The sequence below is a fragment of the Rickettsia endosymbiont of Urophora cardui genome (assembly GCF_964030725.1).
Lineage (GTDB): Bacteria > Pseudomonadota > Alphaproteobacteria > Rickettsiales > Rickettsiaceae > Rickettsia.
On the sequence record NZ_CAXIPY010000007.1, the window covers coordinates 634,385 to 727,915 of the forward strand.

Sequence of the window (93,531 nt, forward strand, 5' to 3'; positions counted from 1 at the left end):
AGGACCTTAGTGAAATAAGCTATACCTAGAACGTTTTTCGATCCATGTAAGTAAGCCTTAAGTGAAATGATATTTTAATCCCTTTTCTTTCTTAAAAAAGCTGGTATATCATGAATGTCAGATTCTTTAGTCTCTTCATCGGGCATACCAACTACAACATTTTTTCGTTCCGGAATTTGATTATTATTTTGTGTACGTAGTGACCCCCACATCCTTACAAAGAAAGATGATTTAGGAGTTTCTCCAGCATCATTAGTAAGACTTACCCTTGGTTCGATATCATCGTTGGTGGAATTAGGGGCTTGGTCTAGAGAGTCAGCAATTTCTGCTTCGTCGTTACTATAGCTGTTAAAATTAGGAATTTCTTCAATATGAACAGGTTGATCTCCTTGAGTAGATTGAGCTCTAAGTTTTGTATCCTCATCTTCTTCGGTGGATAAATCGGTAGCACTAGAGTTAACAGGTTTATAAAGCGGTATTTTAGCTGCATCAATACCTGTGGCAACAACTGATACTCTAATAATCCCTTTTAGCTCAGGATTAAATGTTGAACCAAAAATAATATTAGCATCTTTATTATTTACTTCTTCTCTAATTCTATTAGCAGCGTTATCGACTTCAAATAAAGTCATATCTGGGCCGCCTGTAATATTAATTAATACACCTCTAGCACCACACATTGAGCTATGGTCAAGTAATGGATTAGAGATTGCAGATTCTGCTGCTTTAGTAGCTCTATCCTCACCGCTTGCCTCGCCTGTACCCATCATAGCTTTGCCCATTTCGCTCATAACAGCTTTGATATCAGCAAAGTCAAGATTGATAAGACCTGGCATAATCATTAAATCCGTGACGCCTCTAACGCCTGCATGCAGTACATCATCTGCCATTTTAAAAGCATCAGCAAAAGTAGTTTGCTCGTTAGCAATACGAAATAAGTTTTGATTTGGTATCACGATTAAAGTATCAACAAATTGTTGTAAATCTATAATTCCTTTATCGGCAGTTTTCATACGATGCCCGCCCTCAAAATGAAAAGGCTTAGTTACTACTCCAATTGTTAAGATGCCAAGTTCCTTAGCAATTCGTGCAATAACTGGTGCAGAGCCAGTACCAGTACCGCCGCCCATGCCTGCCGTAATAAACACCATATTACTATTTTCTAGATAATTGCGAATTTCATCTTCTGATTCTTGTGCAGCTGCTGCTCCAACTTCAGGGGCGGCTCCTGCACCAAGACCTCTAGTTGTGGAGATGCCCAGCTGTATTTTGTTTTCGCAGCGAGAATATTCTAATGATTGTGCATCAGTATTAGCTACTACAAAATTAGCTCCTTGCAGATTAGCACCAATCATATTATTTACTGCATTACTACCTGCACCCCCAACACCAAAAACTGTAATACGCGGTTTTAATATTATATTTTCTGGTGCTTTTATGTTTATTAAAGCCATGATAATCGTTTATTTATATTATTATGATTTCAGTATAATAGAAGATTTAGAAATTTCCATAATCTTTTAAGAAAATTTATGAATGCTACCAGTCAAGATTAGTTTTTGCAGCAAGTTCTATCGCTTGTTCTATAGTAAAACCTTGACCTAAAGGAAAAATAACATAAGGATTTTCTATATTCCCGTTAAATCCTAGTTCTCCTAAAACTAAAGCTAATGCATCACAAGAAAGTTCGTTAACTTTGTGTTTTATACTTTCTGCGGCGGTGTTAAGAGCAGGATTTGTAGGCCATTGATACCATATTGTAGCATGCGGGTTATATAATTCTTTAACATCTGAAACGCCATATTTTTCGATTTGCTGAGCTATTTTTAATGTCCCCCTTCGGGGATCAAAAATCCCTCGCCTTTAGGCGAAGGGAAGATATAATGAAATTGCTTTAGCAATGAATTTATATCAAGAAATATGAGAAGTTATAGAAAGAATAGTCATAGTCAGTATGATTTAAAAGTGCATCTTATATGGATACCAAAATATAGGAAGAGAATATTGATAACGCTAATTTAGGATAAGGGATAGATAGAAAGCTTATAGATAAAGGGGTTAAAGGAGATTAATGTTGAGTTATGATAGATTTTTTTAATAAAAGATCAGTAACTCAACATGAAAAGATGTATCATAACTGTATATTATTTAGTAGATGGTAAATTCCAGTATTAATTAAGCCAGATTTATATTTTCTTCCCATACCTCATTGGGTGTTTTATAACCGAGCACTTTTCTTGGTAAATTATTTAAAAAATCCTCAATTTCTTGTAATTGCTTTATTGTTAATTTTTTTATATCTAAAGATTTAGAGTATACTCTGTGCACCATTGAGTTAATCTTCTCTATCAATGGTTTTTGCCATGGAGAATAAGGATTGCAAAAATATACTTTTCGTTCAGATTTTGGCAATAGTTGTTCATGATTGGTAAATTCTTTGCCATTATCTAACGTTATGCTTTTGATTATATGCGACAATTGTTTAAGTTTTTTATTCATGTTATCAATCACATCTTGTGTTCTTTTTGAACGGTTTAAAGTGAGAAACACTTTTTGTGTTCTGATATCCACAAGAGCGCCTATATTACGACTTTGATTACCTTTGTTAAAAGTTAAATCACCTTCTAAATGACCTATTGCTGCTATCTTTCTATTTATCTCTGGTCTTTCAGTAATGGAAACTCGATTTGGTATTGTAATTCTTTTGTTTCTGATTCTTGTACCATGATGCAACCTATTTTTCCTTTTTCTTGCTAAAGATATAGCTAACACGGAAATGTTTCTACCATAGATTAGGAAAAACTTAGGCATTGATCAATAATTTTATGTAAACAGTTTTTAAAGTTAGTCCAGCAATGTTTAATAGGATTTAGATCTGGTGAATATGTGAGTAAATACAAAAACTATGGTAAAAACCTTTTCGCGTTAGCTATAAATATAATTTTTGCCTTTGTGCTATAGGAGATGTATAAATAAACTGGTATATACTCTCTGTAGAAATATTGACAGTATCTCGTGATAGTTTACGTCTACCTGAAATTATATCTGGTGAAATACCCTGTGTTAACTGCTTTATTATTTCTGCTCGTAAATTATTATCAATATCTAATTTTCTTTTTCTCTTACCTTGCCTTAAACTGCAAGCAAGTGTGTTAGCCCTATCTGGTCTATAATTATGCCTCATTCTCTTGAGTTCATAACATATAGTGCTTTTATCACGGCCAATCTTTGTCCCTATATATCGCGAGCTATAACCACTCTTATTCATTTCGTATATTTTAAATCTTTCATCTATCGTTAAATGAGCCATGATATATCTATATTTAAATGATGCTCCTCGCAGCAGAGCTACGAGGTATCTAAAAAAGTTTTAGTTGTTTCTTATGATATCACGAAGCAGAGCTTCGGGGAATTAAACCCTGAGAGATTAAAAATTGATTATATCTGGCTTAATTAATTATAGAACTTTCCGATAATTTTTGTAAAATATATGAAGAATGGATAGAACACCGTCTATTATCAACAAATCAGCAAAGGCATAGAATAGGAAAATTAAGTCTTGCAGAATTGATGACAATAGGAGTCTTTTGCAATGATTGTGTAAATTTTTGTTGAGCCTATATTAGAAGTAATTAAAAATATAGGTAACAGAAATGCAAATAGAGAAGAATAAAAAAATAAATGAAGCAATAGATTTGCTGATAGAAGGCGGAGTAGATTTAAAAACAGTACTCAGTCAGAATGGATTAATCTCTCAGGGTTTAATTCCCCGAAGCTCTGCTTCGTGATATCATAAGAAACAACTAAAACTTTTTTAGATACCTCGTAGCTCTGCTGCGAGGAGCATCATTTAAGGAATTAACCAAGGGTATTTTAGAGCGAGCACTGCATGCTGAGATGTCAGAACATTTAGGTTATAGCAAGTATGATAGAGCTGAAACTGAGAATGCGAGGAATGGTAGTTTTAGTAAGAATCTGATTAGTGAGAATGGTACTATAGAGATAAGTGTTCCAAGAGACAGACAAGGTAAATTTGAACCTATAATAGTCTCAAAGAAACAAACAAGAATAGATGGCTTAGACCAAAAGATAATATCCTTATATGCGAAGGGTATGAGTGTGTCTGATATTAAAACACAATTGCAAGAATTATATGGAGCTGAGATCAGTGAGAGCCTAATCAGCAGGATTACAGATGAAGTAATAGATGAGGTCAAGATTTGGCAGAGTAGACCTCTTGAATCAGTATACCCTATAGTATATTTTGACTGTTTAGTAGTGAAAGTAAGACAAGATAAACTTATTATTAATAAATCAGTATATGTAGCTTTAGGAATAGATTTATCTGGCAGAAAGGATATTTTAGGCTTATGGATAAGTGAGAATGAAGGAGCTAAATTTTGGCTTGGTAATTTTACTGAAATGAAGAATCGAGGAGTAAAAGATATCTTAATTGCTTGTAGTGATAATCTAACTGGTATGTCTGATGCTATTGCATCAGTATATCCGAAAACTGAACATCAAATTTGTATTGTCCATCAGATCAGGAATAGCCTCAAATATGTATCATATAAAGATAGAAAGCAATTAGCAGCGGATTTGAAACTAATCTATACTTCTGCTACTGAAAAAGAAGTAGAATTAGCTCTTGAGTCATTTGGTCAAAAATGGAGTAAGCAATATCCGCATATAGCTAAATCTTGGTATAATAATTGGGATAATTTGATAATTTTCTTGCAATATCCAAAGGAGATTCGTAAGATTATTTACACTACAAATGCGATAGAATCGCTGAATAGCCAATTGAGAAAAGTTACTAAGAATAAACGCATCTTTCCAAATGATGACGCAGTATTTAAGGTTTTATATCTGACAATTGATTATATTACCAAAAAATGGTCTATGCCTATCCCCAATTGGAATGAAGCTATGGCTCATTTTATGATCAAATTTGATGGTAGAATTTAATGGTTCACGAAATTTACACAATTGATGAGACAGAGCCGACAATAGTCATATATTTTTATCTATCGCCTTGCAAGGACTTTAAAAACTATTATTTACACTACTTACCGCATAAATATAAGGGTTACTTTAATTTACCATGTTATAGTAGAATAGTACAATTATGGCCAAGGTTAATATTGCCATTGTCAATAATGTTGCAATTACTACGAGGTGAAGATACAGGAATATATTTTATTGATTCAACAAAACTATCTATTTGTCATGCTAAGCGCACTTCTAGTAATAGAGTTTTTGGTAAAATTGCCAAAGTTGGGATGAGTAGTTATGGTTGGTTTATGGGATTTAAATTACATTTAATCATTAATCATAAAGCAGAGATTATAGCTGTTAAAATAACAAAAGCAAATAGAGCTGATTTATCTGTTCTTGAATCTATAACTCAGAAGATAACAGGTAAGGTATTTGGTGATAAAGCATATATTTGTAAAGAGTTATGGTTTAAACTCTATTCTAGAAATTTAAGAATGATAACTAATATTCGCAAGGATATGAAGAATTATTTACTAGAATTAGAAGATAAAGCTATGTTACGTAAACGATCATTAATCTCTCAGGGTTTAATTCCCCGAAGCTCTGCTTCGTGATATCATAAGAAACAACTAAAACTTTTTTAGATACCTCGTAGCTCTGCTGCGAGGAGCATCATTAAAAATTTTTTGTCAAAACTTCAGTTAGATAAATTTTGCTTTATATAAGTGATATTATAAATAGACTAATTTTAATGTCCCCCTACGGGGATAAAAAATCCCTCGCCTTCAGGCGAAGGGAAGATATAATGAAGTTGCTTTAGCAACGAATTTATAAAAAGATATGAGAAGTTATAGAAAAAATAGTCATAGCCAGTATGATTTAAAAGTACATATTATATGGATACCAAAGTATAGAAAAAGAGCATTGGTAGGAAAAGTAGCTGAGAGAGTCAGGGATTTATTAAGGCAAATTTGCATGGAACATGAAGCATATATAATTTCAGGTAAAGTCTCTTGTGATCATGTTCATATATTTATTTCATACCGTCCTCAAGTGGCTTTAAGTAAGCTTGTACAATATCTAAAAGGGAGTAGCTCAAGAATATTATTGCAAGAATTTGCTCATTTAAGGAAACAATTTTGGGGTAATCATTTTTGGGCTAGAGGATATGGCAGTGAGTTCAGGTAATATTACTGACGAAATGATACAGCAGTATATTGATGAACAAGAAGGTGAGCCAGTAAATGATGATCGATTTCTAATCGATTCCACTTTATAACCCCTCAGCTTATAGCTGAGGGTTGTTTAGTACTAGCCTATTTATAATATCTTGTAAAGAGAAATTGATATTATTTATACAACCTAAGATTGTCTAACCATTTTTTCAGGTACTACTATTTTATCAAATTCTTCTTCCGATAAAAGATTAAGTTTTTTTGCGGCTGCTTTTAAAGTAATTCCGTGCTTATGAGCTTCTTTAGCAATTTTGGCGGCATTATCATAGCCAATATGCGGATTAAGAGCGGTGACAAGCATTAAAGATTTATCACGTAAATCGTTAATACGGGTTATATTAGGCTCTATCCCGTCCACACAGTGAGTGACAAAGCTATTTGCGGCATCCGATAGTAGCTCGATAGATTGCAAAATATTATATATTATTACTGGTTTAAAGACGTTAAGTTCAAGATGTCCGTTTGAGCCGGCAATAGTAACTGTAACATGATTTCCCATAACTTGAGTGCAAACCATTGTTAAGGCTTCGACTTGTGTAGGGTTTACCTTACCTGGCATAATTGAAGAGCCAGGTTCATTTTCTGGTAAATGCAGCTCACCAAGACCGCATCTTGGACCTGATCCGAGCAATCTTATATCATTCGCTATTTTCATCAAACTAACGGCTATAGTATTAAGAGTGCCTGACAATTCTACAAGTGCATCATGAGCGGCTAAGCTTTCAAATTTATTAGGTGCTGTTTTAAAAGGTTGTTTTGTAAATTCTGCTACTTCTTCAGCAAATTTTATATCAAATCCTTTACGTGAATTGATGCCTGTTCCAACTGCTGTTCCTCCTTGAGCAAGTAGATAAACTTTTTTTAATGCGTCTTCTATTCTTTCTAAAGCATATTCTATTTGCGTAATATATCCGGACAATTCCTGCTTAAGTGTTAGAGGAGTTGCGTCTTGTAAATGGGTGCGTCCGATTTTTATAATGCTGTCCCAATCTTTTGATTTATTTTGTAAAGCTATAAGCAAATGATTTAGAGCCGGTATTAGCTTTTCTTTAGTGGCAAGCACGGTTGCTATATGCATAGCCGTTGGGAATGAATCATTTGATGATTGTCCTTTATTGACATGATCATTAGGATGTACTGGAGATTTACCGCCTTTCATGCCGGTTAGCTCTTCATTTGCAATAGAGGCGATTACCTCATTCATATTCATATTTGTTTGCGTTCCAGAGCCTGTTTGCCAAACTCCTAAAGGAAAATTATCGCTAAATTCAGCATTTAAAATTCTGCTTGTAGCTTTATCTATACTTTCAGCTATTTTAGGTTCTAGATCACCAAATTCGAGGTTAACTTTCGCAGCACATTTTTTTAATATAGCAAGAGAGCGGATTAGAATTTCTGGCATTTTTTGTTTGCCTATTTTGAAATTTTCTAATGATCTTTGTGTTTGTGCTCCCCAATAAAATTTGTCCTCTATTTGAATTTCTCCAAAAGAATCGCTTTCTGTTCTATAGTTTGTCATAAATCGTTAAATGTTATATAATTATTTATTTTATTCATAAAATGATCACTGATGGCATTTAAATCTAATTGCTCGGATAATTTAGCAAAACTATAGTATAATTTGTCTTTAATGGAAGCTTTTTTTAGATTTTTGGCAATAAATCCGATTGTGTTTTCTATCATGATATCATGATTAAAACTATAAAATTTTTGCCAATTTTCGTCATGTGCTTGTTCGGGTGATTGAGGGTAATCTGTATGTAACGGTTTAGCAATTACTGCTTTGCCTTGATATACTTCAAATAGTGTATCGCTAATTAATGTCCCTCTACGGGGATAAAAAATCCCTCGCCTTCAGGCGAAGGGAAGATATAATGAAGTTGCTTTAGCAACGAATTTATAAAAAGATATGAGAAGTTATAGAAAAAATAGTCATAGCCAGTATGATTTAAAAGTACATATTATATGGATACCAAAGTATAGAAAAAGAGCATTGGTAGGAAAAGTAGCTGAGAGAGTCAGGGATTTATTAAGACAAATTTGCATGGAACATGAAGCATATATAATTTCGAGTCTTTTGCAATGATTGTGTAAATTTTTGTTGAGCCTATATTAGAAGTAATTAAAAATATAGGTAACAGAAATGCAAATAGAGAAGAATAAAAAAATAAATGAAGCAATAGATTTGCTGATAGAAGGCGGAGTAGATTTAAAAACAGTACTAAGTCAGAATGGATTAATTAAGGAATTAACCAAGGGTATTTTAGAGCGAGCACTGCATGCTGAGATGTCAGAACATTTAGGTTATAGCAAGTATGATAGAGCTGACACTGAGAATGCGAGGAATGGTAGTTTTAGTAAGAATCTGATTAGTGAGAATGGTACTATAGAGCTAAATGTTCCAAGAGACAGACAAGGTAAATTTGAACCTATAACCTGAATTCTGGATTAGCTAATTTTGAGATATAGCAGGTTTGTTAGGTTTCATACAGTATGCAATTAGGGCGGATAAGATATGTACAAAGGCATTCCAAATTGGGCTCTGTCTCATCAATTGTGTAAATTTCGTGAACCATTAAATTCTACCATCAAATTTGATCATAAAATGAGCCATAGCTTCATTCCAATTGGGGATAGGCATAGACCATTTTTTGGTAATATAATCAATTGTCAGATATAAAACCTTAAATACTGCGTCATCATTTGGAAAGATGCGTTTATTCTTAGTAACTTTTCTCAATTGGCTATTCAGCGATTCTATCGCATTTGTAGTGTAAATAATCTTACGAATCTCCTTTGGATATTGCAAGAAAATTATCAAATTATCCCAATTATTATACCAAGATTTAGCTATATGCGGATATTGCTTACTCCATTTTTGATCAAATGACTCAAGAGCTAATTCTGCTTCTTTTTCAGTAGCAGAAGTATAGATTAGTTTCAAATCCGCTGCTAATTGCTTTCTATCTTTATATGATACATATTTGAGGCTATTCCTGATCTGATGGACAATACAAATTTGATGTTCAGTTTTCGGATATACTGATGCAATAGCATCAGACATACCAGTTAGATTATCACTACAAGCAATTAAGATATCTTTTACTCCTCGATTCTTCATTTCAGTAAAATTACCGAGCCAAAATTTAGCTCCTTCATTCTCACTTATCCATAAGCCTAAAATATCCTTTCTGCCAGATAAATCTATTCCTAAAGCTACATATACTGATTTATTAATAATAAGTTTATCTTGTCTTACTTTCACTACTAAACAGTCAAAATATACTATAGGGTATACTGATTCAAGAGGTCTACTCTGCCAAATCTTGACCTCATCTATTACTTCATCTGTAATCCTGCTGATTAGGCTCTCACTGATCTCAGCTCCATATAATTCTTGCAATTGTGTTTTAATATCAGACACACTCATACCCTTCGCATATAAGGATATTATCTTTTGGTCTAAGCCATCTATTCTTGTTTGTTTCTTTGAGACTATTATAGGTTCAAATTTACCTTGTCTGTCTCTTGGAACATTTAGCTCTATAGTACCATTCTCACTAATCAGATTCTTACTAAAACTACCATTCCTCGCATTCTCAGTTTCAGCTCTATCATACTTGCTATAACCTAAATGTTCTGACATCTCAGCATGCAGTGCTCGCTCTAAAATACCCTTGGTTAATTCCTTAATTAATCCATTCTGACTTAGTACTGTTTTTAAATCTACTCCACCTTCTATCAGCAAATCTATTGCTTCATTTATTTTTTTATTCTTCTCTATTTGCATTTCTGTTACCTATATTTTTAATTACTTCTAATATAGGCTCAACAAAAATTTACACAATCATTGCAAAAGACTCCCAAATTGATCTATGTCTTGTATGTTCGATCTCGAAAGCACCCTTCAGCACACTAAATACTGTTTCGATAATTGAGCGTTTGCGTAATAATATTTTTTCAAATAATGGCATAAGTTTATTCTTCATTTTCTTCTTTATGCCAGTTACTAACTTGATTCCTTTGCTGTATAGATCATCAAAGAGCTCCTGTTTGATATAACCCTTATCGCCAAACAATAATCCCGTGATATGTTTGGTGATTATCGAAACCGGCGCTCTATCATCTACATTACCAGGCGTTAGTTTTAGACCTTGAATCTCACCTTTTTCGTTAATCTCTCAGGGTTTAATTCCCCGAAGCTCTGCTTCGTGATATCATAAGAAACAACTAAAACTTTTTTAGATACCTCGTAGCTCTGCTGCGAGGAGCATCATTAACCAAATGTAATTTTAGACCAAAAAACCAACTTTTTGTTGTTTTACCCAAAGCAGCAATACCGGCAAAGACTTTATTACGAGAGATTCTTTTTCGATGACAAACCTCTAAAGATGTGGCGTCAATATAAGAAACTCCCGTAGATTGAGCTGCCTGCATATACCATTCAAGTAATAAAACTAAATAACTCAGAACTCTTGGTTTTAGAGCTATAAAACGAGTATATGATGGAAGAGTTACAAAGTCTGATTTATATAATTGTAGATAGGACATATAAAAATATTTAAAGTTTTTACAAGGTGATTGATGGTATAAAAGCACTATTGTTAACAGCTCAGAATAGCTTATTTCAGGCTTTCTTGTAGGGTTTTTATTAATTAATGGTAGAAATGATTTATTAATCCACTGCTCGCTAATTTTACAAAAATCATCGACAAAACAAAATAATGCAGTAATATCTTTCTTCATGGGGATACTCTTGTTTTTTTGCTAAAAATTATATAGAGTATCTTCTATCCCTTGTAAATACTTACTTCCAAACCTAGATTAATCCAGAATTCAGGTAATGACGGCAGCAATGGTAAAAACCTTCCCGTGTTAGCTATAGTCAGAAAAATTAGAATTTTTGTCAAAACTTCAGTTATAAGTGTGGCTATCTTTTTGTCAAAACTTCAGTTATATGGAAGTAAATAAAAAACAATATTTGATTTGTTAAAAATATTTCAACTTTGTTAATGATCCCATAGTGAGTGAAAAATTATAGAAGCGGCATTTGATACGTTAAGGCTTTCTACTTTATCAGAAATAGGAATTTTGGCTAAATGATCACAATTTTCTTGAACCAATCTTCGCATGCCTTTATCTTCCGAGCCGAATACCAAAGCTATTTTATCTGAGATTAATTTATCAGTAAAATAATCATCGGCTTCCCCAGTTAGTCCTATAACCCAAAAACCATGTTTTTTTAGGTAATTGATACAAGAGTTTAGATTGGTTACTTTAATAATTTTTATTAATTCTAAAGTTCCACAAGCTGCTTTAGCTATAGTGCCATTTTCATTCGGCGAATTATCTAATGGTAAGATTATAGCATCCATATTAAAAGCTGCTGCACTGCGAATAATTGCCCCTATATTTTGCGGATCAGTTATTTGATCAAGAATTGCAATCTTACATTTTGGATTTTTTATGTTGATATCTTCTATATTATGGGAAAAAATTGGCTTAACTTTAGCAGCTATTCCTTGATGGGTTTGGTTTTCTAGCAATTTAGATAAAACATCATTATTAACAATTTTATAAGGCTTGGAACTTATTAATTTTTTATTTGCATCAAAGATCATTTGAGTGCATAAAATATTCTCAATTTGACGCTTCGGATTGTTAAGAGCTGAAAATATAGGATGTTTTCCATAAATATAGTAGTAATTTTTAGAATCCAACTTTTTATTTTGCATGTTATTGAAAACCTTTGGTAATTTGTTCTTGACAGAAACTACTATTTATTATAGAAAGTTACAACTAAATAAATGTGCAAGCTGCTATTTGTTTATTTGATGATTCGGCGAGAAGTTTTATTAAGTCCTAATACTAATTTATATTGTCTTTTAAAGTGAATTAGTCTATTTAATACAGTAAAGTTCTTTAGGAGGGGTGGCCGAGTGGTCAATGGCAGCAGACTGTAAATCTGCCCGCGTAAGCGTTCGAAGGTTCGAATCCTTCTCCCTCCACCACTTGAATGGTTCAGGGAAGCATATCATTTTTTAAACTTATCATTTTATATTATAAATTATATTTAAAAATAAGATATAATCGTGTATAATTGTAAGTCTGAATAAAATTGGTGTTAGTTGCGGGTGTAGCTCAATGGTAGAGTTCCAGCCTTCCAAGCTGGCTGTGTGGGTTCGATTCCCATCACCCGCTCCATTAAATATAGTGGTGACAAATAATATTTAGTAAAAAACGCACTTTAAAATGATGCTCCTCGCAGCAGAGCTACGAGGTATCTAAAAAAGTTTTAGTTGTTTCTTATGATATCACGAAGCAGAGCTTCGGGGAATTAAACCCTGAGAGATTAACTTGTATTAAACTTAAAAAATTGTAAGAGAGTAAAAATATGGCAAAAGCAAAGTTTGAAAGAACCAAACCGCATGTTAATATCGGTACTATCGGTCACGTGGATCATGGGAAAACTTCTTTGACAGCAGCAATAACAATGGTGCTTGGAAAAGATAATAAAGATATCAAAGTTAAAAAATATGATGAAATTGATGCCGCTCCTGAGGAAAAGGAAAGAGGTATAACAATATCAACTGCTCACGTAGAATATGAGACTAAGAGTAGGCACTATGCACACGTAGACTGCCCAGGACATGCTGACTATGTAAAGAACATGATCACAGGTGCTGCTCAAATGGACGGTGCAATATTAGTTGTTTCTGCTGCTGATGGTCCAATGCCACAAACTAGAGAACATATATTATTAGCAAAGCAAGTTGGCGTGCCTAAAATGGTAGTGTTCTTAAATAAAGTTGATATGGTTGATGATCCTGACCTACTAGAATTAGTGGAAATGGAAGTAAGGGAATTATTATCAAAATATGATTTCCCTGGTGATGAGATACCAATAATCAGAGGTTCTGCTCTTCAAGCTTTAGAAGGAAAGCCTGAAGGTGAAAAAGCTATCCGTGAATTAATGGATGCAGTAGATAGTTATATACCACAACCTACTAGAGAAACTGAAAAGCCTTTCTTAATGCCTATCGAAGATGTGTTCTCTATTTCAGGGAGAGGAACAGTTGTAACAGGTAGAATTGAAGCTGGTAAAATTAAAGTTGGTGAAGCTGTTGAAATAGTTGGAATAAAAGCAACTCAAGCTTCTACATGTACCGGTGTCGAAATGTTTAGAAAGCTTCTTGATAGTGGTGAGGCTGGGGATAATGTTGGTATATTGTTACGTGGTATAGATAGAGAAGCTGTACAAAGAGGACAAGTTCTTGCAAAACCTGGTAGTATAACACCTCACGATGAATTTGAAGCTGAAGTATACGTGCTTAGTAAAGATGAAGGTGGACGTCATACTCCATTTACCAATAACTATCGTCCACAATTCTATTTTAGAACAACAGACGTTACAGGTACAATAGAATTACCGGCTGATAAACAGATGGTTATGCCTGGTGATAATGCTACTTTCAAAGTTAAGTTAATTTCTCCTATTGCTATGCAGCAAGGTTTAAAATTCTCGATTCGTGAAGGTGGTAGAACAGTAGGTGCTGGTGTAGTTTCTAAAGTAATTAATTAGTCTATTTTATAAATACCTATTATTTTTTAATAATAGGTATTTATGTTTTAAGATGTAAAAACATCTTGCTGTTTATAATTAAGGTTTATTAAATGAAAAATAAAATCAAAATTCGTTTAAAGTCATTTGATCATCGTAGTCTTGATCAGGCTACTAAAGAGATAGTTAGTGCTGTTAAAAGGATATTTGCTAATATTAGTGGTCCTATTCCTTTACCTAGAAAAATTCAAAGATTTACCGTAAATAGATCTCCCCATGTGCATATAAAATCAAGGGAGCAATACGAAATTAGAACACAAAAAAGATTATTGGTTATAGATGATCCAAATCCAGCAGTTGTTGATGCCTTAAGCAAGGTTGATTTAGCAGCAGGTGTTGATGTAGTGATTGAATTAGAGAGTGGGGAGTAATGAGAACCGGAATAATTGCTCAAAAAGTTGGGATGACTAGTGTTTTTAATAATAATGGTAAGAGAGTTCCATTAACGCTAGTGAAAGTTGATGATTGCCAAGTAGTAGGACATAAAATTGCTGAAAAACATGGTTATAATGCTTTAGTTATAGGGATAAAAGATAAAAAAATCTCTAGAGTAACTAAGCCTATGAAACAAGTGTTTGCTAATGCTAAAGTGTCTCCTAAAACTAAATTAAAAGAATTTAGAATCTCTGAAGATAATTTTATTGATATAGCAGCAAGTTTAGAAGTAGATCATTTTACGGCAGGACAATTTATAGATGTAACAGCTACTACTATAGGTAAAGGATTTGCTGGTAGTATGAAGAGACATAATTTTAGAGGACTTGAAGCTTCTCACGGTGTTTCAATATCACATCGTTCACATGGTTCTACTGGTCAAAGACAAGATCCAGGAAAAGTCTTTAAAGGTAAAAAAATGGCTGGACATATGGGGTGTAGTCAAGTTACTATCCAAAATTTAAAAATATTTGCAATCGATAAAGAGCAAGGGCTTATTATGATTCAGGGAAGTATACCGGGACATAAAGGTTCATATATTTCAATAAAAGATGCAATAAAAAAGATTTCAATAACTGCATAAAAAATAATTATTTATATAAAAGATTTTATATAAGACTGTATAGGTTGAATAGAAATGAAAACTAAAATATTAAATCTTGCTAATGAAGAAATCGGTGAGATTAGTTTAAACGAAGATATATTTGCTGTAGAGTTTATTAGGGATGATATAATAAAGCAAGTTGTTGATTGGCAGCGAGCTAAAGCAATGGCTGGTACACATAAAACTAAAACTGTATCAGAAGTATCCGGTACTACAAAAAAACCTTTTAAGCAAAAAGGTACAGGGAATGCAAGACAAGGTTCTTTAAGATCTGTACAGATGCGTGGAGGTGGTGTAATTCATGGTCCTGTAGTACGTAGTCATGCAACTAAATTACCTAAAAAAGTACGAAAACTTGGTTTAATCCATGCTTTATCCGAAAAATTTTCTGAAGGAAAATTACTAGTCATAGATTCTTTAAAATTAGAAACGCCTAAAACCTCTAATCTTGTTAATATATTAAATAAGTTTCAAGGTAAAAGCTTCTTTGTAATAGATGGCAATGAAGTGGATGTTAATTTTTCTTTAGCAGCACAAAATATTTATAATACAGTAGTTGTTCCGCAAATAGGTGCAAATGTCTATGACATAATAAGGCATGAATATGTATTGTTATCACAAGAAGCAGTGAATGTTTTAGAAGAGAGGTTAAAATGAGTTCGTATAAATATTACGATTTAATTAGAAGACCTGTTATTACAGAAAAAACTACGCTTCTTTCAGAACAAAATAAATACACTTTTTATGTAGATAGACTTGCTGAGAAGCTTGCCGTTAAAAAAGCCATAGAAGAAATATTTAAAGTAAAAGTAAAAAAAGTAAATATCTTAAATGTCAAAGGTAAGAAAAAGAGATTTAAGGGAGTTATCGGACGTCAAGTTGATAGAAAAAAAGCTGTGGTAACATTAGAAAAAGATCATAATATTGATTTTGCCGGAGGAATTAAATAAATGGCTTTAAAAAGTTTTAATCCAATTACCCCTTCTTTGAGAGAGTTAGTTCAAGTTGATAGAACTAGTTTATGGAAAGGTAGACCTTTTAAGGCTCTAACTAAAGGGATATCTAAAACAGGTGGAAGAAATAATCAGGGTAGAATCACTTCTTGGCAAAGAGGTGGAGGTCATAAAAGACTATATCGTGTTATCGACTTTAAGAGAAATAAACTAGACATTGCTGCTATAGTTGAAAGAATAGAATATGATCCTAATAGAACTGCTTTTATTGCTTTAATTAAGTATGAAGATGGTGAATATGCTTATATTTTAGCTCCACAAAAATTAGTGGTAGGAGATAAGATAATATCAAGCAAAGATGCAGATATAAAAATTGGCAATTGTTTACCTTTAAGATATGTCCCTATAGGTACTACTTTACATAATGTCGAAATGAAAGTTGGTAAAGGTGGTCAAATTGCAAGATCAGCCGGTACATCGGTAGATTTAGTGGGTAAAGATTCAGGATATGCACAACTTAAATTAAAGTCAGGTGAATTTAGATTAGTACCTTTAGATTGTATGGCTACGATAGGTACAGTATCTAATCCTGATCAAAAAAATATTAACTTAGGTAAAGCTGGTAGAAATAGATGGCTTGGTTGGAGACCTCATGTAAGAGGTGTGGCAATGAACCCTGTAGATCACCCACATGGTGGTGGTGAGGGTAAAACCTCTGGTGGGCGTCATCCAGTTACTCCTTGGGGATTCCCGACGAAAGGTAAAAAGACGCGTAAAAATAAGCGTACTTCTAAGTTTATTATAAAGAAAAGAAAATAAATTTTTAAATTAATTAGGTATTAATTATGGCACGTTCGGTGTGGAAAGGGCCTTTCGTAGATGGTTATTTAATAAAAAAAGTTCAAAAATTAATGGAATCTGGTAAATCAGAAATGATTAAAACTTGGTCTAGAAGATCAACCATTTTGCCTATTTTTGTTGGTTTTACGTTTTCTGTTCACAATGGAAATAAATTTATTCCAGTTTCTGTAAATGAAGAAATGGTTGGTAGAAAACTAGGGGAATTCTCTCCTACTAGAACATTTCATGGGCATGGAGCAGATAAAAAAGTTAAAAGAAAATAAAATCATATGGTACAGGAAAACAAAAATTTTGCCACGGCAAAAGCTAAATCAATTAGAGTTAGTCCAAGGAAATTAAACTTAGTTGCAGCTTTCATTAGAAACATGAAAGTTTCTGAAGCATTAGTGCAATTAACTTTTTCGTCAAAAAGAATTTCAAAAGTTGTAAAAGCTTGTCTGCAATCTGCTGTAGCAAATGCTGAAAATAATCTAGGTTTAGATATAGATAGATTAGTTATAACTAACGCAACAGTAGGCAAGGCTTTAGTAATGAAAAGAGTTATGCCAAGAGCAAAAGGAAGAGCTACTAGAATAAATAAGTTTTTTAGTAATCTTTATATAACTGTTACAGAAAAAGAGGATAATTAAGATGGGGCAGAAAGTTTGTGCACATGGTTTTAGGGTTGGACCGACTTTAATTAAAGGTTGGGATTCTGTATTTTATGCAGAAAAGCAGTATAAAACTCTTTTTATACAAGATTTAAAGATTAGAGAATTAGTTAATAAAAGTTTTACTCAAGCTCAAGTTAGCAGAATTTTAATTGAACGTCCTTCTAACAAAAGCATTATTATCAATATTAATGCAAAAAAACCGAATATAATTATCGGTAAAAACGGTAGTGAAATTGATAAGCTAAAAAAAGCGATTGAAAAAATGACTTCTTTAACTGAAGTTTATATAAATATTCATGAAGTTAGAAAGTTTAATATAGATGCAGCTATAGTAGCTCAGACAATAGCATCGCATCTTGAAAAAAGAGTATCCTTTAGAAAAGCAATGAAGACAGCAATTCAAGCTTCATTTAAACAAGGTGGACAAGGTATAAGAGTTAGTTGCTCAGGACGTCTTGGTGGAGCTGAGATTGCTAGAACAGAATGGTATATAGAAGGGAGAATGCCATTGCATACTTTAAGAGCAGATATTGATTATTCGACTGCAGAAGCTATAACTACTTATGGGGTTATAGGAGTTAAAGTTTGGATTTACAAAGGCGAATATACCGAAAATAAAAGATATAATTAATTTTTAAGTATGAAAATGTTAGCTCCAAAAAAACAAAAATTTAGAAAAGCTCATAAAGGTAGAGTTGTTTCAAAATCAAAAGCAGGTACAACACTTGCCTTTGGATCATTTGGTTTAAAATCTATAGATGGTTGGCGTGTTACTGCTAGACAAATAGAAGCAGGAAGAAAAGCGGCTACTAGATGTATGAAACGTCAAGGAAGATTATGGATACGAATCTTTCCTGATCTTCCGGTTTCCAAGAAGCCTGCTGAAGTAAGAATGGGTAAAGGTAAAGGAAATCCTGAATTTTTTGCAGTAAGGGTATCACCTGGAAGAATTATGTTTGAAATTGAAGGGGTTGAGGAAGATGTTGCAGTTAAAGCTTTAGAGCTTGCAAGTGCAAAATTACCTGTTAGAACAAGGATAGTGAGGCGTTATGAATGATTTAAAATCATTAAGAAGTGAATTAACAAGTAAAACAATTGAAGATCTTTTTAAGCATCTTAATCTTTTAAAAAAAGAACTATTTAATTTAAGATTTCAGCAAACTCTGGGCGAATTAAAAAATACTAGTAGGTTTTCATTAGTTAAAAAGTCTATAGCACGTATTAAAACTGAATTAACAACAAGATCTAGTAGTGGAGAGTAATTAAAATGCCTAAAAGAGTCCTACAAGGGGTAGTTATAAGTTCAAAAACTGATAAAACAGTTACAGTAAAAGTAGAAAGAAGATTTAAGCATCCTATTTATAAAAAATTTATAAAAGTATCTAAAAAATACGCAGCTCATGATCCAAATAATAAGTTTCAAGAAGGCGATAAAGTTAATATAATTGAAAGTCGTCCTATTTCAAAAACTAAAACATGGGTAGTAATAAATGAAGAGTAAAGGTTTTATCCTTTAACTTTATTGGGAAAATTGTTTATTTTGTCTTTCGTGAATAAAATTGGAAGTGATATATGATTCAAATGCAAAGCATTTTGGAAGTGGCAGATAATTCCGGTGCCAAAAAAGTTATGTGTATTAAAGTTCTAGGTGGCTCCCATCATATGGTAGCAAAGCTAGGCGATGTTATAGTTGTATCTATTAAGGAAGCTATACCTGGTGGTAAAGTAAAAAAAGGTGACGTTTATAAAGGCGTGATTGTCCGCACAAAAACAGGGGTTGTAAGAGCTGACGGTAGTACAATAAAGTTTGACAAAAACGCATTAGTGCTTTTAAACACACAAGATGAGCCTATAGGTACTAGGGTTTTTGGTCCTGTGACAAGAGAACTTAGAGCAAAAAAATATGTTAGAATTATGTCGCTCGCAGAGGAAGTGTTATAAATGATAAAATTAAAAGTAAAAAAAGGTGATGAAGTTATTGTTATTACTGGAAAATACAAAGGGAAAAAAGGAAAAATATTAAAGGTTTTTCCTGAGCAAAATAAAATAGTTGTTTCAGGAATAAATTTAGTTAAAAAACATACTAAACCTACCCAAGTAAGCGAAGGCGGCATAATAACTAAAGAATTACCTGTAGATATTTCAAATGTTGCACATGTTGATCCTAAAACTGGTAATCCTACTAAGGTAGCTTTTAAATTTTTAGAAGATGGTTCTAAAGTTAGAATAGCAAAAAAATCCGGAGAAATTATTGGTAAGGAAGACAAATAATGTTAAGATTTAAAGAACTATATCAAAAGGAAATTATGAGCAATTTGCAAAAGGAATTTTCTTATAAAAATAAACATGAAATTCCAGCTATTGAAAAAATTGTTATAAATATGGGTGTAGGGGAAGCAATAGCTGATTCAAAAGTGATTGATAAAGCAGTAAATGATTTAACTTTAATCTCTGGTCAAAAACCTTTTGTAACTTCAGCAAGAAAATCTATTGCAACATTTAAGTTACGTGATGGTATGAAAATAGGTTGCAAAGTTACTTTACGTAAAGATAGAATGTATGATTTCTTAGAAAGGTTAGTAATTGTTGCATTACCTCGTGTTAAAGAGTTTCGTGGCTTTTCTTACAAAAGTTTTGATGGTAAAGGTAATTTTACTTTTGGACTAAAAGAGCAGATAGTTTTTCCTGAGATTAATTACGATAAAATTGACACTATAAGAGGAATGGATATTACAATCGTTACATCTGCTAAAACAGATGAAGAAGGTAAATCCTTATTATCAGGATTTAATTTACCTTTTTATAATTAAGTTTAAGGTATATAATGGCAAAAGTAAGTTCTATAAAAAAGAATGAAAAAAGAAAAAAATTATCACAAAGTTTACATAATAAGCGTGAAAAATTAAAAAATAAAATTTACGATAAAAATATTTCATTAGAAGAGCGTTTTTCTTTGGTAATGTCATTAGCACAATTATCTAGAAATTCATCAGCCACTAGAATTAGAAATAGATGTGAGCTTACAGGTAGACCAAGAGGGGTTATAAGAAAATTTGGCATATCAAGAAATAAACTCAGAGAATTAAGTGGCAGAGGTTTAGTGCCAGGGATAATTAAGTCAAGTTGGTAAAAATAATAGGTGAATAAATATGTCAATGACAGATAATGTAGCAGATATGTTAACTAGAATTAGAAATGCTTATAAAAGCAAACTAATAAATGTTTCTTTTCCTAGTTCTAAGATTAAAACTTCAATTTTAGAAGTGCTACAAAAAGAAGGTTATATAAAAAATTATACAAGTACTCCAAAAGATAACATTAGCTATACTGAGGTAACCTTAAAATATTCTGCTAATGGTGATGCTTCTATATGTGAGATTCATAGAGTGTCAAAGCCAGGAAAAAGGGTGTATTCTGCAATTAAGGACTTAAAAGGATACTACAATAATATGGGAATATATATTCTATCTACTCCTTATGGTGTTATGTCTGATAGAGAAGCTCATATTAAAAATGTTGGTGGTGAAGTAATTTGTAAAGTATTTTAAGGTAAAAAAATGTCACGCGTTGGAAAGTTACCGATTATTATACCTGAAGGTGTAAAAGTCGGGTTAAATGATTTAGAAGTAAAAATATCAGGACCTAAAGGTGAGTTGTCAAAGAGCTTTAAAGGTAGCATAGGAATTTCATTAGCAGAAAATAAGCTTTTAGTAAAGCCATTATCTTCAAGTAAAAGTGCATGTGCTATGTGGGGTACAGCTAGAAGCATAATATCAAATATGGTTACCGGAGTTAAAGAAGGCTTTAAGTTAAAGCTTGAAATTAATGGCGTAGGGTATAGGGCAATGATGAAAGGTAAGTATTTAAATCTAATGCTTGCTAAAAGTCATAACACAAAAATTGAAATACCTTCACACATTAAAGTTGAAGTACCTAAGCAGAATATAATTATTCTTGAGGGTACAGATAAAGAAAAATTAGGTCAATTTGCTTCAATTATTATAAAACAAAGACCACCCGAACCTTATAAAGGAAAAGGAATTAAATTTGAAGATCAATTTATACCACGCAAAGAAGGTAAGAAAAATTAATTTAAGAGTTAAATATGCGTAGTGCTAAGCTAAAATTTGAAAAGAGAAGAAGTAGAATAAGACATAAAATAGCTAAAACAGCTACCAGAGCTAGATTGTCAATATTTAAATCAGGTAGACATATTTATGCACAAATCATTGATGATACTAAATCAATAACAATTGCTTCTGCTTCAACTTTAGACGAAAAGATTAAAAAATTAAAAAAATCTCATTGTAACGTTGAAAATGCTACAAAAATAGGTGAATTAATAGCTGAGAAAGCTGTATCTTGTGGTGTAGAAGAGGTAGTATTGGATAGAAGTGGATATAAGTATCATGGTGTTGTAAAAGCTCTTGCTGATGCTGCTAGAAAAAAAATAAGATTTTAGTTTAAGGTTTAAAATATGTCTAAAGTTAGAAAAAACGAAGAAGCTTTAAGTGAATTTTTAGTTGATGTAAATAGAGTTACAAAAGTAGTAAAAGGTGGTAGAAGATTTGCTTTTTCTGCTTATGTAGTAGTCGGTGATAAAGCTGGAAGAGTTGGAGCAGGTCACGGTAAAGCAAAAGAAGTAAATGAAGCAAGAGAAAAAGCAAAACAAGCTGCTAAAAAGAAAATGATGAAAGTATCTTTATATCAAAATAGAACAATTCATCACGATGTTATAGGCAGAAGTGGAGCAGCTAAGGTGGTCTTAAGAAGAGCTAAAGCAGGTACGGGCGTTATAGCAGGGGGGTCTATGAGAGCAATTTTTGATTCTTTAGGTGTTCATGATATTGTTGCTAAGTCGATAGGCTCAACAAATGTTTATACAATGATAGCTGCAACGTTTGATGCATTAAAAAAACTTTCGTCCCCAAAATCTATTGCTGCAAGAAGAGATAAAAAAATGAATGAAATTTTTATAAAATCTTCTGATATCCAAGTTAATGAATAATATTTTAAGGTAAGATGTATACGCTATGAATAATAAAAATTTAATTAATGATGTAAAAGTTACTCAAGTTAAAAGCAGTATAGGTCGTAAATATGATCAAAAATTAACATTAATTGGGCTTGGTTTAAATAAAATTAATAAATCTGTTGTTCTTAAAAATACTGATTCAGTTCAAGGTATGCTCAAAAAGGTAGGGCATTTATTAAAAATAGAAAATGTGTAATTAGAGTTTTTCAATGAAATTAAATGAATTATATAATAATATAGGTGCTAAAAAAAATAAGAAAAGAGTAGCACGTGGTATTGGTAGTGGAAAAGGAAAAACTGCTGGAAGAGGTGTTAAAGGTCAAAAATCTAGAGCAGGTGTTGCAATAAAAGGCTTTGAAGGTGGTCAAACTCCAATGATTAAGAGGCTGCCTAAGAGGGGCTTTAATTGTATCTCATCTAAAAAATATAATGTTATTAATATTGATAATATTGAAGCAGCAATAGCAGAAGAGCGTTTAAATGCTAATGATGTTATTACTAAGGAAAAATTAATAGAAATTGGTTTAATTAATAAAAGTAATAAAAAGTTAGTAAAATTGTTATCTATTTGCAGTGATGATTTCAATTATCCTTTATCGTTTAAATTAGATTCTTATTCTTCTAAAGCTAAAGAAATAGTTGAAAAAGCAGGCGGAAAATTATTATAATTTATGAACCAAAATTTCTCTAAAAAATCTAGCAATGATTTAATTAATCGTATTATTTTTACTATTTTTGTTCTTATAATATGCAGATTTGGTTCGTTTATACCTATTGCAGGTATAGATGCTATTGCTTTAGGTAGTATTGCTGAAAAAAATCAGTCAGGGATACTTGGTATGTTTAATATGCTGTCAGGTGGTTCACTAGGCAGAATGTCCATTTTTGCTTTAGCGATTATGCCATATATAACAGCATCAATAATTATCCAGCTAATGTCTGTAGCATATAAGCCTTTAGAAAATTTGAAAAAAGAAGGAGAAGCGGGTAAAAGGAAAATAAATCAATTATCTAGATATTTAACAGTCTTGCTTGCTTCACTTCAAGCTTATGGTGTTGCAGTAAGTTTAGAGTCAATTGTAACAAATACTGGACCTGTAGTAATTATACCGGGGCTTTTCTTTAAAATTACAACAGTAATTACTTTAGTGGTAGGTACGATGCTACTAATGTGGTTAGGTGAACAAATTACACAACGTGGTATAGGTAATGGTACATCTTTAATTATATTTATAGGTATAATTTCCGGTGTGCCTAGTGCTATTATTAGTATGTTTGAACTATCAAGAAAAGGTGCATTATCACCTTTAGTTGCAATTGTTGTTTGTGCGGGAGTAGTTGTATTAATATCTGTAATAATTTTCTTTGAGAAAGCACAAAGAAAATTATTGGTTCAGTATCCTAAAAGGCAAGTAGGAAATAAAATTTATGGTGGTGATTCAACATATATGCCACTTAAGTTAAATACTTCTGGGGTAATTCCTCCGATATTCGCTAGTTCAATTTTATTATTCCCGGCTACACTGGCTAATTTTTCAAGTAGTAATTCTGAAATAATGAATATGCTTACTTATTATTTGGGTCACGGGAAGCCTATATATATATTATTGTATGTAGCATTGATAATGTTTTTTAGCTTTTTTTATACCGCAATAGTATTTAATTCTGAAGAAACTGCTAATAATTTAAGAAAATACGGTGCTTACATTCCTGGTAAAAGACCAGGAAAAAATACATCTGAATATTTTGATTATATACTTACTAGGCTTACGGTTGTAGGTGGTATATATCTAAGTATAATATGTATAATACCTGAATTATTAATGAATAAATATGTTATTTCTCTTTCTTTAGGTGGTACAAGTTTTTTAATTGTAGTAAATGTAGTACTTGATACGTTGACTCAAATTCAAACTTACTTATTTAGTAGTAAATATGAAAGTTTAATGAAGAAAGTAAAATTAAAAAATTAAAAATGAGTTAGAAGTGATAATAATTTTTTTAGGTCCTCCCGGTGCTGGAAAAGGAACTCAAGGAAAAAAAATAGCTGAAAAAATTCATTTACCACATATAGCAATTGGCGATATATTTAGAGCAATTATTAAAACATCAAGTAAGGATGCTGAGGTAATTAATAGTTATGTTGAGCAAGGAAAGCTTATTCCTGATGAAATAGTTAATCATATAATTAAAAATTTTTTATCATCTTCTGATTATAAAAAAGGTTATATATTAGATGGATATCCGCGTAATTTAGAACAAGCTAAGTTTTTTGAATCATTTGTCACAGAAAAAATAAAAGTAATATATTTAAATGTTTCAGATGAATTACTAATTAAAAGAATTTTAGGCAGATATAGTTGTAAAAATTGCGGAAAAATATATAATGATCATTTTCTAAAGCCTAAAATTGATAAAATATGCGATGTTTGTAAATCGAGCGTATTTGAATATAGAAAAGATGATAATGAAGAAGTAATAAAAGAAAGAATTAATATATTTAAAACTGAAACTTATCCATTAATACAGCATTATAAAAACAATGATGATTTTTATATGATTGATGGAAATAAAAATGAAGAGCAAATAGAAGATCATATAGAGAAAGTACTAAAAATCAATTGACTTTAGTAAAGATTTTTATATTATTTTCTAGTTACCAGTAAAATTTTGGAGAATATTTGTGGCAAGAATTGCGAGTGTTAACATTCCCGATAATAAACGTTTAGTAGTAAGCTTGACTTATATTTATGGTCTTGGGACTACTATGGCAAGAACAATTTGTAAAAAAGCAAAAATATTAGAGGATAAGAAAGTTAAAGATCTCACTGACCAAGAACTAATAAGCTTACGTAATATTATCGAAAATGAATATAAAGTTGAAGGTGATTTAAGAAGAGAAGTAACGCTTAATATTAAAAAGAAAAAAGATATTAGAAGTTATCAAGGGCTTAGACATATACGTAAGCTACCTGTAAGAGGTCAGAATACTCATTCTAATGCTAGAACTAGAAAAGGTAAAGCTGTTGCAATAGCCGGAAAGAAAAAAGCTGTAAAATAATAGTTAAAGTAGAGTATAAACATAATGAATCAGATGGTTAAAGCTAAAAAAAAGAACAAAACTATCACACTAGGTGTGGTACATATTAGAGCATCGTTTAATAATACTATTGTAACATTTACTGATGTTCAGGGTAATGCGATATCTTCTGCATCAGCCGGAGCTAATGGGTTTAAGGGAGCAAAAAAAGCTACACCTTATGCAGCTCAGATAACAATTGATAAAGCAGCTGAAAAAGCAAAAGAATACGGTCTCAAAACTATTTCTATTAGAATTGGAGGACCTGGTGCTCAGCGTGAATCTGCAATGAGAGCTTTGTTTGGGCAAAATTTTGTAGTTACATCAATTTTAGATGTATCATCAATTGCTCATAATGGAGTAAAAGCACCAAAAAGAAGAAGAGTATAAGAAGCATAGGTATTAAATGTTATCGTTAAGTAAAAACTGGAACGCTTTAATAAAAACAGATAAAGTATCTTATGAGAGCTTCCCTGAGACTAATAATAAATCTAAGATTATAGTTGAGCCTTTAGAAAGGGGATTTGGTTTGACTCTAGGTAATGCTATGAGAAGAGTTTTACTTTCTTCTCTACAAGGGGCAGCGGTTACCTCTATAAAAATTCCTGGAATAGAGCATGAATTTTCTTCTATACCAGGTGTAAAAGAGGATATATCAGAGATAATTTTGAATGTTAAAGGCATAGAAATCAAAATGCACGTTGCAGAAAAACGTGTTGTAAGCTTAAAAGCAACAGGACCTGGTGCTATAACGGCGGGTATGATTGAAGCCGGGCATGACGTAGAAATATTAAATCCTGATCATGTAATTTGCAATTTAGCTAAGAATAAACAATTTGAAATGGAATTAACTTGCAAAGTTGGTAAGGGGTACACACTCAGTACAAACAATAATGAGGATAATAACTTACCAATTGGTGAAATAGCTATAGATGCTTTATTTAATCCTGTAAAAAGTGTTACTTATAAAGTAGAAAATACAAGGATAGGTCAGGTCACTGACTATGATAAGTTAATTATGTTTGTTGAAACTAATGGTGATATATTACCTGAAATGGCGGTAGGCTTAGCTGCTCGTATTTTGCAAGAACAGCTTCAATTATTTATTTCTTTTGAAGAACAAGAAGAAGATAAACAAGTTAAAACAGATGCATTACCATTTTCTCCTTATTTACTTAAACGAGTTGATGAATTGGAATTATCAGTTAGATCAGCAAATTGTTTAAAAAATGATAATATAATTTATATAGGTGATTTGGTAAAAAGCACTGAAGCTGATATGCTAAGAACTCCAAATTTTGGTAGAAAATCCCTAAATGAAATTAAGGAAATACTTGCAAAATTTGGTTTGAGATTTGGTATGGATGTACCAGATTGGCCACCAGAAAATATACATGAATTATCTAAACGTTACGAAGATTCTTATAATTAAGGACAATAGAGATGCGACATAAAATTAAAGGTAGAAAATTAAATGTAACAAGTAGCCATAGAAAAGCAATGCTTGCTAATATGGCAGTATCACTTGTTACTCATGAGCAAATAAAAACTACTTTGCCAAAAGCTAAAGAATTAAGACCTTATATCGAAGTGCTAGTTACTAAGGCTAAGGATAATAACTTAGCAGCAAGAAGCAATATTCTATCAAAAATAAAAGATAAAAAAGCAATCGAGAAGCTTATAGATATTTTAGGTGTTAGATACAAAGATAGACCAGGTGGATATACTAGAATAGTAAAAGCCGGATTTCGCTATGGTGATTTAGCTCCAATCGCATATATTGAATTTGTAGATAGAGATATTAATGCTAAAGGAAATATACCTCAAGATAATAGCAAAGAAGATATTAAAAGTAATAAAGGGACTAAGTAATGGCTAATCATTCTTCAGCAAAGAAAGCTGCAAGACAAACAGTAAAAAAAACCTTAGTTAATAAAAGAAGAGCTAGTGCAATAAAAACTTTTGTGAAAAAAGTTTTACATGAAATTAATCAAGGTAATAAAGAAGAAGCTAACTCAGCTTTAGTAATTGCACAATCTAAGATAATGCAAGGTGTGAAAAAAAATATAATTAAGTTAAATACTGCATCAAGAAAAATCAGTAAATTATCAAAAAAAATAAAAACTATGAATTAAATTTAAATCATAAAAATAATTATGTTATTTTTTATTTAATCTCTCAGGGTTTAATTCCCCGAAGCTCTGCTTCGTGATATACTACTTGAATGGAAGAAAGCAGTTATATACATAAGAGTCATAATGTCACAGTACTAATATATCATTTAGTAACGCCGGCAAAGTATAGAAGAGTAATATTCAATCAAGAACTAGATGATTATTTGTGTAAAATTTGTGAGCACATAGAAGATCGTTATGAAATTAGATTCTTAGAAATAGGAGTAGATAAAGATCACGTACATTTTTTATTACAGTCAATACCAATGTATAGCCCAACAAAAATAACTCAAATCATAAAAAGTATTACTTCTAAGAAAATGTTTGAGAAATATCCAAATCTTAAAGAAAAATGATGGGGAAGTGAGTTTTGGAGTAAAGGATATTTTATGAGCACAGTAGGTAAACATGGTGATGAGCAGAAATTACGTAATTATGTACAGAATCAAGGTTCAGGCAAACCTTCTTATAAAGCATTTCAACAAAAACAGTTAAAGCTTTTTGGATAGATACCTCGTAGTTCTGCTGCGAGGAGCATCATGTTTAATATAGGGCGATTAGCTCAGTTGGTAGAGCATCTCGTTTACACCGAGAGGGTCGGCAGTTCGAGTCTGTCATCGCCCACCATATTATAACCAGCTTTCTAACACATCCTTACCTTATATGTGTTTTTTATATGCTGGGTATATGCTGGCTTTATGCTGGTTTCCCCTCAATAAAATGGAGGAACTATGGATAAGATAGTTGTTCCTTTTTTTCTTTGTTAGAGTCTTCCAACGATACAATTTTTTACGATATAGTGGGGAATTTTATACCGCCTGAATGGACAAGTTTTAAGTAAAACCGCAAGGCAAATTTTATCACTTGTGGTTTCACCTGACTGAAGTTTTGACAAAAAGATAGCCAAACTTATAAGTTATGATATAAATACGCTCAAATACAAAAGGGGTTTTAGTGTGTATGATTATACAAGAAATGTTGCAAGAAATAAAAAATTTTTCCCTATAATCAAGATGTGGTTTTAGAATTAATACTATCACTAGTAACTAATGATAGCGTTAAAGCAAGATCTGTTGTTGAATTAACAACTAATAAATATTTTCAGCGTAGTTGGTCAAGTGTATACAGAGCTATAGAGAATTTTTACTGTGCTCGTGATGAATCATTAAATATAAGAGATAAGCAACGTTTTAAGACTCGAGAAGATATAGAAAAATACTTAATAAGTAAACTGATTAATGAGAGTAAAAACTTACTACAAATAGATACTACAGTGAGTAGCAAGAAAGATTCCAAGGAAGCAATTGATCGTACATATATTAGACAGAATGCTAATAACCGACCAGTTGCGGGTTATGAATATAGTGTAGTTTGCATCGGTGCTCAGCCTAAATGGGCTGTACCAATATCTATAAACCTGAATTCTGGATTAATCTAGGTTTGGAAGTAAGTATTTACAAGGGATAGAAGATACTCTATATAATTTTTAGCAAAAAAACAAGAGTATCCCCATGAAGAAAGATATTACTGCATTATTTTGTTTTGTCGATGATTTTTGTAAAATTAGCGAGCAGTGGATTTAATCTCTCAGGGTTTAATTCCCCGAAGCTCTGCTTCGTGATATCATAAGAAACAACTAAAACTTTTTTAGATACCTCGTAGCTCTGCTGCGAGGAGCATCATTAAATCAGTATATGTAGCTTTAGGAATAGATTTATCTGGCAGAAAGGATATTTTAGGCTTATGGATAAGTGAGAATGAAGGAGCTAAATTTTGGCTTGGTAATTTTACTGAAATGAAGAATCGAGGAGTAAAAGATATCTTAATTGCTTGTAGTGATAATCTAACTGGTATGTCTGATGCTATTGCATCAGTATATCCGAAAACTGAACATCAAATTTGTATTGTCCATCAGATCAGGAATAGCCTCAAATATGTATCATATAAAGATAGAAAGCAATTAGCAGTGGATTTGAAACTAATCTATACTTCTGCTACTGAAAAAGCAGCAGAATTAGCTCTTGAGTCATTTGATCAAAAATGGAGTAAGCAATATCCGCATATAGCTAAATCTTGGTATAATTTGATAATTTTCTTGCAATATCCAAAGGAGATTCGTAAGATTATTTACACTACAAATGCGATAGAATCGCTGAATAGCCAATTGAGAAAAGTTACTAAGAATAAACGCATCTTTCCAAATGATGACGCAGTATTTAAGGTTTTATATCTGACAACTGATTATATTACCAAAAAATGGTCTATTCCTATCCCCAATTGGAATGAAGCTATGGCTCATTTTATGATCAAATTTGATGGTAGAATTTAATGGTTCACGAAATTTACACAATTGATGAGACAGAGCCATCAAAAGATTTATTAGATACTTTGCTTCGTGATGTGGATTCAATAATTAACTTTTCACAATTTATATCTAGTGAGATTGCAAGAACCTTAGACCTGAAGTTTTGACAAAAAATTTTTATTAAAAAAAGTGGCGAGTGTATCAATCTATAATTTGTATTATATATCCAATAATTTACTTTAAATTATAGAAATATCGCTTTTAAGCTGATAAAAGCACTCAATATTTAACTTTAAATATAATTTTTTACTTTAGTCAGAAAAATTAGAATTTTTGTCAAAACTTCAGTTAGACGCAGCACTTGGTATGATTGCTATTGAGCAGAATAATATGGTTAAGCTTTTCTCATTAGTGACTATATTTTTCTTGCCACCTACTTTAATAGCCAGTATTTACGGCATGAATTTCACTGTGATGCCTGAGCTTCAATCGCCTTACGGCTACCCTATAGCCTTGTTTTTAATGGTCATATCTATAGCCGTTACCTATAAATATTTTAAAAAGAAGAAGTGGTGGTGAAAAAATAATATTTATGACCATTATAACGAGTATGTTAATGTCCCCCTTCGGGGATCAAAAATCCCTCGCCTTTAGGCGAAGGGAAGATATAATGAAATTGCTTTAGCAATGAATTTATATCAAGAAATATGAGAAGTTATAGAAAGAATAGTCATAGTCAGTATGATTTAAAAGTGCATCTTATATGGATACCAAAATATAGGAAGAGAATATTGATAGGCAAAGTATCGGAAAGGACTAGAGATTTACTGAGGCAGATTTGCATGGAACATGAAGTACATATAATTTCAGGGAAAATATCATGTGATCACGTACATATGTTTATCTCATATAAGCCGCAAATATCTCTTAGCAAGTTAGTACAGTATTTAAAAGGCATTAGCTCAAGAATTTTATTGCAAGAATTTACTCATTTACGAAAACAATTTTGGGGCAATCATTTGTGGGCTAGGGGCTATATGGTCCGTCCGCCAAAACTCTACAAGCCTTATAGATAATATGGTTTTAAGACAAGAAGTAATACAACAATCCGTAAGAAAATGATAAAATATGGTCATAAACCTTATGGATTTCAGTCAATGCCAATAGACAACATTATCAAATCGCAAGAACAAGGGAAACTGTTTGGTTATAAATTAAAAGAAGAATTAAACCCAAATAATAAGCTATATAAATTAAGAGAATTAATAAATTGGTCTAGGCTCGAAGAGTGGTTATCAAAAAATGTTTGTATTAAGAAATTTGGTAGAAATAGAAAATGTCATAGAGTGATGCTTGGCATAACGATGCTACAAGCAATGTATAATTTTTCAGATTCATTATCAGAGGAAGAGCTAAAAGAGAATATGTATTGGCAGTATTTCTGCGGGTGGGAATATATAGAAAAAGACATAGCTATCTCGGAAACTAGTATACGACGGTTTCGTAGTGTATTAGGTGAAGCTGGATATAATGAGATATTATCGGAGTTGATCAGGGTTGGGATAAAAACTAACACAATTAAAAAAAAAGATTTGGAATTAATCATCGCTGATACGACTGTACAAATTAAGAATATCAAACACCCACACGATGTTTATTTAATGGATAAAGCTAGGCTTAGCATAGTAAAGCTTTGCAACAGTTTGGGTATACATTTGAATGAAACATACGCTAGAACCTATAAACGCGATATAGTAAAGCTATGGAAATATAAAGAACATAGTAAAGCCAAGAAGCGTTGGAAAATAATGAAGCATTTAAAAATATTACTGGGTCGTTTGATTAGAGTATGTGAGCGTGAGATCAAAAATAAGCAATTAAACTTGTCTCTCAAAAATCAAGAAGTATTGCAAAAAATAAAACAAATACATAACCAATCTGTTTTAAAAAGAGAAGCTAAAAAGCAATATAAAGAAGATAACAAAGTATTATATAGTTTTCATGCCCCTGAAGTAGAGTGTATAGGAAAGGGAAAACGCAACAAGCCATATGAGTTTGGCAATAAAGTAGCGGTAGTAGTAAGTGGTCGTAGAAATTTTGTTTTATCCGCAAAATCGTTTCATAATAATCCTTATGATGGTCATACATTGCATCAGAGCTTTGAAGCAGTAGAGAGTGTCACTGGAATCAAGATAAAGAAATCATTTGTTGATCTTGGGTATAGTGGTAGCAATGTAAAGGAGAAGAGTAAGGTATATACCCCAAAAACGCGGAAGAAGTTGTTACAAGAGGACAAGTCTATGATCAAGAGACGCAGTGCCATAGAACCAATAATAGGTCACTTAAAGCAATATGGTCGGATGGGTAGAAACTTCTTGAAAGGTATGATAGGAGATATTATCAATCCAATAATCTCTGCTATTGGTTTGAATTTACGATGCATTGCAAATCATTTACAAATCGTGTCTAACTCCACATAAATCAAAAATATCATCATGCAAAAACTAGATGAACGATAAAAAATCGTTAACAATAGCTCCATATCAAAATTAGACCAACACAGAAATGTATCAGTAAAAATTAACATAACTTATTAATTTTTATTGAAAATCTTAGCAATTTGTTGTCAAAACTCTATCCCATTACAAATGATCAGGATTTGAAGTGTTTTTGGCGGATAGACTATATGGCAGTCAGTTCAGGTAATATAACTGATGAAATGATACAGCACTATATTGATGAACAGGAAGGTGAACCTGTGAATGATGATCGATTTCTAATCGATTCCACTTTATAACCCCTCAGCTTATAGCTGAGGGTTGTTTAGTTTGGTCATGACTATTATAACATGCTCGTTATAATAGTCAAACTAAACTCTCATATATTCGTTAAGTTAGTATGCCCATTTACTTGAGCGTTCATAACCAATCCAAAGCCCATCAACATTGATGCCATCATTGTACCACCATAAGAAATAAATGGTAGTGGTACTCCTACTACAGGTACTAATCCCATAACCATAGCCATATTGATAAATACGTGACTAAATAGCGTGGCAGTTATACCTATGACCATTAATTTGCTAAAAACAGTGCGACAATGGACGCCAATTAATAAGGAAAGAGTTATAAGTGAGAAATATAACACAAGTAAAAACATACCGCCTAAAAAGCCGAATTCTTCAGCAAAAGTAGCAAAAATAAAATCGGTTTGGTGTTCGGGCAAGAAATCTAAATGACTTTGACTGCCTTGATTTAACCCAAGACCAAAGCACCCCCCTGAGCCTATAGCGATTTTAGATTGTATAATATTATAGCTAGCTCCTAGCGGATCACGTTCCGGATCTAAAAAAACCATCACACGTTTTTTTTGGTAATCATACAACATATTCCAAGCGATAGGTAAGCTAACAAGGGCTGTAACTCCAAGTATTATAAAATATTTTATTCTAAAACCTACTGCAAAAAATATAATGCTAGAGACAATTAAAGTAATCATACCTGTACCAAGATCTGGTTCTCTAATTATTAAAAAAGCTGGAACTAGCACGCCTATAATTGGTATAATTACTTTATGAAGTTTACTTAGATCATCCACTGTTAGTGAGTGAAAATATCGGGCTAACATTAATACTATGGCAATTTTTATCGGCTCGGAAGGTTGCAGCTTTACTATCCCAATATCTATCCATCTTTTTCCGCCCATTGCTGTTGAGCCAAAAAGCTCTACGGCAATTAATAAAGCGAGTACACAAAAATAGAAAATATAAGATAATCTAAAGATTATCCGCAAATCAATTAGAGCAATGATTATAGCTATAGGCATGAATATACAAAAATTCACAATTTGTTTAAGTACCCAAGGTTGCAGATTGCTATTTGCAGCAGAATAAAGAACAATAAACCCAATAGAACAAATTAGGCTAATGAGTAGAATTAAAATAAGTGGTAGTCTTTTTATTTGTTCAAAATAATTGTTATGCATCATTTCCTAGTATCAAAATATTATGTTCATACATAAAATAAGGTAAATTATAAAGTAATTTATGTATATCATAAATAATAATTTTGTTATCAACTAGTCCAAGTTCAATTGATTCAGGGTATTTAGAATGTAAAGATTCTATAATTTCATCTTTAAACCTGCATTCTGGATTAGCGAATTTTGAGATATACATGACTAACGAATATTAGAATTACCCTCAACGAACATTAAAATTACCTATAAAAAAGAAGTAACTATGGACAGTAAAATCGAATAAAAATTTATTTTTAAATATTTAAATATTATTCGAGAATTACTGATGACATGTACAAATAACCAAGTAGGTATTTTAATGCAAAAGATCAAAAAATATAATCAGATAATTTCTGCTGCAAAAGCAGGTATGAGTGTAAAAACGGCACGTAAGTATTTACGTATTAATAAGTATCCAAGCGAATTACGCACAATACGTAAATATAGGACACGTAAGGATCCATTTGTGAAGCACTGGGATGAAATAGAATCAATGCTAGAATCAGCACCGGAGTTGCAAGCAACTACCATATTAGCATATTTGACAGAAAAGTATCATGGGAATTATAATGGGAAGCAATTACGCTGTTTGCAGAAAAGGTTGAAACAATGGAGAGCTGCACATGGTAAGGATAAGACAGTAATCTTTTTACAAAATATTCTTCCTGGCAAACAGAGTCAGTCTGATTGGACCAATATGAATCAATTGGGTATTTGTATTGGTGGGCAACCATATCCTCACTTACTATTTCATTTTATGTTGCCTTATTCATGTTGGGAAACTTTATAATGGACTAATGGTATGGACCTCCTGATATAGAGAATGAAAAGCAGTTGCTAATCTTCTAGGGTTAATATTTAACATATTAAAACAACAATTAAGGAGGTCCATATGGAGGTTACTACAATTGGTATAGATATTGCAAAAAGAATTTTTCAAATTCATGGTGTAGATAAAAATGGCAAGACAGTATTAAAGAAAAAATTGATGAGAGATCAGGTTTTGACATTTATGGCTAATTTACCACAATGTTTAGTAGGGATGGAAGCTTGTGGTGGTTCTAGTTATTGGGCAAGAGAAATAACTAAATTAGGGCATGAAGTAAAACTAATGGCACCGCAATTTGTCAAACCATATGTTAAAACTAATAAAAATGATCAAGCAGATGCTGAAGCGATATGTGAAGCCGTGACAAGACCTAATATGAGATTTGTTGCAATTAAAACTATAGAGCAACAAGAAATTTTATCAATACATAGGGTAAGAGAGAGATTGGTAAAAAATCGTACAGCACTTGCTAATGAAATTAGGGGGCTACTACATGAGTTTGGTTTTATTGTTCCTCAAGGCATTAATAAGGTTATCACAAAATTAATTGAGATTTTAGATGCAGGGAAATTAAGCCAGTTAAGTTATCAAACATTTAGTGAACTAAAAGAAGAATTCTTAGATAATAACAGAAAAATAAAAGAGATAGAAAAACGATTAACAATGATAGCAAGTAACCTAACTCAATATCAACGATTAAGAGCTATACCTGGTCTTGGTTTAATTACTGCTACTGCTTTAATAGCATCAATAGGTAATGCTACAAGTTTTGAGAATGGCAGGCAATTATCGGCATGGCTAGGATTAGTGCCAAGACAACATTCAAGTGGTGGGAAGGATAAGCTGCTGGGAATTAGCAAGCGAGGTGATGTATACTTACGCACTTTATTAATTCAAGGGGCTAGAGCTGTACTAAATGCCAAGATAAGATTTACATCGGAAGAACAGAAATCTAAAAAAGATTTTAGCCAATTTACGAAATGGATGTTTAATTTATCTGAGCGAAGTAGCCATAATAAAACGACAGTTGCCATAGCTAATAAGTTGGCAAGAGTGGTGTTTGCTGTACTAAGATCAGGAGATGATTATGTAGAGAGTAAAGTTTGTAGCTAAAGAGTGTGTAGCATAGCACTTATAAGTAAAATAAATGGTGATTTATATAATGAATAGGTAAAAGCAAAACAATATGTAAGAGATTCCAACCCGAAATATGCTTGAGATAATTAATATTGATGGTAAATAAGACAAACCTTAGCTTACAAAAAAACTGCGTTTTTCAGTGGCTCTTTTAGAAGCCGATGGACTGATAAGTATATAGTTTGTAAGCCAGCGAATTCCATCAGGGCTGTAGAATAAATTAGGTTGATTTATCAGCTATAAGCCGGATACATGACTGCATTTGTTTGTTTTTATTATTGATGTTATTTTTTTCTTGCATTCTACAGGAGGTCCATACATGAAAAAATTGGACAAAAAAATGAAGGAGTGTGTTTCCGCAATAAGTTAGAATAAATAGCAATAAACTTAAGAGGAAAGATGAAGAAAAATAAAGTAAAAATTTTCAGTGCTTCAGAAAAAACGGGGATAGTATTAGAATTAATAAAAGAGGAGTCGACACTTGGTCAGTTAGCTTCAAAATATGCAATAAGTGTTAAAACAATTCAAAATTGGAAAAAACAGTTTTTAGGTAATGCGGCATTAGCTTTTGAACCAGCTAAAGTTTTGAGTGAATATCAAGAACAAATAAATCATTTACAAGAGCAAAATGATGAACTTGCTAAAGCTCTTGGTAGAATCACAGTTGAGAGGGACTGGGCCGTGGGAAAGCTCAAAAGCTTGGATTTATCAAATAAAAAGAGTCTTGTACACTCCAAGCTAAATCAACTCTCAAAATCAAAACAGTGTGAACTATTAAAGATTAGTCGATCTACAGCCTACTATAAATCCAAGGAGATGAGTATAAATAAATTAAGTATTTTAAATAGAATAGATGAAATATATACAGATAATCCTGAATTTGGTTATCGCTATATTCATCAACAGTTACTAGAAGATGGTTTTATTGTCGGTAAAGATCGAGTACTGAAATATATGAGGATGATGGGTATAGAAGCTATTTACCCACATAAGAAAAAATCTACTTCTCGAAACGATAGTGAGCATAAGATCTATAGCTACTTACTTGATCAATATTGGACTAAATCTGGCTCAACAAAGCAAGTGTATGTGCCTAATGTGAATGAGGTTTGGAGTGGTGACATTACTTACATTAGAACTAATGGTGGCTTTATGTATATGGCAGCTATTATAGATTGGCATAGCAAGGCCATATTGAGCTATAAACTGTCAAATTCTATGGATGCATCTCTTGTAACTGATGTCTTGAAACAAGCTCTCAGTAAGTATAACGCTCCACAGATATTTAATAGTGATCAAGGTAGCCAATATACCAGTTATGACCACATAAATATTCTCAAGGAGCATGATATCCAAATTTCAATGAATGGCAAAGGTAGAAGTATTGATAATATAGTAATAGAAAGGTTTTTTAGAACTTTAAAATATAACAGGAGTTTCGCACTTAGCAAAGTTGCGAATCAGTTAAAAGCCATCTGATATTGTTTTGAATTGATGTTTTTATAACTTCCCAAGTTTGTTGATATAAAGTAATGTTTTCATTTATCCTCCTTTTATTCATATCAAGCCAGGCAAATACTGCAAGGCAAATATGATTTCTTTGAGCTCGGCCCGTGCGTGCCTGACAGCGTTCAATACCACAAGTTTGTTTTAATTCTCGATGATAAACCTCTATAGACCAACGTGCCTTAACAATTTTCTCTATTTGCTCACGTGTGGGATTGTCCAAGTTCGTTGTTATGTAATCAATGCGACCATTCTTTGCCACAAACTTAAATACCGTAACCCAACCGTATCCACGTAGGTGAATTTTTAGCCCCTCATCGGGTATCTCTAAACTTTCCAAGCTAACATTATGATTAACTTTTCTATTTTTCCTTAGGGTGGTAACCCATAGCCAGCCTAAATTACGTATATGTTTTAAATTCTTCAACCCGCTATACCAAGCATCCATGACTATGGCATCAGGATTGAGACCTCTTTCTTTAGCTAAAGTAAGCATATCACAAAAATGCTCATTCTTTGTTTTACCATCAGTGTCTTTATCATATATTCTATAATCTACGGGAGTAGATTGAGCAATTTTAGTATTGTAATGTAGTAAGTTTACCATTCCTATACCAGGTATAACATCATGTACAGCTCCAGAATATTGATAACGTACAAGCTCAATCTTCTGACTGTATTGCTTTGATAATAAGGTGTCATCCCCCACTAATAAACACGGTGCTTCCCAATCTATATATTTTGACACTTCCTTATAGATTTCGCTAGGACGAAAATCCTTACTCTTTAACCATCGACTTGCACTATCGTGAGATAGATCTACTGGACTCACTTCAGATAATGCCTTGCTAGTATATCTGACACTACTTGCTTGTAAAAATGATTTATATAAGTCCTTGCTACATTTTGTTCTTGTCATTTTTATCTAAAACTATTTTTCTCTAGATTAACATACTTTTTGCTAAGTGCGAAACTCCTGTATAATTGTATCTTTATTAATGATTTTAACAATGTTAAAGAGTTAAAAGAGGGGATTGATCATTATCTGAATAAATATAATTATCACAGATTTCATTCAAGTATTGGTTATAAAAAGCCTATGAATGTATATCTGAATTATATGCAAAATTATCAGCAAATTGCTGCCTGATAATCGAAAAATTAGGAAAACATACTACTCATTTTTTTGTCTTGATTTTTCATGTATGGACCTCCTGTAGAATGCAAGAAAAAAATAACATCAATAATAAAAACAAACAAATGCAGTCATGTATCCGGCTTATAGCTGATAAATCAACCTAATTTATTCTACAGCCCTGATGGAATTCGCTGGCTTACAAACTATATACTTATCAGTCCATCGGCTTCTAAAAGAGCCACTGAAAAACGCAGTTTTTTTGTAAGCTAAGGTTTGTCTTATTTACCATCAATATTAATTATCTCAAGCATATTTCGGGTTGGAATCTCTTACATATTGTTTTGCTTTTACCTATTCATTATATAAATCACCATTTATTTTACTTATAAGTGCTATGCTACACACTCTTTAGCTACAAACTTTACTCTCTACATAATCATCTCCTGATCTTAGTACAGCAAACACCACTCTTGCCAACTTATTAGCTATGGCAACTGTCGTTTTATTATGGCTACTTCGCTCAGATAAATTAAACATCCATTTCGTAAATTGGCTAAAATCTTTTTTAGATTTCTGTTCTTCCGATGTAAATCTTATCTTGGCATTTAGTACAGCTCTAGCCCCTTGAATTAATAAAGTGCGTAAGTATACATCACCTCGCTTGCTAATTCCCAGCAGCTTATCCTTCCCACCACTTGAATGTTGTCTTGGCACTAATCCTAGCCATGCCGATAATTGCCTGCCATTCTCAAAACTTGTAGCATTACCTATTGATGCTATTAAAGCAGTAGCAGTAATTAAACCAAGACCAGGTATAGCTCTTAATCGTTGATATTGAGTTAGGTTACTTGCTATCATTGTTAATCGTTTTTCTATCTCTTTTATTTTTCTGTTATTATCTAAGAATTCTTCTTTTAGTTCACTAAATGTTTGATAACTTAACTGGCTTAATTTCCCTGCATCTAAAATCTCAATTAATTTTGTGATAACCTTATTAATGCCTTGAGGAACAATAAAACCAAACTCATGTAGTAGCCCCCTATAGCTAACGCGCAAAGGTTTTTACCATAGTTTTTGTATTTACTCACATATTCACCAGATCTAAATCCTATTAAACATTGCTGGACTAACTTTAAAAACTGTTTACATAAAATTATTGATCAATGCCTAAGTGTTTCCTAATCTGTGGTAGAAACATTTCCGTGTTAGCTATAATTTCATTAGCAAGTGCTGTACGATTTTTTACCAATCTCTCTCTTACCCTATGTATTGATAAAATTTCTTGTTGCTCTATAGTTTTAATTGCAACAAATCTCATATTAGGTCTTGTCACGGCTTCACATATCGCTTCAGCATCTGCTTGATCATTTTTATTAGTTTTAACATATGGTTTGACAAATTGCGGTGCCATTAGTTTTACTTCATGCCCTAATTTAGTTATTTCTCTTGCCCAATAACTAGAACCACCACAAGCTTCCATCCCTACTAAACATTGTGGTAAATTAGCCATAAATGTCAAAACCTGATCTCTCATCAATTTTTTCTTTAATACTGTCTTGCCATTTTTATCTACACCATGAATTTGAAAAATTCTTTTTGCAATATCTATACCAATTGTAGTAACCTCCATATGGACCTCCTTAATTGTTGTTTTAATCTCTCAGGGTTTAATTCCCCGAAGCTCTGCTTCGTGATATCATAAGAAACAACTAAAACTTTTTTAGATACCTCGTAGCTCTGCTGCGAGGAGCATCATTATGTTAAATATTAACCCTAGAAGATTAGCAACTGCTTTTCATTCTCTATATCAGGAGGTCCATACCATTAGTCCACTATCCATTGCAAAAGACTCGAAGCTTTATTCCCACGTGCTATATTTCGTCAGGTATATGACCAGCTTATCTCTATATATCCATATAAAGGGCATAAAATATATCTTAAAATATTACAATTAGCAAAAATGTATGGAGAATTGAATGTAGTTACTGCATTAGAAGTGCTATTAGAAAAGAAGATTGAGCCAATAATTGATCATATTACAGATTGACTAAATAGCCAGACTCAAACTGTTTGTTCAGTAAAAATTAATCAACCAATACTGTCTGAATATGATCAATTACATTGCTTTAAAACAATGGAGGTTGCATGAGTAAACAGATAATAACTCCGCAACCGCTAAATAATTTACTCAAGAACCTTTGCTTACCTACTTTTGCATCGTGCTATAAATCAGTTGCAGAAAGCTTTGAGCAAGAAAAGAAAACATATATAGATTATCTACAGGAGTTAGCCATACGTGAGTTAGAACATAGACAACAACAACGTATTGCCAGATTGCTGAAGCAAGCAAAACTCTCTCGAGATAAGTTATTAAGCAACTTTGATATTAAGCGTATCCCAGGATTATCGCCAACTAAGATCCAATATCTTGCACAAGGAGAATTTATGGATCGCTATGAAAATATACTTATTTTTGGTAATCCTGGCACTGGCAAAAGTCATCTTAGTATAGGTTTAGCACGTGAGTGGTGTCTTGCTGGTAGACGTGTATTATATACAACAGCAGCTAATTTGGTTCAACAATTACTAGAAGCAAAGCTTAGTTTAAAACTTAAGCAAATTATTAAAAAATTCGATTATTTTGAAATATTGATAATTGATGATATATCATATGTACCATATAATCGTGAAGAAACTGATGTTTTATTTACCTTATTAACCTGAATTCTGGATTAGCTAATTTTGAGATATAGCAGGTTTGTTAGGTTTCATACAGTATGCAATTAGGGCGGATAAGATATGTACAAAGGCATTCCAAATTGATCTATGTCTTGTATGTTCGATCTCGAAAGCACCCTTCAGCACACTAAATACTGTTTCGATAATTGAGCGTTTGCGTAATAATATTTTTTCAAATAATGGCATAAGTTTATTCTTCATTTTCTTCTTTATGCCAGTTACTAACTTGATTCCTTTGCTGTATAGATCATCAAAGAGCTCCTGTTTGATATAACCCTTATCGCCAAACAATAATCCCGTGATATGTTTGGTGATTATCGAAACCGGCGCTCTATCATCTACATTACCAGGCGTTAGTTTTAGACCTTGAATCTCACCTTTTTCGTTAATAACCAAATGTAATTTTAGACCAAAAAACCAACTTTTTGTTGTTTTACCCAAAGCAGCAATACCGGCAAAGACTTTATTACGAGAGATTCTTTTTCGATGACAAACCTCTAAAGATGTGGCGTCAATATAAGAAACTCCCGTAGATTGAGCTGCCTGCATATACCATTCAAGTAATAAAACTAAATAACACAGAACTCTTGGTTTTAGAGCTATAAAGTCTATCCGCCAAAAACACTTCAAATCCTGATCATTTGTAATGGGATAGAGTTTTGACAACAAATTGCTAAGATTTTCAATAAAAATTAATAAGTTATGTTAATTTTTACTGATACATTTCTGTGTTGGTCTAATTTTGATATGGAGCTATTGTTAACGATTTTTTATCGTTCATCTAGTTTTTGCATGATGATATTTTTGATTTATGTGGAGTTAGACACGATTTGTAAATGATTTGCAATGCATCGTAAATTCAAACCAATAGCAGAGATTATTGGATTGATAATATCTCCTATCATACCTTTCAAGAAGTTTCTACCCATCCGACCATATTGCTTTAAGTGACCTATTATTGGTTCTATGGCACTGCGTCTCTTGATCATAGACTTGTCCTCTTGTAACAACTTCTTCCGCGTTTTTGGGGTATATACCTTACTCTTCTCCTTTACATTGCTACCACTATACCCAAGATCAACAAATGATTTCTTTATCTTGATTCCAGTGACACTCTCTACTGCTTCAAAGCTCTGATGCAATGTATGACCATCATAAGGATTATTATGAAACGATTTTGCGGATAAAACAAAATTTCTACGACCACTTACTACTACCACTACTTTATTGCCAAACTCATATGGCTTGTTGCGTTTTCCCTTTCCTATACACTCTACTTCAGGGGCATGAAAACTATATAATACTTTGTTATCTTCTTTATAGCTAACACGGAAATGTTTCTACCACAGATTAGGAAAAACTTAGGCATTGATCAATAATTTTATGTAAACAGTTTTTAAAGTTAGTCCAGCAATGTTTAATAGGATTTAGATCTGGTGAATATGTGAGTAAATACAAAAACTATGGTAAAAACCTTTTCGCGTTAGCTATATATTGCTTTTTAGCTTCTCTTTTTAAAACAGATTGGTTATGTATTTGTTTTATTTTTTGCAATACTTCTTGATTTTTGAGAGACAAGTTTAATTGCTTATTTTTGATCTCACGCTCACATACTCTAATCAAACGACCCAGTAATATTTTTAAATGCTTCATTATTTTCCAACGCTTCTTGGCTTTACTATGTTCTTTATATTTCCATAGCTTTACTATATCGCGTTTATAGGTTCTAGCGTATGTTTCATTCAAATGTATACCCAAACTGTTGCAAAGCTTTACTATGCTAAGCCTAGCTTTATCCATTAAATAAACATCGTGTGGGTGTTTGATATTCTTAATTTGTACAGTCGTATCAGCGATGATTAATTCCAAATCTTTTTTTTTAATTGTGTTAGTTTTTATCCCAACCCTGATCAACTCCGATAATATCTCATTATATCCAGCTTCACCTAATACACTACGAAACCGTCGTATACTAGTTTCCGAGATAGCTATGTCTTTTTCTATATATTCCCACCCGCAGAAATACTGCCAATACATATTCTCTTTTAGCTCTTCCTCTGATAATGAATCTGAAAAATTATACATTGCTTGTAGCATCGTTATGCCAAGCATCACTCTATGACATTTTCTATTTCTACCAAATTTCTTAATACAAACATTTTTTGATAACCACTCTTCGAGCCTAGACCAATTTATTAATTCTCTTAATTTATATAGCTTATTATTTGGGTTTAATTCTTCTTTTAATTTATAACCAAACAGTTTCCCTTGTTCTTGCGATTTGATAATGTTGTCTATTGGCATTGACTGAAATCCATAAGGTTTATGACCATATTTTATCATTTTCTTACGGATTGTTGTATTACTTCTTGTCTTAAAACCATATTATCTATAAGGCTTGTAGAGTTTTGGCGGACGGACTATAAAACGAGTATATGATGGAAGAGTTACAAAGTCTGATTTATATAATTGTAGATAGGACATATAAAAATATTTAAAGTTTTTACAAGGTGATTGATGGTATAAAAGCACTATTGTTAACAGCTCAGAATAGCTTATTTCAGGCTTTCTTGTAGGGTTTTTATTAATTAATGGTAGAAATGATTTATTAATCCACTGCTCGCTAATTTTACAAAAATCATCGACAAAACAAAATAATGCAGTAATATCTTTCTTCATGGGGATACTCTTGTTTTTTTGCTAAAAATTATATAGAGTATCTTCTATCCCTTGTAAATACTTACTTCCAAACCTAGATTAATCCAGAATTCAGGTTTTAACATTGTTAAAATCATTAATAAAGATACAATTATATTTTAAAGTTCTAAAAAACCTTTCTATTACTATATTATCAATACTTCTACCTTTGCCATTCATTGAAATTTGGATATCATGCTCCTTGAGAATATTTATGTGGTCATAACTGGTATATTGGCTACCTTGATCACTATTAAATATCTGTGGAGCGTTATACTTACTGAGAGCTTGTTTCAAGACATCAGTTACAAGAGATGCATCCATAGAATTTGACAGTTTATAGCTCAATATGGCCTTGCTATGCCAATCTATAATAGCTGCCATATACATAAAGCCACCATTAGTTCTAATGTAAGTAATGTCACCACTCCAAACCTCATTCACATTAGGCACATACACTTGCTTTGTTGAGCCAGATTTAGTCCAATATTGATCAAGTAAGTAGCTATAGATCTTATGCTCACTATCGTTTCGAGAAGTAGATTTTTTCTTATGTGGGTAAATAGCTTCTATACCCATCATCCTCATATATTTTAGTACTCGATCTTTACAATAAAACCATCTTCTAGTAACTGTTGATGAATATAGCGATAACCAAATTCAGGATTATCTGTATATATTTCATCTATTCTATTTAAAATACTTAATTTATTTATACTCATCTCCTTGGATTTATAGTAGGCTGTAGATCGACTAATCTTTAATAGTTCACACTGTCTTGATTTTGAGAGTTGATTTAGCTTGAAGTGTACAAGACTCTTTTTATTTGATAAATCCAAGCTTTTGAGCTTTCCCACGGCCCAGTCCCTCTCAACTGTGATTCTACCAAGAGCTTTAGCAAGTTCATCATTTTGCTCTTGTAAATGATTTATTTGTTCTTGATATTCACTCAAAACTTTAGCTGGTTCAAAAGCTAATGCCGCATTACCTAAAAACTGTTTTTTTCAATTTTGAATTGTTGTAACACTTATTGCATATTTTGAAGCTAACTGACCAAGTGTCGACTCCTCTTTTATTAATTCTAATACTATCCCCGTTTTTTCTGAAGCACTGAAAATTTTTACTTTATTTTTCTTCATCTTTCCTCTTAAGTTTATTGCTATTTATTCTAACTTATTGCGGAAACACACTCCTTCATTTTTTTGTCCAATTTTTTCATGTATGGACCTCCTGTAGAATGCAAGAAAAAAATAACATCAATAATAAAAACAAACAAATGCAGTCATGTATCCGGCTTATAGCTGATAAATCAACCTAATTTATTCTACAGCCCTGATGGAATTCGCTGGCTTACAAACTATATACTTATCAGTCCATCGGCTTCTAAAAGAGCCACTGAAAAACGCAGTTTTTTTGTAAGCTAAGGTTTGTCTTATTTACCATCAATATTAATTATCTCAAGCATATTTCGGGTTGGAATCTCTTACATATTGTTTTGCTTTTACCTATTCATTATATAAATCACCATTTATTTTACTTATAAGTGCTATGCTACACACTCTTTAGCTACAAACTTTACTCTCTACATAATCATCTCCTGATCTTAGTACAGCAAACACCACTCTTGCCAACTTATTAGCTATGGCAACTGTCGTTTTATTATGGCTACTTCGCTCAGATAAATTAAACATCCATTTCGTAAATTGGCTAAAATCTTTTTTAGATTTCTGTTCTTCCGATGTAAATCTTATCTTGGCATTTAGTACAGCTCTAGCCCCTTGAATTAATAAAGTGCGTAAGTATACATCACCTCGCTTGCTAATTCCCAGCAGCTTATCCTTCCCACCACTTGAATGTTGTCTTGGCACTAATCCTAGCCATGCCGATAATTGCCTGCCATTCTCAAAACTTGTAGCATTACCTATTGATGCTATTAAAGCAGTAGCAGTAATTAAACCAAGACCAGGTATAGCTCTTAATCGTTGATATTGAGTTAGGTTACTTGCTATCATTGTTAATCGTTTTTCTATCTCTTTTATTTTTCTGTTATTATCTAAGAATTCTTCTTTTAGTTCACTAAATGTTTGATAACTTAACTGGCTTAATTTCCCTGCATCTAAAATCTCAATTAATTTTGTGATAACCTTATTAATGCCTTGAGGAACAATAAAACCAAACTCATGTAGTAGCCCCCTAATTTCATTAGCAAGTGCTGTACGATTTTTTACCAATCTCTCTCTTACCCTATGTATTGATAAAATTTCTTGTTGCTCTATAGTTTTAATTGCAACAAATCTCATATTAGGTCTTGTCACGGCTTCACATATCGCTTCAGCATCTGCTTGATCATTTTTATTAGTTTTAACATATGGTTTGACAAATTGCGGTGCCATTAGTTTTACTTCATGCCCTAATTTAGTTATTTCTCTTGCCCAATAACTAGAACCACCACAAGCTTCCATCCCTACTAAACATTGTGGTAAATTAGCCATAAATGTCAAAACCTGATCTCTCATCAATTTTTTCTTTAATACTGTCTTGCCATTTTTATCTACACCATGAATTTGAAAAATTCTTTTTGCAATATCTATACCAATTGTAGTAACCTCCATATGGACCTCCTTAATTGTTGTTTTAATATGTTAAATATTAACCCTAGAAGATTAGCAACTGCTTTTCATTCTCTATATCAGGAGGTCCATACCATTAGTCCATTATATGTTTCAACCTTTTCTGCAAACAGCGTAATTGCTTCCCATTATAATTCCCATGATACTTTTCTGTCAAATATGCTAATATGGTAGTTGCTTGCAACTCCGGTGCTGATTCTAGCATTGATTCTATTTCATCCCAGTGCTTCACAAATGGATCCTTACGTGTCCTATATTTACGTATTGTGCGTAATTCGCTTGGATACTTATAGCTAACGCGGAAAGGTTTTTACCATAGTTTTTGTATTTACTCACATATTCACCAGATCTAAATCCTATTAAACATTGCTGGACTAACTTTAAAAACTGTTTACGTAAAATTATTGATCAATGCCTAAGTTTTTCCTAATCTGTGGTAGAAACATTTCCGTGTTAGCTATATTAATACGTAAATACTTACGTGCCGTTTTTACACTCATACCTGCTTTTGCAGCAGAAATTATCTGATTATATTTTTTGATCTTTTGCATTAAAATACCTACTTGGTTCTTTGTACATGTCATCAGTAATTCTCGAATAATATTTAAATATTTAAAAATAAATTTTTATTCGATTTTACTGTCCATAGTTACTTCTTTTTTATAGGTAATTTTAATGTTCGTTGAGGGTAATTCTAATATTCGTTAGTCATTGTCATCGAAAAAGAATCTCTCGTAATAAAGTCTTTGCCGGTATTGCTGCTTTGGGTAAAACAACAAAAAGTTGGTTTTTTGGTCTAAAATTACATTTGGTTATTAACGAAAAAGGTGAGATTCAAGGTCTAAAACTAACGCCTGGTAATGTAGATGATAGAGCGCCGGTTTCGATAATCACCAAACATATCACGGGATTATTGTTTGGCGATAAGGGTTATATCAAACAGGAGCTCTTTGATGATCTATACAGCAAAGGAATCAAGTTAGTAACTGGCATAAAGAAGAAAATGAAGAATAAACTTATGCCATTATTTGAAAAAATATTATTACGCAAACGCTCAATTATCGAAACAGTATTTAGTGTGCTGAAGGGTGCTTTCGAGATCGAACATACAAGACATAGATCAATTTGGAATGCCTTTGTACATATCTTATCCGCCCTAATTGCATACTGTATGAAACCTAACAAACCTGCTATATCTCAAAATTAGCTAATCCAGAATTCAGGTTATTAGCTGAACGTTATGAAATGCGTAGTGTATTAATTACTAGCAATTTAGTTTTTGCAAAATGGAATACTATTTTTAAAGATGAAATGACTGAGTCTTTTGCAATGATTGTGTAAATTTTTGTTGAGCCTATATTAGAAGTAATTAAAAATATAGGTAACAGAAATGCAAATAGAGAAGAATAAAAAAATAAATGAAGCAATAGATTTGCTGATAAAAGGCGGAGTAGATTTAAAAACAGTACTAAGTCAGAATGGAATGATGCTCCTCGCAGCAGAGCTACGAGGTATCTAAAAAAGTTTTAGTTGTTTCTTATGATATCACGAAGCAGAGCTTCGGGGAATTAAACCCTGAGAGATTAATTAAGGAATTAACCAAGGGTATTTTAGAGCGAGCACTGCATGCTGAGATGTCAGAACATTTAGGTTATAGCAAGTATGATAGAGCTGAAACTGAGAATGCGAGGAATGGTAGTTTTAGTAAGAATCTGATTAGTGAGAATGGTACTATAGAGCTAAATGTTCCAAGAGACAGACAAGGTAAATTTGAACCTATAATAGTCTCAAAGAAACAAACAAGAATAGATGGCTTAGACCAAAAGATAATATCCTTATATGCGAAGGGTATGAGTGTGTCTGATATTAAAACACAATTGCAAGAATTATATGGAGCTGAGATCAGTGAGAGCCTAATCAGCAGGATTACAGATGAAGTAATAGATGAGGTCAAGATTTGGCAGAGTAGACCTCTTGAATCAGTATACCCTATAGTATATTTTGACTGTTTAGTAGTGAAAGTAAGACAAGATAAACTTATTATTAATAAATCAGTATATGTAGCTTTAGGAATAGATTTATCTGGCAGAAAGGATATTTTAGAATGAAGGAGCTAAATTTTGGCTTGGTAATTTTACTGAGATGAAAAATAGAGGAGTAAAAGATATCTTAATTGCTTGTAGTGATAATCTAACTGGTATGTCTGATGCTATTGCATCAGTATACCCGAAAACTGAACATCAAATTTGTATTGTCCATCAGATCAGGAATAGCCTCAAATATGTATCATATAAAGATAGAAAGCAATTAGCAGCGGATTTGAAACTAATCTATACTTCTGCTACTGAAAAAGAAGCAGAATTAGTTCTTGAGTCATTTGATCAAAAATGGAGTAAGCAATATCCGCATATAGCTAAATCTTGGTATAATAATTGGGATAATTTGATAATTTTCTTGCAATATCCAAAGGAGATTCGTAAGATTATTTACACTACAAATGCGATAGAATCGCTGAATAGCCAATTGAGAAAAGTTACTAAGAATAAACGCATCTTTCCAAATGATGACGCAGTATTTAAGGTTTTATATCTGACAATTGATTATATTACCAAAAAATGGTCTATGCCTATCCCCAATTGGAATGAAGCTATGGCTCATTTTATGATCAAATTTGATGGTAGAATTTAATGGTTCACGAAATTTACACAATTGATGAGACAGAGCCAAATGACTACGTCAGCAGTTATTGACAGATTGGTTCACCATTCTTCAATTCTTGAACTCAATACTGAAAGTTATAGAATCGCTACAGCTAAAGGCAAAAAATTAACTATAAAATCGGAGGATAATAATGTAACACTTTAGACAATATTTTTTACTCAAAAATGGGTAATTTTAATATTCGTCATGGGTAATTCTAATGTTCGTTCATCAGATAATGTATTAATTTATTATTATTTAACTTAAATAGGAGGTTTTTATGGCTTTTAATTTACCACGTATTAGAAATAAATCAGAACTACAAAATAACTCTAATAAAAGAAGCTATATTGATGATATCTTTAATAACTTCTTTAATGAAATAGCTTCTTTTTCTTATCCTGCTTCTGAAAATAATAGAATGCTATCACCAAGAACTAATATTATGGAAAATGACTCTGAGTATAATCTAGAAATGGAATTACCAGGCGTTACACAAGATAATATTGATCTAAAAATAGACAGTAACATCCTAACTATTGAAGGTCAAAAAGAACAATCTACTGAAAAAAAAGATTATAATTATCATATGCAGGAACGATATTATGGCTCTTTCTACCGTTCTATTAGTTTACCATCTAATATTGATGAAGAACATATAGAAGCACAATTTAAGGATGGTATCTTATCTATTAAGATACCTAAAAAAGAACAAAGTAAAGCTAAAAAGATTAAAGTAATTTAAAAAACTATATTATTATAGTAGAATCCAGAAGGATGGATTCTACTTAAAAATATTGTAATTGTTAATCTCTCAGGGTTTAATTCCCCGAAGCTCTGCTTCGTGATATCATAAGAAACAACTAAAACTTTTTTAGATACCTCGTAGCTCTGCTGCGAGGAGCATCATTTTTAAAATAGAGGTAATTATGGTCAGTAATGGCAAATTATATACTAAAGTAATGGAAAAACTTCGCTTTGAACCAAGACTTGATGATACAAATATTACTGTCGCAATAAAAGGCAATCATGATATCGTAGTATTAGGAGGGACAGTTAAAACCTTTGTCGAAAAATCGGTTGCTGAGAATGCTGTAAAGAGTATAGCTGGAATTCGAGGAGTAGTAGATGAAATTAAGGTAGATGCAACTACAATGATTAAAAGAAGTGATGTAGAAATAGCCGAAGAAGCAAATAAAGCATTAAAATCAAACTTAATGATACCTGATGAGCGTATTAAAATAATAGTAGAAGACGGTTATATTACTTTATCAGGAGAAGTAGAATGGCAATATCAAAGAAATGCAGCTGTGTCTGCCGTCAGAAATCTTGGGGGAGTAAAATCAGTAATTAATAATATTATAGTAAAAGCTTCAGCTAATATAGATGCGCATAAAGTAAAAGAACAGATTACCAAGGAGTTTGAACGTCACGCTAGGATTGATGCTAGTAAAATTCAAGTAAAAGTAGAAGGAAAAACAATAGTCCTTAAAGGCGCAGTGCGTAATTTTGATGAAATGGATGAAGCGGTAGACGCAGCTTGGTCTATACCAGGAGTTGAAAACGTTAACAACGATTTGCTAATAGCATAACTGCTCCTGGGTTATATGAAGTTTTCTCAGTAAAGATAAAAAACAAGGAAGTGTGATAGTATAAATTTGAACAAAAAAGCACTATCACAAATGAACGTATTTATGTGCTTTCTAAGTTTCGTTGGAGCGTTGATATGGTTGAGTTAAATTTTTCGTTTATAAAACTTAGAATAACTTTAGTGCACGGTGTTTGCTTATTGTAAAAAAGTGTAGTCCATATATCTTAATAGATTTTATAAGCATATAAAATCTATAAGAAGTTCTGTGGCTAAAGCAATAATAAGAAAACTCTTGAATACAATCTGTTTACACTGCAATCAATCCATAAGAGTAGGTTACCATGTATAAATATATATTTAAATTTTTAGTTTATAGTTCAAACATACCAAATATCCTCAGAGGATTCATGTTTATTATTTTGTGCTATGCTCCTACGGTATGGGCTCAAAGTAAAGAAATTGCTCACTCAGCAATTGAACAGCAGCATCAACAAGTCAAACAACAGATGGAAGAAGCTATTGTCCAAGATGCAGTTACTGTCATTGATAACACCAAAAAAGCCATATCTTATTTGAAAGAGGGTAAAGAAAAAGAGGCTATTGCTACAATTGAATATGCTACAGGCAAAGTTAATATATTATTAGCTCGTCGTCCTGAAAACGCTTTACTACCGATATCTTCACAGGTAATACTAATAGATGCGGCTCCGCAAAAAATAAGTAATATTAGAAATATCAGTAAAGCAGCAGAAAAAGCAATAAAGGAAAAAAACTATCCTCATAGTCGTGTATTGCTAAATATTTTACGAGATGAAATTAATATTCATACCTATAATTTACCTTTAGCAACATATCCCTCTGCACTTAAGACCGCTGCACGCTTAATAGAAGAAAAAAAATCAAAGGCAGCAATAGAAACATTAGAAAATGCTCTTGTTGAGCTCGTTAGCATTAATAGAACAATACCACTGCCTATAATCCATGCTAACATTATGTCTAAAATGGCAGAAGAAAATTATAAAACAGACAAGGAAATTGCTTTAAACTACTTGGCTAGTGCGAGGGATAATTTGGAAAGAGCAAAAGAACTAGGATATACTGGCAATGATTCAGGATATAATACCTTAATCCGAAGCATAAAAGATCTTGAAAAACAGATTAAAAGTAATAAAAATAGTGATGCTGCATTTGTTCATTTAAAAACTGAATTGTCAGAATTCTTAAAACGCTTATCAGATTTAGTAGTTGATATTTGATCTTACATACAACCCTCAGCTATAAGCTGAGGGTTATTTAGTTGCTCCTAGGTTGAATTGCCCGTGGCTTGCCACGATTGTTTGAATAAAAGCAGAACGGTCCAAAGGGAAATTTGCCGTTAATATCCCGTAGGCTTACCTCGGGGATAGGCAAATTTAGTTCTGCACATGGTCAAGGTTTTTGTGTGTATTATAGATAGTGGTAAGTTCACATTGCCTAAGGTTGATTAAAAGCAATCTATTAGCATTACCAAGGCACAATTATCAATGTTAATAGAAGGTATAGATTGGCGTAATCCAAGATGGTCTAATAGACCTGAATATATTGGATAAATTCGTTTTAGTTTTAGCAATGTAGTTTTAATTTCAAATATACACTTGATAATTTAGTCTATATAGTTTTACTATAACAATTAGTCATTTGGATAGTTTTTTAGTAATAAGTAGTTGGATTTGCTATTTATAAAAAATGGCTTCTGTAATGTTAGTACTTGATTTGAGATACTGGAATATCATTTGTGATTAATAAAAATTTACTATCAGAAATAAGAGAGTTGCATCAAATTGTTGCAACATTAAATCTTGATATAGAATCATTGACAATTAAAAATAAATTTCTTATGCAGAAAATAGGTCATGAACTGAAGGAAATAATAGTTTAAAGGAACAACTGGCGTTATTAAAATCTAAACGATATAGTAAATCATCAGAAAAGTTAGAGCGACAAATACAGAATATTGAGCTGAGAATAGAGAAAAATGAGGTTATTTCATGTTTTAAAAGTAAGATCGATCATCAAATGCCGTATGTCTGAATTATATTGACCATAATGACATAACGGTTGCTACGATTGGTGATGCTGATAATGTAGGAGGGGATAATGTTTGAAATTAAGAATAAACAAGTTGCTCATATGGTAGCACAAATCAGAGCAAAACAAAAAGCTACAAAAGATAGTCAAGATAAAATACAAAAGATTATTCTTGAATATCGTGAACAACATACTGATATATCAGATGCAGAATTAGTCACACTGTTTACACAAAGCTTAAAAGAATTTAATGGTACTAGTTAGTAATTAATAACTATTTAAAAGATCAAGACTTAAGTAATATAGGATATCCTATAAAGACTAATAAAACTCACTTACAACTTAATATGGCTAAACACTGGGCAGAGAGTCAAGAGGAGACGTTAGTTAGCCAAATAAATGATGGTAAATTTTATCATAAATTAACTAATACTATTGACCCTTGTGAGCTCCCAACTTTACAATCGCCAAGTGAACAGACATATTGGGGTAATGAGAATCCTTCAGGAGTTTCGCACTTAGCAAAATTGTGTATTAGTTAGAAGCCATTTAATGTTGTTCTGAATTGATGTTTTTATAACTTCCCAAGTTTGTTGATATAAAGTAATGTTTTCATTTATCCTCCTTTTGTTCATATCAAGCCAGGCCAATACAGCAAGGCAAATATGATTTCTTTGAGCTCGACCCGTGCGTGCCTGACAGCATTCAATACCACAAGTTTGTTTCAATTCTCGATGATAAACTTCTATAGACCAACGCGCCTTAACAATTTTCTCTATTTGCTCACGTGTAGGATTCTCTAAATTAGTTGTTATGTAATCAATGCGACCATTTTTTGCCACAAACTTAAATACCGTAACCCAACCGTATCCACGTAGGTGAATTTTTAGCCCTTCATCGGGAATCTCTAAAGTTTCCAAGCTAACATTACGATTAACTTTTCTATTTTTTCTTAGGTTGGTAACCCATATCCAACCTAAATTACGTATATGTTTTAAATTATCCAAACCACTATACCAAGCATCCATAACTATAGCATCAGGCTTGATACCTCTTTCTTTAGCTAAAGTAAGCATATCACAAAAATGCTCGTTCTTTGTTTTACCATCAGTTTCTTTATCATATATTCTATAATCTACAGGAGTAGATTGATCAATTTGAGTATTGTAATGCAGTAAGTTTACCATTCCTATACCAGGTATAACATCATGTACAGCCCCAGAATATTGATAATTTACAAGCTCGATCCTCTTACTGTATTGCTTTGACAATAAGGTGTCATCTCCCACTAATAAACAAGGATCTTCCAGATCAATATATTTTGACACTTTGCTATAGATTTCGCTAGGGCGAAAATCCTTACTCTTTAACCATCGACTTGCACTATCGTGCGATAGATCTAATGGACTTACTTTAGATAATGCTTTGCTAGTATATCTTACACTACTTGCTTGTAAGAATGATTTATATAAATCTTTGCTACATTTTGATCTTGTCATTTTTATCTAAAACTATTTTTCTCTAGATTAGCATATTATTTGCTAAGTGCGAAACTCCTGTAAATGAAAACATTACTTTATATCAACAAACTTGGGAAGTTATAAAAACATCAATTCAAAACAATATCAGATGGCTTTTAACTGATTCGCAACTTTGCTAAGTGCGAAACTCCTGTCCTTCTGTCAGTTCAGTATTGCTTGCGAGTCTTGCTGCCACTTGTAATAAAAAGCAAGACAGTATGGTTGGTGCGGCTACATCATTCTCTTGTCGTAATACTAGCTATCACTTACCGGATGACTTGATACCGTACTCTTATCCTTTCTCTTCTACACAGAGCATGATGCTGTTTGGAGATTATCAATATGGTGCTCAACGTGATTTTAAAAAGCAATTATTATTTGGTGCTGAAGATTGTTCGACATCTGTAGGTAAAGCAACATACCTTACTACCGAACAAGTTGAAAGTATAAGTACTATCACTATGAAGGCAGCATATTCTAACCCAGGCAATGAATATCATTATAATCCCGTTACTTTTTTAAGAGGTGATATCAAAGATGAACAATTAAAATTAATCCAACCTGGTGATATTTACCTTGTGCGAGGCCATACAGCTATTATTGCATCAAATCCTGATAATAAGAGTAATATTACTACTTTACAATTTAATAGAGATATAGACTCAGTAGAAAATAAAATATTAGGCGGTGGGACGTATGATTACAACCTACTTGATAAGGTGCATAGACTAAAGGATGGTGTTTATATTTTGCGTCCTAATGTAGAACCGTTGCATGAATCTTGCTCGTTAAACGAGTTACTATATCGTCTATCCGCCAAAAACACTTCAAATCCTGATCATTTGTAATGGGATAGAGTTTTGACAACAAATTGCTAAGATTTTCAATAAAAATTAATAAGTTATGTTAATTTTTACTGATACATTTCTGTGTTGGTCTAATTTTGATATGGAGCTATTGTTAACGATTTTTTATCGTTCATCTAGTTTTTGCATGATGATATTTTTGATTTATGTGGAGTTAGACACGATTTGTAAATGATTTGCAATGCATCGTAAATTCAAACCAATAGCAGAGATTATTGGATTGATAATATCTCCTATCATACCTTTCAAGAAGTTTCTACCCATCCGACCATATTGCTTTAAGTGACCTATTATTGGTTCTATGGCACTGCGTCTCTTGATCATAGACTTGTCCTCTTGTAACAACTTCTTCCGCGTTTTTGGGGTATATACCTTACTCTTCTCCTTTACATTGCTACCACTATACCCAAGATCAACAAATGATTTCTTTATCTTGATTCCAGTGACACTCTCTACTGCTTCAAAGCTCTGATGCAATGTATGACCATCATAAGGATTATTATGAAACGATTTTGCGGATAAAACAAAATTTCTACGACCACTTACTACTACCGCTACTTTATTGCCAAACTCATATGGCTTGTTGCGTTTTCCCTTTCCTATACACTCTACTTCAGGGGCATGAAAACTATATAATACTTTGTTATCTTCTTTATATTGCTTTTTAGCTTCTCTTTTTAAAACAGATTGGTTATGTATTTGTTTTATTTTTTGCAATACTTCTTGATTTTTGAGAGACAAGTTTAATTGCTTATTTTTGATCTCACGCTCACATACTCTAATCAAACGACCCAGTAATATTTTTAAATGCTTCATTATTTTCCAACGCTTCTTGGCTTTACTATGTTCTTTATATTTCCATAGCTTTACTATATCGCGTTTATAGGTTCTAGCGTATGTTTCATTCAAATGTATACCCAAACTGTTGCAAAGCTTTACTATGCTAAGCCTAGCTTTATCCATTAAATAAACATCGTGTGGGTGTTTGATATTCTTAATTTGTACAGTCGTATCAGCGATGATTAATTCCAAATCTTTTTTTTTAATTGTGTTAGTTTTTATCCCAACCCTGATCAACTCCGATAATATCTCATTATATCCAGCTTCACCTAATACACTACGAAACCGTCGTATACTAGTTTCCGAGATAGCTATGTCTTTTTCTATATATTCCCACCCGCAGAAATACTGCCAATACATATTCTCTTTTAGCTCTTCCTCTGATAATGAATCTGAAAAATTATACATTGCTTGTAGCATCGTTATGCCAAGCATCACTCTATGACATTTTCTATTTCTACCAAATTTCTTAATACAAACATTTTTTGATAACCACTCTTCGAGCCTAGACCAATTTATTAATTCTCTTAATTTATATAGCTTATTATTTGGGTTTAATTCTTCTTTTAATTTATAACCAAACAGTTTCCCTTGTTCTTGCGATTTGATAATGTTGTCTATTGGCATTGACTGAAATCCATAAGGTTTATGACCATATTTTATCATTTTCTTACGGATTGTTGTATTACTTCTTGTCTTAAAACCATATTATCTATAAGGCTTGTAGAGTTTTGGCGGACGGACTTTTTAGATACCTCGTAGCTCTGCTGCGAGGAGCATCATTAATAATAAGTTTATCTTGTCTTACTTTCACTACTAAACAGTCAAAATATACTATAGGGTATACTGATTCAAGAGGTCTACTCTGCCAAATCTTGACCTCATCTATTACTTCATCTGTAATCCTGCTGATTAGGCTCTCACTGATCTCAGCTCCATATAATTCTTGCAATTGTGTTTTAATATCAGACACACTCATACCCTTCGCATATAACTGAAGTTTTGACAAAAATTCTAATTTTTCTGACTAAAGTGAAAATTTATATTTAAAGTTAAATATTTAGTGCTTTTATCAGCTTAAAAGCGATATTTCTACAATTTAAAGTAAATTATTTGATATATAATACAAATTATAGATTGATACACTCGCCACTTTTTTTAATAAAAATTTTTTGTCAAAACTTCAGATAAGGATATTATCTTTTGGTCTAAGCCATCTATTCTTGTTTGTTTCTTTGAGACTATTATAGGTTCAAATTTACCTTGTCTGTCTCTTGGAACATTTATCTCTATAGTACCATTCTCACTAATCAGATTCTTACTAAAACTACCATTCCTCGCATTCTCAGTTTCAGCTCTATCATACTTGCTATAACCTAAATGTTCTGACATCTCAGCATGCAGTGCTCGCTCTAAAATACCCTTGGTTAATTCCTTAATTAATCCATTCTGACTTAGTACTGTTTTTAAATCTACTCCGCCTTCTATCAGCAAATCTATTGCTTCATTTATTTTTTTATTCTTCTCTATTTGCATTTCTGTTACCTAGTCTATCCGCCAAAAACACTTCAAATCCTGATCATTTGTAATGGGATAGAGTTTTGACAACAAATTGCTAAGATTTTCAATAAAAATTAATAAGTTATGTTAATTTTTACTGATACATTTCTGTGTTGGTCTAATTTTGATATGGAGCTATTGTTAACGATTTTTTATCGTTCATCTAGTTTTTGCATGATGATATTTTTGATTTATGTGGAGTTAGACACGATTTGTAAATGATTTGCAATGCATCGTAAATTCAAACCAATAGCAGAGATTATTGGATTGATAATATCTCCTATCATACCTTTCAAGAAGTTTCTACCCATCCGACCATATTGCTTTAAGTGACCTATTATTGGTTCTATGGCACTGCGTCTCTTGATCATAGACTTGTCCTCTTGTAACAACTTCTTCCGCGTTTTTGGGGTATATACCTTACTCTTCTCCTTTACATTGCTACCACTATACCCAAGATCAACAAATGATTTCTTTATCTTGATTCCAGTGACACTCTCTACTGCTTCAAAGCTCTGATGCAATGTATGACCATCATAAGGATTATTATGAAACGATTTTGCGGATAAAACAAAATTTCTACGACCACTTACTACTACCGCTACTTTATTGCCAAACTCATATGGCTTGTTGCGTTTTCCCTTTCCTATACACTCTACTTCAGGGGCATGAAAACTATATCAGGAGTTTCGCACTTAGCAAATAATATGCTAATCTAGAGAAAAATAGTTTTAGATAAAAATGACAAGATCAAAATGTAGCAAAGATTTATATAAATCATTCTTACAAGCAAGTAGTGTAAGATATACTAGCAAAGCATTATCTGAAGTAAGTCCATTAGATCTATCGCACGATAGTGCAAGTCGATGGTTAAAGAGTAAGGATTTTCGCCCTAGCGAAATCTATAGCAAAGTGTCAAAATATATTGATCTGGAAGATCCTTGTTTATTAGTGGGAGATGACACCTTATTGTCAAAGCAATACAGTAAGAGGATCGAGCTTGTAAATTATCAATATTCTGGGGCTGTACATGATGTTATACCTGGTATAGGAATGGTAAACTTACTGCATTACAATACTCAAATTGATCAATCTACTCCTGTAGATTATAGAATATATGATAAAGAAACTGATGGTAAAACAAAGAACAAGCATTTTTGTGATATGCTTACTTTAGCTAAAGAAAGAGGTATCAAGCCTGATGCTATAGTTATGGATGCTTGGTATAGTGGTTTGGATAATTTAAAACATATACGTAATTTAGGTTGGATATGGGTTACCAACCTAAGAAAAAATAGAAAAGTTAATCGTAATGTTAGCTTGGAAACTTTAGAGATTCCCGATGAAGGGCTAAAAATTCACCTACGTGGATACGGTTGGGTTACGGTATTTAAGTTTGTGGCAAAAAATGGTCGCATTGATTACATAACAACTAATTTAGAGAATCCTACACGTGAGCAAATAGAGAAAATTGTTAAGGCGCGTTGGTCTATAGAAGTTTATCATCGAGAATTGAAACAAACTTGTGGTATTGAATGCTGTCAGGCACGCACGGGTCGAGCTCAAAGAAATCATATTTGCCTTGCTGTATTGGCCTGGCTTGATATGAACAAAAGGAGGATAAATGAAAACATTACTTTATATCAACAAACTTGGGAAGTTATAAAAACATCAATTCAGAACAACATTAAATGGCTTCTAACTAATACACAATTTTGCTAAGTGCGAAACTCCTGTATATAATACTTTGTTATCTTCTTTATATTGCTTTTTAGCTTCTCTTTTTAAAACAGATTGGTTATGTATTTGTTTTATTTTTTGCAATACTTCTTGATTTTTGAGAGACAAGTTTAATTGCTTATTTTTGATCTCACGCTCACATACTCTAATCAAACGACCCAGTAATATTTTTAAATGCTTCATTATTTTCCAACGCTTCTTGGCTTTACTATGTTCTTTATATTTCCATAGCTTTACTATATCGCGTTTATAGGTTCTAGCGTATGTTTCATTCAAATGTATACCCAAACTGTTGCAAAGCTTTACTATGCTAAGCCTAGCTTTATCCATTAAATAAACATCGTGTGGGTGTTTGATATTCTTAATTTGTACAGTCGTATCAGCGATGATTAATTCCAAATCTTTTTTTTTAATTGTGTTAGTTTTTATCCCAACCCTGATCAACTCCGATAATATCTCATTATATCCAGCTTCACCTAATACACTACGAAACCGTCGTATACTAGTTTCCGAGATAGCTATGTCTTTTTCTATATATTCCCACCCGCAGAAATACTGCCAATACATATTCTCTTTTAGCTCTTCCTCTGATAATGAATCTGAAAAATTATACATTGCTTGTAGCATCGTTATGCCAAGCATCACTCTATGACATTTTCTATTTCTACCAAATTTCTTAATACAAACATTTTTTGATAACCACTCTTCGAGCCTAGACCAATTTATTAATTCTCTTAATTTATATAGCTTATTATTTGGGTTTAATTCTTCTTTTAATTTATAACCAAACAGTTTCCCTTGTTCTTGCGATTTGATAATGTTGTCTATTGGCATTGACTGAAATCCATAAGGTTTATGACCATATTTTATCATTTTCTTACGGATTGTTGTATTACTTCTTGTCTTAAAACCATATTATCTATAAGGCTTGTAGAGTTTTGGCGGACGGACTACCTATATTTTTAATTACTTCTAATATAGGCTCAACAAAAATTTACACAATCATTGCAAAAGACTCATTATGCCAATCATCATTTTGAAAGTTATCGACCGGAACTTTGACTATACGGAAGTTTTTAGCTTTATAATTAGTTTTGATATAAAAATAATTCTCGTGATGAGCTACGTCATAAAATATATGACTCTCAAGAGGTCGTACCAATTTTGGCGTAAAACTCTCATCATGCATAGACATTGTATCAATTTCATTTCCATTGTAATCACCTGAATTAATGAATAAATATTCTCGGCTTGTCGATTTCTCACTGCTAACAAAATGAGCGGAGTTCTTTACTTCAAATATGAGCTTGTCGTTTGTTGCATCCTCGCCTAAACGATGAAACATTACTTTATCCCAGCGTTGATTCTCATTGATAGTAAGTATAGAAAAAGCCATTTAATTTCTCATGCCAGATTATAGTAGGGGCTACTTCTTTGACTATATCAGCTAAATATTTTTGTTCTTTGAGATCATATATTTTGATGTCATATTTTTCGTTACCAGTGAAATCGACACTATAAGCCATTAAATTTTGATCAGGTGACATTGCAACTTCACCAACATCGGTAAAGCCAGTATTTAAAAGATTAACGTCTAATATTATCTCTTCAAGAGCATTTATATTTTTATATTTTCGGCAATATATCGGATAGTTTTTATCTGCTTCTACTCTATGGTAATAGTAATAATCCTTTTTCTTAGTGTATGCGGATGTATCATCTAGCTTAATGCGTCCTTTTAATTCTTCAAAAATCTTTTCCTTATCATCTTGTAAATCAGTGAAAAAATGCTCAGTATATTTATTTTCAGCTTTTAAATGATCTAGGATTTTATTATCTTGTACATCTGGCCATTTGGGATCGCGTAGCCAGTGGTAATAATCATTATTATAGTTTTGTTTGTCAGCAATAGGTGGTTTCATATGTCAAATTTGTTTGTTATGGATTGGTTTTTCCGTCATTGCGAGAAGAAACTGAAAGTTTCGACGAAGCAATCTCAGGATGCTTTACAAGATTGCCACGCTCATTTCATTCGCTCGCAATGACGTTTTGTCACTAAACCCCTACATCAAACATCTTAAAAATAAATACTAACTCTTCAGCTGTTTCTTTAAGATAGTCAAAACGACCGGCAGAACCTTTATGCCCCGTATCCATATTTATTTTTAACAATAAGGGATTATTATCCGTTTTATATTCACGTAATTTTGCTACCCATTTTGCCGGTTCCCAATATCCTACACGTGGGTCTGATATACCGCAAGTAACAAATAGAGCAGGGTAGTTTTGCGGTTTCACGTTATCATAAGGCGAATAAGATTTGATATAGTCAAAATATTCTTTTTCCTTTGGATTACCCCATTCATTATATTCTAAAAGAGTTAGCGGTAGAGTCTCATCAAGCATGGTGTTAAGGACATCGACAAATGGCACGTGAGCGACGGCTACTTTATAGAGTTCTGGTTTCTCATTAAGAACATAGCCGATTAACATACCGCCGGCACTACCGCCTATTATTACTATATTATTTTTACTTGTATATTTTTCTTGAATGAGAGTTTCTGAGCAAGCTATAAAATCTTCAAAAGTTCTTTTTTTATTTAAGAATTTAGCAGCCTTATACCAATCATGCCCAAGATCATCACCACCTCTAATATGAGCAACTGCGTAAACAAAACCGCGATTGCTAAGTGTTACTGCCATATTTCTAAAGTTTACCGGTATTGCGATACCATAAGCTCCATAACCCATTAAAAATAAAGGATTTGAGCCATCTTTTTTGAATAAAGATTTTTTATAAAAGAGAGTGATAGGAACTTTAACGCCCTCATTATCTGCAAATATTCGCTCTACTTTATACTCATCAGGGTTAAAGCCAGATGGTATTTCCTGCTCTTTTAATATTGTTAGCTTATCGCTATCAAAATCATAGCTGTAAGTGGTGTTCGGTCTTGCAAGAGAAGAGTAGTTTAAGCGTATATCGTCTTCATCGAAATTAGTAGAATAGCCATTTGCTTGGAAGCTTTCGTCAGGAAAGGAAACGACTTTCTCTAAAGAGTCGCTAAATCTTTTTATTTTGACGAGCGGTAAGCCATTATCACGATAATTTAAAATAAGATAATTCTCTGTTATATCAAAATCTTTCAAATATTTATCTTGCTCTTCCTTAATATAATCATTATGCCAATCATCATTTTGAAAGTTATCGACCGGAACTTTGACTATACGGAAGTTTTTAGCTTTATAATGAGTTTTGATATAAAAATAACTCTCGTGATGAGCTACGTCATAAAATATATGACTCTCAAGAGGTCGTACCAATTTTGGCGTAAAACTCTCATCATGCATAGACATTGTATAAATTTCATTTCCATTGTAATCACCTGAATTAATGAATAAATATTCTCGGCTTGTCGATTTCTCACTGCTAACAAAATGAGCGGAGTTCTTTACTTCAAATATGAGCTTGTCGTTTGTTGCATCCTCGCCTAAACGATGAAACATTACTTTATCCCAGCGTTGATTCTCATTGATAGTAATATAGAAAAAGCCATTTAATTTCTCATGCCAGATTATAGTAGGGGCTACTTCTTTGACTATATCAGCTAAATATTTTTGTTCTTTGAGATCATATATTTTGATGTCATATTTTTCGTTACCAGTGAAATCGACACTATAAGCCATTAAATTTTGATCAGGTGACATTGCAACTTCACCAACATCGGTAAAGCCAGTATTTAAAAGATTAACGTCTAATATTATCTCTTCAAGAGCATTTATATTTTTATATTTTCGGCAATATATCGGATAGTTTTTATCTGCTTCTACTCTATGGTAATAGTAATAATCCTTTTTCTTAGTGTATGCGGATGTATCATCTAGCTTAATGCGTCCTTTTAATTCTTCAAAAATCTTTTCCTTATCATCTTGTAAATCAGTGAAAAAATGCTCAGTATATTTATTTTCAGCTTTTAAATGATCTAGGATTTTATTATCTTGTACATCTGGCCATTTGGGATCGCGTAGCCAGTGGTAATAATCATTATTATAGTTTTGTTTGTCAGCAATAGGTGGTTTCATATGTCAAATTTGTTTGTTATGGATTGGTTTTTCCGTCATTGCGAGAAGAAACTGTAAGTTTCGACGAAGCAATCTCGTTATTATTTCCTGAGATTGCCACGCTCCTTTGCAGTCGCTCGCAATGACGACTACAGTACTAAAATCAGGCTAACTAACATCAATACTACAATAAATATAGCAGTTTGACCATTATGCCAAGTAGATATTTTACTTAAAGTATCTTGCCAGAAAGCTTTAAAATTAAAATACTCATCTTCCTCTATTTCATCACTTTTTGCTTCTTTATATTTTGTGATACCGAAGTAAATAATTTTTTGTATATAGCGGTATAGATCAAGGTTAATATTTTTTGTTAAAATACGTGGTGATGAGCGAAATAGTAAAGCTAGAAAGAATGCAATTAAGATAATTGATAAGTGATTATTTACATCAGAAATTTGAACAGGATAAAATGCACATATTGCTAAGGTTATAAGGCAATAGAAAAGGTATAACCATGGTGTGACGTTACTAGATTCCTGCTTTCGCAGGAATGACATTAATCTCATTTCCGAAACCAAGCTAAATAATATAGTACAGGTTGCTATTTTAAAGAAAATCATAATATAGTTTTCGTTTAAAGCATTTACTAGTTCTAATTTAATATAAGAAGAATTAATTGGAAGTATGGAGCTATATATTAATATGGTAAGTACAAATCCAATTAATAAAATAGGATTATATTTAGTAGTTTTAAGGTCTCGATAATTTTTAATATCGTTTGAACCTTCTATAATAGCAAAATATAAAGCAAATACCCCGTTATATAATATATGCATAAATATAAAAATCGGAATAAGATATAAGGTTCTAGGAGAGTTTATTCCTATAGCTGCTAAAATAAACCCAAGCTGCGAAACGGTAAGATAGCATATTAGCCTTCTGAGGTTTTTTTCTATTAAAGCAAATATTAAACCATAAATGATCATAGCTAGACCACAAAATTTAAGTATTTCAAGACCACTAAATAATTTAAATATTGTGATTAATGCGATTTTAGTAGTGAAGCTAAGTAAATAAATCATCCCGCTGCTTGAGGCTTTAGGATAACAATTAACTACCCATCCGTTGAAGAAAATAGTTGAAGCATTAATTAAGCAGCCTGCAAGTATTAATATTGCCGGTAATTCAGAATTATATACCGCTGTTGTCAACGGAATGAAAGCGGTATTCGCTGTTTCGTTCATTAACAAGCTCATGCCAATTAGAATCAACCCGCTACTAAATAAGTGGGTTAGGAAATACTGCCTAGTATGTTTTACACTACGACTTCCTATAAAAATAATTATGCAGGCAAAAATTGTCATAAATTCTAACGAAATTATCATAGAGATAAAATCGCCTGAAAATAAGCAAATGAGAGATGAAAGGCAATATAAACTACCGATTAAACTTTCAAATTTTCTATTTTGAGAAATCGCATATAAACTTGCGATAGCGGTAATTAGTAAAAATGCTACCGCTATTAATTGGTTTTGCGTGCTAAAGTCGAACACTAGCTCAAAATTAGCAAGAAAAAATGATAGTTTAGTGTTTTGAAACATTTTAATCTTGGCTCTGTTTCATCAATTGTGTAAATTTCGTGAGCCATTAAATCCTACCATCAAATTTGATCATAAAATGAGCCATAGCTTCATTCCAATTGGGGTGTAGAAGTCAAGATTTGATCTTACAGACACTATAAATTTCGCACCTGATTGTCAGTTAAATTTTGACTGTCAGATACATATTCAAGATACAAGATTTCATTATTCTTTTCAACAGCTAATTTCTTACTATCCTGAAAAGTTTGCATAGGAGTTTTACCATAACAATATTTACCAGAATGAGGTCTTTCATTATTGAAATGCTCTAACCAAATATCAAGATCTAATTGTAAATCATCAAGATCTGTATAAATCTTTTTTCGCATAGCCGTATCAAAGAATTCTTGTTTCATGGTTTTATTAAAACGCTCACACATACCATTTGTTTGGGGAGAATATGCCTTAGTTGTAGTATGTTCTATACCTTCTATGCTAAGAAATAACTCAAAAGCATGATGCTCTATATTCCCCTTATATTCTGACCCACGATCTGTAAGAATACGCAGTATTGGTATCCCTTGGCTCTCATAACCTGAATTCTGGATTAATCTAGGTTTGGCAGTAAGTATTTACAAGGGATAGAAGATACTCTATATAATTTTTAGCAAAAAAACAAGAGTATCCCCATGAAGAAAGATATTACTGCATTATTTTGTTTTGTCGATGATTTTTGTAAAATTAGCGAGCAGTGGATTAATAAATCATTTCTACCATTAATCTCTCAGGGTTTAATTCCCCGAAGCTCTGCTTCGTGATATCATAAGAAACAACTAAAACTTTTTTAGATACCTCGTAGCTCTGCTGCGAGGAGCATCATTTAAATATAGATATATCATGGCTCATTTAACGATATATGAACTCAAGAGAATGAGGCATAATTATAGACCAGATAGGGCTAACACACTTGCTTGCAGTTTAAGGCAAGGTAAGAGAAAAAGAAAATTAGATATTGATAATAATTTACGAGCAGAAATAATAAAGCAGTTAACACAGGGTATTTCACCAGATATAATTTCAGGTAGACGTAAACTATCACGAGATACTGTCAATATTTCTACAGAGAGTATATACCAGTTTATTTATACATCTCCTATAGCACAAAGGCAAAAATTATATTTATCTTTAGCAAGAAAAAGGAAAAATAGGTTGCATCATGGTACAAGAATCAGAAACAAAAGAATTACAATACCAAATCGAGTTTCCATTACTGAAAGACCAGAGATAAATAGAAAGATAGCAGCAATAGGTCATTTAGAAGGTGATTTAACTTTTAACAAAGGTAATCAAAGTCGTAATATAGGCGCTCTTGTGGATATCAGAACACAAAAAGTGTTTCTCACTTTAAACCGTTCAAAAAGAACACAAGATGTGATTGGTAACATGAATAAAAAACTTAAACAATTGTCGCATATAATCAAAAGCATAACGTTAGATAATGGCAAAGAATTTACCAATCATGAACAACTATTGCCAAAATCTGAACGAAAAGTATATTTTTGCAATCCTTATTCTCCATGGCAAAAACCATTGATAGAGAAGATTAACTCAATGGTGCACAGAGTATACTCTAAATCTTTAGATATAAAAAAATTAACAATAAAGCAATTACAAGAAATTGAGGATTTTTTAAATAATTTACCAAGAAAAGTGCTCGGTTATAAAACACCCAATGAGGTATGGGAAGAAAATATAAATCTGGCTTAATTAATACTGGAATTTACCAAGTGTGTTAGCCCTATCTGGTCTATAATTATGCCTCATTCTCTTGAGTTCATAACATATAGTGCTTTTATCACGGCCAATCTTTGTCCCTATATATCGCGAGCTATAACCACTCTTATTCATTTCGTATATTTTAAATCTTTCATCTATCGTTAAATGAGCCATGATATATCTATATTTAAATGATGCTCCTCGCAGCAGAGCTACGAGGTATCTAAAAAAGTTTTAGTTGTTTCTTATGATATCACGAAGCAGAGCTTCGGGGAATTAAACCCTGAGAGATTAAAAATTGATTATATCTGGCTTAATTAATTATAGAACTTTCCCTTTGTTGAGCCAGATTTAGTCCAATATTGATCAAGTAAGTAGCTATAGATCTTATGCTCACTATCGTTTCGAGAAGTAGATTTTTTCTTATGTGGGTAAATAGCTTCTATACCCATCATCCTCATATATTTCAGTACTCGATCTTTACCGACAATAAAACCATCTTCTAGTAACTGTTGATGAATATAGCGATAACCAAATTCAGGATTATCTGTATATATTTCATCTATTCTATTTAAAATACTTAATTTATTTATACTCATCTCCTTGGATTTATAGTAGGCTGTAGATCGACTAATCTTTAATAGTTCACACTGTCTTGATTTTGAGAGTTGATTTAGCTTGGAGTGTACAAGACTCTTTTTATTTGATAAATCCAAGCTTTTGAGCTTTCCCACGGCCCAGTCCCTCTCAACTGTGATTCTACCAAGAGCTTTAGCAAGTTCATCATTTTGCTCTTGTAAATGATTTATTTGTTCTTGATATTCACTCAAAACTTTAGCGGGTTCAAAAGCTAATGCCGCATTACCTAAAAACTGTTTTTTCCAATTTTGAATTGTTTTAACACTTATTGCATATTTTGAAGCTAACTGACCAAGTGTCGACTCCTCTTTTATTAATTCTAATACTATCCCCGTTTTTTCTGAAGCACTGAAAATTTTTACTTTATTTTTCTTCATCTTTCCTCTTAAGTTTATTGCTATTTATTCTAACTTATTGCGGAAACACACTCCTTCATTTTTTTGTCCAATTTTTTCATGTATGGACCTCCTGTAGAATGCAAGAAAAAAATAACATCAATAATAAAAACAAACAAATGCAGTCATGTATCCGGCTTATATAGCTAACGCGGAAAGGTTTTTACCATAGTTTTTGTATTTACTCACATATTCACCAGATCTAAATCCTATTAAACATTGCTGGACTAACTTTAAAAACTGTTTACGTAAAATTATTGATCAATGCCTAAGTTTTTCCTAATCTGTGGTAGAAACATTTCCGTGTTAGCTATAGCTGATAAATCAACCTAATTTATTCTACAGCCCTGATGGAATTCGCTGGCTTACAAACTATATACTTATCAGTCCATCGGCTTCTAAAAGAGCCACTGAAAAACGCAGTTTTTTTGTAAGCTAAGGTTTGTCTTATTTACCATCAATATTAATTATCTCAAGCATATTTCGGGTTGGAATCTCTTACATAGTCTATCCGCCAAAAACACTTCAAATCCTGATCATTTGTAATGGGATAGAGTTTTGACAACAAATTGCTAAGATTTTCAATAAAAATTAATAAGTTATGTTAATTTTTACTGATACATTTCTGTGTTGGTCTAATTTTGATATGGAGCTATTGTTAACGATTTTTTATCGTTCATCTAGTTTTTGCATGATGATATTTTTGATTTATGTGGAGTTAGACACGATTTGTAAATGATTTGCAATGCATCGTAAATTCAAACCAATAGCAGAGATTATTGGATTGATAATATCTCCTATCATACCTTTCAAGAAGTTTCTACCCATCCGACCATATTGCTTTAAGTGACCTATTATTGGTTCTATGGCACTGCGTCTCTTGATCATAGACTTGTCCTCTTGTAACAACTTCTTCCGCGTTTTTGGGGTATATACCTTACTCTTCTCCTTTACATTGCTACCACTATACCCAAGATCAACAAATGATTTCTTTATCTTGATTCCAGTGACACTCTCTACTGCTTCAAAGCTCTGATGCAATGTATGACCATCATAAGGATTATTATGAAACGATTTTGCGGATAAAACAAAATTTCTACGACCACTTACTACTACCGCTACTTTATTGCCAAACTCATATGGCTTGTTGCGTTTTCCCTTTCCTATACACTCTACTTCAGGGGCATGAAAACTATATAATACTTTGTTATCTTCTTTATATTGCTTTTTAGCTTCTCTTTTTAAAACAGATTGGTTATGTATTTGTTTTATTTTTTGCAATACTTCTTGATTTTTGAGAGACAAGTTTAATTGCTTATTTTTGATCTCACGCTCACATACTCTAATCAAACGACCCAGTAATATTTTTAAATGCTTCATTATTTTCCAACGCTTCTTGGCTTTACTATGTTCTTTATATTTCCATAGCTTTACTATATCGCGTTTATAGGTTCTAGCGTATGTTTCATTCAAATGTATACCCAAACTGTTGCAAAGCTTTACTATGCTAAGCCTAGCTTTATCCATTAAATAAACATCGTGTGGGTGTTTGATATTCTTAATTTGTACAGTCGTATCAGCGATGATTAATTCCAAATCTTTTTTTTTAATTGTGTTAGTTTTTATCCCAACCCTGATCAACTCCGATAATATCTCATTATATCCAGCTTCACCTAATACACTACGAAACCGTCGTATACTAGTTTCCGAGATAGCTATGTCTTTTTCTATATATTCCCACCCGCAGAAATACTGCCAATACATATTCTCTTTTAGCTCTTCCTCTGATAATGAATCTGAAAAATTATACATTGCTTGTAGCATCGTTATGCCAAGCATCACTCTATGACATTTTCTATTTCTACCAAATTTCTTAATACAAACATTTTTTGATAACCACTCTTCGAGCCTAGACCAATTTATTAATTCTCTTAATTTATATAGCTTATTATTTGGGTTTAATTCTTCTTTTAATTTATAACCAAACAGTTTCCCTTGTTCTTGCGATTTGATAATGTTGTCTATTGGCATTGACTGAAATCCATAAGGTTTATGACCATATTTTATCATTTTCTTACGGATTGTTGTATTACTTCTTGTCTTAAAACCATATTATCTATAAGGCTTGTAGAGTTTTGGCGGACGGACTATGTTAATTTTTACTGATACATTTCTGTGTTGGTCTAATTTTGATATGGAGCTATTGTTAACGATTTTTTATCGTTCATCTAGTTTTTGCATGATGATATTTTTGATTTATGTGGAGTTAGACACGATTTGTAAATGATTTGCAATGCATCGTAAATTCAAACCAATAGCAGAGATTATTGGATTGATAATATCTCCTATCATACCTTTCAAGAAGTTTCTACCCATCCGACCATATTGCTTTAAGTGACCTATTATTGGTTCTATGGCACTGCGTCTCTTGATCATAGACTTGTCCTCTTGTAACAACTTCTTCCGCGTTTTTGGGGTATATACCTTACTCTTCTCCTTTACATTGCTACCACTATACCCAAGATCAACAAATGATTTCTTTATCTTGATTCCAGTGACACTCTCTACTGCTTCAAAGCTCTGATGCAATGTATGACCATCATAAGGATTATTATGAAACGATTTTGCGGATAAAACAAAATTTCTACGACCACTTACTACTACCGCTACTTTATTGCCAAACTCATATGGCTTGTTGCGTTTTCCCTTTCCTATACACTCTACTTCAGGGGCATGAAAACTATATAGTCTATCCGCCAAAAACACTTCAAATCCTGATCATTTGTAATGGGATAGAGTTTTGACAACAAATTGCTAAGATTTTCAATAAAAATTAATAAGTTATGTTAATTTTTACTGATACATTTCTGTGTTGGTCTAATTTTGATATGGAGCTATTGTTAACGATTTTTTATCGTTCATCTAGTTTTTGCATGATGATATTTTTGATTTATGTGGAGTTAGACACGATTTGTAAATGATTTGCAATGCATCGTAAATTCAAACCAATAGCAGAGATTATTGGATTGATAATATCTCCTATCATACCTTTCAAGAAGTTTCTACCCATCCGACCATATTGCTTTAAGTGACCTATTATTGGTTCTATGGCACTGCGTCTCTTGATCATAGACTTGTCCTCTTGTAACAACTTCTTCCGCGTTTTTGGGGTATATACCTTACTCTTCTCCTTTACATTGCTACCACTATACCCAAGATCAACAAATGATTTCTTTATCTTGATTCCAGTGACACTCTCTACTGCTTCAAAGCTCTGATGCAATGTATGACCATCATAAGGATTATTATGAAACGATTTTGCGGATAAAACAAAATTTCTACGACCACTTACTACTACCGCTACTTTATTGCCAAACTCATATGGCTTGTTGCGTTTTCCCTTTCCTATACACTCTACTTCAGGGGCATGAAAACTATATAATACTTTGTTATCTTCTTTATATTGCTTTTTAGCTTCTCTTTTTAAAACAGATTGGTTATGTATTTGTTTTATTTTTTGCAATACTTCTTGATTTTTGAGAGACAAGTTTAATTGCTTATTTTTGATCTCACGCTCACATACTCTAATCAAACGACCCAGTAATATTTTTAAATGCTTCATTATTTTCCAACGCTTCTTGGCTTTACTATGTTCTTTATATTTCCATAGCTTTACTATATCGCGTTTATAGGTTCTAGCGTATGTTTCATTCAAATGTATACCCAAACTGTTGCAAAGCTTTACTATGCTAAGCCTAGCTTTATCCATTAAATAAACATCGTGTGGGTGTTTGATATTCTTAATTTGTACAGTCGTATCAGCGATGATTAATTCCAAATCTTTTTTTTTAATTGTGTTAGTTTTTATCCCAACCCTGATCAACTCCGATAATATCTCATTATATCCAGCTTCACCTAATACACTACGAAACCGTCGTATACTAGTTTCCGAGATAGCTATGTCTTTTTCTATATATTCCCACCCGCAGAAATACTGCCAATACATATTCTCTTTTAGCTCTTCCTCTGATAATGAATCTGAAAAATTATACATTGCTTGTAGCATCGTTATGCCAAGCATCACTCTATGACATTTTCTATTTCTACCAAATTTCTTAATACAAACATTTTTTGATAACCACTCTTCGAGCCTAGACCAATTTATTAATTCTCTTAATTTATATAGCTTATTATTTGGGTTTAATTCTTCTTTTAATTTATAACCAAACAGTTTCCCTTGTTCTTGCGATTTGATAATGTTGTCTATTGGCATTGACTGAAATCCATAAGGTTTATGACCATATTTTATCATTTTCTTACGGATTGTTGTATTACTTCTTGTCTTAAAACCATATTATCTATAAGGCTTGTAGAGTTTTGGCGGACGGACTACATATTGTTTTGCTTTTACCTATTCATTATATAAATCACCATTTATTTTACTTATAAGTGCTATGCTACACACTCTTTAGCTACAAACTTTACTCTCTACATAATCATCTCCTGATCTTAGTACAGCAAACACCACTCTTGCCAACTTATTAGCTATGGCAACTGTCGTTTTATTATGGCTACTTCGCTCAGATAAATTAAACATCCATTTCGTAAATTGGCTAAAATCTTTTTTAGATTTCTGTTCTTCCGATGTAAATCTTATCTTGGCATTTAGTACAGCTCTAGCCCCTTGAATTAATAAAGTGCGTAAGTATACATCACCTCGCTTGCTAATTCCCAGCAGCTTATCCTTCCCACCACTTGAATGTTGTCTTGGCACTAATCCTAGCCATGCCGATAATTGCCTGCCATTCTCAAAACTTGTAGCATTACCTATTGATGCTATTAAAGCAGTAGCAGTAATTAAACCAAGACCAGGTATAGCTCTTAATCGTTGATATTGAGTTAGGTTACTTGCTATCATTGTTAATCGTTTTTCTATCTCTTTTATTTTTCTGTTATTATCTAAGAATTCTTCTTTTAGTTCACTAAATGTTTGATAACTTAACTGGCTTAATTTCCCTGCATCTAAAATCTCAATTAATTTTGTGATAACCTTATTAATGCCTTGAGGAACAATAAAACCAAACTCATGTAGTAGCCCCCTAATTTCATTAGCAAGTGCTGTACGATTTTTTACCAATCTCTCTCTTACCCTATGTATTGATAAAATTTCTTGTTGCTCTATAGTTTTAATTGCAACAAATCTCATATTAGGTCTTGTCACGGCTTCACATATCGCTTCAGCATCTGCTTGATCATTTTTATTAGTTTTAACATATGGTTTGACAAATTGCGGTGCCATTAGTTTTACTTCATGCCCTAATTTAGTTATTTCTCTTGCCCAATAACTAGAACCACCACAAGCTTCCATCCCTACTAAACATTGTGGTAAATTAGCCATAAATGTCAAAACCTGATCTCTCATCAATTTTTTCTTTAATACTGTCTTGCCATTTTTATCTACACCATGAATTTGAAAAATTCTTTTTGCAATATCTATACCAATTGTAGTAACCTCCATATGGACCTCCTTAATTGTTGTTTTAATATGTTAAATATTAACCCTAGAAGATTAGCAACTGCTTTTCATTCTCTATATCAGGAGGTCCATACCATTAGTCCATTATACAGTAGGTAAACATGGTGATGAGCAGAAATTACGTAATTATGTACAGAATCAAGGTTCAGGCAAACCTTCTTATAAACTGAAGTTTTGACAAAAATTCTAATTTTTCTGACTAAAGTAAAAATTTATATTTAAAGTTAAATATTTAGTGCTTTTATCAGCTTAAAAGCGATATTTCTACAATTTAAAGTAAATTATTTGATATATAATACAAATTATAGATTGATACACTCGCCACTTTTTTTAATCTCTCAGGGTTTAATTCCCCGAAGCTCTGCTTCGTGATATACTACTTGAATGGAAGAAAGCAGTTATATACATAAGAGTCATAATGTCACAGTACTAATATATCATTTAGTAACGCCGGCAAAGTATAGAAGAGTAATATTCAATCAAGAACTAGATGATTATTTGTGTAAAATTTGTGAGCACATAGAAGATCGTTATGAAATTAGATTTTTAGAAATAGGAGTAGATAAAGATCACGTACATTTTTTATTACAGTCAATACCAATGTATAGCCCAACAAAAATAACTCAAATCATAAAAAGTATTACTTCTAACCTGAATTCTGGATTAGCTAATTTTGAGATATAGCAGGTTTGTTAGGTTTCATACAGTATGCAATTAGGGCGGATAAGATATGTACAAAGGCATTCCAAATTGATCTATGTCTTGTATGTTCGATCTCGAAAGCACCCCAGGAGTTTCGCACTTAGCAAAATTGTGTATTAGTTAGAAGCCATTTAATGTTGTTCTGAATTGATGTTTTTATAACTTCCCAAGTTTGTTGATATAAAGTAATGTTTTCATTTATCCTCCTTTTGTTCATATCAAGCCAGGCCAATACAGCAAGGCAAATATGATTTCTTTGAGCTCGACCCGTGCGTGCCTGACAGCATTCAATACCACAAGTTTGTTTCAATTCTCGATGATAAACTTCTATAGACCAACGCGCCTTAACAATTTTCTCTATTTGCTCACGTGTAGGATTCTCTAAATTAGTTGTTATGTAATCAATGCGACCATTTTTTGCCACAAACTTAAATACCGTAACCCAACCGTATCCACGTAGGTGAATTTTTAGCCCTTCATCGGGAATCTCTAAAGTTTCCAAGCTAACATTACGATTAACTTTTCTATTTTTTCTTAGGTTGGTAACCCATATCCAACCTAAATTACGTATATGTTTTAAATTATCCAAACCACTATACCAAGCATCCATAACTATAGCATCAGGCTTGATACCTCTTTCTTTAGCTAAAGTAAGCATATCACAAAAATGCTCGTTCTTTGTTTTACCATCAGTTTCTTTATCATATATTCTATAATCTACAGGAGTAGATTGATCAATTTGAGTATTGTAATGCAGTAAGTTTACCATTCCTATACCAGGTATAACATCATGTACAGCCCCAGAATATTGATAATTTACAAGCTCGATCCTCTTACTGTATTGCTTTGACAATAAGGTGTCATCTCCCACTAATAAACAAGGATCTTCCAGATCAATATATTTTGACACTTTGCTATAGATTTCGCTAGGGCGAAAATCCTTACTCTTTAACCATCGACTTGCACTATCGTGCGATAGATCTAATGGACTTACTTCAGATAATGCTTTGCTAGTATATCTTACACTACTTGCTTGTAAGAATGATTTATATAAATCTTTGCTACATTTTGATCTTGTCATTTTTATCTAAAACTATTTTTCTCTAGATTAGCATATTATTTGCTAAGTGCGAAACTCCTGCACCCTTCAGCACACTAAATACTGTTTCGATAATTGAGCGTTTGCGTAATAATATTTTTTCAAATAATGGCATAAGTTTATTCTGCATTTTCTTCTTTATGCCATTTACTAACTTGATTCCTTTGCTGTATAGATCATCAAAGAGCTCCTGTTTGATATAACCCTTATCGCCAAACAATAATCCCGTGATATGTTTGGTGATTATCGAAACCGGCGCTCTATCATCTACATTACCAGGTGTTAGTTTTAGACCTTGAATCTCACCTTTTTCGTTAATAACCAAATGTAATTTTAGACCAAAAAACCAACTTTTTGTTGTTTTACCCAAAGCAGCAATACCGGCAAAGACTTTATTACGAGAGATTCTTTTTCGATGACAAACCTCTAAAGATGTGGCGTCAATATAAGAAACTCCCGTAGATTGAGCTGCCTGCATATACCATTCAAGTAATAAAACTAAATAACTCAGAACTCTTGGTTTTAGAGCTATAAAACGAGTATATGATGGAAGAGTTACAAAGTCTGATTTATATAATTGTAGATAGGACATATAAAAATATTTAAAGTTTTTACAAGGTGATTGATGGTATAAAAGCACTATTATTAACAGCTCAGAATAGCTTATTTCAGGCTTGCTTGTAGGGTTTTTATTAATCTCTCAGGGTTTAATTCCCCGAAGCTCTGCTTCGTGATATCATAAGAAACAACTAAAACTTTTTTAGATACCTCGTAGCTCTGCTGCGAGGAGCATCATTAAATTCGCAGAACTAAATTTGCCTATCCCCGAGGCAAGCCTACGGGGTATTTACGGCAAATTTTCCTGCGGACCGTCCTGCTTTGATTCAAATAATCGTGGCAAGCCACGGGGAATTTAACCCAACAGGGATTAACCCACTGCTCGCTAATTTTACAAAAATCATCGACAAAACAAAATAATGCAGTAATATCTTTCTTCATGGGGATACTCTTGTTTTTTTGCTAAAAATTATATAGAGTATCTTCTATCCCTTGTAAATACTTACTTCCAAACCTAGATTAATCCAGAATTCAGGTTTCTAAGAAAATGTTTGAGAAATATCCAAATCTTAAAGAAAAATTATGGGGAAGTGAGTTTTGGAGTAAAGGATATTTTATGAGCACAGTAGGTAAACATGGTGATGAGCAGAAATTACGTAATTATGTACAGAATCAAGGTTCAGGCAAACCTTCTTATAAACCTGAATTCTGGATTAATCTAGGTTTGGAAGTAAGTATTTACAAGGGATAGAAGATACTCTATATAATTTTTAGCAAAAAAACAAGAGTATCCCCATGAAGAAAGATATTACTGCATTATTTTGTTTTGTCGATGATTTTTGTAAAATTAGCGAGCAGTGGATTAATAAATCATTTCTACCATTAATCTCTCAGGGTTTAATTCCCCGAAGCTCTGCTTCGTGATATCATAAGAAACAACTAAAACTTTTTTAGATACCTCGTAGCTCTGCTGCGAGGAGCATCATTTGAATTTTTTATAAATAACTTAAAGGAAATAATTTATGTCGACAAATGGGCAAGACAGTAACACAAATAATAATGATACAATAGAGATACAAGAAACTGAAATTGTACCTGTAGAGACTACGAATTCTTTACAATCGGGGTTAACAAGCTTAATACCGATGGTGTTAATTTTTGCGGTATTTTATTTCTTACTATTACGTCCACAAGAAAAACGTCGTAAAGAAAGAGAGAAGTTAGTAAGCGAAGTTGAAAAGGGTGAAGAAGTGCTAACAAATAGTGGTATTTACGGGATCGTTACTAAAGTTAGCGAAAGCGAACCTAACATTGAAGTTGAGATAGCAAAAGATGTACGTATTAAAGTTTTAAAAAGTGCTATTGTTGATATAACTAGCCGTTCTAAAGATGTAGCAGTTAAAAAGGAAGACAGTAAAAATAATAAAAAAGATAAGAAGGTAAGCGGTGCAAAATCTTCCTAAGTGGAAAATTTTCCTTTCAATTATATGTACGATTTTTGCAGTTATTTGTGCTTTACCGAATTTTACACAGGTAAAGTCCAAATATCTGCCTCATGATTCAGTAAATTTAGGGCTTGACCTTAGGGGTGGAGCACATTTATTGCTTGATGTTGATTTCGATACTTATCTTAATGATACTATGGAAAATTTGGCCGATACTTTACGTAAAAGCTTCCGTGAAGATAAAATTGGTTATAAAAATCTATTGGTTAAGCAGAATAATATTCAGTTAGAGCTGAGGTCGCAGGAAGAATTAAAGCCATTAAAGAAAATAATTAGCAAAATTGATCCTGAGATTAATGTTGAAGCAAATGATAATAGAATAAAACTTTCCTACAGCGAATCTAGATTAAGTGAGCTACTTAATAAAGTAGTCGATCAATCTATTGAGATTGTCAGAATGCGAGTTGATAGTACTGGTACTAAAGAGCCTATACTGCAAAAGCAAGGTGATAGGCGTATATTATTACAAGTTCCTGGTGAAGAAGATCCAACCTATTTAAAAAATATTTTAGGTAAAACTGCTAAGTTAACTTTTCATTTGGTTGATGAAAATGCTAATGTTGAAGAAGCGGTAAAAGGTCATGTGCCTATGGGTTCAATGCTTGTTCAAGGGGATAGAATGGGTTATTTAGTTGTAAAGAAAAAAGCTATTTTAGGTGGTGATTCATTAACAACTGCCGCAGCCTCTTTTGATCAGCATTCACAAGCAGTGGTATCATTTTCTTTTAATAGTTTGGGTAGTAAATTATTTGGTGAAGTTACTAAAAATAATGTTGGAAAGCATCTTGCTATAGTTTTAGATAATAAGCTACTTAGTGCTCCAACAATAAATCAACCAATTATGGGTGGTAGTGGTATAATCTCAGGTGATTTTACTGTTGAATCGGCAAATGAACTTGCGTTATTATTACGTGCCGGCTCGCTGCCTGCACCACTTAAAATTATCGAGGAAAGAAGTATCGGACCAAATCTTGGAGCTGATTCTATAGAATCCGGAAAAAAAGCAGGAATAATTGGTTTTGCAGCAGTTTGTATATTTATGGTTTGGTCTTATGGCTTGCTTGGTTTATTTGCAAATATAGCTTTAAGTCTTGCTATGTTATATGTTTTAGCCTTATTGTCGCTTTTCCAAGCTACCTTAACTCTACCAGGGATTGCTGGGATAATACTTACTATGGGTATGGCTGTTGATGCTAATGTATTGATTTACGAGCGAATAAAGGAAGAGCTAAATAAAGGAACTTCCAACCTTTATGCTATAAAAACCGGTTTTGAATCAGCCTTTGCCACTATTTTAGATTCTAACCTTACTACTTTGATTGTTGCTTTTTTACTTTATATATTTGGAGTGGGAGCAATAAAAGGATTTGCTGTGGCATTAACAATCGGGATTATATCATCGATGTTTTCAGCAATTATTATTACTAAATTACTAATAGATATTTGGGTAAAATATTTTAAACCTCAAAAACTAGGTCTTGTATAAGATTTGGGGATATAAAAAATGCAATCAAATGTTATAAAAATTATTATTGGAATTAGTCTATTAATAGGCGTTGGAGCATTATATTTGTTATTATCTTTAAAGACTCCTGATAAGCCTCTTGCTGGTCAGGTAAATATTTATGAAGATAATGCAGAAATCGGTGGTGACTTTGAATTAATAGATCAAAATGGTGAAATATTTAGCAGTGATGAATTAAAAGGTAAATTAAGCCTTATATATTTTGGATTTACTAGCTGTCCTGATATATGCCCAACTTCTTTAAATAAAATAACAAAAGCGGTGGAAATTTTAAGCGAAAATAAGATAGATATAGTACCGGTTTTTATTACTATTGATCCAAGCCGCGATACTCCGGCAGTATTAAAGGAATATTTAAAACATTTTCATCCTAAATTTATTGGACTTACAGGTAATGAGAAGCAAATAAGAGAAGTAGCAGATAAGTTTAAGGTTTATTATGCTAAGGCTGCTAGTGAAAATGATCATGACCAGGATTATATGCTAGATCATTCCTCTTTTACTTATTTGATGAATGAAAATGGAAAATATCTAAAGCATTTTTATTTAGATTCTGCTCCTAGCGAAATTATGGAATTTTTAAAAAGTAACTGATGAATAATTATTTGTTAGTAGCATATATATTTACCTTTTTAAGTCTGGGAGTATTGTTAGTTAGTAGCTTTGTAAGTTATAAGAAAGAGAAAAAAAATACTGATGCAAAAAGGAGCAAAAAATAGGTTAATAACTATCATTATTTGCTTTTGTTCAGCAGTAATCGGAATTAGTATAATACTTTATAATTTAGAAAAAAGTATAGTATTTTTCGTGCCGCCATCAAAAATTAATGAAGTAGAGCAGGGGAAAGAGCTAAGAGTCGGCGGGCTAGTTAAAGTAGATTCAATAAATAAAATTGCGGCTGATAAAATAAGTTTTGTTATCACAGACAGTATTAAAGACTTAGAAATATTATATCAAGGAGTGCTGCCTGCCTTATTTCGTGAGAATCAGGGTATTATCGCTATCGGTCAATTATCAAATGGCAAGTTTATAGCAAGGGAGCTGCTAGCAAAGCATGATGAGAATTACCGACCTCCGAATACTGTCATTCCCGCAGAAGCGGGAATCTAGAAAAAAATCTGTCATACTAGCTCACTTGACCGCGGTATCTCAGGACACATGCTATGGCACAAGATCCCGTGATCAAGTCACGGGATGACAATATAATTGACTGGATTCCCGCTTTTAGCTAGGAATGACAAATGAGCTATTAAATAACATAAAACAATTATAACAAAAAAATAAAACATGTTCATAGATAAAATTAAAGCAAAAGCAAATAACGACGAAATAAATGTAATTATTGAAATACCGATGAATAGTGGTCCGATTAAGTATGAATTCGATAAAGAATCAGGAGCGGTTTTTGTTGATCGTTTCATGCAAACTACAATGAGCTATCCCTGTAATTACGGTTTTATTCCGCATACTCTTTCTAATGATGGTGATCCAGTAGATGTACTTGTTGTATCGCATCATCCAGTAGTGCCTGGTTCAGTAATTAAGTGCCGAGCTGTTGGGGTATTAATGATGGAAGATGAATCGGGTTTTGATGAGAAAATTATTGCCGTTCCAACCTCTAAGCTTGATATTACCTTTGATCATATCAAGGAATTAGATGATGTATGTGAGATGCTTAGAAAACGTATAGTTCATTTCTTTGAGCATTATAAAGATTTAGAAAAAGGTAAATGGGTTAAAGTTACCGGCTGGGAAAATAAAGCCAAAGCTGATAGCCTTATAGAGGAAGGGATAGAAAGGATGGTAAATTCCAGTATTAATTAAGCCAGATTTATATTTTCTTCCCATACCTCATTGGGTGTTTTATAACCGAGCACTTTTCTTGGTAAATTATTTAAAAAATCCTCAATTTCTTGTAATTGCTTTATTGTTAATTTTTTTATATCTAAAGATTTAGAGTATACTCTGTGCACCATTGAGTTAATCTTCTCTATCAATGGTTTTTGCCATGGAGAATAAGGATTGCAAAAATATACTTTTCGTTCAGATTTTGGCAATAGTTGTTCATGATTGGTAAATTCTTTGCCATTATCTAACGTTATGCTTTTGATTATATGCGACAATTGTTTAAGTTTTTTATTCATGTTACCAATCACATCTTGTGTTCTTTTTGAACGGTTTAAAGTGAGAAACACTTTTTGTGTTCTGATATCCACAAGAGCGCCTATATTACGACTTTGATTACCTTTGTTAAAAGTTAAATCACCTTCTAAATGACCTATTGCTGCTATCTTTCTATTTATCTCTGGTCTTTCAGTAATGGAAACTCGATTTGGTATTGTAATTCTTTTGTTTCTGATTCTTGTACCATGATGCAACCTATTTTTCCTTTTTCTTGCTAAAGATAAATATAATTTTTGCCTTTGTGCTATAGGAGATGTATAAATAAACTGGTATATACTCTCTGTAGAAATATTGACAGTATCTCGTGATAGTTTACGTCTACCTGAAATTATATCTGGTGAAATACCCTGTGTTAACTGCTTTATTATTTCTGCTCGTAAATTATTATCAATATCTAATTTTCTTTTTCTCTTACCTTGCCTTAAACTGCAAGCAAGTGTGTTAGCCCTATCTGGTCTATAATTATGCCTCATTCTCTTGAGTTCATAACATATAGTGCTTTTATCACGGCCAATCTTTGTCCCTATATATCGCGAGCTATAACCACTCTTATTCATTTCGTATATTTTAAATCTTTCATCTATCGTTAAATGAGCCATGATATATCTATATTTAAATGATGCTCCTCGCAGCAGAGCTACGAGGTATCTAAAAAAGTTTTAGTTGTTTCTTATGATATCACGAAGCAGAGCTTCGGGGAATTAAACCCTGAGAGATTAAAAATATAGGTAACAGAAATGCAAATAGAGAAGAATAAAAAAATAAATGAAGCAATAGATTTGCTGATAGAAGGTGGAGTAGATTTAAAAACAGTACTAAGTCAGAATGGATTAATTAAGGAATTAACCAAGGGTATTTTAGAGCGAGCACTGCATGCTGAGATGTCAGAACATTTAGGTTATAGCAAGTATGATAGAGCTGAAACTGAGAATGCGAGGAATGGTAGTTTTAGTAAGAATCTGATTAGTGAGAATGGTACTATAGAGATAAATGTTCCAAGAGACAGACAAGGTAAATTTGAACCTATAATAGTCTCAAAGAAACAAACAAGAATAGATGGCTTAGACCAAAAGATAATATCCTTGTATGCGAAGGGTATGAGTGTGTCTGATATTAAAACACAATTGCAAGAATTATATGGAGCTGAGATCAGTGAGAGCCTAATCAGCAGGATTACAGATGAAGTAATAGATGAGGTCAAGATTTGGCAGAGTAGACCTCTTGAATCAGTATACCCTATAGTATATTTTGACTGTTTAGTAGTGAAAGTAAGACAAGATAAACTTATTATTAATAAATCAGTATATGTAGCTTTAGGAATAGATTTATCTGGCATAAAGGATATTTTAGGCTTATGGATAAGTGAGAATGAAGGAGCTAAATTTTGGCTTGGTAATTTTACTGAAATGAAGAATCGAGGAGTAAAAGATATCTTAATCTCTCAGGGTTTAATTCCCCGAAGCTCTGCTTCGTGATATCATAAGAAACAACTAACACTTTTTTAGATACCTCGTAGCTCTGCTGCGAGGAGCATCATTTGCTTGTAGTGATAATCTCACTGGTATGTCTGATGCTATTGCATCAGTATATCCAAAAACTGAACATCAAATTTGTATTGTCCATCAGATCAGGAATAGCCTCAAATATGTATCATATAAAGATAGAAAGCAATTAGCAGCGGATTTGAAACTAATCTATACTTCTGCTACTGAAAAAGAAGCAGAATTAGCTCTTGAGTCATTTGATCAAAAATGGAGTAAGCAATATCCGCATATAGCTAAATCTTGGTATAATAATTGGGATAATTTGATAATTTTCTTGCAATATCCAAAGGAGATTCGTAAGATTATTTACACTACAAATGCGATAGAATCGCTGAATAGCCAATTGAGAAAAGTTACTAAGAATAAACGCATCTTTCCAAATGATGACGCAGTATTTAAGGTTTTATATCTGACAATTGATTATATGTAATAGTTGAGATTATATCTTACATTTAGTAAAATAAATTAATTATTAAATGGAGATAAAGAATGAACTTAAATCAAAAAATAATAAAACCAAAATTAGGTTTACTTGAATTAGCTAAGAGCCTTGGTAGTATATCATCAGCATGTAAAGCGATGGGATATAGTAGAGATAGTTATTACAGATTTAAAGAACTGTATGAAACTGGTGGCGAAGAAGCGTTGTATGAAATTAGTCGAAGAAAGCCAATAATAGCGAATAGAGTTGATCCTGCTGTAGAGAAAGCAGTACTAGATATGGCAATAGAATATCCAGCATATGGTCAGCTAAGAGTATCAAATGAGCTTAAAAAGACAGGTGTACTTGTATCACCTGGGGGAGTAAGATCAATTTGGTTACGTAATGATTTAAACAACATCAGTAAAAGACTTAAAGCATTAGAAGCAAAAATGGCTCAAGATGGTATTGTGCTTACTGAGGCACAATTACAAGTGCTAGAGAAGCGTCGTAATGAAAAAGAAGCTCATGGAGAAATTGAGACACAGCATCCAGGGTATCTAGGATGCCAAGATACATATTATGTAGTCCGTCCGCCAAAACTCTAAAAGCCTTATAGGCAATAGGGTTTTAAGGCAAAAATGCATAGTAAAATCCATAAGAAAATGAAAGGTTTTATATCAAAAGCTTATGGAAATACAAAAAAATGACAATAAAAAAATGAATGCATTTTGGGAAATAGTGTGGTTTTTAATACAAAAATTTAAAATCAGCCCTCAAAATTAGAGTAATTTGCTCTAAAATCGCACTATTTTTGGAAATTAGTGACACAAGTGATATTTTTTAGAGTTTTGGCGGAGGGACTATGTAGGCAACTTTAAGGGTATAGGTAAGGTTTATTCTCAGGTATTTATTGATAGCTACAGCAGAGTAGCTGATGTTAAACTATATACTGATAAAACAGCTTTAACTGCTGCTGATATGCTTAATGACCGAGTGTTACCATGGTATGAGACTCAAGGGATACCAATACTTCGTATTCTGACAGATCGTGGGTCAGAATATAAGGGGAATATAGAGCATCATGCTTTTGAATTATTTCTAAGTATCGAAGGTATAGAGCATACTACTACTAAAGCATATTCTCCTCAAACAAACGGTATGTGTGAGCGTTTTAATAAAACCATGAAACAAGAATTCTTTGATACAGCTATGCGGAAAAAGATTTATACAGCTCTTGATGACCTACAATTAGATCTTGATATCTGGCTAGAGTATTTCAATAATGAAAGACCTCATTCTGGTAAATATTGTTATGGAAAAACTCCTATGCAAACTTTTAAGGATAGTAAGAAATTAGCTGTTGAAAAGAATAATGAAATCTTGTATCTTGAATATGTATCTGACAGTCAAAATTTAACTGACAATCAGGGGCAAAATTTATAGTGTCTGTAAGATCAAATCTTAACTTCTACACCAAAAAATGGTCTATGCCTATCCCCAATTGGAATGAAGCTATGGCTCATTTTATGATCAAATTTGATGGTAGAATTTAATGGTTCACGAAATTTACACAATTGATGAGACAGAGCCTAGATTTGTCATTCCTGCCACAGTGCATGGGTGTCATCCCGTGGCGGCGTTGTTGCGTGGATTATTTTCCCTTGTCATCCCCCCCGTGATTTATTCACGGGATCCAGTTAAAAATACTAATAAAATTAGTATTTTTAATTATTTTCTGGATACCGTGGACAAGCCACGGTATGACACTGATCACGTTTCTCGCTTTATACTGGATTTCGTGGTCAAGCAACTAGATGACAGGGGAAAAATTGATTCACCCAGGCAACATCTTTTCGCAATGACGTGCTTATGAAAACAATAAAATTATAAATTAGTGACATTATTCAGATCAGGGATTGTAGTAGCCTTTTTTACATTAATTTCTCGTATATTCGGGCTGGTGCGTGAACAATTTATCGCCTCATTATTCGGCTCTACTCAAATGGGTGATAGCATAAATGTTGCTTTTAAAGTACCAAATCTATTTAGAAGAATTTTTGCCGAGGGAGCATTATCAAATGTCTTTATCCCTATTTATAATGAAAAAATGCTGATTTCTAAGAAAGCAGCAGGTAGATTTTCTGGTGAGGTCTTTACACTTTTACTACTCTCATTAATAGTTATAATAGTATTAATGCAAATATTTATGCCGCAATTAATGCTATTTATAGCTCCTGGTTTTCACGGTAAAAAAGAAAAGTTTGAGCTTACAGTATTCTTATGCCGAATCACTATACCTTACTTAATATTTGTTTCACTTACAGCTTTATTAGGTGGGATTTTAAACTCAGTAAAACGCTTTGCTGCTTTTGCTTTTTCACCCGTTATCTTAAGCGTATGTGTAATAGTCTGTACATTAATGTTGGATAATTATACAGAGTCTACCATTTCAATCAGCTTATCTTTAATAATTGCTGGAATATTACAAGTCTCTGTTATGTTTGTTTGCGTTAAAAGAGCGGATTTAAACTTTCCGTTTATTTTTAAGCTAAATGATCCAGATGTAAAAAAGCTTTTAATTAATATGGGACCGGCAACCATTAGCTCAGGCGTACAGCAATTAAACCTTTTTATCTCTCAATCTATTGCTAGCTTTATTGAGGGAGCTATATCCATACTATCCTATGCTGACCGAATTTATCAATTTCCTCTATCAATAATAGGTACTAGCTTTTCAACTATTTTATTGCCTGAATTATCAAAAATATATAAATCAAATGATATAGTAGCTGCAACGAAAGTACAGAATAATGCAATTAGAATGGGGCTATTTTTGTCGCTGCCTGCAACTTTTGGAATTATAATTTTATCGCATCCTATTATTAATGTGATTTACGAAAGAGGCGTTTTTACTTACCTTGATACTACAAATACGGCTGAGGCTATTTCTGCGTTTGCTTTAGGGCTGCCTGCTTTTATTTTGGCAAAAATTCTAACCCCCATTTTTTATGCTAATAGTGATACTAAAACACCTTTGAAAATAACTTTATTTTCAATAATAATTAATACCAGCATGAATTTATTATTAATGGATTCTTTAAAGCATATTGGTATTGCAGTTGGTACTTCTATTGCAGCTTGGTATAATTTAGGTTTATTATACAGCTATACTAAAAAGCAGAACATGCTACATATAGAGCAGGATATAAAATCTTTTTGTATTAAAGTTTTATTATGCTGCATAATTATGTCTATTATGATTGGCTCAATAAAACATTATTTCTTAGAATATTTTTATTCGGAATATTTGCTGATTAAAGTTTTTGCATTAGGAGGTACTATTACAATTGGTATTATAGTCTTTTTTAGTGTAGCTTATTTATTAAAAGTAGTTAAGCTGTAGAAGTCAAGATTTGATCTTACAGACACTATAAATTTCGCATCAAATTTTGACTGTCAGATACATGTTCAAGATACAAGATTTCATTATTCTTTTCAACAGCTAATTTCTTACTATCCTGAAAAGTTTGCATAGGAGTTTTACCATAACAATATTTACCAGAATGAGGTCTTTCATTATTGAAATGCTCTAACCAAATATCAAGATCTAATTGTAAATCATCAAGATCTGTATAACTGAAGTTTTGACAAAATCCTTTCCATAAGGAGGAATGTATTCCAATTTTTTTATACTTTTTTAGTAATAACGCTAATTTAGGATAAGGGATAGATAGAAAGCTTATAGATAAAGGGTTTAAAGGAGATTAATGTTGAGTTATGATAGATTTTTTTAATCTCTCAGGGTTTAATTCCCCGAAGCTCTGCTTCGTGATATCATAAGAAACAACTAAAACTTTTTTAGATACCTCGTAGCTCTGCTGCGAGGAGCATCATTATCAAAGTTGCTTAATAACTTATCTCGAGAGAGTTTTGCTTGCTTCAGCAACAATCTGGCAATACGTTGTTGTTGTCTATGTTCTAACTCACGTATGGCTAACTCCTGTAGATAATCTATATATGTTTTCTTTTCTTGCTCAAAGCTTTCTGCAACTGATTTATAGCACGATGCAAAAGTAGGTAAGCAAAGGTTCTTGAGTAAATTATTTAGCGGTTGCGGAGTTATTATCTGTTTACTCATGCAACCTCCATTGTTTTAAAGCAATGTAATTGATCATATTCAGACAGTATTGGTTGATTAATTTTTACTGAACAAACAGTTTGAGTCTGGCTATTTAGTAAATCTGTAATATGATCAATTATTGGCTCAATCTTCTTTTCTAATAGCACTTCTAATGCAGTAACTACATTCAATTCTCCATACATTTTTGCTAATTGTAATATTTTAAGATATATTTTATGCCCTTTATATGGATATATAGAGATAAGCTGGTCATATACCTGACGCAATATAGCACGTGGGAATAAAGCTTCATAACGCTAATTTAGGATAAGGGATAGATAGAAAGCTTATAGATAAAGGGTTTAAAGGAGATTAATGTTGAGTTATGATAGATTTTTTTAATAAAAGATCAGTAACTCAACATGAAAAGATGTATCATAACTGTATATTATTTAGTAGATAATTTTTGTAAAATATATGAAGAATGGATAGAACACCGTCTATTATCAACAAATCAGCAAAGGCATAGAATAGGAAAATTAAGTCTTGCAGAATTGATGACAATAGTCATATATTTTTATCTATCGCCTTGCAAGGACTTTAAAAACTATTATTTATACTACTTACCGCATAAATATAAGGGTTACTTTAATTTACCATGTTATAGTAGAATAGTACAATTATGGCCAAGGTTAATATTGCCATTGTCAATAATGTTGCAATTACTACGAGGTGAAGATACAGGAATATATTTTATTGATTCAACAAAACTATCTATTTGTCATGCTAAGCGCACTTCTAGTAATAGAGTTTTTGGTAAAATTGCCAAAGTTGGGATGAGTAGTTATGGTTGGTTTATGGGATTTAAATTACATTTAATCATTAACCATAAAGCAGAGATTATAGCTGTTAAAATAACAAAAGCAAATAGAGCTGATTTATCTGTTCTTGAATCTATAACTCAGAAGATAACAGGTAAGGTATTTGGTGATAAAGCATATATTTGTAAAGAGTTATGGTTTAAACTCTATTCTAGAAATTTAAGAATGATAACTAATATTCGCAAGGATATGAAGAATTATTTACTAGAATTAGAAGAGAGTCTTTTGCAATGATTGTGTAAATTTTTGTTGAGCCTATATTAGAAGTAATTAAAAATATAGGTAACAGAAATGCAAATAGAGAAGAATAAAAAAATAAATGAAGCAATAGATTTGCTGATAGAAGGCGGAGTAGATTTAAAAACAGTACTAAGTCAGAATGGATTAATTAAGGAATTAACCAAGGGTATTTTAGAGCGAGCACTGCATGCTGAGATGTCAGAACATTTAGGTTATAGCAAGTATGATAGAGCTGAAACTGAGAATGCGAGGAATGGTAGTTTTAGTAAGAATCTGATTAGTGAGAATGGTACTATAGAGATAAATGTTCCAAGACAGGAGTTTCGCACTTAGCAAAGTTGCGAATCAGTTAAAAGCCATCTGATATTGTTTTGAATTGATGTTTTTATAACTTCCCAAGTTTGTTGATATAAAGTAATGTTTTCATTTATCCTCCTTTTATTCATATCAAGCCAGGCAAATACTGCAAGGCAAATATGATTTCTTTGAGCTCGGCCCGTGCGTGCCTGACAGCGTTCAATACCACAAGTTTGTTTTAATTCTCGATGATAAACCTCTATAGACCAACGTGCCTTAACAATTTTCTCTATTTGCTCACGTGTGGGATTTTCCAAGTTCGTTGTTATGTAATCAATGCGACCATTCTTTGCCACAAACTTAAATACCGTAACCCAACCGTATCCACGTAGGTGAATTTTTAGCCCCTCATCGGGTATCTCTAAACTTTCCAAGCTAACATTATGATTAACTTTTCTATTTTTCCTTAGGGTGGTAACCCATAGCCAGCCTAAATTACGTATATGTTTTAAATTCTCCAACCCGCTATACCAAGCATCCATGACTATGGCATCAGGATTGAGACCTCTTTCTTTAGCTAAAGTAAGCATATCACAAAAATGCTCATTCTTTGTTTTACCATCAGTGTCTTTATCATATATTCTATAATCTACGGGAGTAGATTGAGCAATTTTAGTATTGTAATGTAGTAAGTTTACCATTCCTATACCAGGTATAACATCATGTACAGCTCCAGAATATTGATAACGTACAAGCTCAATCTTCTGACTGTATTGCTTTGATAATAAGGTGTCATCCCCCACTAATAAACACGGTGCTTCCCAATCTATATATTTTGACACTTCCTTATAGATTTCGCTAGGACGAAAATCCTTACTCTTTAACCATCGACTTGCACTATCGTGAGATAGATCTACTGGACTCACTTCAGATAATGCCTTGCTAGTATATCTGACACTACTTGCTTGTAAAAATGATTTATATAAGTCCTTGCTACATTTTGTTCTTGTCATTTTTATCTAAAACTATTTTTCTCTAGATTAACATACTTTTTGCTAAGTGCGAAACTCCTGCAAGAGACAGACAAGGTAAATTTGAACCTATAATAGTCTCAAAGAAACAAACAAGAATAGATGGCTTAGACCAAAAGATAATATCCTTATATGCGAAGGGTATGAGTGTGTCTGATATTAAAACACAATTGCAAGAATTATATGGAGCTGAGATCAGTGAGAGCCTAATCAGCAGGATTACAGATGAAGTAATAGATGAGGTCAAGATTTGGCAGAGTAGACCTCTTGAATCAGTATACCCTATAGTATATTTTGACTGTTTAGTAGTGAAAGTAAGACAAGATAAACTTATTATTAATAAATCAGTATATGTAGCTTTAGGAATAGATTTATCTGGCAGAAAGGATATTTTAGGCTTATGGATAAGTGAGAATGAAGGAGCTAAATTTTGGCTTGGTAATTTTACTGAAATGAAGAATCGAGGAGTAAAAGATATCTTAATTGCTTGTAGTGATAATCTAACTGGTATGTCTGATGCTATTGCATCAGTATATCCGAAAACTGAACATCAAATTTGTATTGTCCATCAGATCAGGAATAGCCTCAAATATGTATCATATAAAGATAGAAAGCAATTAGCAGCGGATTTGAAACTAATCTATACTTCTGCTACTGAAAAAGAAGCAGAATTAGCTCTTGAGTCATTTGATCAAAAATGGAGTAAGCAATATCCGCATATAGCTAAATCTTGGTATAATAATTGGGATAATTTGATAATTTTCTTGCAATATCCAAAGGAGATTCGTAAGATTATTTACACTACAAATGCGATAGAATCGCTGAATAGCCAATTGAGAAAAGTTACTAAGAATAAACGCATCTTTCCAAATGATGACGCAGTATTTAAAGTTTTATATCTGACAATTGATTATATTACCAAAAAATGGTCTATGCCTATCCCCAATTGGAATGAAGCTATGGCTCATTTTATGATCAAATTTGATGGTAGAATTTAATGGTTCACGAAATTTACACAATTGATGAGACAGAGCCAAATAAGCTTTTGAATATACTGCCCCTAACCCCGCAATGCTAGCCTAGCCAACAGGCACAGAGAGAGGTTTACCAATTTCAAACATTTTGTTTAATCTGAAGTTTTGACAAAAAATTTTTAAATGATGCTCCTCGCAGCAGAGCTACGAGGTATCTATCCAAAAAGCTTTAACTGTTTTTGTTGAAATGCTTTATAAGAAGGTTTGCCTGAACCTTGATTCTGTACATAATTACGTAATTTCTGCTCATCACCATGTTTACCTACTGTGCTCATAAAATATCCTTTACTCCAAAACTCACTTCCCCATAATTTTTCTTTAAGATTTGGATATTTCTCAAACATTTTCTTAGAAGTAATACTTTTTATGATTTGAGTTATTTTTGTTGGGCTATACATTGGTATTGACTGTAATAAAAAATGTACGTGATCTTTATCTACTCCTATTTCTAAAAATCTAATTTCATAACGATCTTCTATGTGCTCACAAATTTTACACAAATAATCATCTAGTTCTTGATTGAATATTACTCTTCTATACTTTGCCGGCGTTACTAAATGATATATTAGTACTGTGACATTATGACTCTTATGTACATAACTGCTTTCTTCCATTCAAGTAGTATATCACGAAGCAGAGCTTCGGGGAATTAAACCCTGAGAGATTAATTAATGGTAGAAATGATTTATTAATCCACTGCTCGCTAATTTTACAAAAATCATCGACAAAACAAAATAATGCAGTAATATCTTTCTTCATGGGGATACTCTTGTTTTTTTGCTAAAAATTATATAGAGTATCTTCTATCCCTTGTAAATACTTACTTCCAAACCTAGATTAATCCAGAATTCAGGTTTTTAGTAAATCACGCAAGTATTCTAAATATAAAATAACGAATTGGTCGGAATATAATAATTTTTTACGCAATAGGGGTCGCATAGATTTTATGATTGCCAGTGATTTGGCGATTGGCTGGTATGCTGATTACAGAGAGGAAATGAAACGAGGAAGACCTAGACGCTATAGTGATCACGCTATATTACAGTGTTTGAAGATCAGATGCTTATTCGGTCTTAAGTTACGCCAAACCCAAGGCTTTATAAACTGGCTCTTTGAAATATCGGGTTTATCTATTAGATGTCCAGACTATACAACATTAAGTAAGCGTATGAAGTCATTAGATCTTAGGTATTTACATGGAAATCAAGATAAAGAATTTAGTTGTATTTCAATGGATAGTACAGGGATACAAGCCTACACAGGGAACGAATGGCTAGAAAATAAGCATGGTAAGCAATATAAGCGTCGCATATGGAAAAAGCTACATATCGTTATAGAAGATCAAGGTATGATACTTGCCGATAGTACCACAGAGCATACTATAGATGATAGATCACAGATTGGACTACTAACAGCTAATGTCAGAGCCAAGGATTTTCTGGGAGATCGAGGGTATGACGGTGAATCTACATATCAATTGTTGAGAAAGAAGAAGATAAAACCAGTTATTAGACCCCCAAACTCTTCAGTAAAAGTTCAATCGCTTAGGGATAAAACTGAGAGAGATGCAGCTGTTATATATCAACAAAACAAAGGATACCAAGCATGGAGGGTAAAGAATAATTATGGTAGAAGGGAGCGTGTAGAGAACACGTTCTTTCGATTTAAAACTTCTTTTGGTAGTAAGTTTCTATCAAGACATGATCAAAATATGACAAAAGCAATGTCTATTAAATGCCACTTATTAAACAAAATGTTTGAAATTGGTAAACCTATCTCTGTGCCTGTTGGCTAGGCTAGCATTGCGGGGTTAGGGGCAGTATATTCAAAAGCTTATTTATGCAACAAAGCCATCAGGAATAGCCTCAAATATGTATCATATAAAGATAGAAAGCAATTAGCAGCGGATTTGAAACTAATCTATACTTCTGCTACTGAAAAAGAAGCAGAATTAGCTCTTGAGTCATTTGATCAAAAATGGAGTAAGCAATATCCGCATATAGCTAAATCTTGGTATAATAATTGGGATAATTTGATAATTTTCTTGCAATATCCAAAGGAGATTCGTAAGATTATTTACACTACAAATGCGATAGAATCGCTGAATAGCCAATTGAGAAAAGTTACTAAGAATAAACGCATCTTTCCAAATGATGACGCAGTATTTAAGGTTTTATATCTGACAATTGATTATATTACCAAAAAGTGGTCTATGCCTATCCCCAATTGGAATGAAGCTATGGCTCATTTTATGATCAAATTTGATGGTAGAATTTAATGGTTCACGAAATTTACACAATTGATGAGACAGAGCCTTAGAAGATAAAGCTATGTTACGTAAACGATCATTAATTGAATCAGTATTTAATATACTAAAAAATAGAATGAACCTAGAGCATACAAGGCATAGATCTCCTGTTAATTTCTTGGTGCATATTCTAGCTTGTGTTACTTCTTATGCTATCACTAAATCTCGTATAAAACTTGATGCTTTAGCTCCAGAACAACTGCTCTTATCCTAAATTGGCGTTCATAATATTGATATTGAACAAATGCTCCAGGTTTACGTACTAAACTATCAATAATATGTCTATAATCGGAAAGTTCTATAATTAATTAAGCCAGATATAATCAATTTTTAATCTCTCAGGGTTTAATTCCCCGAAGCTCTGCTTCGTGATATCATAAGAAACAACTAAAACTTTTTTAGATACCTCGTAGCTCTGCTGCGAGGAGCATCATTTAAATATAGATATATCATGGCTCATTTAACGATAGATGAAAGATTTAAAATATACGAAATGAATAAGACAGGAGTTTCGCACTTAGCAAAATTGTGTATTAGTTAGAAGCCATTTAATGTTGTTCT

89 protein-coding genes, 3 tRNA genes and 45 pseudogenes are annotated in these 93,531 nt (G+C 32.5%); 86 read left to right on the top strand and 51 right to left on the bottom strand.

The window, feature by feature from the left end; translation table 11 throughout:
- Positions 1–74 precede the first annotated feature (74 nt).
- Both AAHI98_RS18345 and ftsZ read right to left on the bottom strand, forming a co-directional pair.
- Positions 75–218: pseudogene (locus tag AAHI98_RS18345) on the bottom strand (cell division protein FtsZ); the annotation flags it as partial.
- Positions 219–457: 239 nt separating this feature from the next.
- A pseudogene (gene ftsZ, locus AAHI98_RS17385) lies at positions 458–1,454 on the bottom strand (cell division protein FtsZ); the annotation flags it as partial.
- A 466-nt stretch (positions 1,455–1,920) separates the two neighbouring features.
- On the opposite strand from ftsZ, the pseudogene AAHI98_RS18930 reads away from it, so the two are divergent.
- Positions 1,921–2,010 (top strand): annotated as a pseudogene (locus AAHI98_RS18930) (IS200/IS605 family transposase); the annotation flags it as partial.
- Positions 2,011–2,175: 165 nt separating this feature from the next.
- Here AAHI98_RS18930 and AAHI98_RS17390 read toward each other — a convergent pair.
- Positions 2,176–2,811, bottom strand: a complete 636-nt coding sequence (locus tag AAHI98_RS17390; protein ID WP_342226599.1) for an IS30 family transposase — start codon at positions 2,809–2,811, stop codon at positions 2,176–2,178.
- Positions 2,812–2,935: 124 nt separating this feature from the next.
- A pseudogene (locus tag AAHI98_RS17395) lies at positions 2,936–3,310 on the bottom strand (transposase); the annotation flags it as partial.
- Positions 3,311–3,653: 343 nt separating this feature from the next.
- Here AAHI98_RS17395 and AAHI98_RS17400 point away from each other — a divergent pair.
- From AAHI98_RS17400 to tnpA (AAHI98_RS17415), 4 genes and pseudogenes are all read left to right on the top strand, one after another.
- Positions 3,654–3,788, top strand: coding sequence for a hypothetical protein (locus AAHI98_RS17400; protein WP_342224770.1), 135 nt, complete (start codon positions 3,654–3,656; stop codon positions 3,786–3,788).
- Positions 3,789–3,852: 64 nt separating this feature from the next.
- Positions 3,853–4,968: pseudogene (locus tag AAHI98_RS17405) on the top strand (IS256 family transposase); the annotation flags it as partial.
- Positions 4,969–5,006: 38 nt separating this feature from the next.
- Positions 5,007–5,576: pseudogene (locus AAHI98_RS17410) on the top strand (IS982 family transposase); the annotation flags it as partial.
- Between the two features lie 262 nt (positions 5,577–5,838).
- Positions 5,839–6,277, top strand: a pseudogene (gene tnpA / locus AAHI98_RS17415) (IS200/IS605 family transposase).
- A gap of 83 nt (positions 6,278–6,360) precedes the next feature.
- On the opposite strand, the gene fumC reads toward tnpA (AAHI98_RS17415), so the two are convergent.
- Together fumC and AAHI98_RS17425 are read right to left on the bottom strand one after the other, a co-directional pair.
- A complete protein-coding gene (fumC, locus tag AAHI98_RS17420) occupies positions 6,361–7,752 on the bottom strand; it encodes a class II fumarate hydratase (RefSeq protein WP_342226602.1) in 1,392 nt (463 codons plus the stop codon).
- A pseudogene (locus AAHI98_RS17425) lies at positions 7,749–8,054 on the bottom strand (hypothetical protein); the annotation flags it as partial. The gene fumC and the pseudogene AAHI98_RS17425, both read right to left, overlap by 4 nt.
- Before the next feature lie 88 nt (positions 8,055–8,142).
- Here AAHI98_RS17425 and AAHI98_RS17430 point away from each other — a divergent pair.
- A pseudogene (locus AAHI98_RS17430) lies at positions 8,143–8,304 on the top strand (transposase); the annotation flags it as partial.
- A 78-nt stretch (positions 8,305–8,382) separates the two neighbouring features.
- Positions 8,383–8,667 (top strand): annotated as a pseudogene (locus AAHI98_RS17435) (transposase); the annotation flags it as partial.
- 18 nt (positions 8,668–8,685) lie between these two features.
- On the opposite strand, the pseudogene AAHI98_RS18935 reads toward AAHI98_RS17435, so the two are convergent.
- The 4 genes and pseudogenes from AAHI98_RS18935 to rlmB form a co-directional block, all read right to left on the bottom strand.
- Positions 8,686–8,781 (bottom strand): annotated as a pseudogene (locus AAHI98_RS18935) (IS982 family transposase); the annotation flags it as partial.
- A 27-nt stretch (positions 8,782–8,808) separates the two neighbouring features.
- On the bottom strand, positions 8,809–10,023 hold the full coding sequence (locus AAHI98_RS17440; protein WP_342224662.1) for an IS256 family transposase: 1,215 nt from the start codon (positions 10,021–10,023) through the stop codon (positions 8,809–8,811).
- 49 nt (positions 10,024–10,072) lie between these two features.
- A pseudogene (locus AAHI98_RS17445) lies at positions 10,073–10,979 on the bottom strand (transposase).
- Positions 10,980–11,242: 263 nt separating this feature from the next.
- A complete protein-coding gene (rlmB, locus tag AAHI98_RS17450; RefSeq protein ID WP_342226603.1) occupies positions 11,243–11,968 on the bottom strand; it encodes a 23S rRNA (guanosine(2251)-2'-O)-methyltransferase RlmB in 726 nt (241 codons plus the stop codon).
- Between the two features lie 190 nt (positions 11,969–12,158).
- On the opposite strand from rlmB, the gene AAHI98_RS17455 reads away from it, so the two are divergent.
- The 40 genes and pseudogenes from AAHI98_RS17455 to AAHI98_RS18940 all read left to right on the top strand — a co-directional run.
- Positions 12,159–12,244 (top strand) — tRNA-Tyr (locus AAHI98_RS17455).
- A 119-nt stretch (positions 12,245–12,363) separates the two neighbouring features.
- A tRNA-Gly gene (locus AAHI98_RS17460) sits at positions 12,364–12,437 on the top strand.
- 190 nt (positions 12,438–12,627) lie between these two features.
- Entirely contained in the window at positions 12,628–13,815 is a 1,188-nt protein-coding gene (gene tuf, locus AAHI98_RS17465; protein WP_342226604.1) for an elongation factor Tu, read from the top strand.
- 92 nt (positions 13,816–13,907) lie between these two features.
- On the top strand, positions 13,908–14,225 hold the full coding sequence (gene rpsJ, locus AAHI98_RS17470) for a 30S ribosomal protein S10 (protein WP_342226605.1): 318 nt from the start codon (positions 13,908–13,910) through the stop codon (positions 14,223–14,225).
- On the top strand, positions 14,225–14,872 hold the full coding sequence (gene rplC, locus AAHI98_RS17475; protein ID WP_011477721.1) for a 50S ribosomal protein L3: 648 nt from the start codon (positions 14,225–14,227) through the stop codon (positions 14,870–14,872). Before rpsJ ends, rplC begins: the two co-directional genes overlap by 1 nt.
- Positions 14,873–14,926: 54 nt before the next feature.
- Positions 14,927–15,550, top strand: a complete 624-nt coding sequence (gene rplD, locus AAHI98_RS17480; protein ID WP_011477720.1) for a 50S ribosomal protein L4 — start codon at positions 14,927–14,929, stop codon at positions 15,548–15,550.
- Positions 15,547–15,843: a 50S ribosomal protein L23 gene (gene rplW / locus AAHI98_RS17485; protein WP_342226606.1), complete on the top strand. Its 297-nt coding sequence runs from the start codon at positions 15,547–15,549 to the stop codon at positions 15,841–15,843. The genes rplD and rplW overlap by 4 nt, the downstream gene beginning before the upstream one ends.
- Positions 15,844–16,665 carry a 50S ribosomal protein L2 gene (rplB, locus tag AAHI98_RS17490; RefSeq protein WP_342226607.1) on the top strand — a complete coding sequence of 274 codons (822 nt, stop codon included), beginning with the start codon at positions 15,844–15,846 and terminating at the stop codon, positions 16,663–16,665.
- A 26-nt stretch (positions 16,666–16,691) separates the two neighbouring features.
- Positions 16,692–16,970 (top strand): 30S ribosomal protein S19, encoded by a 279-nt coding sequence (gene rpsS, locus AAHI98_RS17495; protein ID WP_011477717.1) that lies wholly within the window; start codon positions 16,692–16,694, stop codon positions 16,968–16,970.
- A 6-nt stretch (positions 16,971–16,976) separates the two neighbouring features.
- Positions 16,977–17,336, top strand: coding sequence for a 50S ribosomal protein L22 (gene rplV, locus AAHI98_RS17500; protein WP_342226608.1), 360 nt, complete (start codon positions 16,977–16,979; stop codon positions 17,334–17,336).
- Between the two features lies 1 nt (position 17,337).
- Positions 17,338–17,991, top strand: coding sequence for a 30S ribosomal protein S3 (rpsC, locus tag AAHI98_RS17505; protein WP_342226609.1), 654 nt, complete (start codon positions 17,338–17,340; stop codon positions 17,989–17,991).
- A gap of 15 nt (positions 17,992–18,006) precedes the next feature.
- Positions 18,007–18,417, top strand: coding sequence for a 50S ribosomal protein L16 (rplP, locus tag AAHI98_RS17510; RefSeq protein WP_341788292.1), 411 nt, complete (start codon positions 18,007–18,009; stop codon positions 18,415–18,417).
- Positions 18,410–18,622, top strand: a complete 213-nt coding sequence (gene rpmC, locus AAHI98_RS17515) for a 50S ribosomal protein L29 (protein ID WP_342226610.1) — start codon at positions 18,410–18,412, stop codon at positions 18,620–18,622. The genes rplP and rpmC overlap by 8 nt, the downstream gene beginning before the upstream one ends.
- Before the next feature lie 5 nt (positions 18,623–18,627).
- Positions 18,628–18,861, top strand: a complete 234-nt coding sequence (gene rpsQ, locus AAHI98_RS17520; protein WP_011477712.1) for a 30S ribosomal protein S17 — start codon at positions 18,628–18,630, stop codon at positions 18,859–18,861.
- A 71-nt stretch (positions 18,862–18,932) separates the two neighbouring features.
- The gene (gene rplN / locus AAHI98_RS17525) at positions 18,933–19,301 is read left to right on the top strand and encodes a 50S ribosomal protein L14 (RefSeq protein ID WP_342226611.1); all 369 of its coding nucleotides are present in this window, start codon (positions 18,933–18,935) and stop codon (positions 19,299–19,301) included.
- Positions 19,302–19,631: a 50S ribosomal protein L24 gene (gene rplX, locus AAHI98_RS17530; RefSeq protein WP_342226612.1), complete on the top strand. Its 330-nt coding sequence runs from the start codon at positions 19,302–19,304 to the stop codon at positions 19,629–19,631.
- The gene (gene rplE / locus AAHI98_RS17535) at positions 19,631–20,170 is read left to right on the top strand and encodes a 50S ribosomal protein L5 (RefSeq protein ID WP_342226613.1); all 540 of its coding nucleotides are present in this window, start codon (positions 19,631–19,633) and stop codon (positions 20,168–20,170) included. Before rplX ends, rplE begins: the two co-directional genes overlap by 1 nt.
- A 14-nt stretch (positions 20,171–20,184) precedes the next feature.
- On the top strand, positions 20,185–20,490 hold the full coding sequence (gene rpsN, locus AAHI98_RS17540) for a 30S ribosomal protein S14 (RefSeq protein ID WP_011477708.1): 306 nt from the start codon (positions 20,185–20,187) through the stop codon (positions 20,488–20,490).
- 19 nt (positions 20,491–20,509) lie between these two features.
- Positions 20,510–20,908 carry a 30S ribosomal protein S8 gene (gene rpsH, locus AAHI98_RS17545; protein WP_011477707.1) on the top strand — a complete coding sequence of 133 codons (399 nt, stop codon included), beginning with the start codon at positions 20,510–20,512 and terminating at the stop codon, positions 20,906–20,908.
- 9 nt (positions 20,909–20,917) lie between these two features.
- Positions 20,918–21,451 carry a 50S ribosomal protein L6 gene (gene rplF, locus AAHI98_RS17550; RefSeq protein ID WP_342226614.1) on the top strand — a complete coding sequence of 178 codons (534 nt, stop codon included), beginning with the start codon at positions 20,918–20,920 and terminating at the stop codon, positions 21,449–21,451.
- A 14-nt stretch (positions 21,452–21,465) separates the two neighbouring features.
- On the top strand, positions 21,466–21,822 hold the full coding sequence (gene rplR, locus AAHI98_RS17555; protein ID WP_342226615.1) for a 50S ribosomal protein L18: 357 nt from the start codon (positions 21,466–21,468) through the stop codon (positions 21,820–21,822).
- A 15-nt stretch (positions 21,823–21,837) separates the two neighbouring features.
- A complete protein-coding gene (gene rpsE / locus AAHI98_RS17560; RefSeq protein WP_342226616.1) occupies positions 21,838–22,368 on the top strand; it encodes a 30S ribosomal protein S5 in 531 nt (176 codons plus the stop codon).
- 25 nt (positions 22,369–22,393) lie between these two features.
- Positions 22,394–22,591: a 50S ribosomal protein L30 gene (gene rpmD, locus AAHI98_RS17565; protein WP_341788285.1), complete on the top strand. Its 198-nt coding sequence runs from the start codon at positions 22,394–22,396 to the stop codon at positions 22,589–22,591.
- Between the two features lie 13 nt (positions 22,592–22,604).
- Positions 22,605–23,063, top strand: coding sequence for a 50S ribosomal protein L15 (rplO, locus tag AAHI98_RS17570; RefSeq protein WP_342226617.1), 459 nt, complete (start codon positions 22,605–22,607; stop codon positions 23,061–23,063).
- A 3-nt stretch (positions 23,064–23,066) separates the two neighbouring features.
- Positions 23,067–24,368, top strand: coding sequence for a preprotein translocase subunit SecY (gene secY / locus AAHI98_RS17575; RefSeq protein ID WP_342226618.1), 1,302 nt, complete (start codon positions 23,067–23,069; stop codon positions 24,366–24,368).
- Positions 24,369–24,381: 13 nt separating this feature from the next.
- Positions 24,382–25,020 (top strand): adenylate kinase, encoded by a 639-nt coding sequence (locus AAHI98_RS17580; protein ID WP_342226619.1) that lies wholly within the window; start codon positions 24,382–24,384, stop codon positions 25,018–25,020.
- A gap of 58 nt (positions 25,021–25,078) precedes the next feature.
- Entirely contained in the window at positions 25,079–25,456 is a 378-nt protein-coding gene (gene rpsM / locus AAHI98_RS17585) for a 30S ribosomal protein S13 (protein WP_342226620.1), read from the top strand.
- A gap of 24 nt (positions 25,457–25,480) precedes the next feature.
- Complete coding sequence (gene rpsK / locus AAHI98_RS17590) at positions 25,481–25,864, top strand: 30S ribosomal protein S11 (RefSeq protein ID WP_342226621.1); 384 nt, start codon at positions 25,481–25,483, stop codon at positions 25,862–25,864.
- 16 nt (positions 25,865–25,880) lie between these two features.
- Positions 25,881–26,906, top strand: coding sequence for a DNA-directed RNA polymerase subunit alpha (locus AAHI98_RS17595; RefSeq protein WP_342226622.1), 1,026 nt, complete (start codon positions 25,881–25,883; stop codon positions 26,904–26,906).
- Positions 26,907–26,917: 11 nt separating this feature from the next.
- A complete protein-coding gene (gene rplQ, locus AAHI98_RS17600) occupies positions 26,918–27,346 on the top strand; it encodes a 50S ribosomal protein L17 (protein ID WP_342226623.1) in 429 nt (142 codons plus the stop codon).
- On the top strand, positions 27,346–27,609 hold the full coding sequence (gene rpsT / locus AAHI98_RS17605) for a 30S ribosomal protein S20 (RefSeq protein WP_011477695.1): 264 nt from the start codon (positions 27,346–27,348) through the stop codon (positions 27,607–27,609). The genes rplQ and rpsT overlap by 1 nt, the downstream gene beginning before the upstream one ends.
- 89 nt (positions 27,610–27,698) lie before the next feature.
- Positions 27,699–28,157: pseudogene (gene tnpA / locus AAHI98_RS17610) on the top strand (IS200/IS605 family transposase).
- Positions 28,158–28,199: 42 nt separating this feature from the next.
- Positions 28,200–28,275: transfer RNA gene (locus AAHI98_RS17615), tRNA-Val, on the top strand.
- A gap of 388 nt (positions 28,276–28,663) precedes the next feature.
- On the top strand, positions 28,664–29,086 hold the full coding sequence (locus AAHI98_RS17620) for a hypothetical protein (protein WP_342226624.1): 423 nt from the start codon (positions 28,664–28,666) through the stop codon (positions 29,084–29,086).
- A gap of 240 nt (positions 29,087–29,326) precedes the next feature.
- Positions 29,327–29,977, top strand: a pseudogene (locus AAHI98_RS17625) (IS256 family transposase); the annotation flags it as partial.
- Positions 29,977–30,120, top strand: coding sequence for a hypothetical protein (locus AAHI98_RS17630; protein WP_342226700.1), 144 nt, complete (start codon positions 29,977–29,979; stop codon positions 30,118–30,120). The pseudogene AAHI98_RS17625 and the gene AAHI98_RS17630, both read left to right, overlap by 1 nt.
- A 181-nt stretch (positions 30,121–30,301) precedes the next feature.
- Positions 30,302–30,532 (top strand): annotated as a pseudogene (locus AAHI98_RS17635) (Loki-CTERM sorting domain-containing protein); the annotation flags it as partial.
- A 128-nt stretch (positions 30,533–30,660) separates the two neighbouring features.
- Positions 30,661–30,993, top strand: a pseudogene (tnpA, locus tag AAHI98_RS17640) (IS200/IS605 family transposase); the annotation flags it as partial.
- A 78-nt stretch (positions 30,994–31,071) separates the two neighbouring features.
- Complete coding sequence (locus AAHI98_RS17645) at positions 31,072–32,433, top strand: IS5 family transposase (RefSeq protein WP_342224717.1); 1,362 nt, start codon at positions 31,072–31,074, stop codon at positions 32,431–32,433.
- Positions 32,434–32,624: 191 nt separating this feature from the next.
- A pseudogene (locus AAHI98_RS18940) lies at positions 32,625–32,750 on the top strand (IS200/IS605 family transposase); the annotation flags it as partial.
- A gap of 80 nt (positions 32,751–32,830) precedes the next feature.
- Here the strand turns inward: AAHI98_RS18940 and rodA are convergent.
- Positions 32,831–33,937, bottom strand: a complete 1,107-nt coding sequence (gene rodA / locus AAHI98_RS17650) for a rod shape-determining protein RodA (protein ID WP_342226693.1) — start codon at positions 33,935–33,937, stop codon at positions 32,831–32,833.
- Positions 33,930–34,100, bottom strand: a pseudogene (locus tag AAHI98_RS17655) (ankyrin repeat domain-containing protein); the annotation flags it as partial. The pseudogene AAHI98_RS17655 and the gene rodA, both read right to left, overlap by 8 nt.
- Positions 34,101–34,256: 156 nt before the next feature.
- On the opposite strand from AAHI98_RS17655, the gene AAHI98_RS17660 reads away from it, so the two are divergent.
- The 3 genes from AAHI98_RS17660 (at position 34,257) to AAHI98_RS17670 (ending at position 37,415) form a co-directional block, all read left to right on the top strand.
- Entirely contained in the window at positions 34,257–34,760 is a 504-nt protein-coding gene (locus tag AAHI98_RS17660; RefSeq protein WP_342226626.1) for a hypothetical protein, read from the top strand.
- Between the two features lie 102 nt (positions 34,761–34,862).
- Positions 34,863–35,912, top strand: a complete 1,050-nt coding sequence (locus AAHI98_RS17665) for an IS110 family RNA-guided transposase (protein WP_342224642.1) — start codon at positions 34,863–34,865, stop codon at positions 35,910–35,912.
- 423 nt (positions 35,913–36,335) lie between these two features.
- On the top strand, positions 36,336–37,415 hold the full coding sequence (locus AAHI98_RS17670; RefSeq protein ID WP_342226627.1) for an IS3 family transposase: 1,080 nt from the start codon (positions 36,336–36,338) through the stop codon (positions 37,413–37,415).
- Here AAHI98_RS17670 and AAHI98_RS17675 read toward each other — a convergent pair.
- A complete protein-coding gene (locus tag AAHI98_RS17675; protein ID WP_342224818.1) occupies positions 37,381–38,361 on the bottom strand; it encodes an IS701 family transposase in 981 nt (326 codons plus the stop codon). The two genes, AAHI98_RS17670 and AAHI98_RS17675, sit on opposite strands and share 35 nt — an antisense overlap.
- 39 nt (positions 38,362–38,400) lie before the next feature.
- Here AAHI98_RS17675 and AAHI98_RS17680 point away from each other — a divergent pair, with 39 nt between their 5' ends.
- Positions 38,401–38,592, top strand: a complete 192-nt coding sequence (locus AAHI98_RS17680; RefSeq protein WP_342226628.1) for an integrase core domain-containing protein — start codon at positions 38,401–38,403, stop codon at positions 38,590–38,592.
- Between the two features lie 396 nt (positions 38,593–38,988).
- On the opposite strand, the gene AAHI98_RS17685 is transcribed toward AAHI98_RS17680, so the two are convergent.
- Together AAHI98_RS17685 and AAHI98_RS17690 are read right to left on the bottom strand one after the other, a co-directional pair.
- The gene (locus tag AAHI98_RS17685) at positions 38,989–39,636 is read right to left on the bottom strand and encodes an IS110 family RNA-guided transposase (protein ID WP_342226629.1); all 648 of its coding nucleotides are present in this window, start codon (positions 39,634–39,636) and stop codon (positions 38,989–38,991) included.
- Positions 39,637–39,748: 112 nt separating this feature from the next.
- Positions 39,749–40,210 (bottom strand): annotated as a pseudogene (locus AAHI98_RS17690) (IS110 family RNA-guided transposase); the annotation flags it as partial.
- 515 nt (positions 40,211–40,725) lie between these two features.
- Here AAHI98_RS17690 and AAHI98_RS17695 point away from each other — a divergent pair.
- Positions 40,726–41,304: an ATP-binding protein gene (locus tag AAHI98_RS17695; RefSeq protein WP_342224831.1), complete on the top strand. Its 579-nt coding sequence runs from the start codon at positions 40,726–40,728 to the stop codon at positions 41,302–41,304.
- A gap of 12 nt (positions 41,305–41,316) precedes the next feature.
- Here AAHI98_RS17695 and AAHI98_RS17700 read toward each other — a convergent pair whose 3' ends face one another.
- From AAHI98_RS17700 to AAHI98_RS17740, 10 genes and pseudogenes are all read right to left on the bottom strand, one after another.
- On the bottom strand, positions 41,317–41,985 hold the full coding sequence (locus AAHI98_RS17700; protein ID WP_458693700.1) for an IS982 family transposase: 669 nt from the start codon (positions 41,983–41,985) through the stop codon (positions 41,317–41,319).
- 143 nt (positions 41,986–42,128) lie between these two features.
- Complete coding sequence (locus tag AAHI98_RS17705; protein ID WP_342226694.1) at positions 42,129–42,587, bottom strand: transposase; 459 nt, start codon at positions 42,585–42,587, stop codon at positions 42,129–42,131.
- A gap of 193 nt (positions 42,588–42,780) precedes the next feature.
- Positions 42,781–43,662: a transposase gene (locus AAHI98_RS17710; RefSeq protein WP_342226630.1), complete on the bottom strand. Its 882-nt coding sequence runs from the start codon at positions 43,660–43,662 to the stop codon at positions 42,781–42,783.
- A gap of 60 nt (positions 43,663–43,722) precedes the next feature.
- Positions 43,723–43,998, bottom strand: a pseudogene (locus AAHI98_RS18945) (IS982 family transposase); the annotation flags it as partial.
- A gap of 90 nt (positions 43,999–44,088) precedes the next feature.
- Positions 44,089–44,595 carry a DDE-type integrase/transposase/recombinase gene (locus tag AAHI98_RS17715; RefSeq protein WP_342226631.1) on the bottom strand — a complete coding sequence of 169 codons (507 nt, stop codon included), beginning with the start codon at positions 44,593–44,595 and terminating at the stop codon, positions 44,089–44,091.
- 14 nt (positions 44,596–44,609) lie between these two features.
- On the bottom strand, positions 44,610–44,969 hold the full coding sequence (locus tag AAHI98_RS17720) for a hypothetical protein (RefSeq protein ID WP_342226632.1): 360 nt from the start codon (positions 44,967–44,969) through the stop codon (positions 44,610–44,612).
- 51 nt (positions 44,970–45,020) lie between these two features.
- Complete coding sequence (locus AAHI98_RS17725; protein ID WP_342226633.1) at positions 45,021–45,155, bottom strand: hypothetical protein; 135 nt, start codon at positions 45,153–45,155, stop codon at positions 45,021–45,023.
- Positions 45,156–45,578: 423 nt separating this feature from the next.
- Positions 45,579–46,628, bottom strand: coding sequence for an IS110 family RNA-guided transposase (locus tag AAHI98_RS17730; protein WP_342224642.1), 1,050 nt, complete (start codon positions 46,626–46,628; stop codon positions 45,579–45,581).
- Between the two features lie 94 nt (positions 46,629–46,722).
- Positions 46,723–46,878, bottom strand: coding sequence for a hypothetical protein (locus AAHI98_RS17735; protein WP_342226312.1), 156 nt, complete (start codon positions 46,876–46,878; stop codon positions 46,723–46,725).
- A gap of 169 nt (positions 46,879–47,047) precedes the next feature.
- Positions 47,048–47,230, bottom strand: a complete 183-nt coding sequence (locus AAHI98_RS17740; protein WP_342226634.1) for a hypothetical protein — start codon at positions 47,228–47,230, stop codon at positions 47,048–47,050.
- Positions 47,231–47,349: 119 nt separating this feature from the next.
- On the opposite strand from AAHI98_RS17740, the pseudogene AAHI98_RS17745 reads away from it, so the two are divergent.
- From AAHI98_RS17745 to AAHI98_RS17785, 10 genes and pseudogenes are all read left to right on the top strand, one after another.
- Positions 47,350–47,853 (top strand): annotated as a pseudogene (locus tag AAHI98_RS17745) (IS982 family transposase); the annotation flags it as partial.
- A complete protein-coding gene (locus AAHI98_RS17750) occupies positions 47,841–47,987 on the top strand; it encodes an ATP-binding protein (protein WP_342226695.1) in 147 nt (48 codons plus the stop codon). The pseudogene AAHI98_RS17745 and the gene AAHI98_RS17750, both read left to right, overlap by 13 nt.
- 49 nt (positions 47,988–48,036) lie before the next feature.
- Positions 48,037–48,165: a hypothetical protein gene (locus AAHI98_RS17755; protein ID WP_342225169.1), complete on the top strand. Its 129-nt coding sequence runs from the start codon at positions 48,037–48,039 to the stop codon at positions 48,163–48,165.
- A gap of 25 nt (positions 48,166–48,190) precedes the next feature.
- Positions 48,191–49,334, top strand: a pseudogene (locus AAHI98_RS17760) (IS256 family transposase).
- A gap of 15 nt (positions 49,335–49,349) precedes the next feature.
- Positions 49,350–49,511: pseudogene (locus tag AAHI98_RS17765) on the top strand (ATP-binding protein); the annotation flags it as partial.
- 115 nt (positions 49,512–49,626) lie between these two features.
- Positions 49,627–50,091, top strand: coding sequence for an Hsp20/alpha crystallin family protein (locus tag AAHI98_RS17770; protein WP_342226305.1), 465 nt, complete (start codon positions 49,627–49,629; stop codon positions 50,089–50,091).
- Between the two features lie 184 nt (positions 50,092–50,275).
- Entirely contained in the window at positions 50,276–50,938 is a 663-nt protein-coding gene (locus AAHI98_RS17775; protein WP_342225287.1) for a BON domain-containing protein, read from the top strand.
- A 340-nt stretch (positions 50,939–51,278) separates the two neighbouring features.
- The gene (locus AAHI98_RS17780; protein WP_342225288.1) at positions 51,279–52,193 is read left to right on the top strand and encodes a YfdX family protein; all 915 of its coding nucleotides are present in this window, start codon (positions 51,279–51,281) and stop codon (positions 52,191–52,193) included.
- Between the two features lie 670 nt (positions 52,194–52,863).
- On the top strand, positions 52,864–53,007 hold the full coding sequence (locus AAHI98_RS18350) for a hypothetical protein (RefSeq protein WP_410526214.1): 144 nt from the start codon (positions 52,864–52,866) through the stop codon (positions 53,005–53,007).
- Positions 53,008–53,073: 66 nt separating this feature from the next.
- Complete coding sequence (locus AAHI98_RS17785; RefSeq protein ID WP_342226635.1) at positions 53,074–53,268, top strand: hypothetical protein; 195 nt, start codon at positions 53,074–53,076, stop codon at positions 53,266–53,268.
- Between the two features lie 254 nt (positions 53,269–53,522).
- On the opposite strand, the gene AAHI98_RS17790 is transcribed toward AAHI98_RS17785, so the two are convergent.
- Positions 53,523–54,503, bottom strand: a complete 981-nt coding sequence (locus AAHI98_RS17790; RefSeq protein ID WP_342225110.1) for an IS701 family transposase — start codon at positions 54,501–54,503, stop codon at positions 53,523–53,525.
- A 59-nt stretch (positions 54,504–54,562) separates the two neighbouring features.
- Here AAHI98_RS17790 and AAHI98_RS18950 point away from each other — a divergent pair.
- Positions 54,563–54,664 (top strand): annotated as a pseudogene (locus AAHI98_RS18950) (IS701 family transposase); the annotation flags it as partial.
- Entirely contained in the window at positions 54,665–55,372 is a 708-nt protein-coding gene (locus tag AAHI98_RS17795; protein WP_342226636.1) for an RP439 family protein, read from the top strand.
- Positions 55,373–55,534: 162 nt separating this feature from the next.
- On the opposite strand, the gene AAHI98_RS17800 is transcribed toward AAHI98_RS17795, so the two are convergent.
- From AAHI98_RS17800 to AAHI98_RS17815, 4 genes and pseudogenes are all read right to left on the bottom strand, one after another.
- On the bottom strand, positions 55,535–56,896 hold the full coding sequence (locus AAHI98_RS17800) for an IS5 family transposase (RefSeq protein WP_342224717.1): 1,362 nt from the start codon (positions 56,894–56,896) through the stop codon (positions 55,535–55,537).
- 115 nt (positions 56,897–57,011) lie between these two features.
- Positions 57,012–57,230: pseudogene (locus AAHI98_RS17805) on the bottom strand (transposase); the annotation flags it as partial.
- A 188-nt stretch (positions 57,231–57,418) separates the two neighbouring features.
- A pseudogene (locus AAHI98_RS17810) lies at positions 57,419–57,766 on the bottom strand (transposase); the annotation flags it as partial.
- 215 nt (positions 57,767–57,981) lie between these two features.
- On the bottom strand, positions 57,982–58,440 hold the full coding sequence (locus AAHI98_RS17815) for a transposase (protein WP_342224960.1): 459 nt from the start codon (positions 58,438–58,440) through the stop codon (positions 57,982–57,984).
- 91 nt (positions 58,441–58,531) lie between these two features.
- Between AAHI98_RS17815 and AAHI98_RS17820 the strand changes: the two genes are divergently transcribed.
- Entirely contained in the window at positions 58,532–59,512 is a 981-nt protein-coding gene (locus tag AAHI98_RS17820) for an IS701 family transposase (RefSeq protein ID WP_342224760.1), read from the top strand.
- On the opposite strand, the gene AAHI98_RS17825 is transcribed toward AAHI98_RS17820, so the two are convergent.
- The 5 genes and pseudogenes from AAHI98_RS17825 to AAHI98_RS17845 all read right to left on the bottom strand — a co-directional run.
- Positions 59,489–60,403, bottom strand: coding sequence for a transposase (locus AAHI98_RS17825; RefSeq protein ID WP_342224828.1), 915 nt, complete (start codon positions 60,401–60,403; stop codon positions 59,489–59,491). The genes AAHI98_RS17820 and AAHI98_RS17825 overlap by 24 nt on opposite strands.
- A gap of 151 nt (positions 60,404–60,554) precedes the next feature.
- Positions 60,555–61,452: pseudogene (locus tag AAHI98_RS17830) on the bottom strand (S9 family peptidase); the annotation flags it as partial.
- Between the two features lie 133 nt (positions 61,453–61,585).
- Complete coding sequence (locus AAHI98_RS17835; RefSeq protein ID WP_342226638.1) at positions 61,586–63,610, bottom strand: S9 family peptidase; 2,025 nt, start codon at positions 63,608–63,610, stop codon at positions 61,586–61,588.
- Between the two features lie 128 nt (positions 63,611–63,738).
- The gene (locus tag AAHI98_RS17840) at positions 63,739–65,193 is read right to left on the bottom strand and encodes a proton-conducting transporter transmembrane domain-containing protein (RefSeq protein WP_342226639.1); all 1,455 of its coding nucleotides are present in this window, start codon (positions 65,191–65,193) and stop codon (positions 63,739–63,741) included.
- Positions 65,194–65,327: 134 nt separating this feature from the next.
- Positions 65,328–65,765: pseudogene (locus tag AAHI98_RS17845) on the bottom strand (integrase core domain-containing protein); the annotation flags it as partial.
- Between the two features lie 96 nt (positions 65,766–65,861).
- Here AAHI98_RS17845 and AAHI98_RS18955 point away from each other — a divergent pair.
- Positions 65,862–65,960: pseudogene (locus AAHI98_RS18955) on the top strand (IS982 family transposase); the annotation flags it as partial.
- Between the two features lie 124 nt (positions 65,961–66,084).
- Positions 66,085–66,939: pseudogene (locus tag AAHI98_RS17850) on the top strand (IS30 family transposase); the annotation flags it as partial.
- Between the two features lie 18 nt (positions 66,940–66,957).
- On the opposite strand, the pseudogene AAHI98_RS17855 reads toward AAHI98_RS17850, so the two are convergent.
- The 6 genes and pseudogenes from AAHI98_RS17855 to AAHI98_RS17880 form a co-directional block, all read right to left on the bottom strand.
- A pseudogene (locus AAHI98_RS17855) lies at positions 66,958–67,122 on the bottom strand (helix-turn-helix domain-containing protein); the annotation flags it as partial.
- A gap of 143 nt (positions 67,123–67,265) precedes the next feature.
- Positions 67,266–67,964: an IS3 family transposase gene (locus AAHI98_RS17860; RefSeq protein ID WP_342226642.1), complete on the bottom strand. Its 699-nt coding sequence runs from the start codon at positions 67,962–67,964 to the stop codon at positions 67,266–67,268.
- A 726-nt stretch (positions 67,965–68,690) separates the two neighbouring features.
- Positions 68,691–70,052 (bottom strand): IS5 family transposase, encoded by a 1,362-nt coding sequence (locus tag AAHI98_RS17865; RefSeq protein ID WP_342224717.1) that lies wholly within the window; start codon positions 70,050–70,052, stop codon positions 68,691–68,693.
- Positions 70,053–70,238: 186 nt separating this feature from the next.
- Complete coding sequence (locus AAHI98_RS17870; RefSeq protein WP_342224861.1) at positions 70,239–70,742, bottom strand: transposase; 504 nt, start codon at positions 70,740–70,742, stop codon at positions 70,239–70,241.
- A gap of 190 nt (positions 70,743–70,932) precedes the next feature.
- Positions 70,933–72,294, bottom strand: coding sequence for an IS5 family transposase (locus AAHI98_RS17875; RefSeq protein WP_342224717.1), 1,362 nt, complete (start codon positions 72,292–72,294; stop codon positions 70,933–70,935).
- A 156-nt stretch (positions 72,295–72,450) separates the two neighbouring features.
- Positions 72,451–73,500 (bottom strand): IS110 family RNA-guided transposase, encoded by a 1,050-nt coding sequence (locus AAHI98_RS17880; protein ID WP_342224642.1) that lies wholly within the window; start codon positions 73,498–73,500, stop codon positions 72,451–72,453.
- Positions 73,501–73,902: 402 nt separating this feature from the next.
- Between AAHI98_RS17880 and tnpA (AAHI98_RS17885) the strand changes: the two are divergent.
- A pseudogene (gene tnpA / locus AAHI98_RS17885) lies at positions 73,903–74,166 on the top strand (IS200/IS605 family transposase); the annotation flags it as partial.
- Positions 74,167–74,185: 19 nt separating this feature from the next.
- Here tnpA (AAHI98_RS17885) and AAHI98_RS17890 read toward each other — a convergent pair.
- The 3 genes and pseudogenes from AAHI98_RS17890 to AAHI98_RS17900 form a co-directional block, all read right to left on the bottom strand.
- A pseudogene (locus AAHI98_RS17890) lies at positions 74,186–74,299 on the bottom strand (IS982 family transposase); the annotation flags it as partial.
- 21 nt (positions 74,300–74,320) lie between these two features.
- Positions 74,321–75,301, bottom strand: a complete 981-nt coding sequence (locus AAHI98_RS17895) for an IS701 family transposase (protein ID WP_342224656.1) — start codon at positions 75,299–75,301, stop codon at positions 74,321–74,323.
- Positions 75,302–75,365: 64 nt separating this feature from the next.
- Positions 75,366–76,013 (bottom strand): annotated as a pseudogene (locus AAHI98_RS17900) (IS982 family transposase); the annotation flags it as partial.
- Positions 76,014–76,424: 411 nt separating this feature from the next.
- Here AAHI98_RS17900 and AAHI98_RS17905 point away from each other — a divergent pair.
- From AAHI98_RS17905 to ppa, 7 genes and pseudogenes are all read left to right on the top strand, one after another.
- Complete coding sequence (locus tag AAHI98_RS17905; protein WP_342226643.1) at positions 76,425–76,628, top strand: transposase; 204 nt, start codon at positions 76,425–76,427, stop codon at positions 76,626–76,628.
- Positions 76,629–76,672: 44 nt separating this feature from the next.
- Positions 76,673–76,771, top strand: a pseudogene (locus AAHI98_RS18960) (IS982 family transposase); the annotation flags it as partial.
- 128 nt (positions 76,772–76,899) lie between these two features.
- Positions 76,900–77,340: a preprotein translocase subunit YajC gene (gene yajC, locus AAHI98_RS17910; protein WP_342226644.1), complete on the top strand. Its 441-nt coding sequence runs from the start codon at positions 76,900–76,902 to the stop codon at positions 77,338–77,340.
- Positions 77,324–78,868, top strand: a complete 1,545-nt coding sequence (secD, locus tag AAHI98_RS17915) for a protein translocase subunit SecD (protein WP_342226645.1) — start codon at positions 77,324–77,326, stop codon at positions 78,866–78,868. The genes yajC and secD overlap by 17 nt, the downstream gene beginning before the upstream one ends.
- An 18-nt stretch (positions 78,869–78,886) precedes the next feature.
- Positions 78,887–79,501: an SCO family protein gene (locus AAHI98_RS17920; protein ID WP_342226646.1), complete on the top strand. Its 615-nt coding sequence runs from the start codon at positions 78,887–78,889 to the stop codon at positions 79,499–79,501.
- Between the two features lie 102 nt (positions 79,502–79,603).
- Positions 79,604–80,017: a cytochrome c maturation protein CcmE gene (gene ccmE, locus AAHI98_RS17925; RefSeq protein WP_342226647.1), complete on the top strand. Its 414-nt coding sequence runs from the start codon at positions 79,604–79,606 to the stop codon at positions 80,015–80,017.
- A 177-nt stretch (positions 80,018–80,194) separates the two neighbouring features.
- Positions 80,195–80,731 carry an inorganic diphosphatase gene (gene ppa, locus AAHI98_RS17930; RefSeq protein ID WP_342226648.1) on the top strand — a complete coding sequence of 179 codons (537 nt, stop codon included), beginning with the start codon at positions 80,195–80,197 and terminating at the stop codon, positions 80,729–80,731.
- On the opposite strand, the gene AAHI98_RS17935 is transcribed toward ppa, so the two are convergent.
- A complete protein-coding gene (locus tag AAHI98_RS17935) occupies positions 80,728–81,690 on the bottom strand; it encodes an IS30 family transposase (RefSeq protein ID WP_342224646.1) in 963 nt (320 codons plus the stop codon). The genes ppa and AAHI98_RS17935 overlap by 4 nt on opposite strands.
- Before the next feature lie 138 nt (positions 81,691–81,828).
- Here AAHI98_RS17935 and AAHI98_RS18965 point away from each other — a divergent pair.
- From AAHI98_RS18965 to murJ, 5 genes and pseudogenes are all read left to right on the top strand, one after another.
- Positions 81,829–83,062 (top strand): annotated as a pseudogene (locus AAHI98_RS18965) (IS256 family transposase); the annotation flags it as partial.
- A 62-nt stretch (positions 83,063–83,124) separates the two neighbouring features.
- A pseudogene (locus tag AAHI98_RS17950) lies at positions 83,125–83,643 on the top strand (helix-turn-helix domain-containing protein); the annotation flags it as partial.
- A gap of 277 nt (positions 83,644–83,920) precedes the next feature.
- Positions 83,921–84,502: pseudogene (locus tag AAHI98_RS17955) on the top strand (integrase core domain-containing protein); the annotation flags it as partial.
- Positions 84,503–84,611: 109 nt separating this feature from the next.
- Positions 84,612–84,932, top strand: coding sequence for a palindromic element RPE4 domain-containing protein (locus AAHI98_RS17960; RefSeq protein ID WP_342226650.1), 321 nt, complete (start codon positions 84,612–84,614; stop codon positions 84,930–84,932).
- Between the two features lie 21 nt (positions 84,933–84,953).
- A complete protein-coding gene (gene murJ / locus AAHI98_RS17965; protein WP_342226651.1) occupies positions 84,954–86,462 on the top strand; it encodes a murein biosynthesis integral membrane protein MurJ in 1,509 nt (502 codons plus the stop codon).
- Between the two features lie 25 nt (positions 86,463–86,487).
- On the opposite strand, the pseudogene AAHI98_RS17970 reads toward murJ, so the two are convergent.
- The 3 genes and pseudogenes from AAHI98_RS17970 to AAHI98_RS17980 all read right to left on the bottom strand — a co-directional run.
- Positions 86,488–86,694 (bottom strand): annotated as a pseudogene (locus AAHI98_RS17970) (IS481 family transposase); the annotation flags it as partial.
- Positions 86,695–86,906: 212 nt separating this feature from the next.
- The gene (locus AAHI98_RS17975; protein ID WP_342226652.1) at positions 86,907–87,197 is read right to left on the bottom strand and encodes an ATP-binding protein; all 291 of its coding nucleotides are present in this window, start codon (positions 87,195–87,197) and stop codon (positions 86,907–86,909) included.
- Complete coding sequence (locus AAHI98_RS17980; RefSeq protein ID WP_342224661.1) at positions 87,194–87,370, bottom strand: hypothetical protein; 177 nt, start codon at positions 87,368–87,370, stop codon at positions 87,194–87,196. The genes AAHI98_RS17975 and AAHI98_RS17980 overlap by 4 nt, the downstream gene beginning before the upstream one ends.
- Before the next feature lie 231 nt (positions 87,371–87,601).
- Here AAHI98_RS17980 and AAHI98_RS17985 point away from each other — a divergent pair.
- Both AAHI98_RS17985 and AAHI98_RS17990 read left to right on the top strand, forming a co-directional pair.
- Positions 87,602–88,288, top strand: a pseudogene (locus tag AAHI98_RS17985) (IS982 family transposase); the annotation flags it as partial.
- Between the two features lie 63 nt (positions 88,289–88,351).
- Positions 88,352–88,615: pseudogene (locus tag AAHI98_RS17990) on the top strand (transposase); the annotation flags it as partial.
- Between the two features lie 14 nt (positions 88,616–88,629).
- On the opposite strand, the gene AAHI98_RS17995 reads toward AAHI98_RS17990, so the two are convergent.
- The gene (locus AAHI98_RS17995; RefSeq protein ID WP_342224659.1) at positions 88,630–89,610 is read right to left on the bottom strand and encodes an IS701 family transposase; all 981 of its coding nucleotides are present in this window, start codon (positions 89,608–89,610) and stop codon (positions 88,630–88,632) included.
- Between the two features lie 62 nt (positions 89,611–89,672).
- Between AAHI98_RS17995 and AAHI98_RS18000 the strand changes: the two are divergent.
- Positions 89,673–90,626: pseudogene (locus AAHI98_RS18000) on the top strand (IS256 family transposase); the annotation flags it as partial.
- 191 nt (positions 90,627–90,817) lie between these two features.
- On the opposite strand, the gene tnpA (AAHI98_RS18005) reads toward AAHI98_RS18000, so the two are convergent.
- Entirely contained in the window at positions 90,818–91,276 is a 459-nt protein-coding gene (tnpA, locus tag AAHI98_RS18005; protein ID WP_342225814.1) for an IS200/IS605 family transposase, read from the bottom strand.
- Between the two features lie 16 nt (positions 91,277–91,292).
- A pseudogene (locus AAHI98_RS18970) lies at positions 91,293–91,421 on the bottom strand (IS982 family transposase); the annotation flags it as partial.
- 130 nt (positions 91,422–91,551) lie between these two features.
- Between AAHI98_RS18970 and AAHI98_RS18010 the strand changes: the two are divergent.
- From AAHI98_RS18010 to AAHI98_RS18020, 3 genes and pseudogenes are all read left to right on the top strand, one after another.
- Entirely contained in the window at positions 91,552–92,457 is a 906-nt protein-coding gene (locus tag AAHI98_RS18010) for an IS5 family transposase (RefSeq protein ID WP_342226697.1), read from the top strand.
- Positions 92,458–92,514: 57 nt separating this feature from the next.
- Positions 92,515–92,940 (top strand): annotated as a pseudogene (locus AAHI98_RS18015) (transposase); the annotation flags it as partial.
- A 37-nt stretch (positions 92,941–92,977) separates the two neighbouring features.
- A pseudogene (locus AAHI98_RS18020) lies at positions 92,978–93,184 on the top strand (transposase); the annotation flags it as partial.
- Between the last annotated feature and the right edge of the window lie 347 nt (positions 93,185–93,531).

Coding starts and splice junctions, on each gene's coding strand:
- AAHI98_RS17390 (WP_342226599.1), bottom strand. CDS start 2,811: ATGCCTAAGTTTTTCCTAATCTATGGTAGAAACATTTCCGTGTTAGCT.
- AAHI98_RS17400 (WP_342224770.1), top strand. CDS start 3,654: ATGCAAATAGAGAAGAATAAAAAAATAAATGAAGCAATAGATTTGCTG.
- fumC (WP_342226602.1), bottom strand. CDS start 7,752: ATGACAAACTATAGAACAGAAAGCGATTCTTTTGGAGAAATTCAAATA.
- AAHI98_RS17440 (WP_342224662.1), bottom strand. CDS start 10,023: ATGCAAATAGAGAAGAATAAAAAAATAAATGAAGCAATAGATTTGCTG.
- rlmB (WP_342226603.1), bottom strand. CDS start 11,968: ATGCAAAATAAAAAGTTGGATTCTAAAAATTACTACTATATTTATGGA.
- tuf (WP_342226604.1), top strand. CDS start 12,628: ATGGCAAAAGCAAAGTTTGAAAGAACCAAACCGCATGTTAATATCGGT.
- rpsJ (WP_342226605.1), top strand. CDS start 13,908: ATGAAAAATAAAATCAAAATTCGTTTAAAGTCATTTGATCATCGTAGT.
- rplC (WP_011477721.1), top strand. CDS start 14,225: ATGAGAACCGGAATAATTGCTCAAAAAGTTGGGATGACTAGTGTTTTT.
- rplD (WP_011477720.1), top strand. CDS start 14,927: ATGAAAACTAAAATATTAAATCTTGCTAATGAAGAAATCGGTGAGATT.
- rplW (WP_342226606.1), top strand. CDS start 15,547: ATGAGTTCGTATAAATATTACGATTTAATTAGAAGACCTGTTATTACA.
- rplB (WP_342226607.1), top strand. CDS start 15,844: ATGGCTTTAAAAAGTTTTAATCCAATTACCCCTTCTTTGAGAGAGTTA.
- rpsS (WP_011477717.1), top strand. CDS start 16,692: ATGGCACGTTCGGTGTGGAAAGGGCCTTTCGTAGATGGTTATTTAATA.
- rplV (WP_342226608.1), top strand. CDS start 16,977: ATGGTACAGGAAAACAAAAATTTTGCCACGGCAAAAGCTAAATCAATT.
- rpsC (WP_342226609.1), top strand. CDS start 17,338: ATGGGGCAGAAAGTTTGTGCACATGGTTTTAGGGTTGGACCGACTTTA.
- rplP (WP_341788292.1), top strand. CDS start 18,007: ATGTTAGCTCCAAAAAAACAAAAATTTAGAAAAGCTCATAAAGGTAGA.
- rpmC (WP_342226610.1), top strand. CDS start 18,410: ATGAATGATTTAAAATCATTAAGAAGTGAATTAACAAGTAAAACAATT.
- rpsQ (WP_011477712.1), top strand. CDS start 18,628: ATGCCTAAAAGAGTCCTACAAGGGGTAGTTATAAGTTCAAAAACTGAT.
- rplN (WP_342226611.1), top strand. CDS start 18,933: ATGATTCAAATGCAAAGCATTTTGGAAGTGGCAGATAATTCCGGTGCC.
- rplX (WP_342226612.1), top strand. CDS start 19,302: ATGATAAAATTAAAAGTAAAAAAAGGTGATGAAGTTATTGTTATTACT.
- rplE (WP_342226613.1), top strand. CDS start 19,631: ATGTTAAGATTTAAAGAACTATATCAAAAGGAAATTATGAGCAATTTG.
- rpsN (WP_011477708.1), top strand. CDS start 20,185: ATGGCAAAAGTAAGTTCTATAAAAAAGAATGAAAAAAGAAAAAAATTA.
- rpsH (WP_011477707.1), top strand. CDS start 20,510: ATGTCAATGACAGATAATGTAGCAGATATGTTAACTAGAATTAGAAAT.
- rplF (WP_342226614.1), top strand. CDS start 20,918: ATGTCACGCGTTGGAAAGTTACCGATTATTATACCTGAAGGTGTAAAA.
- rplR (WP_342226615.1), top strand. CDS start 21,466: ATGCGTAGTGCTAAGCTAAAATTTGAAAAGAGAAGAAGTAGAATAAGA.
- rpsE (WP_342226616.1), top strand. CDS start 21,838: ATGTCTAAAGTTAGAAAAAACGAAGAAGCTTTAAGTGAATTTTTAGTT.
- rpmD (WP_341788285.1), top strand. CDS start 22,394: ATGAATAATAAAAATTTAATTAATGATGTAAAAGTTACTCAAGTTAAA.
- rplO (WP_342226617.1), top strand. CDS start 22,605: ATGAAATTAAATGAATTATATAATAATATAGGTGCTAAAAAAAATAAG.
- secY (WP_342226618.1), top strand. CDS start 23,067: ATGAACCAAAATTTCTCTAAAAAATCTAGCAATGATTTAATTAATCGT.
- rpsK (WP_342226621.1), top strand. CDS start 25,481: ATGAATCAGATGGTTAAAGCTAAAAAAAAGAACAAAACTATCACACTA.
- AAHI98_RS17595 (WP_342226622.1), top strand. CDS start 25,881: ATGTTATCGTTAAGTAAAAACTGGAACGCTTTAATAAAAACAGATAAA.
- rplQ (WP_342226623.1), top strand. CDS start 26,918: ATGCGACATAAAATTAAAGGTAGAAAATTAAATGTAACAAGTAGCCAT.
- rpsT (WP_011477695.1), top strand. CDS start 27,346: ATGGCTAATCATTCTTCAGCAAAGAAAGCTGCAAGACAAACAGTAAAA.
- AAHI98_RS17630 (WP_342226700.1), top strand. CDS start 29,977: ATGGTTCACGAAATTTACACAATTGATGAGACAGAGCCATCAAAAGAT.
- AAHI98_RS17645 (WP_342224717.1), top strand. CDS start 31,072: ATGATAAAATATGGTCATAAACCTTATGGATTTCAGTCAATGCCAATA.
- rodA (WP_342226693.1), bottom strand. CDS start 33,937: ATGCATAACAATTATTTTGAACAAATAAAAAGACTACCACTTATTTTA.
- AAHI98_RS17660 (WP_342226626.1), top strand. CDS start 34,257: ATGACATGTACAAATAACCAAGTAGGTATTTTAATGCAAAAGATCAAA.
- AAHI98_RS17665 (WP_342224642.1), top strand. CDS start 34,863: ATGGAGGTTACTACAATTGGTATAGATATTGCAAAAAGAATTTTTCAA.
- AAHI98_RS17670 (WP_342226627.1), top strand. CDS start 36,336: ATGAAGAAAAATAAAGTAAAAATTTTCAGTGCTTCAGAAAAAACGGGG.
- AAHI98_RS17675 (WP_342224818.1), bottom strand. CDS start 38,361: ATGACAAGAACAAAATGTAGCAAGGACTTATATAAATCATTTTTACAA.
- AAHI98_RS17695 (WP_342224831.1), top strand. CDS start 40,726: ATGAGTAAACAGATAATAACTCCGCAACCGCTAAATAATTTACTCAAG.
- AAHI98_RS17710 (WP_342226630.1), bottom strand. CDS start 43,662: ATGATAAAATATGGTCATAAACCTTATGGATTTCAGTCAATGCCAATA.
- AAHI98_RS17715 (WP_342226631.1), bottom strand. CDS start 44,595: ATGGGTATAGAAGCTATTTACCCACATAAGAAAAAATCTACTTCTCGA.
- AAHI98_RS17725 (WP_342226633.1), bottom strand. CDS start 45,155: ATGAAGAAAAATAAAGTAAAAATTTTCAGTGCTTCAGAAAAAACGGGG.
- AAHI98_RS17730 (WP_342224642.1), bottom strand. CDS start 46,628: ATGGAGGTTACTACAATTGGTATAGATATTGCAAAAAGAATTTTTCAA.
- AAHI98_RS17740 (WP_342226634.1), bottom strand. CDS start 47,230: ATGACATGTACAAAGAACCAAGTAGGTATTTTAATGCAAAAGATCAAA.
- AAHI98_RS17755 (WP_342225169.1), top strand. CDS start 48,037: ATGCAAATAGAGAAGAATAAAAAAATAAATGAAGCAATAGATTTGCTG.
- AAHI98_RS17770 (WP_342226305.1), top strand. CDS start 49,627: ATGGCTTTTAATTTACCACGTATTAGAAATAAATCAGAACTACAAAAT.
- AAHI98_RS17775 (WP_342225287.1), top strand. CDS start 50,276: ATGGTCAGTAATGGCAAATTATATACTAAAGTAATGGAAAAACTTCGC.
- AAHI98_RS17780 (WP_342225288.1), top strand. CDS start 51,279: ATGTATAAATATATATTTAAATTTTTAGTTTATAGTTCAAACATACCA.
- AAHI98_RS17785 (WP_342226635.1), top strand. CDS start 53,074: ATGTTTGAAATTAAGAATAAACAAGTTGCTCATATGGTAGCACAAATC.
- AAHI98_RS17790 (WP_342225110.1), bottom strand. CDS start 54,503: ATGACAAGATCAAAATGTAGCAAAGATTTATATAAATCATTCTTACAA.
- AAHI98_RS17800 (WP_342224717.1), bottom strand. CDS start 56,896: ATGATAAAATATGGTCATAAACCTTATGGATTTCAGTCAATGCCAATA.
- AAHI98_RS17820 (WP_342224760.1), top strand. CDS start 58,532: ATGACAAGATCAAAATGTAGCAAAGATTTATATAAATCATTCTTACAA.
- AAHI98_RS17825 (WP_342224828.1), bottom strand. CDS start 60,403: ATGATAAAATATGGTCATAAACCTTATGGATTTCAGTCAATGCCAATA.
- AAHI98_RS17835 (WP_342226638.1), bottom strand. CDS start 63,610: ATGAAACCACCTATTGCTGACAAACAAAACTATAATAATGATTATTAC.
- AAHI98_RS17840 (WP_342226639.1), bottom strand. CDS start 65,193: ATGTTTCAAAACACTAAACTATCATTTTTTCTTGCTAATTTTGAGCTA.
- AAHI98_RS17860 (WP_342226642.1), bottom strand. CDS start 67,964: ATGAAGAAAAATAAAGTAAAAATTTTCAGTGCTTCAGAAAAAACGGGG.
- AAHI98_RS17865 (WP_342224717.1), bottom strand. CDS start 70,052: ATGATAAAATATGGTCATAAACCTTATGGATTTCAGTCAATGCCAATA.
- AAHI98_RS17875 (WP_342224717.1), bottom strand. CDS start 72,294: ATGATAAAATATGGTCATAAACCTTATGGATTTCAGTCAATGCCAATA.
- AAHI98_RS17880 (WP_342224642.1), bottom strand. CDS start 73,500: ATGGAGGTTACTACAATTGGTATAGATATTGCAAAAAGAATTTTTCAA.
- AAHI98_RS17895 (WP_342224656.1), bottom strand. CDS start 75,301: ATGACAAGATCAAAATGTAGCAAAGATTTATATAAATCATTCTTACAA.
- AAHI98_RS17905 (WP_342226643.1), top strand. CDS start 76,425: ATGTTTGAGAAATATCCAAATCTTAAAGAAAAATTATGGGGAAGTGAG.
- yajC (WP_342226644.1), top strand. CDS start 76,900: ATGTCGACAAATGGGCAAGACAGTAACACAAATAATAATGATACAATA.
- AAHI98_RS17920 (WP_342226646.1), top strand. CDS start 78,887: ATGCAATCAAATGTTATAAAAATTATTATTGGAATTAGTCTATTAATA.
- ccmE (WP_342226647.1), top strand. CDS start 79,604: ATGCAAAAAGGAGCAAAAAATAGGTTAATAACTATCATTATTTGCTTT.
- ppa (WP_342226648.1), top strand. CDS start 80,195: ATGTTCATAGATAAAATTAAAGCAAAAGCAAATAACGACGAAATAAAT.
- AAHI98_RS17935 (WP_342224646.1), bottom strand. CDS start 81,690: ATGGCTCATTTAACGATAGATGAAAGATTTAAAATATACGAAATGAAT.
- AAHI98_RS17960 (WP_342226650.1), top strand. CDS start 84,612: ATGGTTCACGAAATTTACACAATTGATGAGACAGAGCCTAGATTTGTC.
- AAHI98_RS17975 (WP_342226652.1), bottom strand. CDS start 87,197: ATGAGTAAACAGATAATAACTCCGCAACCGCTAAATAATTTACTCAAG.
- AAHI98_RS17995 (WP_342224659.1), bottom strand. CDS start 89,610: ATGACAAGAACAAAATGTAGCAAGGACTTATATAAATCATTTTTACAA.
- tnpA (WP_342225814.1), bottom strand. CDS start 91,276: ATGGAAGAAAGCAGTTATGTACATAAGAGTCATAATGTCACAGTACTA.